The sequence below is a fragment of the Microcoleus sp. C2D2 genome (genome assembly GCF_036702495.1).
Lineage (GTDB): Bacteria > Cyanobacteriota > Cyanobacteriia > Cyanobacteriales > Microcoleaceae > Microcoleus.
This window is the reverse complement of record NZ_JAUBTO010000014.1, coordinates 1-98,463: the sequence shown is the minus strand read 5'-3', so window position 1 is coordinate 98,463 and position 98,463 is coordinate 1. Positions and strand designations below refer to the sequence as shown.

The 98,463-nt window shown below is 43.9% G+C and carries 18 protein-coding genes and 2 pseudogenes; 8 read left to right on the top strand and 12 right to left on the bottom strand.

Annotated features, from left to right (window positions below):
- Positions 1 to 176 precede the first annotated feature (176 nt).
- The 7 genes from QUB61_RS07440 to QUB61_RS39800 form a co-directional block, all read right to left on the bottom strand.
- Positions 177 to 1,361 carry a Rieske 2Fe-2S domain-containing protein gene (locus QUB61_RS07440; protein WP_333125610.1) on the bottom strand — a complete coding sequence of 395 codons (1,185 nt, stop codon included), beginning with the start codon at positions 1,359 to 1,361 and terminating at the stop codon, positions 177 to 179.
- Between the two features lie 437 nt (positions 1,362 to 1,798).
- A complete protein-coding gene (locus QUB61_RS07435; RefSeq protein WP_333125614.1) occupies positions 1,799 to 3,175 on the bottom strand; it encodes a cytochrome P450 in 1,377 nt (458 codons plus the stop codon).
- A 126-nt stretch (positions 3,176 to 3,301) separates the two neighbouring features.
- The gene (locus QUB61_RS07430) at positions 3,302 to 27,319 is read right to left on the bottom strand and encodes an SDR family NAD(P)-dependent oxidoreductase (RefSeq protein WP_333125617.1); all 24,018 of its coding nucleotides are present in this window, start codon (positions 27,317 to 27,319) and stop codon (positions 3,302 to 3,304) included.
- Positions 27,320 to 27,371: 52 nt separating this feature from the next.
- A complete protein-coding gene (locus QUB61_RS07425) occupies positions 27,372 to 58,550 on the bottom strand; it encodes an SDR family NAD(P)-dependent oxidoreductase (protein ID WP_333125620.1) in 31,179 nt (10,392 codons plus the stop codon).
- A 55-nt stretch (positions 58,551 to 58,605) separates the two neighbouring features.
- Positions 58,606 to 73,758: an SDR family NAD(P)-dependent oxidoreductase gene (locus tag QUB61_RS07420; protein ID WP_333125623.1), complete on the bottom strand. Its 15,153-nt coding sequence runs from the start codon at positions 73,756 to 73,758 to the stop codon at positions 58,606 to 58,608.
- Positions 73,751 to 88,561 (bottom strand): amino acid adenylation domain-containing protein, encoded by a 14,811-nt coding sequence (locus QUB61_RS07415; protein WP_333125626.1) that lies wholly within the window; start codon positions 88,559 to 88,561, stop codon positions 73,751 to 73,753. Before QUB61_RS07415 ends, QUB61_RS07420 begins: the two co-directional genes overlap by 8 nt.
- A 20-nt stretch (positions 88,562 to 88,581) precedes the next feature.
- Positions 88,582 to 88,869, bottom strand: a complete 288-nt coding sequence (locus tag QUB61_RS39800; protein WP_445300208.1) for a transposase — start codon at positions 88,867 to 88,869, stop codon at positions 88,582 to 88,584.
- Positions 88,870 to 89,189: 320 nt separating this feature from the next.
- On the opposite strand from QUB61_RS39800, the gene QUB61_RS07405 reads away from it, so the two are divergent.
- Complete coding sequence (locus tag QUB61_RS07405) at positions 89,190 to 89,738, top strand: EF-hand domain-containing protein (RefSeq protein WP_333125629.1); 549 nt, start codon at positions 89,190 to 89,192, stop codon at positions 89,736 to 89,738.
- Between the two features lie 285 nt (positions 89,739 to 90,023).
- Here QUB61_RS07405 and fabD read toward each other — a convergent pair whose 3' ends face one another.
- The 3 genes from fabD to QUB61_RS07390 all read right to left on the bottom strand — a co-directional run bounded on the left by fabD (position 90,024) and on the right by QUB61_RS07390 (position 92,532).
- Entirely contained in the window at positions 90,024 to 91,181 is a 1,158-nt protein-coding gene (gene fabD / locus QUB61_RS07400; protein ID WP_333125632.1) for an ACP S-malonyltransferase, read from the bottom strand.
- 45 nt (positions 91,182 to 91,226) lie between these two features.
- Positions 91,227 to 92,099: a methyltransferase domain-containing protein gene (locus tag QUB61_RS07395; RefSeq protein WP_333125635.1), complete on the bottom strand. Its 873-nt coding sequence runs from the start codon at positions 92,097 to 92,099 to the stop codon at positions 91,227 to 91,229.
- 310 nt (positions 92,100 to 92,409) lie between these two features.
- Positions 92,410 to 92,532: a hypothetical protein gene (locus QUB61_RS07390; RefSeq protein WP_333125638.1), complete on the bottom strand. Its 123-nt coding sequence runs from the start codon at positions 92,530 to 92,532 to the stop codon at positions 92,410 to 92,412.
- Positions 92,533 to 92,655: 123 nt separating this feature from the next.
- On the opposite strand from QUB61_RS07390, the pseudogene QUB61_RS39795 reads away from it, so the two are divergent.
- From QUB61_RS39795 to QUB61_RS07375, 4 genes and pseudogenes are all read left to right on the top strand, one after another.
- Positions 92,656 to 92,781 (top strand): annotated as a pseudogene (locus tag QUB61_RS39795) (transposase); the annotation flags it as partial.
- Positions 92,778 to 93,242 carry a transposase family protein gene (locus QUB61_RS07385; RefSeq protein WP_333125641.1) on the top strand — a complete coding sequence of 155 codons (465 nt, stop codon included), beginning with the start codon at positions 92,778 to 92,780 and terminating at the stop codon, positions 93,240 to 93,242. The pseudogene QUB61_RS39795 and the gene QUB61_RS07385, both read left to right, overlap by 4 nt.
- Before the next feature lie 7 nt (positions 93,243 to 93,249).
- On the top strand, positions 93,250 to 93,933 hold the full coding sequence (locus QUB61_RS07380; protein WP_333125644.1) for an ISL3 family transposase: 684 nt from the start codon (positions 93,250 to 93,252) through the stop codon (positions 93,931 to 93,933).
- A 368-nt stretch (positions 93,934 to 94,301) separates the two neighbouring features.
- A pseudogene (locus tag QUB61_RS07375) lies at positions 94,302 to 95,323 on the top strand (IS4 family transposase).
- On the opposite strand, the gene QUB61_RS07370 reads toward QUB61_RS07375, so the two are convergent.
- The gene (locus QUB61_RS07370) at positions 95,240 to 95,593 is read right to left on the bottom strand and encodes a hypothetical protein (protein ID WP_333125647.1); all 354 of its coding nucleotides are present in this window, start codon (positions 95,591 to 95,593) and stop codon (positions 95,240 to 95,242) included. The pseudogene QUB61_RS07375 and the gene QUB61_RS07370 overlap by 84 nt on opposite strands.
- Positions 95,562 to 95,834, bottom strand: coding sequence for a hypothetical protein (locus tag QUB61_RS07365; protein ID WP_333125649.1), 273 nt, complete (start codon positions 95,832 to 95,834; stop codon positions 95,562 to 95,564). Before QUB61_RS07365 ends, QUB61_RS07370 begins: the two co-directional genes overlap by 32 nt.
- A 240-nt stretch (positions 95,835 to 96,074) precedes the next feature.
- On the opposite strand from QUB61_RS07365, the gene QUB61_RS07360 reads away from it, so the two are divergent.
- The 3 genes from QUB61_RS07360 to QUB61_RS07350 all read left to right on the top strand — a co-directional run bounded on the left by QUB61_RS07360 (position 96,075) and on the right by QUB61_RS07350 (position 98,381).
- Positions 96,075 to 96,380: a hypothetical protein gene (locus QUB61_RS07360; protein WP_333125652.1), complete on the top strand. Its 306-nt coding sequence runs from the start codon at positions 96,075 to 96,077 to the stop codon at positions 96,378 to 96,380.
- A gap of 323 nt (positions 96,381 to 96,703) precedes the next feature.
- Entirely contained in the window at positions 96,704 to 97,465 is a 762-nt protein-coding gene (locus QUB61_RS07355; protein ID WP_333125655.1) for a ParA family protein, read from the top strand.
- Positions 97,455 to 98,381 carry a ParB/RepB/Spo0J family partition protein gene (locus tag QUB61_RS07350; RefSeq protein WP_333125658.1) on the top strand — a complete coding sequence of 309 codons (927 nt, stop codon included), beginning with the start codon at positions 97,455 to 97,457 and terminating at the stop codon, positions 98,379 to 98,381. The genes QUB61_RS07355 and QUB61_RS07350 overlap by 11 nt, the downstream gene beginning before the upstream one ends.
- Positions 98,382 to 98,463: the final 82 nt, after the last annotated feature.

Here is a 98,463-nt window from a genome sequence, read left to right as displayed (position 1 = left end):
CCCTTCAAATGGACTTATTTGGGCAAAGCATTGAAGCAATAATCAATGGTAGGTTAACTCCCGCCTACTTCTACTAGCAACTTGCGTTAGTAAATTTGATGGTGGTTTGATTTATGGGTAAAAAGAGGTGTCAATAGAATTAACAAATTCACCTACTTAACCAGGAATTTGTAGCACTAAATTTTAACCTTATCGACCCAACTTTGATAAAATTCTCTGAGCTTCAAGACGGGTCGATCGTGCTTGACATAAACCCCTCCCTTATCATTGTTTAGAGTATTCCAAATCGGTACATCCTCTTCAAAAATAAGTTTGTTTAGACGACTAAAAACAGCAAAAAAAAGTATATCCAGCAAAAAAAAGCCAGTTTTCTTGATCGCAAATAAAAAATGCCCGGTTGTATTGTTTTCACTTACTGGAGTGATGCCCTGTAGCATCGAATATGCCTCCTTGCCATCGTTAGAATATGAGGCTAAATGTCCACTAGGCCAGGTGTCTACTTGACCCTTCGTGGTTTCAACACTAAGCCCTAAAACCTTCGCTAATAAACCTATTGAACCACCATATTTCTTAATCTTGCTTTCTATTAAAATCCTATACGAAGCTTCGTTTTTAGTACGTAGTTCGTTTTGCTCACCTACACCTAGAGGAAGCTCATCAAGCAGAGTGACTTCAGTGGAGGTAAGGGGCACCTTATGTACTGTGACTGCATGACGATAATCATACGCATTTTCCAGTATCTGTAGTGCCGAGGTTTTGGCATTGAATGTTAAGGAAAGAGACATATAATGCTGCTTGTCTTCAGCAGGTGGAAACTCAGGCAGGGGAAACAGAGGAGTCTGGGTACCATACCAGACCCAAATGTAACCATATCTTTCTTGTGTGACATAAATCGCCTGACGCGCAGTTGGGGGAATATGGTTTATCTCAGGGATGGAAACACATTCTCCAGAATCATCGTACCGCCAGTGATGAAACGGACATTGAAGACAACCCTCTTTTACCTCCCCAAGTGCCAGACTAGCGCCCATGTGCGAACAGAAACGCTCCATGATCACTGGGTTACCCTTTTCATCTCGCCAAGCGACCAAGGACTGAGCGAATAACTCAATGGCTTTTGGCTTTTTCCGCAATTCTTTAGAGAGCATAGCGATGTACCAACTGGCGCTCAGATTCAGGGGATTTTTCTCGACTCCTGTTTCCGATCGGCTTAGCTTTCTCTCTGAGGCTTTCCCAAATTCGCTGACCATAATACAAAATAAACTACAAAGGACAAAATGCCAAAACTTATACCAATTCAAAAAATGATTGCGACAGATAGAACCTATATGTGAGTCATCATGTTTCGCATTTTTTTTCAAAGCGGTATTAGACTAAGTAAAATACGGGTTTGTGTTTCTCCAAAATACCATACATCTGGAATATAGACTTGTTAGGGCTTGCGGAAGAAGAAAGAAAAGGTGACACTGTATGGATAATCCGGTCAGATAAGCCTGTTCGGATGCAAGAAAAAGGAGTAAAATATCGGCTCTTCCGTACTTAGTGTGCTCGCGTTAACTTAAATTTATGCTCAAGGCTTTGCTAGGTAAGGCTTTGAGATTATTTACCCTTAGCTTGTCTTATGGAACTTGCTCCAGACGGGGCGATCGCCTTGAAATCTTAGCCAGCTAGGGTGTAGGAAACCAAAAACTAATAATTTGGCACACTAAGTACGGAAGATCCCTGCTCTTGAGATAGATGCCCTAGTTAGGAGTGCAAAACTAGAAACTGGGGATATCAACGACAACCCCATGACAAATTAGCGAAAACCCGTCAAAACTAAAGGTACTCCATTTGAGGGTGCGATTACCGCGCTGCGACGTATTGGTTTAATGGGTTTATCATCAGCTAATTCTAAGTTGTATTTAGATACGATTGAAGCTATTACCAGTTTTATTTCTAGCATAGCCAAGGCGTGACCCAAACAAAGTCTCACGCCACCACCAAAAGGAAGAAATTCATAAGCAGTATATTGACGCTCCAAAAATCTTTCTGGTCTGAATTGTTGGGAATTTGGATACAAATCTTCTCGATGATGAATTGAATAAATGCTGGGAATAAATGTGGTCCCAGCTTTTAAAAAACGACCCATTATTTCTACATCTTGTTTCGCAAATCTCGCCAAAGCCACCTGTACTACCGGATAAATTCGCAATGTTTCTTGACAAATAGCCGTTAAATATGGAAGACGAGATATTTCAATCGGATCGGGATTTTTGCCTAAACTATCAATTTCTTGTAAGAGCTTTTCTTTTACTGAGGGATTTTTTGCAAGCCAGTAAAAAGCCCAAGCTAGAGCATTAGCAACTGTTTCATGTCCAGCAGATAACAAAGTAATTAATTCATCTTTTAACTGTTCATCACTCATTACCTGATCCTCTGAGTCAGTTGCAGATAGCATTAAACTGAGGATGTCATTGCCACGTTTTTCGGGATGAGTGCGTTTATCTTCTATTTCTGCTTGGAATAGGTCGTAAATTTTTTGTTTGGCTCTGATAAAGTTGCCCCAAGGACTCCAAGATCCTAAGTCTACTTGCAGAGGTTTCAAGAATATAAAACTCAAGCGCGTTGGAGAAGAGGTAAGTTCTAACCAATGAGCTATGGCGGATCTAAGTTGGTCGCATTTTTTCCCTTCGCTAAATCCAAATACTACTTGCATAATTACCTTGAGGGTAATCTCTTGAGTAACTTCTGTACCAATAAAAGGTTTATCTATCTTCCAAAGAGAAGCTACTTTTTCAGTTATTTCACAGATTGACTTGGCATAAGATTTTACTTTATCTCCATGAAAAGGCGGCATAAGTAATTTACGTTCCCTTTCGTGACGAGGGCCGTCCATTAAGATTAAGGAATTATCTCCCATGATAAGACGACCCCCTCCATTGTTATTTATACGTGCCGCATCAAAACATTGGGCATCAGCAAAGAAAATCTCTTTAATCCCTTGAGGATGTGCTATGAATACGAATGGAGGAAATCCTAATAGCCTTATAGTAAAGATATCGCCGTATTTATCAGTGCATTCTTCTAGATACTCAAAAGGTCGAGAAATCCAATTGAGCATCTGAAATAATGCAGGAGCTTTTGGTCCGTCTGGTAATTTATTTTCTTTAAAAGATATTCTTGGTGAAACCATATTGAATTATTGGGTATTATTTTTAGGTGAAATCTGTGTGAATTGTTGTAGTGACGTTGAAATAGGCGGCAGGTATTTCAACATTACAAATCCAGTTCTAATATACCATGTATTTACCTCATTTGTTCAATTAAGTAATTTAAGAAATGTATCCGAAAGTCCTTTTTCAGAATACAGTATTTCACAAAATTTAATAATCGTCTGGCGTGACTTCTCTTCCGAGAACATTGTCATGTGACTGGACGAATCAACATCAATAATTTGCATATTCGGCAAGTTCTTTTTCCACTGTTGCGAAGCAGCTAAGTGATCGATTGTGGCAAATTTTTCTCTGTCCTCTGGTGTCGCAAAATAATATGGAGCCCGATCGCCCAACATGGATCCGTTCTTGTTGCGGAAATAATAGCAGTTAACCGCGTTGGTATCGGGCAGCGACATAAAAGTAAAGGGATCGGTTTGATAAAATTCATCTAGGGTTGTTGTTTGTTCGAGGCTGGCACGTATTTCCGTCTCTGTTTTCACCAACCCTCGTTTTTTAGCCAAGGCGATCAGTTGAGTTAAATATTCGTCGTCACTTAGGCTTGCATCCAGTTCATCTGAATTAATAAGCATTTCCTGCACGGTTTTTTCTGATTCCTGCCATGCAGATAAGGTCAAGGCTCGGTTCAAGGCAATCAGATAGTTTGTTTTGCGTGAGTATTTATCCATGTCACCAGGGTTATACTGTAACGTATCTACCATCACAATGCTCTCAACACTCTCTCCCAATTCCTGTAATTGACGGGTTGCTTCATAAGCAAACATCCCACCCAAGGAATAGCCACCAAAATCGTAGGGACCCTCCGGCTGCACGGATCGTATGGCCTCAAGATAACGCTTCACCATGGGTTGTATATGAGAAGTAATCTGGGTTTTGTCGATCCAGCTCCAGGGCTGAATGCCATAGAAGGGGCGCTGGCTTTTTTCAGCAACGGGCTCGTAAACCTTAACGCCTGCGATCCCATGGAACCAGAAAACAGGTCTTCCCTTGGTACTCGAATTAAGTTGGATCAGCTCCGGGAAAAGAATGTCGTCTGACGAAAAGAAACCTACCACTTGCTGATTCGCCTGCTCTAGCTCGATTTGCGGCATATCTCTTTGCGATTTCAAATAGAGAAGCATATCCTGCATTGTTTGGCATTCCAGCAACTGCCCTAAGTTAACGCGAGCATCGATATTGGATTTTATTTGCTGGAAAATTTGCAGAAACATAATGGAATCAACCCCATATTGAACCAGTGGGGTATTGAGATTGATTTCTTCCGCCGTCAGCCCTAAGGTTAGAAGCATAATATCTATAAATGCGGCCTCTATGTTTTTGCCAGCGGGGCTTTGATCGCCAACGCTTTGAGAAAGCGGTTCTGTCTGAACCTCGGACTGAACTTGAAATGGAACTTTAACCTCAACTTTAGCCTCAACCCAGCAGCGCCGCTTGGCAAAGGGATAGGTTGGCAGAGAAATTATAGAAGCCTGACCTTTTTTATGCAGTGACTGCCAGGGAATTTTACCTCCTTTAACCCAGTAAAGTGCGATTTTTTCCAGGTTATTTTCGGCCAACAGCACTTTCATCATCGCCTCTCCAGATTTACCAGAAAGCAGATGCTTCACTTGTGAGTTATCTGCCTCCAGATCGCCCATAAACACCGGAATGGACGTGTCGATCACGGCATTTTGTTCTAAGCAATTCAAAGCCTCCTTGATTCCCTGGATCAATTCTTCTTGATTATTTACCAGAATTGCGATTCGATGTGTCATTGCCATACGCCCCACTTGGAGGGTATAAGCCATATTCTTTAAGGAAATTTGTGCATTGGATTGAACAAAATGGCTCATCTGTTGCAGAACCGCCTGAAGACGATCGCTACTTTTGGCGGAGAAAACCATCAGATTGCGATCGCCTCCGGCAGTGCGCTCCGCGCGATCGCCTGGAAAATCAATATCAGATGATAGCTTGTTCTTACCTAGAGAAGGAATATATTCTTCGATAATCAAATGTGCATTGGAACCCCCAGCACCAAAGGAGCTAACTGTTGCACGTCGGGGAAACTCCCGCTCCTGTCCATCAATATTTAATACCGGCCGTTGCCACGGTTGAAGTTTTTGTTGCAGATAAAAAGGCGATCTGTCGAAGCTTAAATTCGGATTAAGCGATTCTGCATTAATTGACGGTACAAGCTGTTGATGCTGAATCTGTAAAATTACTTTTGTCAGTTGGGATATTCCAGAAGCCGCCTCTGCATGACCTATATTTGATTTTACCGAACCAATCGCACAAAAGCCCTGATCCTGAGTGAATTTTTGAAAAGCTTTATTGAGGGCATTGACTTCAATCGGGTCTCCCAGGGGAGACCCATTAGCCGCCGATTCAATATAAGTAATCGTGCGTGGGTCGATGCCAGATTTACGGAAGTTATCTTCAATTAACTGGGTTTGTGCATTTGGGTTCGGCACATGAAATCCGTGAGTATGCCCGCCATGATTGGTACTAATGGATTTAATAACTGCCAAAATGGAATCCCCATCTTCTATGGCATTGGCAAGGGGCTTTAACAATACCGCACCAACACCTTCTCCGGGAATATAACCATCCCCCTCGCCAAAGCTTTTGCTGGTATTTTGCCGACTAATCATTTGGCTCAGGCTTAAGCCAATGTATTTGTTGGGATGAATCGAAAGATTCACGCCCCCAGCGATCGCCATCTGACATTCACCTTTAAGCAGACTGTCACAAGCCAACTGTATGGCGATTAATGAAGAGGAACACATTGTATCAATCGCCATACTAGGTCCATGAAAATCAAAAAAGTAAGACACACGATTGGCGATCGCGCTATAAGAAGATAAGGAAAGGATTGACTCTTGTATGGGGTCAGCAGCTAATGCTTGATACTGCTGGTACATCGCCCCGATATAAACCCCCACTTTATTCTTGTGTTGCTCCTGCATTCTTTCCGGTGTATATCCCGAACGTTCCACCAGATCCCAGACTGTTTCCAGGAAAAGGCGTTCATTGGGGTTCATTAACTGAGCTTCACGAGGGGAAATATTGAAAAACAGAGCGTCAAATTTGTCTATGTTGTCCAAGAAACCGCCCCACTTGCTATACGTCTTACTGGAATTAGAAGGCTCAAGATCAAAATACAAGTTGTAATCCCAGCGACTCTTGGGAATTTCAGTAATACAGTTTTTACCCTGAGATAAATTTTCCCAGAATGTTTCCAGGTCTGGAGATAGGGGATAACGTCCAGAAACACCGATAATGGCGATATCCTGCGTTTGTGCAACAGGTAATGGCGATAAGCTTGGCGTATGAACCAAAAAGCGAGATTGTTGATTTACCTTGGGACTAACTTCATCGACGAAAGCCGAGGGATGATTTTCAGGTGTCTTTGCCTGATTTAAACCAAGGACTACCTGAAGTCTTTCTATATGAGACGCGACAAAATACTGGTTTATTTCATCAATCGTTGGATACTCAAAAAAGAGGGTTTTTGATAAAGAACCAAAAACTTTTTCCAACTGATTGGTTAATTGCATAATCACAACAGAATCGATGCCGTATGTCTCCAGCAATTCGTCGTTTTGAATTCGATGAGCAGGTATTTTTAATATAGACGAGATTAAGTTTTTGAAATAATCAACTGACCTGGACTCAAACTCCTTTGCATGAATGCCGACCTGTTCAATATCGATTTGAGATGGCAGAACTAATGGACGTGGCTGCTGGGAAATTTGCAGGCGTTCCATATCTCCGGTCACAACCATGATTTGGCTTTGTCCTGAAGAAAGACCTTGAATCAGGGCTTGAATTCCCAGTTCTGTCTGCATTGGCACCAGTCCCGAATTTTGCAGAATGGTCTTTTCACTCTGTGGATTGATTTGCATCCCGCCCTCTTGCCACAGCGGCCAATTAATGGCAAGGGTTTGTCCAACACGTTCTTTTACAGCAACCAAGTCATTACGATAATGGGCATAAGCATCCATGAACGCATTGGCGCAGGCATAATCTACCTGTCCCACGTTGCCGTTATTGCCTGCCAGAGAAGAAAATAAAATGAAAAAGTCGAGATTTAAGTCTTTAGTCGCCTCATCCAAATGAATCACGCCATCGACTTTAGGCGCAAGCACCGATTGAAACTCACTCGCTGTTTTCTTGATCGTAAAATTATCCCGAATAATACCGGCGCTATGCAAAATACCTTTAAGCGATCCGATATTGTTTTCGATGTCTTCAATTAAGCGTTCTATTTCCTGCTTCTGACTGACATCAATCTGCCGATAGTCTACTTTAGCCCCCAAAGATTCCAGTTCTTGCATCTGCTCACGCCGACGCTCATCCAACACAGATATTCCGGTTAGAATTAGAGAAACTTCCCTTGTTTGCTGTGCAATATGTTTGGCGAAAATGAATCCCAGTCCACCTAGTCCGCCTGTAATCAGGTAAACACCGCCTTCCTGCCAGGGAATTTGCATGGACTGTTCTGAAACCGACAGTTGTTGCCATGAAATAATCTCGCGTCTTTCTTGTTGATAGCGGATAAAAGTATCTTCAGGGCAATGACTGTTTCGTTGAATTTTATCAATCAGAGCTAACTGGGTTTCATTGGACTCTACAACGATAAGTTGCCCCAGAATCGCTGGGTTTTCCAAGTGAGCCGTTTTGAGCAATCCAGTAAGCGCACTAAAGAGATACGTTGCTCCTGAAGAAGGTATTACAATCTGAATCAACGTCGCCCCTATGCTTTTTTCTTGGAGTACCGCTTTTACTTGCTCAAAGACCTGAACCGTAATTTCTTGAAAGCGTTCTGCCAGTGTTTTTACTTGAGTTGTCAAATGAATACACACTGCGCCTTCAATTTGAGATGTAATTAGGCGATTGCCAAACCATTCCATTTCACACAAAATTACAATGCGTTGAGCATATTTAGATTTTTTGTCTTCAGTTAATGCTTTTTCTTTCCAAATAGGAAAGCCTACCCAAGTTGTAATCGATTTGCTTTCTTCTATCGCCAGAGTACGAGTAGAAAATCCTTTGATCCGAACGCAAATATTACCGCTTTCATCACACAGATCGATATCAATTTTGGTTACGCTATAATTTGAGTTTTGTCTGCTGGCGGAATTGCGATCGGAATAGCGTATCCAAGCCCACATCGTCTCTTGACATTTTCTAATGATTTCCAGCCTGTCTAAGCCAAAGGGAACTGAAACCTGCCCAGACTCAAATGCAGGTTGTCCAACCGTCAATCCAATACAAGCTTGAAAGGCTGAATCTATAATACTGGGGTGAAGAACAAATTCACTATTAGTATCAGCAATAACAGCAGGTAACTTGAGTTTTGCTAAAACTTCGCAGCCACTGATTTGGCTAGGACTAACATAGATATCTTCTATGCTTTGTTGACCCTTACCATATTCAATCCCCATTGTTTTAAAAGCATCATAACATTGCTGTTTAGAGAATTTTTTCTGATTTATCTTCTCTTGCAAGGCTGATAGATCCAAAGCCGGAACTTCGCAAATCTTACTGAAAGTTACGACACCTTGACTATGGACAATAACTTTATTTTCTGCGGCTGTGTTTGAATAAACTTGATAACCAATTTCTTCAAAACTAACCTCGCCGTTATTGTTGAAGCTAGTATTTTTTTCCTGAGTATCTTCAAAGGTCACTGGAAAAATCTTGATATGAATGGTTTGGGTTTGACTGTTGAAAGTAAAGGGCTTTGCCCAAATAATGTTTTTAAGTTGAATATAAGTTTTTTCTAGGTTTGTTGAGCAGTTTGGTAACGCTAACTCTACCGCTAATCGTGCCATTTCCAGATAGGCGACACCGGGTAACACCTTGTCTCCGTTTATCAGATGATCTGCCAGAAAAAACTCCTGTCCGCTAAATGTTGAGGTAAAACGTTGTTCTGCAAGATTGGAAGTATTTTTATGCACTAGAGGATGAATCATCTCTTTACTTTGATGATTAGCCACTAACGCAGTAGAAGCGAGTGACAGATCGATCGCTTTTACCCAATAGCGTTCCCGCGCAAAAGGATAGGTTGGCAAGTGAAGACGAGGCGGTTTCTGTTCGCCATATAACTTGTTCCAGTCAAAAACAAAGCCTTTGACCCAAAGTTCTAAAATTTTGCCATACTTGCGTTTGTGAATCCAGGTATCAATAGTTTCTGTGAAGTCTTCATCACTGGCAAGTATAGATATGGCATCCTTATTGCGTTTTACCTGTCCCCGATAGAGGTCTTCAATATCGCTTCGTCCATCCAAGAAGCCCTGAAGTTTTTCACTTAGTTCTGTAAGGGAGGCTACAATCAGTCCCAGACGCTCTTCCATTGCTTCGCGCCCAACCTGGAGAGTATAAGCGATAGCTTGCAGGCGTTCTGATTGTGTTCTGCCCCGATCTGCCACACTGCAATCTCTTGCGTAAGAGCACAAGTTTTTGGCAAGTTCCCTGAGTCGGTCTTCATCTCTGGCAGAAACAACAATCAAGCAGTCGCTATTTACTTCTTCTTCACCAGCCCGAGTCGCCAGATCCATTTCCTCATCATTAATATATTCTTCGATAATAACATGAGCATTAGCACCACCAGCACCAAAGGATGATATTCCAGCAATTCGCGGATACACCTTGGTTTCCCCGTTGATCTTCAGCACTGGTCTTTGCCAGGGTTCAAGAGTTTGCTGCACAACAAAGGGCGTATCAGCAAAATTGATATGGGGGTTTAGCTGCTGGGAATGCAAAGAAGGCACTAATTGGCGATGCTTCAATTGCAGCAATACCTTGGTTAAACCAGCAATACCCGCCGCGCTTTCAGTGTGGCCAATATTTGATTTAACCGAACCTATGGCGCAAAATTGCTTATCCTCACTATGGCCAAAGGCTTTACTCAAGCCAGTAATTTCAATCGGATCGCCTAATACCGTACCCGTGCCATGAGCCTCCAGATAACTAACTGTTCTGGGGTTAACACCAGCTCGTGCCAGGGCTTCCTGAATCAACTGAGATTGCGCTATTGGATTAGGCACGGTATAACCATTGGTTTTTCCGCCTGCATTGATCATACTGCCTTTAATAATGCCGTAGATAGCGTCCCCGTCTTGCTCCGCTTTCGCCAAGGGTTTTAAGACCACCGCCCCCACGCCTTCCCCATCGACAAAGCCATCGGCCCGATCACCAAAGGACTTACACTCGTTGCTTGAAGAAAGCATCATCATGGCGCTGAGACTCAAATATTGAATCGGGTCGAGAATCAAGTTCACACCACCGACAATCGCGCATTCGCTGGTGCCACTATGCAAACTCTCTACTGCCAAATGTAGTGCTGTTAGTGATGACGAACAGGCCGTATCCACTGACAGGCTCGGTCCTTGAAAGTTAAACAGGTAGGAAACCCGATTGGCCATCGACCAGTCGCTGGGCTGACGTGGGTAAGTGCTATTCATTACCCCAACAAAAACCCCTACTTTGCGGGTGTTACAGAGCGTTGCAGGTGTATAACCCGCATCTTCAATAGAGTTATAGGCAGACTGCAAAAATAGTCTTTCTTGAGGATCCATGCGCTCGGCTTCTCTCGCCGATAATTGGAAAAATAAAGGGTCAAATTTATCTACATCGTCAATAAAGCCTCCCCACTTAGTGTAGAGCTTTCCTTCTTTACCTTTTTCTGCATCAAAATATTGCTTCCAGTCCCAACGCTCTTGGGGAATTTCGGTGATACAGTTTTTACCGGCTTTTAAATTCTGCCAAAAATCATTGATATTATCAGCCTGGGGGTAACGTCCGCTCAGTCCGATAATGGCGATATCCTGATTAGATGTCGATCCATTTTCTGGTGCTTTAGCCAAAGCATTAAACCGTTGGGCAGTTCTAAAATCCGGTTTCAGTAAGGGGCGATTTTCCCCGTTTGTTTGTCTTTCGGTTTTGGATACCTCAATTGCTGTACTTTGTGCGATCGCTGTTTCAGCGATAAGCCGCTTTTCCAGCCCAAGCAAGGCTACAAATTCCTCGGACTGACTTTCAAGTAAATAATCAACAACACCATCAATCGTTTGTACTTCAAAAAATAATGTGTTGCTGATATTTTTAAATGCTTTACGTAAAGTACTGGTCAATTGAACCACTAAAATCGAATCCAGACCATATGTTTCTAAGGGTTGTGCAGAGTCGATCTGGTCAGTTGAAAGTTGCAACGTCGAGGCAACCAGTTTTTTGATGTAAACCTTAGCTTTCTCACGTAGGGTTTCAGCGTTTGCTGTCAGATTAGATTTAGCTAGAGGCTGTGTCTGCTGGATTTCTTTTTCCTTCACCTCTAAGCTTTGCTTCGTGGGTGCAGACGGCAGCAATGGTGATGCCTGACGATGAGACCTTTGCCTAACAATACCATCGCTTTGGGCGATAATAATCTGCTGACCAAAATCATGTGCAGATTTCGCTGAAAACAACGCCGGAAAAGTAACAGGACTAAAGCCCTCCTCTGTCAAAACATCCACCCAACTTGCCGAACTTAATGCCGGACTTCCAGTCATTCGCAAAGCCGCATCCTCATACAGCCACCAACCTTCTAACAAACCAAAGGTTAAATGGGAAAATAAGGACTTAGTACTCATTTCATTCAAGAAAATCAAGCCATGTTTACGTAAGCTTGCTTTCGCATTACGCAAAGTATTGCGAATATTTTTGGTAGCGTGTAGTACATTGGCCGCAATCACCAAATCGTAGTGATTAGCCTGTATACCCTGTTCAGCGAGAGGTTTTTCTACATCAAAAATCTGCGTCACAATATACGGGTGTTCAGGGGCATACTCTCGCAAACCATGTTGTAAAAATGCTTTGGAAATATCTGTGTAACAATACTCTACGATATTATGATCAAATGGGCGGAGTTGTGCCAGTAACCCGGCGGTGGTTCCACCTGTTCCGGCACCGATTTCAAGTATCCGGATTTGCGTCATGGGGGCTTGCGCTAATCGTGATTGAATATAAGCCACCACACTATTTTGAAGCGTTTGATTATAAAAATCGGCAACCACGTTACCTTTATAAATATTCTCTACCAGTTCAATAGAGGAATTGGGGAAGATAACATTGGTTGCCTGTTGTTTTCCTGTAAGAATTTCGGGCAAGGGGCGCAAACACGCTTCTACCAGCGTCACTAGTGCCTTTTGATTGCTATCTTCTAGCCAGAGAATTTTTACCCTATCCCACTCTTGCCATAAGTATGCCAGATCAACAGATGACAGTTTATGCCTATAACTCTGTCCATCATATTCAAGATATCCTTTTGTCTGCAAGACTGCCAAGCTTTCTTCCAGCCATCGCTCATAGAGAGGAGCGATCGCTAAAACATTTGGTTCGGAACGCCCTTTGAATAAGCCTAATGACTGCAAAGTAGCCAAAAGTAATTTGGCCAACATTTCTTCCATTGTCGTGGCTTGTTCAGCAGCCTCCGCCTTGATATCGATCGCAGGCAGGGGCTGTTGCAGAAGATATTTTTGCAAACTGTCAATACAGGAAGGAAGCTCGTCTTGATAAGTTGCGATCCATTCCTCGAAGTGTTGATTCTCTGAGGGCTGAGTGTTGCTCGCTGAGGGTAATTGTTTGAACAATGCCAACTGATTCAGTGGCGATCGCAGGAGGCTTTCTATGGCTGCCATACCCTCTTGTGGCTCTATTGACCCCACTCCTGCCCGCGCCATGCGATCGCGATATGCGTTTGTTGCCACAATACCGACACTACCCCAATAGCCCCAGTTGATGATTTTGACCTGGCAAGACCACTCCTGTGCCAGAAGGCTGGCAAAAGCATCTTTAAAAGTACATCCGGCCGCATAATTACTTTGCCCCGGCATTTTCGCAACGGACTGAATAGAAGAGAAAAACAGGACAAAATCTAGTGCTTCTTGGGCGAATACCTGCGCCAGACGCACACTCACATCGACTTTAACCCTCAGCCCGGCTTGGAATTGCTGTTCATCCATTTTAGCCAGACTTTTATCTGCCAGGACAATTGCCGAATGAATGACACCATGAATATTACCATAGCTGCGTTTAATTTCCTGATACGCTTTTTGTAAAGCTTCTAAGTCGCTAGCATCGGCTTCGATATAGCTTGGTGGAGTGCCGAGTTTTGATAAAGCGTCTAGTTTTTCCTGAATGGAAGCATCTTTTTTTCTTCTGCCGATCCAGATAATCTTCGCTTGATATTGCTCAATCATCCACCGACTCCAGGCTTCGCCAATACCACCCGCGCCGCCAATCACCACATAGACCCCCTGTGAACGGTAGCAGGGTTGTGATGAACTATCAGTTTCAAAAACAGGCACCAACGCTTGTTTAAACCACTCGTTTGCCCGATAGGCGACTGCATCCCCATTTTCATCCGCAGGTAATGCCAGCATCTCGTGAACAGGCCAATCCCGATCTGCCTCCATATCCAACAAGCGGATTTTCCAATGCGGATATTCCTTAGCAAGTGAACCGATTAGTCCATGTACACTGGCATGAGTGGGGTTGATAACATCCTTTTTGCGTACCGCTTGTGTTTGCGTGGTGATGACTGTCCAGTGCAGCACTTTATCGCCGTAACCGAATGCCAGCAGCATTTTAAGCAGACGAAAGAGATAAAGCACCCCTTGGTTTTGTTCGCTAATTAGTGATTCTTGCCTGACGGAGATTAGGGGCCGATCTGGCGCTATCCAGATAATCTGCACTACATTCGTTTGAGAGGATAAGGCCTCAAGTTGGCGGCTTATCTCCTCAAACTCATTTTCCGACAACCACAAAGCATCAGGATAAATCTGCCTAATGGCAACTTTTTGCTGTTCGCTGCCACCGATAATAATCACGCGATCGCGTTCGCGGAGCGTCCCGGAGGGAACTAGCGCTCCTGCAAGCAGTTCGCTAGAAGCATCGTGCTGGACTTCTGTTTGCTTGGCTGAGATGACATTCCATACCGGGTTGAGCAGGGTTAAACTGGCATCTGGCGCTACTAATGCCCTATCCAGCACTCGCGAAGAAAACCCCCGCATACTAACGCAAATCTGCCCCCGATCATCGCATAAATCAATATCAAGTTTTTGAATCTCTGCGTTGCTGTGGTCGGATTCACGAATCCAAGACCAGCTAGGCATTAACCCTCCATCGCATATTTCCAGTGCTTCCAGCGCATAGGGCAAGGAGGGTTTGGGGTGAGAGGAAACGTCACCATTTATACCCAATCCCAGGGAAGCCTGCAAGGCAGAATCCATCAAACTCGGATGCAAAACAAATTGATTCGCCGTGTTTGCAACAGAGGGAGGAAGACGCAGTTTTGCTAGTACCTGTTGATTTCCTATATAGACAGTATCAATGCCCTGATGCCCTGGACCATATTTAATCCCGACAGATTCAAAGACCTGATAACATTGAGCCGCAGAAAGATGGGTTTGTTGACACTGGCTTTGTAAATTCGCCACATCTAAAGCTTGCCTTTTGTCTAAAAAGCAAAGCTCGATACTGCCTTGGCAATGTAAGACAGTATTTGCCTCGTCGTTGTTTTCTTGTATGTCTGCATTAGTATAAATTTCAAAGCTAATGGTTGTGCCATCTTCCACATGCAAAATGGTATGCACTGTGAGTGGCGAATTCCCGACAACAATTGCTCTGAGCCAAACGATATTAGAAAAACGTAAATCACACTCCGACCTTTGCGTATCCACAGCCAGGGTGACTGCCATGCGAACCATTTCCAGATAAGCAACCCCCGGTAGAATCCGTTGCCCTTGCACCAGATGGTCCGCTAGGAAGAATTCTTTACCGCTAAAGCTTGAGCTAAAGCGTTGTTTGAGAAAATTTGAGGTATTTTGGTGGATGAGGGGATGTAATTGGACAGTGCTTTGCTCTTCTGGCAAAGTCAAATTTTTGGGTTTGGGATTAAGTGCTGTTTCAATCCAGTATTTTTTTTGTTCAAAGGGATAGGTTGGTAGGGTAACGCGATAGGGTTTTGGTTCGCGGTAAAGTTTGCTCCAATCAACCGCTAATCCCTGACTCCAAAGTTCCACTAACTTGGCGAATTTTCGGCGTTGAATCCATTTTTCTATCGCTTCCTGAAGTTCATCATCGTCAGCAAATAAAGCCAGTGATTTTTTATTTCCTTTTACCTGCCCGCGATACATATCTTCCATGCCGGTTTCTCGCGCAACAAAGCCGTTAAGCTTTTGTTTTAGCTCCTCCAGGGAACGGACAATTAGCCCTAAACGTTCTTCCATTGCCTCACGCCCCACCTGGAGAGTATAGGCGATGTCGCGTAGTTTTAAATTTGCTCCTAGTTTTGAAGTCAGGTAATCATGTAAATTTTTGGCAGCAGAGTAGAGACTATCTTCATTTTTCGCTGATAGTATAATGATTTGGGTCTCGTCGCCAAGCGCTGCTGCAAGCAGTTCGCATTCTCTGGTTTCTTCAACGTACTCCTCCACAATCAGATGGGCATTCGACCCACCAGCACCAAAGGAAGAAATTCCCGCCCTTCTGGGATATTCTTTGGTTTCACCGTTGATATCAATTAGCGGCCTTTTCCAGGATGAGAGTGTTTGTTGCAACACAAAGGGGGTTTTGGCAAAATTGATATTGCTGTTTAATTCAGTGGCATGAAGACTTGGTACAATTTGCCCGTGTTTCAGTTGCAGGATAATTTTAGTCAGCCCTGCAATACCTGCGGCTGCTTCCAGATGACCTAAATTGGATTTAGCCGAACCCAATGCACAGAAATTAGTAGCGGTAGTATGTTTCTGAAAAGCCTTGGTCAAGCCGCTGATTTCGATAGGATCGCCTAGTTCAGTTCCCGTCCCATGCGCCTCAATATAACTGAGTGTGCGTGCATCCACCCCGGCTTTGTCCAAAGTTTCCTCAATTAGTTCTGCTTGTGCATTCGGATTAGGTGTTGTATAGCCATTGGTTTTGCCGCCGTGATTCACACTCGATCCACGAATGACTGCATAGATATGATCGCGATCGCTAATTGCTTGGGTGAGTGGCTTAAGCAATACCGCGCCTACTCCTTCACCTGGCACAAAACCGTTACCGCCTTCGCCAAAGCTTTTACATTTCCCATCCTGAGATAGCATATGGGCTGCACACATCTGCACATAGGAAGACGGATGAAGGTATAAGTTCACACCACCAGCAATAGCCAATTCACACTCCCCACGACGTATATGTTCGCAGGCTTCGTGAATCGCCGTTAACGAAGAGGAACACATAGTATCTATCGGTAAGCTTGGGCCGCGCAGGTTTAAAATATAAGAAATGCGATTTGCCACTGAGCTAAAAGATGTATGCGGGTAGACAATTTCACCACGCTGCCATAGCTCTGGTCCATATAAACTAAAACCTGTTTTGGTAATACCAACAAATACCCCGACTCGTTGTCGAAACTGATCTCGCAGTGTTTCTCTAGTGTAGCCTGCATCTTCTATCGCCTCCCAAGCACTTTGCAGAAACAGGCGCTCCTGCGGATCAATACCAATGGCTTCGCGGGGAGAAATTGAAAAGAACAGCGGATCAAAGTCGGCAAAACCGTTAATAAAACTTCCCCATTTACTGTAACTCTTACCCTGAGCAATAGCCTCTTCGAGATTCTCATGATAAAAGCCTTCCAGAGACCAGCGTTCTGGAGGGATTTCGGTCACACAGTCCTTACCTGATTGCAAATTTTCCCAGTAAGCTTGCGGCGTGTTGGCTTGAGCATATCGGCCAGCCAGTCCGATAATCGCAATCGGTTCGTATTCCAACGGTGTCAATGTATTTACAGAAAAACCTGATGATGACTTAGGCTCAGGAGCAATTTTGGACTCTGAAGCGATTTTAGGCTCTGAAGTTGTTGATTTGCCAGTTGTGGAGTCAACAGCCAAGCCAGTCCAGGTTATACATTCTTGTCTATACTCTGTCGTTAAATAACTTGCCAGTTCTCCCAGCGTCTGATATTCATACAGCAAAGTTTTGGAGATTTCACCAAAAATTGCTTCCAAACGATGATTCATTTGGAAAATAATCATTGAGTCAATTCCATAGCTCTCCAGCGGTTCTTCTGTCTCAATTCGATCTGCGGATAATTTGATAATGCCACCAAAAAGACTTTTACACTCGTGCAATGTCTTAGCCAGGAGGCGTTTCTCATCCACCACAAAACTTGAAGATGAAGATTCATGGCGATGGGTTTCTGTTGATGCAGCAAACAACCCTTGTCGGATTTTGGTAAGATTGCCTTCCACCACCATGACCTGGTTCGATTTTAAACTCAGCGCACGAAACAGAGCTTCTACTCCAATGTCGGTTTGCAGCGATCTTATACCTGAATTTTCCTCCAACGCTTTCAGCGTCTGCTCATCTACACGCATACCGCCTTCTTGCCAAAGCGGCCAGTTAATAGAAAGGCTGCGACCAAAGCGTTTATTTGACACAAACAGAGCATGACGATAATCGGCATAGGCATCCATAAAGGCATTGGCCGCAGCGTAGTCTGCCTGACCAGCATTACCCAGCGCTGCGACACCAGAGGAAAACAAGATCAAGAAATCCAGGTTTATTTCCTTGCTTGCCTGATCCAAATACACTGTGCCGCACACTTTGGGAGCCAGTACCTGTTGAAACTGCACAGCCGTTTTTTTAATAATAAAGCTGTCGTGAATCAGGCCAGCAGTATGTAAAATCCCATCAAGTTTAGCAAAGTCGCTTAGGATACCCTGGATCAGGTCATCCACTTGTTTCTGTTGGCTGACATCGGTCTGTCGATATTCGATCCGCGCACCCAATAGTTGGGCTTCTTGTTGCAATTGATACTGTTTTTCCTGACTTAAGTGGGAGCGACCTGACAGAATGATGGTTGGGCTTTTGACACGACGAGCAATTTCCCTCGCAAAAATCAAACCTAAGCCACCAACGCCACCGGTAATTAAATATACCCCCCCTTCTTTCCAAGGGATATGAGCGACTTTTTCCCCTGAAAAAGGAAGTTCTTCCCAGGAAATCACCTCACGTTGCCCATAGCGGTATCTCACCTGAACATCTTCTGGCAACTGGCTATTTTCCTGCACTCGCTTAATCAGTTGATCGTAAGTATCATGGGAATCGATTTCAATCAGTTGCCCGATGATTTTGGGATTTTCCAAATGGGCAGTTTTCAGCAACGCCGAAAGACCTTGAAACAGGGGACTTGTGGCTTTAGCATCGTCTTTCCCTGGACCGGGAATTATAATCTGCACAAATACCTTGCCCTTTGGTTTGTTTTCGAGAATCTCTTTTAGATGTGTAAAAACCTGTTCGCAAACGGACTGATAACTTAGCGCCAAATCTTCACCTTGAGCCTGAAGTGCATGACAAACGCCACATTTAGATAAACAGTCTTGTAAACCCGGAGGTGGATCCATTTCACAAAACAGAATCAGGTGTTGGCTATAATCCAGGGAAGCAAGAGTAACTGAGTTGGACTTGCCAGTGGCTGCTTTTTCTTTCCAGATCGGCTGACACATTAATAAGCCGACAGCTTTATCGGCTGGCGGGAGAGATGGCGACGATGTATCAGGTACAGGCAAAGGCTGAACAGATGCAGGAGGAATCCAGTAACTTTCACGAGCAAAGGGATAGCTTGGCAAGCTGATACGCCGGGGTAACGTTCCGCGATAAAGTTGACCCCAGTTCACAGACAACCCTTTTACCCACAGCTTTAAAATTTTTGCAAATTTCCTATGTTCAATCCACTTTGCTAGAATTTCCTGTAAATCATCATCGGACTCAAAAGCCTCTAAGGTATCCTTATTTCCTTTAGTGCTGCCCTGGTATAAGTCTTGATTTTCTCCTTGGGTGCTAGTAAAAATGGCGAGCTTTTCTTCAAGTTCCTCAATGGAGGAAGCCAGGAAGCCCAAACGATATTCCATCTCCTCACGTCCTATCTGGAGCGTATAGGCGATATCACAAAGACGCAAGTCTCTCTGGGAGGATTTACGGCTGGCAATGAGAAAGTCATGCAAATTCTTGGCAATCTCAACCAGACGCTGTTGATTTTTTGCTGATAAAACAATTAATGAGGCGTCGTCGCTGTCTAGTTCAGCGACTGGCTTGGCAACATATTCTTCTAAAACAAGATGTACATTACTACCGCCAATCCCAAAACTACTCACCCCTGCACGTCGGGGTATGGGGTTTTGAGCCTTATCATGTAAAGCAGCCCAGGCTTGAGTGTCCTTGGCTAGATAAAAGGGACTACCAGCCAATTGTAAGTAAGGGTTTGGCTCCTGAAGATGACTATTACCAGGAATGATGCGATGCTTCATCATCAATAGGACTTTCAGAACACCTGAAATTCCCGCAGCGGCTTCTAAATGTCCGATATTGGTTTTCACCGAGCCTATAGCACAATGAGGCTTGTCAGCAGGGGATCTGCCGTTTTGTTGATAAAGCTGGGCAAAGGCGCTTTTCAGACCATTAAATTCAATCGGATCGCCAAGGGGGGTTCCTGTGCCGTGGGCTTCAATATAACCCACGGTTTCAGGGCCTACCCCTGCCTGAGTATAAGCCGAAATTAGTAACTCCTGCTGCGCTACCGGATTAGGTGCTGTGGGCGAAGTCGCTCTCCCACCGTGATTTTCTGCTGAACCGCGAATAACTCCGTAGATAGAGTCATTGTCTTCTATGGCTTTTGCCAGGGGTTTTAACAAAATAGCGCCAACGCCCTCACCTCTGACATAACCATTGGCGCTTTTATCAAAGGTCTTGCAACGTCCGTCTTCACTCAACATACCGCCTTGAGCCGCCGCAATTACCAATTGTGGGTTGGCAATAATATTTACACCTCCAGCCACTGCCATCTCACAGCTTCCCTGGCGAATGCTTTCTATGGCACGATGAATAGCAACTAAGGAACTGGAACAAGCGGTATCTATCGCCTCGCTGGGACCGCGAAAATTCAGTAAGTAAGAAACACGGTTGGCCAGCATAAATGGAAACATTCCATAATATTCTTGGGAATTTTCCTTAATCTTGGCCTGCTGCATTAAATCTTTATAATCTGTGGTAGTTACCCCCACATAAACAGCGGTTTTGCTACCAGACAGATCACTTGAGCGATAGCCTGCATCTTCAATCGTCGCCCAAACTGTTTCCAAAAAGAGACGAAATTGAGGGTCCATTAACTCGGCTTCTACCGGGGAAATACCAAAAAATAAAGGATCGAAGCGATCGATATCAGTAATAAAACCGCCCCATTTAATCTTGGTCTTGCCGCTTTCGTTTTGGTCGTCACTGTAGTAATCTCGCCAATTCCAACGGTCTTTGGGTATTTCGCTGATTAAATCGCGGTTTGCCTCTAGATTATGCCAAAACTCCCTCAGATTTTCTGCTCCAGGAAATTTGCCACTCATACCAATAATGGCGAGCGCGTCAGTTTTAGCCTGATGCTCTGGGATTCTCTTCTCTTGAGTAGAGTTTGAGTGAATAGGTGCAGCTGGTAAAGGCACAAAGGGCTGGCTTTTACTAATCTGCTCTGCTGAGACTTGGGTTTGAGCTTGGCTTGGCAAAGCAGCTTTTTTTGAGAGTTTGTATTTTTTCAGCAAAGCTTCCTGATGGTTCTCTAGCAGCGAGTTGGCAAGCGATCGCACACTGGAATACTCAAAAAAGAGCGTAGGCATTAATTCCAAGCCATACATTTCGTTTAAATAATTGGTAAAACTGGTAAAGCTAATGGAATCAAAACCATAGTTGGAAAACTCGGATTCAATGTCGATTTCTTCGGGCTTAACTTTTTGTAAGCGACAGATAAATGCAGCCAAATCCTTATGTAGTAACCGCGTCAGGGATGCCCGTTGGTTTTGCTCATCCTGATTTTTCTGAACCAATGGCTCGGTTTCATCTGCTTGAACCTGGTGCTGACTTTCCGCCCCTTGCGAGGACGACAACAAACGGGAGCGGATTTTTTCGGTTTCGCCCTGAGCTACGAAAATCTGGTTAAATTCAGAAGATAAAGCCAACTCAAATGCGTTTAACCCTGCATCGGTTGTCAACGCCATCATGCCAGTATTTTTCTGCATCAGAGTTTCATTCTGTGCATCCACTCCCATGCCTCCGTCTCTCCATAGAGGCCAATTTATGGCAATTGTTTTACCAAAACACTTCCCTGCTTGGACACGGAGATTCCGCGCCTCGGCAAAGCTGTCCAGAAAAGCATTCGCTGTTGCATAATCGACCTGGCCAATACTGCCAAAAACCCCTGCGATTGAAGAAAATAACACTATAAAACTCAGTGGAATATCTCGACAGGCTTCCTCTATCGCTAAAATTCCCGCTACTTTAGGGCGCAATACGGTGATAAATTCTTCACTCGTTTTATTAAGGATATAGGCATCCTGGTTTAGTCCAGCACTATGAATGATGCCATTTAATTTGCCATATTTTTTCTGAATACTTTGGACAAGGGCTGCCACTGCTTTTTTATCGCTGATATCGCAACTTAGATAGCTAATCTCGGCATCCGCCTGCTGAAGTTCGTGCAACACTTTTGCTCTTGCTGCATTTAAGGGAGAACGCCCACTCAAAATTAGCTTTAAGCCTTTTGTCTGACTAAGGTGTTTGACAAAAATTTGCCCTAACCCGCCCAGTCCACCAGTAATCCAAACCACATCACCTTCATGTAATAAATCGTTGAAAACAGGCTTTTCATGGCTGTTGTCAAAGTCGGATATTTCATTTAGCTTTTTAGTCTTTCTAGTTCCACTTTGGGTATAACAGACTTCTACATCCGCTGCCGCCAGTTCCATTTCCGCCGCGACAAGTTCAGCAAAGCCTTCTGTTTTATCATCAACCGCGTAACGAATCAATTTGCCTGTTATTTTGGCATTTTCAAATCTCGCTGTTTTTAGCATGGTGACCAAACCAGCGTGAAGATAAGTGGTTTCGTTTTCAGGAACAAGTATAACAATTGGCTGGATAAGTTTAGGCTTTTCTGCGATGCAGGTTTTGATACGCTGAAAAACCCGCAGGTAGTTCGCCTGAACAATTTCGGCGATATCTGCGTCCACTGATGCTAGAGTTTCAATATTTGCTGTCGGCCATCTTTGGCTCAATACGTTGTTAAGCTCTGGATTTTCTTGAGTAAGAATAAAAATGGGCGCTGCTGCTGTTGTTTGTGGCAAGTGCTTGTCAGCAGACAAGGCGCTTTCCTGCCATTGAGTGGTTGCATAGATCGTATTGCTTTGTGCAATAGTTTTTTCTGTGTTTTTTTCGCTATTCCCAAGACCTTGTAATCCACCTTGAATAGAAGCGGTAAAGCCTTTAAATGAAACAATACTTTCTCCCTTTTCGTCCACTAGCTCAATATCGTGCTTGTTGGCGGAACTCAAGCTGATATATGCATAGACCCGCTCAGGCATTTCCTGATATATCCAAAGCTTGTCCAAGACAAAAGGCATGGGCAGATGTTCCCGCTGTCCATTCAGCAAAGAAAAGACAACACTGCTGAGGATAGCGCCATTCATCATACTTGGGTGAAGCGTATAATCTGCACGTCCCGATCGCATAAAATCGGGTAATTGCAGTAAAGCCAAGGCTTCATTTTGATTGTGCCACAATTTTTTGATTGTCAGTAGGCTGATGCCGTGGGTGGATTGTAGCAGTCGATCGCAATCGGCAGTTTCTACGCTGGACGGACAGCGGGATAGAATATCTTGAATATTAAGTCTGGCAGGTGTGGGTGGGTAAGACGCCTGGTCAACAACAAGTTGACCCTGAAAATGGATGTTCTCTAGCGCAGCCCCATTTCCTGTTGTTATACTAAAACGATGGCGATCGTCTTGCTGATGCAACTGAACAGATACATCCCGATCTTGCCCAGCGATGAGAAGAAGCTGGCTCCAAACAATATTTTTCAGTCCCAGAATTTTCTGCCCAGTGCTAAACTGACCAGCAGCACGAGCCATTTCCAGGTAAGCCACGCCCAACATGACTTTCTGGTGATCTCGCAGAAAAAATTCTTCTCCGGTGAATCGGCTGATAAAGCGATCGCCCGCTGAGTCATCTGTGCGGACTTGTTGATGCAATAAGGGGTGCAGCAGAGGAGGCAATGTCGCTTCTTGAGAGCGGAAGAGACGAGAAGAAAAACCTCTCATCAGCACACAAATTTTGCCACTGTCATCGCACAGATCTAAATCAAATTTTTGAATCGGGATGCCCGGTTTATTGTTGCCGGCATAGCGTATCCAAACCCACATGGATGTGCTGCATTTCGCTTTTATTTCTAACGTTTCTAAAGCATAAGGTAAAGAAGTCTTTTGTTCTGAGCCGGATGTCTGCGTGCCAAGAGCAAAACCAATTGCCGCCTGCAACGCTGAATCAAGCAGACTGGGATGGAGTATAAATTGTTGATAATTGTCCAAAACAGAAGCTGGCAGGCTGAGTTCTGCCAATATCTGATCATTGCCAACATGGACTGCTGCTATGCCTTGATGCCCTTCGCGGTAATCAATGCCCATAGCCATAAAAGCTTGATAACACTGCTCTGGTGTGAAATGGTTTCGATCGGTTTTTCGGTGCAAATCGTCAAGATCCAGGTAACTTTCACTATCTGTTCTCTTGAAAATGGCAATGCCTTGGCAGTGAACGGTGCGGTTTTGCCGATCAGCAAAGCGATCGCTAGAGTCATGTTCGTCCCCAGTGTAAATTTCAAAACTGACTTGTGAATTTTGTTTGGCAAACAAGCCAATATGAACTGGGTTTTCTGTGCCATCAATGACCAGCGGTTGTTGCCAAATAACGTTCTTGAATCCTATTGTGCTAGAATCTCCTGTTGAAGTTGCCAGCGCAACAGCAGCTCGCGCCATTTCCAAATAAGCAACACCTGGCAGAATTTTTTGGGACTGCACCCGATGATCGGCGAGAAAAAATTCTTCACCACTAAAAGTAGAACTGAAACGCTGTTGACTAAGTGTAGAGGTATTGCGGTGCAACAAGGGGTGAAGGGCAGCAAAGAGCGGCGCAGTTTTAACTTTCATCGGCACCCAATGACGCACTTTTGCAAAAGGGTAAGTCGGTAAACTGACGCGGCCTGGTTTTGCTAAAGAACTCTCCAACTCATAAAGGTAGTCCCAATTCAAAGGTATACCTTGAATCCATGCCTGTGCAATTTTATCGAGTCTGCCCTCAAGCATCCACTGTTGTAACACTGCTTCGCTATTCTCGCCTTGGCGGGAATTTTTTTGCTGTTTAACCTGTTTGTTGTGCCAACTATTTTCCTTGCTACTATCACCATCCAAAAAGGCTTTGAGATTTTCAATTAACTGCTGTTTGCGATCGACAAGAAAAATCAGCCGTGTTTCCATTGCTTTTCGGCCTACCTGCAAGGTGTAGGCTATGTCACGAAGCAGCGCAGTTTTCTGCTCCCCGAAACTTTCGGTATTAGAGACTAGATATTGATAGAGGTTTTGTGCTGCTTCTTTGAGACGCTCCTCATTTTTAGCGGATAGCGGAATCAGCACAGGCATACTTTTCTCTACATCCTCTATAGGCTGCACTGAAACGGCTTCGCTTTGCTCGGCAATATATTCTTCCAGAATCACATGAGCATTTGACCCGGTTGCACCGAACGAGCTTAAGCCTGCCCGCCGTGGGTGGCGTGATGTCCCCTCCCAGTGCTGGGTTAGATGCTGAACATAAAAGGGCGATGTCTGCAAATCAAGGTGAGGATTAATTTCTTGGGAGTGTAGTGACGGAACCAGTGTTTTATAGTGCAGTTGCAAGGCTACTTTGCTCAAACCACTGATGCCAGAAGCCGACTCGGTATGGCCAATATTGGATTTAACAGAGCCAATAGCACAAAATTGTGTATCGTTAGTGTAGGTTTTAAAAGCCTTGCTTAAGCCCTGGATCTCGATAGGATCACCAAGGGAAGTGCCGGTGCCATGTGCTTCGACATAGCTAATCGTTCGTGGGTTAATGCCGGTTTTTTCTAGGCATTGTAAAATCATATCACCCTGCGCCACCGGATTCGGCACGCTGATTCCGGATACTTTGCCCACATGATTTATCGTGCTGCCTTTTATCACCGCATAAATATGATCCCGATCTTGAATAGCCAGTGCCAAAGGTTTCAAAACAACAGCACCCACTCCTTCACCGGAAACATAACCATCCCCACCGCTGCCAAAAGTTCGACAACGCCCGTCGCTGGAATACATATCCAGCAAACCATAGGTGATATATTTATTCGGGTGCAATGACAGGTTTACTCCTCCGGCTAGTGCGATATCACTTTCTCCGTGTCTAATACTTTCCAAAGCCAGGTGTAAGGCGGTAAGTGAGGATGAACACACGGTATCGATGACCATAGAGGGTCCATGAAAATCACAAAAATAGGAAACCCGGTTGGCGATCGGCGCATAGTTTAATGACAAAAGAAACTGCTCTCCACGGTCAATAGCCTCTGTGCCAAGAAAGATATAATCTTTATGCATCACGCCGACAAACACACCAACACTTTGCTGACGATGTTTCGCTTGCTGCCGAGATACTAGTGTTTCGGGCGTATAGCCAGCATCTTCAATGCATTCCCAGCAGGTTTGCAAAAACAGGCGTTCCTGCGGATCTAAGACTTCGGCTTCCCGTGGAGAAATCCGAAAAAACTGATGATCGAAGCAATCGGGGTCTTGTATAAACCCCCCCCATTTTGACACGCTTTTACCCGACGGTGATTTGAGTTCGGCAAGGCTGCGCCAGTCCCATCGCTCTTTGGGTATTTCGCTAATACAGTCTTTGCCTGCGATTAAATTTTGCCAGAATTCATTGATATTGTTGGCACTGGGATACCGCCCTGCTATGCCGATAATGGCAATATCGCCCTCATGTTTAGAGGGTGTTTTAATAACATTGGCTTGTACTGGATTAGCACTCAGTTCATTGGTAAAGCTTTTATTTGTAAAATTCTCATTTATTAAGTGAGTAGCCAACTCCTCAATGTTTGTGTATTCAAATAACAGAGTGGGAATTAATTTAACAGCGAATTTTTCCTCTAATGCTGTGACTACTTGCAACAGCATTGCCGAATTCATACCGAGTTCATAATAACTAGCATTAGTATCTATTTGATCTGGCGCACATTCTAAATATGAGGCAATGATTTGTTTTAGCAAGTCTTCCATGCTTTCAAAGGCCTCAGATTTGTCTATCTGAGATGAGCTTGCTTGTGGTTGGCTAGATTTTTCCTCATTCAGCTTGGGCGCTTGCACATCGTCTGATTTTTTTAGACTCGGATTAATAAAAGCGGACTCTCGAACCAGCTTATTAACAAAGTTTTTTAATTCCGCAATTTTTTTACCAGAGTCGTTAAAAAACTCTAAGTCTATATAAATCATATCTTTTTTTCGTTTTACCGATGCTGTCTTCACCCTAACAATGCACTTTTGCCGGAACAACGAGTAAGCACGAAAACTTTCATAGAATAAGGGTATAAACAAGCGATCTTCACCTTCAACCAGCGTAGCAAACAAATTTGATGAACCTACGCCGCTACCATCTATAAGGGTGGGGTGAAACATAAAATCAGCAGCAGTAGAAGCGGCTGCTGCTGGCAAAGAAACCTCTACAATTTGTGCGTCATCCAGGGTGTAAACTGTTCCTTCTGCCTTCATCATTCCCGAATGAATTAAACCCTGGAAACTGCACTGTGTATAGATATCATGCAAGCTGATTTGTGTTTTACTGGCGGTTTGGAGAGCTTGAAAATCTAGATAGTCTTCAAAAACTGGCGCTTCACTGCAATGATGCATTTCTGCCTTGATATAAAGTAGTGACTCTGTAGCCACCTGGCGATCGCATTGCTGCCAGTCTTGCAATTGGATCGACCACAGCCCTTTAGATACTTCATCTACTTGTAGTAGAAGCTTAATACTCGTACCTTTGTCAACTATCAAGGGACGATAAATGGACAAGTTACGAAGCTCCAACGCCTCGAAACCATGCCCCTGTTCCCGAAAAAATTGGTACAACAAATCAATATAAGCTAATCCTGGTAATAACGCCTGACCATAGGCTTGATGGTTTTTAATGATGGGATGGCTTGCACTAATAATAAGTTCTTTTTTCACTTTATTTATCCTGTTTCATTATGTAAAAGTTGATGATCTCGGTGCATTTCACCTACTCGCCGTCCCCCCACCAGGGGTTATGGTTGACTTCTTCTGTGTGTTGTGACACCTTTTCCTTAGCGACAGCCTCATGAACAAGCATATCGCCGCGAACATCCACCCGTTTCAGTTCGGGTGATTTGATCGGCTGTCGTTGCTTGCCAGATTCCACCTGTAACCAATTTTCTATAATAATATGTGCATTAGTGCCACCATCAGCAAAACAGTTGAGCGCAACAACAAGTGGCGAGGCTTCTGTCCATGCACTCGATTGGCGACAGAAATAAAACGGCGAAGCGTCTATATCGTAATGCGTCATAGGCATTTGCCCAGATAAAAAGGGTACTCGCTGCTGATACTTCAGTATACACACCAGTTTTATAAAGCCGGCAATACCTTCGGCACATAAAGGATGCCCAATATTCGGCTTGATAGAACCTAAACTGCAAGGTGTCTGATTTTCGCTGCGATAAACCGCTTCAATGGCTTTAAGTTCCAGCAGATCAGTTACCTCAGAGCCAGAGCCGTTAGCTTCAATATGAACAATATCTTGCGGTTGTTTAGCACTTTGCACCAAGGCGCGTTCCATGACTTCTTTTAAGGCCTTGATATTTGGCGTTGCTGGACCTGCTGTGCGACCATCGTTATTGATTGCCAAACCCTTAATGACTGCGTAAATCCGATCGCCATCGCGTTGCGCCTGCTGCAAGGTTTTTAATAACACCAACCCCGCCCCTTCACCTAACGTCACACCGGAAGCCCGCCGATCAAAAATATGAAATGAGGAATCCTGGTTTAACAGATTGCGCTGCTGAAATATCCGATGTGCATTTTCGTTTGCAAGGAGACTTACGCCTCCGACTACCGCCGAGTCAATCTCGCCACTAAGCAGTGACTGTATAGCAAAATTCATGCCCACTAGGGCCGAAGAGCAGGCTGTATCAATGACCAGACTTGGCCCTTTCAGATCGAAAAACTGCGATATATTAGTGGCTATATAGTTCGGTGCAGCCACAATCGGGTTTCTCGCTTGATAAAGAGCCGATTCATCAATACGATGTTGACTGCGCGCACCTAAATAAACACCGATCGCCCTGCCTTTAATTTCTTCCAGTGTGTAACCCGCGTGATAAAACAGGTTTAGGCTTTCTTCCAATACCAAAAGCGCCTGAGGATCCATAACCTTCACATCTTCTTTTGGAATCAGGAAAAAGGCGGGGTCAAAATGATTGATATTATCGATTAAACCTGCATAAAAGGACACTGGGTTAGACCAGCGGTCTGCCGGAACAGCACGGATAGAATTTTTACCTTCTGATAATAAAGCCCAATACTCATCCAGATTTTTTGCGCCAGGAAAACGGCAGGACATACCAACCACGGCGATATCTAATGCCTTCTTTGATGCAGATATGGATAAAGCGCTACCAGAAGCAGGAGACTGGCTTGTTTGTGGGGGTGGGGATATCTGCACCGCGTTTTCACTATTTTTCTGCTTGACCTGATTAGGGGCTTTCGCTTTCAAAGCAGGTGCCTGTTGACTGGACAGCCAGGATGCCAGCGAATTTAACGACGAGTATTCGTATAAGATGGAAGGACTCATTGGTTCAACAAGTTGTTGATTTATTTTGCTTGCAAGTTGGGCAAGCCAGATAGAATCCAAACCATAATCTGCAAAGGATTTATCCAGATCCAGTTTTTCCACAGCGATACCCAACTCTTGGGAAAATAAATTGCTTAAGCCATCCAGACTAAACTGGCTGCAAGCGGTGCTATGTATAGAGGATTCTTCTCTCAATGGCATCTGGTGGTTTTGACTCAATACTTGCGAATCACTCAGTCGCCTGCGCTGATGCTTCATCAGTTGTTGTGGATTCCACAATCTAGAATTGACAAGGGCAGGTAAAATTACAGGACTGGTTTTATGGGCAAGTATATTGTCTAATAATTGGAGACCTTCCTGATTACTTTGACAGAGCAAACCCGATTCTTTATATGCCCTGCTGTTTGCTGCGCCCATCCCGGTTTCCTGCCAGCTCGGCCACTGAATACTAACTACCACACCTGCGATCGCTTCTGCCACATAATCCATATAGGTATTGGCCATTGCATAGTCACTTTGTCCGCTGGCTAAACTGGGAATAATAGCCGACACAGAGGAAAACAAGATGGCGAATTTTAATGGCTGCTGTTTGCATTGCATCAACAGCGATCGCAGTCCCGCTACTTTAGGTTCTAATACCTGTACCACATTTGCCATTGACTTGCGAACAAAAGCCGGGGTTTCTGAGTCCACCATTCCAGCGCAATGAAGAAGACCGCCAATAGCCCCAAAGTTCGTTGTTATTTGGTGCAAGCTTTCTTGCAGAGCTACCGTATCACTTAAAATCAGGGGCAATACCTGCACCTTAACTCCCTGGGCTTCCAGCGCCTGAATAGCATATATCTTTTGCTTCACCTTGTCAGTTTGCGGAGCAGCCCATTGGTTACGTGGTGGCAGTGCTTCCCGTCCAGTAAGGACCAAACGTTTCACTCCATAATGCTCAACAAAATGTTGAGCAAATAAAAGTCCCAGACCGCCAGTACCTCCGGTAATCAATAGCACTTCTTCTTCAGCAAACTGAAGTTTTGTGCTTTGTCCTTGTGTGGCTTTTAGCGAAGTCTCTGCCAAATATGCAACATAGCGTTTTTGATCGCGGTAACAAATTTCACAGTTCTCGTCGTTGAGCCAAAACTCATGAGCAATCTGCTCTGCTAAAGCTGCTGTCTTAAGGTGAGGATCGGTATCGATATGACGGGATTGCAGATGGGCATACTCACTTTGCAGCATACGATAAAGTCCGACACGGGATGCACCCGATAAATTCACCTCGCTGTTTTGAAAGGACTCTAAGCCTCTGGTTATGCCAAGCAGGGTTAGTCCAGTTTTGGATCCTTTTTCGATCAGGCGCTGAAGCCACAGCATCCACTCAAGGGAATCTAGGGAATCTCTGGCTGCTTCGCCTTTACAACAACCTGACAAATCTATACAGCCGCTATATTCATTCCAATCTGCATCACTCTGTTCCAGATATAACCCGACATTATCAAGTTCTATTACATGGCTGTTGGGAAGTTCCTCTTCTAGCAAGGTCGCTAATAATTTGGTTTCGTGGGTGCTTAAAATCGCAATTTTTCCCGTTACTGTTTTTTGACCTTGTAGTCGATCGGGTTGTGGCTGAGCAAGTACCCACTGCTTTTGCAGATAATGAGCAATTCCTGATGCTGCACTATCTTCTGTTGCGTTTTGGTTGCGCTCGGAGTTACTTCGATCGAATCCTTGTCGATCGAACCAATAATAATCTTTGGCAAAGGGATAGGTAGGAAGACTGATAGGCCGTGGTTTGGACTTGGTATAGAGTTTCTGCCAATCAATGGTTAGACCTCTAACCCACAGATTTAGCAGTTTACCCATTTCCTTTGATGTAATCCAGCCGTCGATTATGGTCGAAAAGTCTTCCTCAATGGCAAAATCTGATAGGAAGTCCCGATCCTGTTTGATATGCCCACGATAAAGCGACGAAATATTTTCCTGCCCCTCAATAAAAGATTTTAGTTTGTTCTTAAGTTCTTCTAGACTGCTAACAATAAGTGCCAGACGTTCTTGCATTGCTTCGCGTCCTGTCTGAAGAGTGTAGGCGATTTCTGCCAGTAAGTTTGGCTTGGCTTCGGTCTGTGCAATTAAAAAGTTCCTAAAGTTGTCGGCCATTTTCATTAGCCGATCGCTATTTTTTGCCGACAATACAATCACCACGGGTTCGTTAACATCCTCCTGGGCATCCTCGTCTGTCTCAATATACTCTTCGACTATCAAATGTGCATTCGAGCCGCCAGCACCAAAAGAGGAAATGCCTGCTCGTCTTGGGTATTGCTCGGTCTGTCCGTTGATTTCAATAATGGGTCTTTTCCATTCTGAAAGAGTCTGCTGCACCACAAAGGGCGTTTTATCAAAAGCAATATTGGGATTTAAGTCGTCCGCGTGCAAACTTGGAACAAGCTGGCGGTGCTTTAGTTGCAGGAGAATTTTGCACAGTCCCGCTATACCCGATGCAGCTTCCAAGTGACCCAGATTGGATTTCGCAGAACCGATCGCGCAAAAGCCAGTATCGGCAGTCTCTTTTTTAAAGGCTTGGGTCAAGCCGGTAATTTCTATCGGATCCCCTAATTCTGTTCCTGTGCCGTGAGCTTCTACATAGCTGATGCTGCGTGCATCAATGCCTGCTTTTTTAAGTGTTTGGCTAATCAAATCCGCTTGTGCATTTGGATTGGGCACTGTATAACCATTGGTTTTTCCGCCATGATTAACATGGCTAGCGCGAATAACGGCATAAATATTGTCGCGATCGCGAATCGCCTCGGATAGTGGTTTAAGCAAAACCACTCCCACGCCCTCACCAGGCACAAAACCGTTGCCGCCCTGGCCAAAGGCTTTGCACTTGCCATCTTTCGATAACATACGCAGCGCACACATCTGCACATAATTGGAGGGGTGCAGGTATAAGTTGACACCGCCAGCTAAGGCAAGTCGGCAGTCTTGGCGGCGTAAACGTTCGCAAGCTTCGTGAATGGCGATTAGTGACGATGAACACATCGTATCAATCGACATACTTGGACCTTGCAGATTCAAAAAATACGATATACGGTTGGCAACGGAACTAAATGAGGTATGCGGAAATACTTGTTCGCCACGTTTCCATAACTCAGGCCCATACAAGTCAAAGCCAGTTTTAGTGATGCCTGCAAACACACCAACCTGCTGTTGATATATCTCACGTAAAGTGTCGCGCGTGTAGCCAGCGTCTTCCAGTGCCTCCCAAGACGATTGGAGAAATAAGCGTTCATGCGGATCAATACTTAAGGCATCACGCGGAGGAATACCAAAAAACACAGGATCAAAATCCGCAAAGCTTTCCAGGAAACTGCCCCATTTACTATAACTTTTTCGCTGCGCGATCGCTTTGTCGGCATCCTCAACAAAAAAGCCCTCTAATGGCCAGCGATTGGCAGGGATTTCGCCAACGCAGTCTTTTCCAGCTTGCAGGTTTTGCCAATAAGCTTGCAGTGTATCGGACTGTGAAAAGTGAGCGCTGACACCAATAATTGCGATCGCTTCCTGAACTTGCGAATTTACCACATTTAGTACCTGTGATTCAGGTAAAGCACTTTCGGGTAAAGAGGACACTGCGATCGAGGACTCAGTCCCAAGCCCAGTCCAAACCATGCACTCCTGCGGGTATTCATCAACCAAGTAGGTAACTAGCGCATGGGATGTTTGGTATTCAAAAAACAAGGTCTTGGAGATTTCTGGAAAAACCTTTGCCAGTTCATGATTCAACTGCGTAATCATCACGGAGTCTATGCCGTAACGCTCAAACGCATCATGGGTTTTAATCCGATCCGGTGCTAAACGAAAAGTCTCTCCCAAAATAAATTTAAGTTGCATCAAAGTTTTTTCTTGAAGGCGCTGTTTTTCCACTTGTGCCAGCGAGTATTCGCTACTAGCTCGTTTTACATTGGCATGAGGCCGATCTGATGGCTCTTGGAACAACCACTGTCTAAGTGTGGGAAGATCGCCGACTGCCACTAAAATCTGACTCTGCCCCGAAGCCAGCCCCTTGACCAATGACTCAACCCCTTGTGCTGTATCGAGCATTTCCAGCCCCACGCTCTGCTTCATGGCGGCTTTGCTGCGATCGTTTAGTTGCATACCACCCGCTTGCCAAAGCGGCCAATCAATGGAAAGTGTTTGTCCCCATCGTTGTCCGGCATTGACCAGAGCGTTACGATAGGTTGAAAAAGCATCCATAAAGGCATTGGCGGTTGAATAATCTGCCTGACCGGCATTGCCCATTGTCCCCGAAATCGAAGAAAACAGGAGAAAGAAATCAAGATTCAAATCTTTGCTAGCGGTGTCCAAATGAACTACGCCCGCTACCTTCGGGGACAGCACCGTCTGAAACTCAGCCGAGGTTTTTTTGATAATAAAATTATCCCGCGCCATACCGGCACAATGCAGGATACCATTCAGCAAGCCATATTCTGTTGTAATACGTTTAATGAGCCTATTAACATCGTTTATATTGCTAATATCAGCTTGCCAGTATTCTACCTTGGCGCCAAGGGTTTTTAGCCTATTAAAAATAGATTCTTTCTTTTCCAGACTTAAATCTGAACGCCCGCTTAAGATGAGAGTAGAACTCTGTGTTTTACTGGCAATTTCTTCGGCAAAAATTAAGCCCAAACCACCTGCACCACCGGTAATTAAATAAACGCCCCCTTCTCTCCAAGGCGTTTTGCAGGCACTATCAGAAACGACAAGCTCTTGCCATGCCAATACTGTACGCTGCCCATGGTGATACCGAATCTGTTTGTCTTCAGAGCATTGACCATTTTCACTGAGCTTGTTCACCAAGCTGCCTTCCGTCTCGGAGGCAGAAACTTCGATCAGCTGTCCTGATACTTTTGGGTTTTCCAGTTGAGCCGTTTTGAGCATACCGGAAATAGCCGAGAAGCATTGTTGCTTTGTCTGCTGGGAAACAACACATTGAATAAAGATTTTACCCTTGGTTTTACTGAGAAGAATTTCCCGAATTGTTTCAAAGATTTGGGTAAAACTATCCTGATAGATTTTTTCTAAACCTATACCACTGGATAAAGTATTAGCAGAGTATAAATGTATGCATTCAACGCCTGGCATTTGGGCTTGTATGTCCGCCGCAGAGATATGATCCATACTACATAAAAAGACCAGATGCCGGGAACACTCAAAGGATTCGACGGCTGTTACAACGGTTTTTTCTTTCCAGTACGGGTAGCAGATTAAGGTTTCTGCCGAAGATAAAGACGTACTCCTTTGACTGCTGGGTGCTTGTTTTGCTTCTTCATCCTGAATATCGCCAAAATACTCGCGGGCAAAAGGGTAGGTAGGCAAACCGGCTAGCCGACGGAATATTCCAGACTGATAAAAGGCACTCCAATCCACCGAGGCACCCTGCTCCCATAACTGGGCAAGCTTATCCACATTCTGAGAGGATATCAGGCTTTGAAGAAATGCTTTTTTTTCTTTACTGTCTCCAATATCTAGCTTTTCGCTATTTCCTGTTGTTTCACCTCCACCTGCAAGCCACTGTGCCAGTTTTTCTATTAGATCCTGCTGATTATCAACAATTAAGGCTAAACGATAGGTAAACGCTTCTCTTCCTACTTGGAAAGTATACAGGAAATGCTCAAATTGAAGGGCGGGATGCTCTTCGAGATATCGCTTTACATTGTGTGCATAGTTCTGCAACCCTTGCTCAGTTTCGGCAGAGAGAAGGAATACCCGGGGCGTAAATACGCTGCTATTCACGTCCGATTTGGGAATATACTGCTCCAGCACCAAGTGTGCATTGGTACCACTAAAACCAAATGAGCTTACTGCCGCCAAACGGGAACCCTGTGCATTTTGCGGCCAGGGTTTTAGCCTGGTGTTGACGTAGACAGGACTGTTTTCAAAATCAATGTGTCTGTTGGCCTCGTTAAAGTGAATCGACGGCGGCAGCTGTTGATGCTTCATACTGAGCAGGACTTTAATCACACTTAACACACCAGCAGCGGCAGTCGTATGGCCTACGTTAGCTTTTAACGAACCAATAGCGCAGAATTTCTGTTTTGAGGTCAAGGTCTGAAAAGTTTTATTCAGCGCATGAATCTCAATGGGGTCGCCTAGTTTGGTGGACGTTCCATGAGCCTCAATATACTGTAGGTCTTCAACATTAATGTTGGCTTTTTGATAGACTGAAGTTTCTAGCTCGCTTTGGGAAAGGAAACTGGGTACGGTCATACTCGATGTTTGTCCGTCCTGGTTAATACCACAGCTGCGGATAATGCCATAAATTGAATCGCGATCGCGTTCAGCTTCCTGCAAACGCTTGAGAATAACCACACCAGCCCCGTCACCAACAACAATTCCATCGGCAGCGTTATCAAAAGGACGGCACTGACCGGTTGGGGAAAGCATACCCGCATTGTGCATGGCAATAAATGTACCGGGATGCTGATAAAGCGTCACGCCTCCGGTAATGGCGAGATTAATCTCACCACTTTTTAAGGCTCGGCTGGCAACATCAATAGCAACCAGGGAAGAAGAACAGGCTGTATTGATAGTCAGTGCAGGGCCTTTTAAGTCTAGAAAATATGCTATCCGGGCTGAGAGGATACTCGTCTCTGAACCTAGCATATCAAGATGTGAAAAACCCTTACCCAGAGAAGAGCCTCCCATCGCGCCTATATAAGTTCCCACCGCTTGTTTTTTTAATGAAGAAGGGTTATAACCCGCGTCTTCCAAGGCTCGGTAACATTCTTCTAAAAGCAGACGTTGGGTTGCGTCCATCGCCTCGGCTTCTCTAGGCGAGATATGAAAAAACAGCGGGTCAAAATAATCCAGATCCGGCATGATGCCATAGCGAATCGGAAAAGTTTCTGAAGAATGGGAGACAATATAATCAAGCCATTGAGGTTTATTCAGGTCTTGAATACAATCTTTACCTTGACTGACTACCTGCCAGAACTGCTCTTGATCTTTGGCACCTGCACAACGGCAGGAGATACCGATAATGGCAATATCATCGTTAGTTACAGGTACTTTTTTTTCTATAGGTGCAGCGGTTTTTGAAATTGGCTTAACTTGGACTGGCACTGACGCTGTTTGAGTTACAGGTGCAATGGTTCTCTGCTCCAACTCAACCTGAATATGCCCAGCTAAATCTTGTAAACTATGGCACTCAAATATCAGACTGGTGGGCAAATGAAGGTCAAATTCTGTGTTGATTGCTTCCAGTAATTCCACTGCATTCACAGAGTTAATTCCCAACTCCCTGAGTTGTAGTCGCTCTATGAATTTGAGTTCTCCCGCTTCAAAACCTAAGACGTTAATAAAAATGCCTTTCAGGGTGTTTTTTAGTGGTTCCGGGTCATACCCGCTCTGAGCAAGCACGGGGGGTTGCTGAATCTCCACAGGCTTGTTCACAGCCAGATTAACCATTTTGATCCCCCCACTTGGGGGATAAGGAATATGCCCGATCCGCAACATCTCATCTAACGCCTGACTATAGGGTGTTTGATTGGCAATTTGTTGGGCATTATGCTCGCGCCGCTCTTGTTCACTACGCCGAGTATCTTTTTTCAGTTTTAACAAACAATAAGTAATCCAGCCTTTTTCCAGGGATATAGCTTGATTGGCATAGTTGCGATAGCTATCCTGACTTACTTGCGGCAGATGTTTGGTATGCTCAGCGTGTTCGGGGTCATAGAGATAGTTAGAAATTTCGGTTGATACATCAATAATTTCATCAATAATCAAACCATGTTCCGATAACAGGTCAATCCACTGCTGCTGAGTGGGGATGCTAATTTCCACACTGGGGTCGATAATACTGCCTCGCAGATTAGCGATATAATCCATTAGCAAAATTTTTCCGTTATCACTGAGAGCGTCTGCCATTTTCTGAAACAAGGTCTCTTTGTCACGAATATGAAAGGTGACTTCGACACCCAGAATAATGTCATAGTTATCAGGGAACTGATCTTTTGAACTATCTTTGTGATAAATTCGCGCACGGGAACCTAAATTCATATTCTCAATACGTCGGTTGCCCAGAATTGCTTGAGATTCGGTAATGGTAAAACCGTGAGTTTGTATATGAGGATAAAGTGCGGCAACCTGAATAACATCTGTACCGTGACCGCAACCAATATCAAGAAATGTGTGAATACGATCAAAATGCTCGCGGTAAAACAGAACCTGACGCAGTTCGCGCTGTCTTTCCTTAATCATTTCCAGTTCTTCTGGATACTTGTGTGCATTCATGGCAACACGAGTCATAGAGAAGCCAGGTATTCTTTGGGGGAAAGCACCAAAAGTCAAATACTCTTCCTGAAATTCTTCGTCACAATCTTGTGACATTCGGGTGTAAAATTCAACGGCCTTATTTTCATCCAGGCTTTGATTTATGTTCTGGGCGACATCACTTTTTTCTAGGCTGCATTCGTCCTCTGGATGTTCATTGTCATGGCGAATAAGCCAGCAAGTTCTTTTCGCAAAAGGATAAGTCGGCAAGCCACTGAGTCTGCCTAGAGTCTTTCCTTCATGCCATTCATCCCACGCGATAGTATTACCTTGCACCCATAGTACAGCTAACTCGCGGGCATTATTGGCATCACCTGCTTTTACTAGTGCTGCCACCGCTTCTGGGTTTTTGATTTTCTCCCGTGTCACATCACCGTAAAAACCTAGCTCACTCAGCTCACGGTTTTTAAGCCAGCGCGTCAGATGCTGCTCAATTTCCACGGCCTGTTTAACTACAAAGGCAAGGCGACACGCCATGCTTTCCCGTCCTACCTGAAGGGTGTAAGCTATCGACGGTAAATCGAGGCTTTGATGATTTTTAAGGTAGATCAGCCAGTCCTGAACATATTGTTCTAGGCACTCTTCATTTTTAGCTGATAAAACAAAAAGCACGGGTTCCTGCTGATCGTTAACAGGCTCTGGATTACCCAGGTATTCTTCGACAATAATGTGAGCATTCACCCCACCAGCACCAATGTTCATCACCCCGGCTCTTCGCGGTACTTCTATACCATCTACGCGAACGGGTTTCCATTCGCTGAGGTCTTGCTGTAACTCAAAGGGCAGGCGTTCAAAATCAATGGTGGGACTGAGTTCTCGCGATCGCAAGGTTGGCACTAGGGTTTTATGGTTCAACGATAAAATCACTTTCGTCAGTTGCGACATTCCCGATGCCGATTCGCTATGGCCGATATTGGGTTTGACTGAGCCAATGCGATATGCTCCCTCAACATTGGTGCGATCGCTAAAAACCTCGGTCAATGCCCTTGCTTCTATGGCATCGCCCATGTCGGAACCTTGTGCAGCTGCTTCAATATAGCTGATGCTTCGCGCATCAATACCACTATCTTGCAATGCCTGACGAATCACATCTGCTTTCGGTCCAGGGTTGGGGGTTTTATAGCCATTTGTCTTCCCATCGTGATTGACTGCGGTACCACGAATCAGGGCATAAATGCGATCGCGATCTTTAAGCGCCCGGTCGTAAGATTTGAGGATGACGACCCCAACCCCTTCTCCGGGAACAAAGCCATCGCCATCGGTTTCAAACGCGGCACAGGTTGAACCGCTGGAAACAAATTGTCCTAAAGAAAGTTCAAAATAGGACGATGGGTGTAGATATAAGTTGACGCCCCCAACCACAGCCATATCCCCCTTGCCAGTGCGAATATATTCACAAGCCTCATGTATGGCGACTAATGAAGAGGAACACATTGTATCGACAGAGAAACTCGGTCCTTGGAGATTGAGGAAATAAGAAACCCGGTTCACCAGAGAAGCAAATGATGTGGCTGGACACTCTATTTGACGAGCCGCATTTTGATCGCCCTGACGGAGTTCTGTGCGATATAAATTAAAACCTTGTTTTGTTATACCAGCAAAAACGCCGGTTCTTTGGCGTAAATCAGCAGGCAGGTTGGAGGGTGAATATCCCGCATCTTCCAGGGCTTTCCAACTTTCTTGCAGAAATATGCGTTCTTGCGGATCGATATTTTGTGCCTCACGCGGTGTCATATTAAAAAACATGGGGTCAAAGTGATCGAAGTCCTCTAAAAACCCACCCCATTTGCTATAACTCTTGCCTAATTTAACAGCCTCGCTGGGATTGGCATGATAATGGCGCTGCCAATCCCAACGCTGACTGGGAATTTCGCTGATACATTGTTCGCCGTTTTTCAGATTCTGCCAAAAATCTGCTATGGTTTTGGCTTTTGGATAACGGCCACTCAATCCGATAATGGCGATCGCTTGTTTTCCGGCAAAATTCGATATCTGCGCGGAGTTTTCGTTTGCAAGCTGGCTTTTTACAGGCTCAGTTTTTACAGATTCGACTTTTACATCAGGAGTAGCAAGGGAGATATTCAACTCAGTCCATTTCAGACAACCATTACTATAGGTGACGGCTAAGTGTTGCGCTAAATCTGCTAAGGTCTGGAATTCATAAAACAGCGTTTTAGAGACAGAACCTAGCCCCTCGACTAACCTTTGATTCAACTGGGCGATCATGATCGAGTCGATACCATAACTTTCCAGGGGTTCTTCCGCGTCAACCCTGTCCAGAGGTAACTTATTTATGTCAGCAAATAAAGCTTTTAATTTGTAGAGGGTTTTTTGTTGCAGTTGCTCCGAACCCAACGCAGACTTAACATCGCCTGTTATAGATGGAACTGTTTTTTCCGCCAAATTCAAAAAGGATGGTTTTAGTTTGGCCAAATCGCCCCACAATACCATTACCCGATCCTGATTGCTGGCAAAGGCTTGATACAAGGCACGAATGCCGAATTCCGTGGGCATAGCAATTAGGCCGATACTTTGCGCCATCATTTTAGCGATCGCTTCATCGACCTGCATACCGCCCTCCTGCCATAGAGGCCAGTTGATCGAAAGAGTCCGTCCCTGACGTTGATGGGAATGCAATAGTTGATTTCGGTATTGTGCATAGGAATCCATAAAGGCATTGGCGCAGGCATAATCCGCCTGTCCGACATTACCAATACCACCCGCTAGTGACGAACAGAAAAAGAAAAAGTCCAATGGCTGGTCTTTAGTGGCCCGATCGAGATTCACCAAGCCCATGACTTTGGGCGCAAGCACTTTGTCTAATTCTTGCGGCGTTTTTTTAATAATGAAGTTGTCATGAATCACACCGGCAGCGTGAATAATGCCATCGAGATGTCCGAAATCTCGGTTAATATCCTCGATTAATTTCGCCACGCCCTGCGGATCGCAAACGTTCACCTGCCGGTATTCAAAATGTGTACGACTTTGCGAGTAGAACTGCTGTAGGGTTTGCAGCATCTGTCGCTTCGTCTCATCAATGGTTGAACGTCCAACAAGAATAATCGTTCCATCGCAAATCTGTTGGGCAATTTCCTGACTGAAAATTAGTCCTACGCCACCCAGCCCTCCGGTGATCAGGTACTTCCCTTTTTCCTTCCAGGGAATACTTACTCGATCGTTATCAATCTGTATTTCTTTCCATCTGGCAATCCGACGTTTTCCGTTATGATAATCAATATTTTGGTCTAAGGGTGTCTGAGCATTCGTTTTCAGTTTGGCAACAATATTTTTCGCATTGTCATTAGTTCCTACGCTAATAAGCTGGCCAACCAGGTTGGGATTTTCCAGGTGAGCCGTCATCAGTAAACCAGCAAGACCAGCAAAAATCTGATGTTCCGGCAAGTCACGAATTACTAACTGAAGTAAGATTTTTGTCTCTTGTTTGTCTTTGAGAATCTGTTGAATTTCTGTAAATAGCTGGGACGCATAGGAATGGAAACGTTCAGCGATGTTTTTCGATGATGATTGAAGAACGAGACAATCGACTGTCTCCATCCTGCCAGTAATACTTTCCTGTGTTATTCCGTCGGGTTCACAGAGAATCACCAAATGCCTGTTGTACTGCGTGATTGAGCCTGAATTTTCTATGCTTTGCTCTATCCAAGATGGTTTTAGAAAAAGCGTTCCAAAGGTTACAGGGCTTGTTTCTGGAGCAGTGGTTTTCTGGGTAATGCTTTGCTCTTCCGGCTTCCAATAATATTCCTCTGCAAAAGGATAGGTTGGGGCGTGTATTTTATGTGGTGTGAGTTTGCGATCACTATACAATACTGACCAGTCGATGATCTGTCCCTCTACCCAAGCGGCGGCGACTTTTTCAAGTTTTCCTTGTTCTATCCATTGGGCAATAATTTGCTGAGATTCACCATTATGATTCTTACTGTGTCCGACTCGTCCATACCAACTCAAATCCTTGAGAGTCTTGTCTTTCGCAAAAGCGTTTAATTGTGCAATTAAATCCGAAATATTTCTTGCTAGGAAAATGCAGCGTTCTCGCATCGCTTCCCGTCCCAGCTGGAGGGTAAATGCTAAATCAGAGAGGCTAATTTCTTCATCTGTCATTTTACTTAAAAGTCTATTCTCCAAAAACACCGCTAATTTTTCAGCATAGGCTTGAAGGCATTCGGGTGTTTTGGCAGACAGCGGAATCAGTACTGAATCGGCTTCCACTTTCACCTGACCTACCGACTGATGCTCCCGAACTACAAGGTGAACGTTAGTACCACTATGACCAAAAGAATTCAGTGCAGCAGTTAACAAACCGTCCTTGTTCGTCCATTCAGCATTTTGAGTATTGATATAAAACGCAGAATTTTCCAATTCGATAGCCGGATTGAGTTCTTCAAAATGTAGCAGTTTCGGCAGCTGACGATGGCGGATGGACAATAAAACTTTGATTAAACCAATAACGCCGGAGGCTGCGCCGGTATGTCCAATATGGGATTTTGCACTGCCAAGCGCACAAAATTGCGTCTTATCAGTAAACTGTTTAAAGGCTCGTTTCAACGCATTAGCCTCAACCGTATCTCCCAATCTTGTGCCGGTTCCGTGGGCTTCAAAATAACTGATGGTTTCTGGGTTTATTTGATACTGTCGGTAAACAGACGTTATCAGTTCTTCCTGAGACAGACCACTGGGAGCCGTCATCCCATTACTAGCACCGTCTTGATTTGCACCAGAAGCTTGAATGACACCATAAATAGGGTCTTTGTCTCTGATTGCATCGCTAAGTCGTTTTAAGACAACGATACCGACACCTTCGGATAACACTGTACCATCACAGAATCTATCAAAAGTACGACAGCGACCTGTGGAACTCAGCATATCAATTTGTGACAATGTAAGCAGTGCTTTTTCTTGCAAAGCAGCGAAAACTCCTCCCGCCAGTGCCATCGAGGACTCTCCACTCCGTAAACTTTCACAAGCTAAATGAATAGCCAGAGCAGAAGACGAACAACCAGTATTGACCACCAAAGCGGGTCCTTTCAGGTTAAGGTAATAGGATAAGCGGGAGGCAACAATGGCATCAGAAGAACCAGTAAAGGTTTCATGGGTATAGTTGCTAGGTTCGGCACCAATAAATACGCTGACACGAGAGTTTTCCAGGTCTTTGGGATTGTAGCCTGTATCTTCTAGTGCTTTCCAACTCTCGCTCAGAATTAGACGCTGATGAGGGTTCATCGACTCAGCTTCTCTGGGAGTGATGTTAAAAAATAGCGGGTCAAAATAACCTCGCTGCTCTAAAATGCCGCCCCATTTACAATCGGTTTTTCCTGCTTGTTTGTGTGGACTAAACAAATCCGGGTTGAGATAATTCGCGGGTAACTCAGCAACGCCATCATGCCCCTGAATCAAATTTTGCCAAAATGTATCAATATCTTGTGCTTTGGGGAATTGCCCTGACATACCAATAACGGCAATTTCTTTGCAGATTTCTGCTTTATACTCGTTGGATGTTATTTTAAATACAGGAGTTTCTAGTTTTGTTTCTGTAGATGTACTTATGTTATTCGTGCTGTTGTCGCGATCGAGCGATCGCACGCTATTTTTTGCCAGTTGGTTTTGAATTTCTACTATATAGGTATCCACCAGATAATGGCTGAGACGCTTAACGTTGGTATAATCAAACAAAATCGCCGTATTCATGCTAATTCCCAACGCCTTGGCAATTTGTTCAATAAAACCAACACCAAGAATGGAATCAATCCCATAGTCAGAAAATGACATCTGTGAGTCAATATTAGCTTCCGCCATATCTAAAGTTTCGGACAGATATTTGAGAATTATCTGAGCCACTTGTTCCCGGAGTATTTCGGGAGACACTGGTTTTTCTGGTTTGGTTTCTGTAGATATACTTATGTTATTCGTGCTGTTGTCGCGATCGAGCGATCGCACGCTATTTTTTGCCAGTTGGTTTTGAATTTCTACTATATAGGTATCCACCAGATAATGGCTGAGACGCTTAACGTTGGTATAATCAAACAAAATCGCCGTATTCATACTAATTCCCAACGCCTTGGCAATTTGTTCAATAAAACCAACACCAAGAATGGAATCAATCCCATAGTCAGAAAATGACATCTGTGAGTCAATATTAGCTTCCGCCATATCTAAAGTTTCGGACAGATATTTGAGAATTATCTGAGCCACTTGTTCCCGGAGTATTTCGGGAGACATTTCCTGAACAGGCTCTTTTGACGCTAAAGGCTGCTCTTGAGTTAAAGGCACTTCCTGCACCACAGTTATTGCAGAGTTAGCGGATGATTCCACCTTGTTTGGCAAGTACTCTCTCTCCCGTCTGACAAGACCATCACTTTCTGCAACTATGACTTGCTGTCCCAATTCATACGCAGCTTGGGCTGGCAACAATATCGAGGTAAATCCTTCTTCTTTTAAAATCTTCAGCCAGGATTCCATCTCGATGAGTGGGGAACCGGGAATGCGTAACTCTTCATCTTGGTAAAGCCACCAACCGTCTAACAAACCAAAAGTTAAAGTGCCAATTAGGGATTTTTCCACTACTTCATTTATCAATAACAGTCCATTACGTTTCAGAGCCGTTTTGGCATGGCGGAGTGTTTCCCTGATATTTTTTGTCGCGTGTAATACATTGGTAGCGATGACAATATCATAAGTACCAGGTTCTATTCCTTGAGGTGCTAGTGCCTTTTCAACATTTAGCTGCTTGTAATTTAGATAGGAATAATGTTGTCCATAACTTTTTCTGGCGTGCACTAAAAAAGCTTTGGAAAGGTCAGTATAACAATATTCGGCGATCGCATCTTGAACCTGACGCAATTGTGGCAAAACTAAAGCGGTGGTTCCCCCCGTACCTGCACCTATTTCCAATATCCGAATCCTCGTTTGCGGAGCCGCCTGAATTCGCTGACGAATATAAGCTTCGGCGCTTTTGGCGACAAAGGTATTAAAATAGTCGGATAGCGAATTCCTTTGATACATATTTTCTACTTTTTCCATTGAAGATTTTGGAAAAAGAATATCTGTAGCCTGGATGCTGCCACGCAGAATTTGAGGCAGGTTTCTGAGGCAGCTATCCAATAATTCCAGCGCCGTTTTCTTTCCGGGATTGTCGAGGAATAAGTTTTTGTAGTTTTCCCAGCCCTGCCAGAGTTTCTCCGCCTCGTCTATTTTGATATTGGTAGCGACCTCAACGCGATCGCCTTGACATTGTACATAGCCATACTCTTCCAGCAGCCCTAAGCAGCACTCGCGCCACCAGCGCCCATATTTTTCTATCACCCCGGCTTGTTTTTGCCAATGCGTACTTTCTTTCTGCTCACCGCCGGTTAAAAATATTCCCAGTTGTCGCATTTGTGAAAACAACAGATGTAGCAGCCAGTCGTTAAGTTCATTCCTGAAATCTTTATCCAAAAGACTTGCTATCTCTAGCTGCTCACCTGCATCTTCATCTGCCTGATTCTCATTGAAAAGATAGTGAATAAAAGAATCCGCAGCGGGTTTGTTCAGGGTAATTATTTGCTTGGGATTGCAGCCCATTAAGCCCTCTACCGCTTTTGATGCGCCTAAATAAAGCGTTTGTTTAACAACCCCTGCCCTGAGCAGCGCGATAAATTCATCAAAAAACTGGCAGCCCTGCTTATCAGAAATTAAATCATAGTGACCAGCCAAACGCTTCTCAGTCTCAGTTCCTGCCAGTGATGCCTGCCAATAGCCCCAATTAATAATACCTACAGGGAAGGCTGCACTTTTGTCGATGGAATGCGCGAAGGTATCAGCGCTGGTGATTCCTGCTGCATATCCCGCACTATCACGAGAGGACAAAAAGGAAAATGCCTGCACCGATGAGAAATAACACATAAAATCTAAGGCTTCATTTTTGAAAGCCGTATAAAAATACGGTGCGCCTTTTTTCTTGGTATCTAAAACCTGATTAAAGTCTACCTCAGTGGTCTGGGCTATTGAGTTATCAAACTTAAATACGAGTGCGGAAAAAATAGCACCATTGATACGAGGATAATATTGTTTAATTTTTTCAACCGACTGAACCATTGATAGCTCATCGGTGACATCAGCCTGAATATAAAGTGGGACATTACTTTCGTCTATTGCCTGGAATGCCTGTAGTTTCTCTTGCACAGCAGAAGAGGTCAGCGGACTACGCCCAAGCCAAACTACTTTGGCTTGATATTTTTGTATGAGATAGTGGGTAAGAATCGTGCCAACGGTTCCTGCTCCTCCCATCAAAACATAGACGCCACCAGTTTTTAAACCCACCGCTTGTGGATGCGCCGCTAGCAGGGACTGCCAATCAAGCTTGAAAAAACGCTGCTTGTAGCGCCAGCCTTCTTGCAACTTGGTCACCTCACCTCTATCCGACGCGACTTCGCTTAATATCATGGCTGGTAGGGTGCGCTGTTTTTCTGCGCTGGCTATATCTTCCCGCGATAGGTCAATGTTTCTAACTCGGAAGCGGTGGTCGCCCTGGGCTATCGAATACCCAAGTCCACTAATACCACCATTGTTTGGGCTTGTGACGCTGTTATCTACGCGATAGTTATCCAGAGTCAGGAGGGTGCAATCGATAAAGGCATTGTTCTGTAGACGTTGTTTAAGTGCTTTGACGAGTCGCAACAACTGAATCTCGGTTTCTTGCATACCGCCCTGGGGACTATCAGCACAAATAAAATAAAAGCTATCGATTTTTTGTCCATATGCTTGCAGACAGGTCTGAAAGCCGTTGAAGGCATTTACATCGCAGTACCATTTATCTTCTGATACTTGTTTGGTTTCCCGACCCAATTGAATCTCAATCACCTGGGATTTACACTGCACCTGGAAGAAGTTTGCCAGGGTTTTTTCAAATGGCGATGTAGGTTCAAAGTAAACTAGCAAAACAACTTGATTGGCTTTTATCTCAGTTTTTATTTGTGCCTGCTGCTCCCATTTGAAAAGATAACTAAATTCCTTGATTTTTTTTTGCTCATCGACTGTTGGTTTCGGTGGCTCGGCAACAGGGATTTTTTTAGTTACCTGCTCATCATGAAACTGTGGAGAGAAATCCAGCCAAAAATGCTGTCTGGAAAACGGATAACCAGGAAGATTAATCCGATGTGGAGGTATATCTCCATACAGAGTAGACCAGGGGATATCATAGCCCTGACAATAAAAATCAGCTAAACCAAAGAGGTTTTCACGGTACAAGTTATCATTGTCGGCAGAGAGGCAAGTTTTTTGAAGTAATTCGTTAATATAATTGCGAATTACCTTTTGACCACTAAATTCAGTAGGCACTTTACCATGAAAAATATTGGGTTTTTTATCTGAATGATATGACTGTGACCAACTGTAAATAGCATCAGCTATATCCTCTACCACAATCGCCAGACGGTATTGAAAGTGGTGGCGACCTTCAAACAAGGTATAGCTGATATCGGTCAGTGTGACATTATCGACCAGCCCCTTTTGCAAGAACTGAATCATGGCTTTGACTTTTAGTTGCAGCGCATCTTCGGTTTTTGCTGATAAAACCAGTAAGGAATAAGGTGAGACTAAACGCTGTTCTTTTCTGTTGAGTCGATAGTCCTGAACGAGCATATGGGCATTTGTGCCACTCATACCAAAAGCACTTACCGCGCCAATGCGTTTTTTACCCGGTTGATAGGGCCAGGGTTGATTGGCTGTATTCACATAGAGAGGGCTTTTATCCCACAAAACAAAATCGTTTTTATGAGCAAAGTGCAGACTTTGAGGAAGCGTTTCATAACGAAGCGCCTGCACGAGGCTGACAAGACTGACAAGACCCGAAGCAGAAAAAGTATGACCAAAATTGGTTTTGCTGGAAGTTATAGCGCAGGGGTGGTTGCTGCCCTTAAATACTTCGTTAAGTGCGTTTAGCTCGACTGGATCGCCTAATTTAGTACCAGTACCGTGAGTGACAATATAATCAATATGCTGCGGACTAACCCTGGCTCGTTGATAAACATCCTTAATTAACTCAGTCTGCGAAACGCCGCTAGGTGCAGTGATGCCATTGGTTTTGCCATCATAGTTAACGCCGCTAGCCAATATCAGCGCATGAATAGGATCGCCGTCAATCAGGGCCCGGCTAAGGCGCTTCAGTACCACCACCACTACTGCTTCACCAGGCACTAAACCATTAGCACGTTGGTCAAAGGCATAACAGTGGCCATCGTTGGACAACATACCTGCTTGCGCCATACTGATATAGCCGTAGGGTGTGAGCATCAGATTCACACCTGCCACAATTGCTGTATCACATTCGCCCTGTCGTAAACTCAGGCAAGCCTGATGAGCCGCCACAAGGGAGGAGGAACAGGCGGTATTAATTGTCATTGTTGGCCCTTTCAGATTTAAGAAATAGGCCAAGCGGGCGGCGAGAATACCTGAGTGATTAGAGGTGATGTTACCCTCTTTGACACGTAGATAATAATCCCCTTCTTCAGCGCCAACAAAAGTGCCGATTTTTTGGTTATTAATATGATGCATCCCGTATCCAGCATTTTCCAGAGCATTCCAGGACTCTTGTAACAAGTGTCGTTGACGGGGATCTATGTTTGGCGCTTCTCGCGGGGAAACCTGGAAAAACAATGGGTCGAATTCTGCAACGCCAGGAATAGAGGCGCACCATTTTCCGTTGGTTTTGTTGGCGTCCTGACTTGGGTTTCCATAATACCTGCGCCAGTCAAAATAATTTTGCGGAATTTCTGCTACCGCACATTTACCCTCTGCCAAGATACTCCACATTTGTTCAATATCGTAGGCGTTGGCAAATCTCCCACTCATGCCAATAATGGCAATAGGCTCGTTGTCTATCGGGGCCTCCGTTTTTTCTGGTTGGAATTCTTCAGGTATGCTAGGGATAAAAGCATTTTCTTCTTTAGGAACCTCGGCTGAATGCACTTCTATTTTCGTCTGTTCCTTATAAAAGGCTTGGATAAAGTCGCTATGTTCGCTTAAAAAATACTGCGTGAGATGCTCCAGAGTCGAATATCCAAAAAACAAGGCGGGTGTAATTTCAAGTTGATAATGCTCGCTGAGCCGCGTGGCAAAGCTCAGTAAACTAATTGAATCAAAACCAAAATCAGCTAAGTTGCTTTCTCGCTCAAGCTGCTCCCAGGGAACTTTCAGTTGTTGGACGATAATATTTTTTAAATCCCATAATATCGACTCTTCCAGACTCAAGCCTCTTAGCTCTGGCCGCTTGGATACTTGATTTACGGGTGTTGGATTTACAGGTGATGGATTTAACGGAGCTCGATCCAGCCCTAAAAAGCCATTAATCCGGCTTGGCTGACCGACCAATACCAAATGCTGTGTTTTATTTTGGCTGAGGATTGTATCCAAAACCGCCAGAGCTTCCTCAGTTTCCAAAACCCGCTGACCACTGGAGCGCAAATACATCTTGGTATTTTCGTCTTTACTAAAGCCCATGCCGCCTTCCTGCCAAAGTGGCCAATTGATCGCCACCGCCTTACCTTGGCGCATACCCTGTTGTTGCAATTGATTGCGATAGGTGGCATAGGCCATTTGAAAACGATTACCAATGGCGTAGTTGCAGGCACCAAAGTCTCCCAATATAGCCGCAGAAGAGGAAAAATAGCAGACAAAATCAAGCGGTTCATCACGACACAAATCTTCCAGCATCAATGTTCCGGCAATTTTAGGACTAAGCACCTCTTGAAAGCCGTCAATATTTGTGTCTAGGATAGTTGCACTGGCAGCAATTCCAGCGATATGAAAAATACCGTGTATGTTGCCAAAGCGGTTTTTAGCCTGGGCAATGCCATTTCTCATGGCTATTGAATCGCATACATCCGCTTGAAGATAGTTAATCTTTGCTCCCAGTTTTTCCAGTTGCGTTATTTTGCTCTGTATCTTTTCATCCAGAGAGGATCGACCTGTAAGAATTAAATTAACGGCTGTGCCTACTACAGATGGTGTAGGTTGGTTAAAATATGCTGCCAAGTGTTGTGCAACCAAAAAACCCAAGCCCCCACAGCCACCGGTAATCAGGTAAGTGCCTCCAGGTTTTATTGTCGATGCTATACCACTCTCCTGTTGTGTCAGCACGGTTTTTTGAATCTGACAAACGTAGCGTCGGTGCTTTTGTATCAGCACAGTCTGCGCTTTAGGTGTTTTAAGTGCAGAGTGAATGTTTTGACTCCATTCTGTCATGGAGATAGTTTGACTTGGTGCTGGATTTTCCTGATAGAGTCCAACCACCTGGATTCCAGGCATAATCAGCTTTAAAGAGCGTTCAAAGCCAAGCCAGGATTCAAGATAACAACGCTCTAGGGCAGTGGTAAAAGAAGCCACAAGTAAGAATCGGGAAGGTTTTAATGTGCTGTTGGCTAGAGCTTGTAAAATACGAGCGATCGCATATGAATCGTACAAGCAACGCGAATCCTCCGTCGGCCACAGATAAACTAGCGCATCCACCTTGCCCTGATTCTGGCTAATGTCTGCAAAGACTTGACGATAGCTCTGCGTATCGGCTGGGTCAACTGTATAAGTAGAAGATGAATGTTTTGCGTAAGCATTACCTTGGGCAATGAAAATAACATTGACGATCGGGTCAATGGCTTGCATTGCCTGAAGCATTGCCTGCTGATTTTCTGGCGAGGAAAGGAAATAAATAACACTTTTGTAGCTGACTGAACTAGAAGTGTCGTTTAAAGGCTGCTCCCGCCAGACTTCCTCAAAAGTCATTAGCTCAGTGCTTTGTTCAATTTGATTTGTGGGAGTCTCTGCTTTTATCTTATCTGTGGTTAAATTCTCTGCCTTTGCTTCTACCACTCCATCCAACCAATAACTTTCTCGTGCAAAAGGATAGCTAGGTAGCGAGATGCGGCGGGGGCGGTTTTTAACGTTTTTAGCATAGAGTAAATTCCAATCCCAAGCTGTGCCAGCTACCCATAATGCGGCTAGATTGCGGTAATCCTGTTGCTTTAAAATGGTATCGATAAATGCCTGTCCAGCATTGCCCTCCAAAAGCAAATTGGTTTTATCGCCTGTCGGTTTAACTTTACCCCGGTATAAATCTTTGCTATTGGCTTTGCCGTCAACAAAATCGCTTAAATGTTTTACTATATCCGCCACACTGTTGGCAACAAATGCCAGGCGCTCTGACATTTCCTGTCTGCCAACCTGAAGCGTATAAGCCACATCAATCAGCTGTAAATGGCTCTCTTTTCTATTTAGGTAAGCCCTCAGATTGCGGACTAATTTTTTGAGACACACCTCATTCCTAGCCGACAATACAATTAGCACAGGACCCTCCTGTCCGGCAGGATTTGTTCTGGTTTCGACAAACTCTTCTACTACTATATGTGCATTAGTACCACTGTATCCAAAAGAACTTACAGCCGCACGTCGTATACCGACATGATTACCTGGCCAGTCTTTTGCCTGGGTATTGACATAAAAAGGAGTCTGTTCAAATTGAATGTTTTCGTTTGGTTCCTTATAGTGTAGGGAGGGTACAAGTTTTTGATTTTTTAAACACAGCAAAGTTTTAATTAATCCGCATACACCAGCAGCAGTGGTGGTATGCCCAATATTAGTTTTTACCGAGCCTATGGCACAGTATTGTGTTTTCGTGGTGAATTTTTTATAGGCATCAGCAAGAGCGTTTACTTCTATTGGGTCACCTAGTTGCGTTCCCGTACCATGAGTTTCGATATAACTAATTGTATTGGGATCTATCTGAAATTTGCGGTACACCGACTCAATTAATGCGGTCTGAGAGGGACCATTCGGTGCCATAATCCCATTGGTTTTACCATCTTGGTTAATAGCTGAACCAATAATTAAACCATGTATGGAATCCCCGTCGGCTAATGCTGCGGAGAGAGATTTTAGAACGACAACGCCAACCGCTTCGCCAAGAACAAAGCCATTAGCTCCCCGATCAAATGCTTTGCAGGCACCATCAGGGGATAACATTCCGGCACCTTTCAAACCGATGTGCAAGGCAGAACCAATCAGCGCGGAAGCACCGCCAGCTAGAGCCATGTCACTCTGCCCAGAACGGATTTGTTCGCAGGCAAGATGAATAGCAACCAGAGACGAGGAGCAGGCGGTGTTAATGGGAATGCTGGGCCCTTTTAAGTCTAGAAAATATGAGATTCTGGCGGGTAATATTGCCTCGCTATTGGTCATTGCATAGGGTACATAACCTGCACGTTCACCCTCTTTCACACCATAGCCTGTTGCAGAGCAGCCAACAAAAACAGCGCACGAACTACCCTCCAACGTTCGCGGATTATATCCGGCATCTTCCAAGGCTGACCAAGCCTGCTGTAAGAACAGCCTCTGTTGCGGGTCCATCCACTGCGCCTCTTGGGGAGAAATGGCAAAAAACAGCGGATCGAATTCGGCAATATTATCCATGTATCCGGCTTGCCGATGGGAGATATCTGACTCACTGGCTAAGTCATTGACTGACTCCCTTTGCCAGCGCTCATGGGGAATCTGGGTCACGGAATTTTTACCGGCAACCAGATTGTCCCAGAATGTATGCACATTATCAGCACCTGGTACGCAGGCAGACATTCCTATTACAGCAATCGGTTCCTGGCTTGTTCGTAAAATGGTTGGCGGTATTTGAGGCTGGTTTTGTTGCTTAACCGCAGCTTGTACGTTTTGAGGGGTTGCCACTGGTGTTGGCTTTTCTACCTTTTCTGGTAAGGGCTCCGTTAGGCGATCGCCGAAAGTTTTGACAATATGAGCCGTCATACTGCCAACGGTAGTATAATTAAACAGATCGGGACGTTTAAGACGAATCCCCAAGCGTTTGTTTAATTCGTTAATAATCGAGACAGAAAGAATCGAGTCCACGCCGTACTCAGAAAACGGTACATCCAGTTCTACACGAGTAGATGCTATGTCCAGTGTTTCTGAGAGGGTTTCCACAATCTGCACTGCGACTTTTTTGACTAACTGCTCAGGACTATAGGCGTTCTTGACTTGGGTAACAATGCTATCAGGGGCTGAATTTTTTGGCTCAGTTTGCTTTTTATCCATTTGCCAATTTTCCTCAGTTTTATAGTCCAGCGTCTTGTTACGTAAACTCCAGCCATCACTTTGCCCAACAATAATATGTTGTCCCAACATTTCGCCTTCGCTTTGCTCACCCAGGGACACGACGTTGTTAAAACCTTCTTCTTCGAGCAAACTATGCCACATGGACTCGCTTAATAGGGGGCCGCCAGGCATACGCATGAAGGCATCCTGATACCGCCACCAGCCTTCTAGTAAGCCAAAAGTCAATGTAGCAAAGCTGGTAGGCCTCGTGACTTCGTTTAAGATTAATAGTCCGTGCCGTTTTAATAGGGCTTTAACGTGTTGTACTGTGTTGCGGATAGATTGGGTTGCATGGAGTACATTTGCCGCTAAGATGACATCGCAGGCACTAGGCAAAACCACACTTAGCACTTCATGTTCTTGCTCAATGTCTAAACGTTGAAATATGACGAAGGGGTAATCTTTACCATAGCGACGGCGGCCGTAGTGAACAAAATGCTCGGAGATATCGGTGTAATAATATTCTATATATTGTCCATAGGGTGCCAGGCCTTTGAAAATCTCGCTACTCATGCCGCCGATTCCTGCCCCGACTTCTAAAAGGACAATTTTTTCCGGCATGAAGGTGTCCGGCAGTTTTTGGTACTCAGCTACCCGTGCTTTTACGTAGGCTACTACAGCATCTCTAGCTTTAGTATTCAGCGCATCGGCGGTATTTCCCTGATAAACACCTTCGACCAATTCCATCGATGCTTCTGGAAACATAATATCCGTAGCTGCAACGTATCCCTGAATAATATCCGGGTAAGCTTGCAGGCAGGTTCGCAACAATTTCTCGTGCGATACGAGTTCGGGATAGGGTTTTAACCAGTTCTGATGTTCGTTAGTTTCTTGTGGCAAAGTGTTTTTCACTTCAATGTGCAAACCATTGATGGCAATAAAGCCTGCCTTATCCAGCAAGTTCAGCCATTCTTTGTAGAGTTGATGATAACTGTCTGGAATAGCTAATCTGCTGGCCAGTGCTTGTTGCTGATATTGCTCACCGGGCTGACAAAACACACCCATTGTCTGGAATGCACGCAGAAGTAGATAACAACCAAGACGATCCAACTGTTGCATTGCCTGCTGATGACGCTGCCTTTCTTGCAGCGACATTGATGAAAATTGGGTGGCGGCAATTACGGTATCAATCATCGCAGGTGAAGCACTTTTCTGGCACGCAGACATGATTCCTGAGTCATTTAAGTCCAAACGGCTCAAGGTACTTGGTTGGGCTTTAAAATAAGCGACCTGTGTAGCGTAAGATGTCAGACAACGCTCAACTACCTCCATTCCCTCTTGCGGATTAATAGATAGCACGCCCTGTTTGGTCATTCTTTGACGGTAGTCAGTGGTGGCGACAATGCCCACCTCGCCCCAATAGCCCCAGTTAATAATTTTTACCGGATAGTTTTGTTGCTGATTTTGGTACTGCGCCCAGGCATCTTCAAAGGTACAGGCAGAGGCATAATTACTTTGTCCGGCATGACTCATAAAGGACTGCCCAGCAGAGAAAAACAATAGGAAGTCTAAAGGTTCATTGGCTAGGGCTTGTTGGAGTACCACATTGCCCTGTACTTTGGGAGCAAGTACTTTGTGTAGCGTTTTTTCATCCATATCGGCGATCGCCCGATCTTCCAAAACCAAGGCCGAATGGATAACACCGTCAATATGTCCAAAATGTGCTTTGGCTTGCTGTAGCACTCGCTGCATAGCCTCAAGATCGCAAATATCCGCTTGCTGGTACAACACTTCAGCTCTCTGTGCTGTTAATAGCTGTAGCGCGTCGGGTGCCAAAGCCTCGACGCTGCGCCGTCCAACCCATATCAGCTTCGCTTGAACTTTTTCCAGCAGATACTGGCTGAGTACAAAACCCAAACCTCCAGCGCCACCGATAATCAGATATACACCGTGGGTTTTGAAGGAACTACCCTGAATGCTGGTTAGATTAGCCTGGGTTAAAACATTGTGATAAAAACGCCCTTCCCGCCAGCAGAGGACGCGCCCATTCGTCGGTGGCTTCAGCGCAGTCAGTGCCTTGGCAAAGTTTTTGCTTTGCTCGGATGTCCACAATGTCTGTCGATTAATATCTACGCAGCTTACCTGCCAGAGGTCATATTCTTTCGTTAACGATTGAACAAAACCAACCACATCTGCGCCATAGGGGGCAATACGCTCAGAGGCTTTGCACGCCTGTGTTTGCTGCGTTATAATTTTAATGGTCAGTTCGTTGGAATAGCAATGATAGTCCAACAGCGCCTGAATTAAGCGGAAAAGCGCAATCAAACCCAGCGACTGGTTATCCTCAAGGCGTTCAACGCTTAACTCTAAGTTAAGGACTCGATCCGGTTCGGGCATGATAAAGTAGAGCGTTAGAGCTTGACCTTGCTCAAGTAAAGTTGCCAATGCCAGATGGGTAGATGCAAGGGCGAGTTTAAAGGCATTACGATCGCTAACATTTAATTCAGACGCAGGAGTGTTGCCAACCTCAAAGCTGACGACACGGCTTGCAGGTACTTGCTCATGGCAGTTTTGAATCTCATCTTTCACACCAGACATAGTTGGTGGATAAAAAATCACAACTGTGCCAGATGCTACTGCTGGCTTGGCGCTATCATTTGGACTGGAGGGCGATAGCCTTTGCTCAAGGCGTTGCCATTGCGGTAAATAAAACTGTCCACCCAGCATAGCTTGATTTTCTTGATGCGGCTGGTAGCTACTGCTGACGGTTTCGGGTTTGTGGACAAGAGGCTCGGTGAAGTTAATTTTTACTGGCTCGTTAATCCAGTATGCATCTTTGGCAAAGGGGTAGGTGGGAAGGGATACTCGATTATAAACCTGGTCTGCGTAAATCCGCTGCCAGTTTAAATCAAAACCCTTTAGATAAAGACCAGCCAAGGTGATGAGGTTATCTTTATAGGTGGTTTGATCGATTCCACTTTCGAGCTTCCCTATATTATGAAGGTCTGCCACTGTCAAATCAAAAACTTTTCTGTAAACTACCTGTTCTTGCGGACTCATTCTTTCGGCGTTGCTAACAAGACCGTCTAAAGTCCCCGTCAGGGCATCTTGCAAAGCCTCTAGCGACTCGACGACGAAAGCACAGCGTTTTTTAAAATGGGCGCGGCCTGTATTCAAGGTATAAGCGATCGCTCCTAGAGTTACCTGCTTGTCTTTGTGTGCCAGATACTCACTCAAATCGCTGATTTTATGTTTTAGTGCTTCCTCAGTTTTAGCCGATAAACAGATTAAATAAAATGGTTTATTGCCATCGCTAATCATCTGCACAGGCGCTTCCTGAATAACGAGGTGGGCATTAGTTCCGCTGTGTCCAAAAGAGTTTATAGCCGCCATTAACGGCTCACCCATCTCTGCTTCCCAGTCCTGCAATTGCTCAACAATATACAGACCCGTGTCGTAAAAATCAATCAGAGGGTTAAGTTGATGAAAATGCACCAGACCAGGCAACTGGCGATGCTTCATGCATAACAAAATCTTGATCGAACCTATTGCACCCGCAGCCGCAGCCGTATGTCCTATATTCGATTTAACCGCACCTACTCCACAATGGAAGCCTGATTTTGGGTTGATTGACGAAAATACTTTCTTCAACGCATTCGCCTCAACCGGGTCGCCCAATTTAGTCCCAGTACCGTGGGCTTCGATATAGCTAATTTTGCTGGCATCAATATTATATTTCTGATAAATTCGCTCGATCAGTTTTTCTTGTGCCAGCCCATTAGGTGCAGTAATGCCATTGCTTCTGCCGTCCTGATTAATGCCACTACCTTTGATGACACCATAAATTAAATCACCATCATCCAGCGCATCCTCTAATTTTTTCAACACCAACACGCTGACACCTTCCCCTAGAACCGTACCATTGGCATCTGCATCAAAGGCGCGACATTTTCCAGAGGATGATAACATTTCAATGGATGACAGACAGACCAATAACTCGCTATTTAAATTGGTGAAAACCCCTCCAGCCAGAGCAATATCATTCTCGCCATGACGAAGGCTTTCACAGGCCAGATGAATAGCCACCAAGGAAGAGGAACAGCCGGAATTAATCACCAAAGCCGGTCCCTGCAAATTGAGAAAATAGGAGATTCTAGAAGCAACAAGCGCTTCGGAGGAGCCGGTGAAACCCTGTTGGCTATAGCCGTTTGGTTCGCAACCCACATAGACGCCGCATTGTAATCGTGAAAGCCCTTCGTTTACAATACCAGCATCTTCCAATGCTCGATAGGCTTCCTGCATAAATACCCGCTGAGAAGGATTCATCTCAGCGGCTTCTTTGGGAGAGATTTCAAAAAACAAAGGGTCAAAAAAGGACTGTTCCTCTAAGATACCGCCCCACTTGCAATAACATTTTCCTGCTTCTGGCTGGGGAGTATAGATTTGAGAATCTAGACGGCTTTCAGGCAGAACACCCACACTATCGATGCCTGCTTGCAGATTTTGCCAAAATTGCTGAGTGTTGTTTGCACCGGGAAATTGACCGGACATACCAATAATCGCTATGTCACAAAGATCCTTATTCCTCTTATGATTGCCCTTCCTGTCAGACAACGCTGGTAAGGCGTTATCAGAATTATTGCTGCGTCCAATATCCGGGGTATTGTTTTTTGCTTTTTTTGTTACTTTTATTTCACTGTTATTTTCCTGAATCTGAGCCGTTTGCACTACAACAGACGGTAGTAGTGCAGGCAGTTCATTCCTATATATATCAACAATAAATTCAGTAAGACGTTCTACTGTGGTATAATTAAATAACTCTGAGGGGCTTAAATTAATTCCCAGAGCCTCATTAATTTTATCGACAAAAGCAAGCATAAGAATTGAATCCACACCATAATCTGAAAACGTGGTGTGGGTATTAAGCCGACTTGGTTCAATCTTAATGCACACGCTCAATTGCTTAATCAGACTGGCTTCAACTGAGGCGGCGACTTCTATTGATGAGAGCGGTGCTTTTACCTTTTGCCTGACAGGATGGATTGGGGTAGCTACCTTGTGCGTAATCAGGGGCGCATGTCTGGTTTGACCATCGCTTTGGGCTATGATAATTTGCTGTCCCAGCGCCTCAGCTTTTTCATCCAATAGAATCACTTGGTGAAAATGCTCTTTTTCCAGCATTAACTGCCAATTTTTTGCTGACAGAGCAGGCGAGCCTGGCAAACGAATAATTTCGTCATCATACAACCACCAGCCATCCAACAAGCCGAAGGTCACCGTCAGAAAAGACGAAACTTGCGTCAACTCATTTAATACCAGGTGTCCATTGCACTTCAGTAATGTTTTAACATTTTGCAGGGTAATACTAATATTACGTGTAGCGTGCAAAACATTAGCAGCCACCACAATATCGATACTAGCGGGATCAAATCCTTGTTCAGACACAGCTTGTTCGATATTCAACAATTGCGTCTCTATAAATGAATATTGCTCACAGAAAGATTCCTCAGCATAAATCAAGAAGCGTTTTGATACATCTGTATAAATATAGCGTAACTTATCCGCATAAATATTGAGTGCTTTAAACAAGAATTCACTAGTGCCACCAGTACCTGCGCCTATTTCCAAAATGTGTATTTTTTCCCCCTGACTCAGGCTTGGCAACGCCTGTTCTACGGCAGCTTTCACAACGTCAGCTACCCGTAGATTAAAATATTCAGCAGAGGGATGCTCCTTATAAATTGCTTCTACCGATTCCGTCGAGGAATGTGCAAATAGAACTTCTGTAGCTTGTTTACGACCAGTCAAAATTTTTGGCAGTTCCTTGAGACAGGGTACAAGGATATCCAATTGTGGCTTTAGCAGGGGATAAGCTTCATACAATCGGTCTGCTTCCAAATCTATATTAAGGGAGTCAATTTGTCTCTCAAGGACATCATATTTTTCTTTTAACAGAATTTGTGAGCCGCAATCTTCTATTTTCTCTGCTCGAATAAGAATTTGAATAATCTCACCCCATAAACGACGATACTTATCCAAAATACCGAACTGCTTTCTCAGCTCTTCAATATCGCACAAATCCCTCATGGACTCCAACACACCAAGCGTTTCGAGGGTTTTTAAAATCCCCTGGGTAATTAATATGTCTGTCAATTTACGAGGGTGAGTTGATGATGCTTTCACTATATAACTCTCTTTTTTCTGAGGTTTGGCAAAAACTAAGTTAAGGAAATAGGAATTAAAACTTGTCAGCCTCTGCTAATAAGCTATTTAGCATTGAGGAACGATCCGGCAATGAAGCAAGCAGAGTATTTTCAACGACCGAAACACCAAAATTTTTGAGGATTTCATTGGATGCCTTAGTCACCACTACTTGTTCGGATTCGTGAGCCAATATTCGCTCCAAAGATTCCATTCCTTCCTCAACATTGAGGCTGTAAATTCCCTTTTTCTGGAGATAGGCTTCGTACTGTTCATGTGTTCCCTCGAAATCGTCTTGTTGCTTGTGCGACCAATAACCCCAGTTAATAGTTTTTACAGGATAGGTCACCTGCCTGTTCATTTCATGGGCAAAGGCATCTTGGAACATACACCCTCCTATGTAACTACTCATATTCGCTGACATAAATTTTAAGCGTTGAGCAAAACTTTGCATGGAGGAGAAGAAAACTAGAAAATCTAATGGTTCGTTTTTTAGCACAGAGTAAAGAGCCAAAGCAGACTGGACTTTACCGTCAAATGAACCTGCCCGGAATCGCTCTTCGCTAAGACTGCGTATGGGAACCCCTTGAGCGACCATAACTAGATTAAATACACCATGAATGGTGTTCTTTTCTTCTTTAATTGTATCAAACACTGCTCTGGTTTCTTCCTCAGACCAATTTTTTAAAGTAATGTATCGGGGGCGAGGACCCAACGCACCAATCTCTTCTATTTTTTTGTCTATCCACTCATTCTGCTCTCGTCTCCCTAGCCATATAACCTCTGCCTGATAGGTCTTTACCAGGTATCGAGTCAGGAGTCCGCCTACGTGTCCCGCTCCGCCAGCTAGTACATAGATGCCTTTGTTTCGCAGGCGACTTGGTGCCAGGCGAGGTAAATCCAAGCCCTCCAGTTTTCTAACGTAAGCATTGCCGTTGCGCTCCACAACCACATTTAAACTTTGACGATCGCCGTTGCCATTTACGCTGAAGGGGGGAAAAAGAAAATCCTCTTTACTCTTAGAAGATGGCAATATATCGATATTGTTGCGATCGCATAGATTAACCTGCCAATGGGTATGCTCTTGGGCCAAAGAAGTGGCCAATCCTACGATTACGGACGCATAGGGGTCGGTTTGATCTTCTGGGTGTAAGGCATAGGCACGATTTGTCAACAATATCCATTGCAAGGGTTTCTCAACATAACCCAACTGCTCCAATTTTTTCACCAAACTCAGTAACCCCATTACATACCAAGGTTCCTGAACAGTTTTCCGAAAACTATTTTGGGATAGAAGCAATGTTTCGCTTGAGGTAGCGAGGAAACAAATATGGCACAGAGGCGAGGTAAGTTGCTTTAATAGATTCTCCAAGTGGTCGAACTGATAATTATCCGTGTCTGGAAGACAAACAGAGAGAACCTCCTGTTGCCGAGCTTGATAGATTTTTAACAGCTTTTCCGCCTCTGATCTCTGTTCTCGATCGTAGACTAGCAGAGTAGTACCATTGGTGTGCTGTTTCTGAGCAGGGGTATTTCTATAAGCTAAACGTTGCCACACCGGAACGTAAATCAGCTTTTCCAGGTTAACTGTTTTTAAAGTTTTAAGCTTAATCCCACTATAACGAACCGCCACTTGCCCCCACCGATCTAAAATTTGCACATCGAGTTCCTTCTGTGCTCCTTGCACGACATAGGCATAAGCAGGTTGTTCTACGTCATGCCATCGTTCCACTTTTTGGATGAAAAAGGGAATCCCAACTTCTTGTTGAGATGAATCAAGCCAACGACAGGCTAGTAAGGCTGCAACAAAGATTGCAGGATGGAAAAGGTATTCAGTACCCTGTTGAATCGGTATATCAATCGCTATTAATGCCTTTCCTCCAGCAGCCCAAGCTGCTGTTGCTCCTTGATAAAGGCTTCCCAACACAACCCGGTTTGTTCCAAACGATCGGTATGGTTCTTCCGGAAACGCTTGTTTGGGTATGCTGCTTTTTAAGCGGTTAATATCTAGGGCAGGTAGTGGTTCCAGAGATTGCGCCCAATAGCCATTACCACGACAATAAACTGTGTTTTCATCTGTTTCACTACCGATGAATCGGTAGTGAAATGTATCTTGTTCTACTTCCACCACAAGTTGAACTGAGTATCGATCGAGCACATAAAGTGGAGTGAGCCAGCTTAAATCTTGTAAAACCGCAGCTTGATTAGGCACGATCTGGTTTAAACAGTCCAGCAACATTTCTAGAAAACCCACGGACGGAAAAACAGGTTTTCCATCGATAGTATGTTGCGCCAAAAGCGGTTCTGTGGATTTTAACTCTTTTTTAAAAATATAGTCTTTTTGGGGTCGAGCCATTCTCACTGGAGCCGATGAATCAAACCAGTAACGGTCTGGAGAAAAAGGATAGGTGGGCAGGGGAACTCGCCGGGGTTTAACCGTTCTCGGTAATTGAGTCCAGTCCAGAGTCAAACCTGATACCCACCAAGCAGCTAGTTTCTCCAGTTCCCGATTGGTTAGAGCGGCCAACAGATCGACTGAAGAAACCGTCGAAGGGTTCACTTCCTCTCCCTTAACCTCACCAAAATTTAAATTTTCATCCTTTGTCTTGTTTGCTAGAAAGTCCAACAATTTTTGCAGCAAGGCATCTTTCGCATTAACGATAAAAGCTACCCGCGTTTCCATCGCTTCGCGTCCCACCTGTAGAGTATATGCTATATCGGACAGAGAATAGGATGGCCCATCCAGCAAAAAACGATACAGATTTCCGGCAACTTGCTTGAGTCGCTCATTATTTTTAGCCGATAGGATAATTAAAACTGTTTCTTCCTCTTTTCTTTCGTCTTCTTCTTTATACTCTTCCAGTACTATATGTGCATTGGTGCCGCTAAAGCCAAAACTGCTAATAGCGGCTCGCCTCAACTCTCCTTCCTCAACAGACCAATTCTTGAGTTCCCTATTCACATAAAAGGGGCTATTCTCAAAATCGATATGTTCGTTGCTTTTTTCAAAATTTAACGATGGCACTAATTTGCAGTGTTGCAAACATAATAAAACCTTGATAAAACCTACAATCCCTGCTGCTGTAGCAGCATGACCGATGTTGCTTTTAACCGAGCCTATAGCGCAATAGCGTTTTTTATCGGTATACCCTTGAAAGGCTTTGGTAAGAGCATCGATTTCGATTGGGTCACCTAATTTTGTCCCTGTACCATGCGCTTCAACATAATTAATTGTGACCGGATTGATGTTGGCGTTTAGGTATACATTCTTTTCTAATTCACTCTGGGAAGCAGCACTAGGAGCGGTGATACCATAGGTTCGTCCATCTTGATTGCAGCCAGATCCCAGGATCACCCCATAGATATGGTCACCATCTTTACGAGCCGTTTCTAGAGGTTTTAAGACCACAGCCCCTACTCCTTCCCCAGGCACAAACCCATCCGCTCTCTGGTCAAATGTTTTACATTTTCCATCCGGTGCAAGCATCCTGGCATTACTCGCTACAATATGGAAATTAGGGGTTGTACCAATATAGACACCGCCGACGATGACCATATCGCTTTCACCTTGATGGATACTCTGACAACCCAAATGTATCGCCACCAGCGAGGACGAACAAGCCGTGTCAACAGTAATACTAGGCCCTTTCAGGTTTAAGAAATAGGAAATGCGTGCAGCGATTAGAGAACCAGCGTTACCCCAAAAGGATTGGGGTTCAGATGGTACTCCCGCCTCCCGCATTTTTAACCGATAATCCCCAGGATCCGCACCAACAAAAACACCACATTTAGTGTTAGAGATGGATGCATTATTTGCGTAACCCGCATCTTCTAGGGCTTTCCATGCCTCTTCTAAAAACAGCCTCTGTTGTGGGTCGGTGAGTTCTGCCTCTCTACCTGACAGTTTAAAAAAGAGGGCGTCAAATTTATCGATATCGGTTACGAATCCTCCCCATTTGCAGTGGGTTTTATCGAGATGCTGTGGATTAGCATTGTAGTAGGCGTTAATGTCCCATCGCTCCGCAGGGACTTCGGTAATGCTATTTTTACCATTAGCTAGGTTATGCCAAAATTCCTCTACGGTAGCAGCTCCCGGAAATCTACCGGACATACCAATCACTGCGATCGCCCCAACTGACTGCTTTTTTTCAGTATTAACCTCATTATCCTCGGAAACTGGCTGCTTTTTTTCAGTAAGAATCTCGGAAACTGACTGCTTTTTTTCAGTATCAAAGGTCACAACAACTTTGCCAATGTTTTCCCGTTGTTGTAAACAGTGATAGGCATCGCGAATCTGAGCAAACGAGAAACTATGACTCAATGTTGGCCCGATCTTTCCTTCCGCAAGCACTTGGGCCATAAGTGCCAAGTGTTCCGTCAGCAGTTTTGGCTGCTTGGTATATAATCTGCTCATATCAATGGATTGAAAAGTCTGATTATCGACCAAGTGGGATAAGTCAAGTTGCCGAGAATTCTTCAGCCCCGCCATAGCAATTTCGATATAACGTCCACCGGGAGCAAGAAGATTTAAACCCTTCTGGATAGCATCATCTGACAAAGTATTAAATATTACATCAACACCTTGTCCATTGGTCATCTCTAAAATTCTCTTGGCGAAATCCTCTGTGCGGTAATTAATCAGGTTATTAACGCCTTTCTTGTTTAAATATGCCAATTTCGCCGCTGAACCAGCCGTGGCATAAATCTCTGCACCCTTCAACGAGACTAATTGCACCGCAATTAATCCTATTCCCCCCGCAGCGGTTTGAATGAGAACCTTTTCACCCGGTTTGACGTTGGCCAAGTTAAAGGCGTGGTTCATGGTTAAAAAGACCACGGGGAAAGAACACGCCTCTTCGTGGGTTAAACCGGAAGGTTTCTTAACTATATTCTCCTCCCTGATTAAAACCAGTCCAGAGTGTCCTCCCATAGATTGCCCCATGACGGCAATTACTTCATTTCCAGGTTGAAAACGCTGTACCTTCGCCCCAGTACGCAAAACCACACCAGAGACTTCCGATCCCGGCGTAAATGGATAAGGCGGCATATTGGGATATAATCCGCGCATACATAGAACATCTGCAAAATTGAGAGAGCAAGCCCTGACTTCGATTTCTACTTCTCCCTCACCAGGTGCAGTGGGTTGGATGGCACGAATTTCTAAATCTTCAGGGAATCCCGATTTAATCACAAAAACTGCCTGATAGGTCGAGGGCAATCCTTTTTCTTTTTCTTCTTTTTTTTCTTCTTCTTTAATTTTCTCTACTTGCGTATTATTGACTCCCAATGAATCAACAGTCTCCCAGTCGTGATGGAAAACAGATGTCGAGGTTTCCAAAAGTTCCAAGGATTCCAAGGATTCCAATGTTTCCGATGCCAACAGCGGCTGAATCTGCTCGCTATATTCATCGAAAATGGCATTGGCAAAACCTTCTATATTGGCGTGGTCAAAAAGTACTGTAGTTCTTAGCTGAAGTTTGAGAGCTTTATTAATTCTGTTGATAAGGTCTACTCCGGTAATAGAATCTACCCCGTATTCAGAGAGTGGTTTTTTGATATTGATATCTTCCGGACTGACATCTAATGCTCTAACCAGGTTGTCAGCAATGCTCTCCTGAATATACGTTTTCACATCCGTTTTTTTTCTGACTATTTCAGGTTTAGTCTGCCGAATTGATGGCGATTGTGACTTGACTGAGTTAGCTTTTGTTACGCTTGGAGTCCCTACGGTTTTGCGATCGCGTCTGATTATACCGTTACTTTCAGCAATAATCACATCTTGCCCAAAATCGAAACGCGCCTGAGAAGATTCGTTTAAGCTTAAAATAGAACCGAACCCCTCCTCCTGTAAAACATTTCTCCATATAGCTAAACTCAAGGTGGGACCACCCGGTAGCCGTTCCTTTTCATCATCATAGAGCCACCAGCCCTTCAGTAACCCGAATGTGTAAGTTAAAAAGTCTAGATTCTTTACCCCCTCATTAATAATCAGCCAGCCATTAGTCTTGAGAAGGGCTTTGGCATGACGAAGGGTATTATTGATTCTGCGTGTTGCGTGAAATACATTGGTAGCAATAACGATCTCAAAATCGAATAGTTCGTAACCTTGAGCTTCCACATCCCTTTCTACATCCAGGATTTTGAAATCCACAAAAGGATTATCCGCCTCAAAAGTCTTCCTGCCATAATTGATTAGGCTAGGGGAAATATCGGTATAGACATAAGTAAGATGTTCACCGTATTCTCGCACGGCATCAAAAATCATCGTACTTGTAGAGCCGGTTCCTGCACCCACTTCGAGAATCTTGATTTTTCCGTTTTTGCCTAACTTTGGCATACAGTGACGAATGTAAGCTAAGACGTTAAGCGCCACAGATTGGTTGTAATGGTCTACTTGGGCGTTGCCTTTGTAAATACCTTCAACCCGCTCCATCGAGGAATTCGGAAACATAACGTCTGTCCCTGCGATTTCCCCACGCAGTACCTCCAAACAGGCAGACATACAAACCCATACCAGATTTATATGAGTTTTCATTTCCGGGTAAGACGAAAGCAATTGATTCCTTTCCTCTTCCACACATTTAATTGCTTCCTGCACCGAAGCACTCTCTACTTCAGTGGTAGAGACAATTTGTTCTCCTTGAATCCGAATCCATCCGGCACGAGCGAGAATGTTCAATAATTCATTGAATAAACGCGAATAGTCAGGTGTGACTGATAACCTTGTTCTAAGCTGTTGTTTGTCGTATCGCTCATGGGCATTGCGGAATACCCCTGCTTTATTAAAACATAGTAGGGTGAGATGTAACCCCAATCTATTAATCTCAACAAAACACTTTTTTGTATTTTCCGATTCGTTAAATCCCCCTAAGGTTCGGTCTATAAGGGTATGTAGGGTAGGAGGTGTTTCTTGGGGAGAGAAGACTAACTCGTAGCTGAAGTCAACGTTAATCCCTTCCAGAAATTTCTGATTCGCGTTTATGGACATAACCTGATGCCATGGATGCGACAGAAGCCGGGAAACCGACTCCATCCCCTGTTCAGGTTGAATTGAGTACAGTCCTGCAGCAGCCAGCTTTCTGTTAAATTCCTCGGAGGCGACAATTCCGACAGTTCCCCAGTAACCCCAGTTTATGACCTTGACAGGATAATTTCCTTTCTTGGCGAGGCTGTGAGCATATGCATCTTTGAAGGTACAACCTGCCGCGTAATTCGCCTGACCTGCGTTGCCCGACAAGGAAATTGCCGACGAGAAAAACAACATAAAGTCAAGAGATTCATCCTCAAAGATTTTATGTAAAATAACGCTGCCCCGTACTTTGATATCCAAAGCCATACGCAAAGTGGACTCATCCATGTTTTCCAGGGTTTTATCCTTCAAGATAATAGCCGAATGAAAAACTCCATGAATCTTTCCGTATCGGTTTCGAGCTTCTGCCAGCGCTTTTTTCATACTATCCAAATCGGTGGCATCGGCTTTTAAGTACAGGACTTCGCCACCTTTGGATTCTATGGTGCGGATTGTTTCTTTCTTTTGTGCATCTAATTCGCTTCTGCCCACAAGAATAATTTTGGCTTGGACGGTTTCTGTGAGATAACGACAAAGTTCTAAGCCGATACCACCTGCCCCTCCTAGAATGAAATAAACTCCTTTGGTGCGAAAAGGTATTTTTGCAATGGCAGGTAGGTTAATAGGGACTAATTTGCGTATATAACGTCTTCCTTTCCGCAGCGCTACGGCTTCACCTTGAGGATGAGGTGGTTCGGTCAGGATAGGAGCCACCCACGCCTGTCTGTTTTCTTCTGTTGCTTCCGCTGCAAAATCGTCAAGGTCAATGTCCAAGCAACTCACTTCTAGTTGAGGGTATTCTCTAGCCAGGGAAGAGGTAAAACCCTGTAAGCTGGCAGTACGAGGGTCGAGCATTTCTTCCGGTTTTATTTCATACACCCGGTTGGTGAGTACTTTCCAGCGAAGACGACCAGTAAAGTTGTGCGAATTAATGCCCTTGAAGAGTCGAAAGAGTGACAGTATGCCCTGTTGCTGGCTTTGTTCAATAATTTCCAGGTTGTCATCACCTGCCCATTTTGTTTGGTTCCCACTCAAAAAGTAAATGGTGAGCGCCGACGATCCGACCTTTTCCTTTAAAGCCAGGATGCAGTTATGCCAAGCTAATGAATCCTCAGCTTTCACCTGCCAAAGGTTTGTCCCTTGTCTTTCAGATGTTGATCCCAATTGAAACCTAAAACATTTATGACTGCTATGGGCATCGGCAAGAGTATCTGCCAAAGGCAAACAAGACAAGGGATACACTAACAAAAAGATTTCTTCCGTGGTGGTTGGGAGAGGGGGGTGATTTTTTTCTTCTAGCATCCAACTAGGGGCATAGAAAAATTCAGCTAAGGGATCTTTAAGTTTTCTCAGGACAACATCACTCAGCTTCAGACAGACCTCACCCTGTTCATCTGCAATCACCACGTTGTACCGCGATTTGCCCAGAATTTTGACTTGTGCATAACCACGGGTTGGTAAAGGGCGAACCCGCTCCACCTTCTCTACAGCATAAGGCAGCATCGGTTGTCCAGTTTTTGTTTGCAGAGGGTCAAACAGTCCGGCGATCGCCTGGAGAGCGCTATCTACTAAAGTAGGATGTAGCTGATATTGTTGAAAGTCTCTCTCACAACAAGCTGGTAACTGAAATAAACCCAAGGCTTCTTCATCGTTTCCCCAGATTTGTTCTAGTCCCTGGAAATGAACTCCATAATCAACACCTTTTTCCCGGCAAGTGGTATAATGGGTGAGTTTGTCCATCTTTCGAGAGCAACGTGTTTTGATATCTTCTATGGACAAGGGTGGTTCCTTCGTACCGTCTTTTTGTCTAGCTAAAATAAACTCACCCTGGGCGTAAATCGTATCTCCAAAACGAATTTCAAAACCTAATTCTTTGTCTTTTTGGCTAATAACGATATTAATTTTTTTGCATTCTTTGCTGACCGCTACGGGTTGTAGCCAGAGCACTCTAGCGATATTATATTCTTCATTCCCTCGCACCCAAGCAAAAGCTGCGAGCGCAATTTCCAGGATTCCTACACCGGGGAGAACGGGCTGATTTTTAACTTGATGATCGCTGACGATCCAATCTGTGTAGGATAAAGTCTTGTAAAATACGGCTCCAGTGCCTACACTCTCTTGAACATCAAATCCATCCAGTAAAGGGTGGGAGTAAATGACCTGGGATTTTGTCTCTTGAGACATCCCCACTTCGGGAATCCAATAGCGTTTTTGAGCAAAGGGGTAAGTCGGCAGGGAAGACCGTTTTGGTTTCGGTTCGCTGTACAGTAACTGCCAATCAATGTTTACCCCTTTAGTCCACAGCGCAGCTAATTTACCTAACTCTTGATTACCCAGCAATTGCCGGACAAAAATTTCTCCTATTTCTCCTTGCAGGAGTGTCTCCATCTCTGTCTCTGTGGTTTGCACACTACCTCGATAACAAAGTTCGTTCTCTGCCAAACCTTGGTAATACTGCAACAATTTTTGACGAAGTTCTTCCGAACTGGATGCAATCAAGGCTAATCGTTCTTCCATAGCCTCACGCCCCACTTGTAAAGTATAGGCAATACTCTGCATTGACGGATGAACATCGACAGACGACGAGGGAACAGAAATGAACTCGAAAAGCTTCCTAGCGTATTCCTTTAGGCGATTTTCATTCTTCGCAGACAAGAGAAACAATAAGGGCTGCCCGCCTATGTCTGCCTTTGACTTGTCGTTATTTCTCTTCTCTACATATTCTTCCAGAATTAGGTGTGCGTTCGCCCCACCCGCTCCAAAGGAACTGATGCCTGCTCTGAGGGGATAAGTCCTTTTCACATCCCCTTCCTGAATCACCGGTCTTTCCCATGTTTCCAGTTTTCCCTGTAGACAAAAGGGAGATTGTTCAAAACGGATGTTAGGATTTACAGTTTCCGAGTGGATTGAAGGCGGAAGTTGTTTATGTTTTAGTTGTAAAACAACCTTGGTTACAGCGGCTATACCAGCAGCGGCTTCCAAATGACCGATATTAGCCTTTGCAGAACCGATGCGGCAAAATTGCTTTTCATCCGTGGTTTGCTGGTAAGCCTGCATTAAACCGGAAATCTCAATCGGGTCTCCTAACTCCGTACCAGTACCGTGTGCCTCCAGATAACTGATGGTTCTGGCCTTGACATTGGCTCGTTCCAGAACTTCTTTAATCAGTAAACCTTGGGCATTGGGATTAGGTACAGTATAACCGTTGGTTTTGCCACCGTGATTCAGAGAACTCCCTTTAATAACTGCATAGATATGGTCTTCATCCTTGATTGCTTGATCTAGTGGCTTCAGTAAAATTGCCCCTATGCCTTCCCCTGGCACGTAACCATCGCCGCCATCACCGAAGCTGCGACAACGTCCGTCACTGGAAGCAAATCCGTTTTGACCCAATTGCAGATATTTATTCGGGTGCAGAGCTAGATTAACTCCGCCAGCCAAAGCTAAATTGCAGTCCCCATGTCTGATTGATTCACAGGCTAAATGGATAGCAGTCAAAGAGGAAGAACACATCGTATCTACAGCCAAGCTGGGACCGTTAAAGTTAAAGAAGTAGGATACCCGGTTAGCAATCGAGGAAAGAGAGTATCCAAGGAACATCGGCCTACCCTTGGCGGTTTCTTCGACTCCCAGCAACTGATATTCCAGGTAAAGCGCCCCAACAAAAACGCCGACTTTCTCTTGCTCAAGTTTATCCCTCGTATAGCCGCTATCTTCAATGGTTTCCCAGGCTGTCTGTAAAAACAGGCGTTCCTGCGGATCCATAATTTGGGCTTCTTTGGGAGCTATGTTAAAAAACAGGGGATCAAAGCGATCGACATTATTGATGAAACCTCCCCATTTGCAATAGCTTTTTCCTCTTTTATTCTTCTGGGGGTCGTAATACTGACGGTAATCCCAACGTTCTTGGGGAATCTCGGTAACACAGTTTTTTCCTATCTTTAGGTTTTGCCAAAAGGTTTCCAGATTGTCTGCCTGTGGATAGCGACCGCTAATTCCTATAATGGCAATTTCCTGGCATTGTTGGCCAAGCTGTTGACTAACAGGTTTAACCGCAGATATTGGCTTTGAATCAACATTCAATTTTTTTGTTGTAGGACTGGAACTTTCGACAGAGATTGATCTGGCAGCCAATTTTTCAGTCGGTATCTTTTCCCACTTCTTGAGCAATGCAGTTTGATGATGTTCAATAAAATATTGAGCAAGCTCGGACAAGTTTTGTCGCTCAAAAAATAAGGTGCTAGGCAACTCGCCGAAATGGGATTCTAATTCCCGATTCAAGCTGAGGATCATAACCGAGTCAATGCCGTACTTTTCAAAGGGCACTGAGGCTTGAATCTTGGCGGCAGGTATTTTCAGGGCTGTTGACAGAATATCTTGCAGATATGTCTCGATTTCTTGACGCGAATCCTCTAAACGTTTTTCAGTAACATGGTCAGAGGGCGGGTTGTCTTTCTCTCCAGCGTCTTGGGGTTCTTCTGGAATCCAGTACCGTTCTCTAGCAAAAGGATAGGTCGGTAGAGAGATGATGTGGGGAGTCGCATCTGGATACAGTACCGACCAATCTATCTCTACTCCTTTGATCCATAGTTGAGCCAATTCGTCGAGTGAAGCGCGAGTCTGTTTGCTGATTTCTTCTCGTGTCCAGGACAAGCCGCCGACCTCTGCTTGTATACTGCCATGATAAACATGGGCTCGGTCGCTGCGTCCTTCGATATAGTCCATCAACTTTTCTCTTAATTCTTCACTATCGAAGACAACTAAGGATAAACGTTCCTCCATAGCCAGCCGCCCAACCTGGAGCGTGTAAGCTAAACGCGATAAATCTATATTGTTGGAATTGTCGAGATAACGACAAAAATTTTCTGCCATTTCTTGGAGCCGGTCTTTGTTCTTGGCCGACAAGACTATGAGTACGGGTTCTCCCTTCCGAGAGGAAAAAGAACCGGGATTCAACTCCTCTTGATATTCTTCAACAACGATATGACAATTTGATCCGCTAAACCCAAAGGAATTGATAGCCGCTCTTCTGGGATAAGATGAATTAGGCTGCCAGTCACGTAACTTTTTGTTGATATAGAAGGGGCTTTCGGCAAAATCATTATGGATATTCTCCCTTTCGACATAAAGCGTGGGAGGAATCATTTTGTGACGTAACGAAAGCAGCACTTTCATCAAGCTTACGACCCCAGCCGCCGCAGAGGTATGCCCGATATTACTCTTAACCGAGGCAAGCGCACAGTACTGCTTCTTTGTGGTATGGGTACGAAATGCCTGTGTAAGCGCCTCTACTTCGATAGGATCGCCTAACTTAGTACCCGTTCCATGTGCTTCAACATAGGAAATACTTTCGGGGTGAATATTGAACTGTTGATATACTGCTAATTCTAACTCTGACTGAGACTTGCCACTCGGAGCGGTGATTCCGTTGGTCTTGCCATCCTGATTAGTACCTGTTCCCTTAATAATCCCATAGATCGTATCTCCATCGGCGATAGCCCGGTCTAAACGTTTCAGAGCTACCACACCGACGGCTTCGCCAACAACAAGTCCATCAGCAGTGTTATCAAAAGCCCTGCACTTACCTGTAGGCGAAACCATCCCTGCCTTGCTCATTTCAACATAAAGTTGTTCCGATAGGTAAAGTGTCACACCACCGGCTAGCATGATATCCGTTTCTCCTTCCCGGAGACTTTTGCAGGCTAGGTGAATAGCCATCAAAGAGGAAGAACAGGCAGTGTCTATGGTCATCACCGGTCCCCGCAGGTTTAAAAAGTAGGCGACACGAGAGGCCAGAATCGAATTGGCGTTGCCTAGCATGACTTGCCCGTGATTCTTGATTAGACCATGTTTATATAAAAGTGCTTTATAATCGTTATAAATAACCCCTGCGAATACGCCACATTTGACGCTATCTAGCCGTTGCCCGACATATCCAGCATCTTCAAGCGTATGCCAACAGCTTTGCAGAAAAAGACGTTGTTGCGGGTCCATGACTTCCGCTTCTACGGGAGAAAGGTTAAAAAACAGGGGATCGAATTTATCAACATCCCGTAGGAATCCACCCCATTTGCTATAACTGCGATTGGGTTTCTGGGGATCGGGGTCATAATATTTTTGCACGTCCCAGCGACTTGGGGGCACCTCTGTGATTGAATCTATACCTTGTCGGAGATTCTCCCAAAACTCTGATGTATTATCCGCTCCCGGAAAACGCCCGGACATACCAATCACGGCAATATCCGTTGTGTTTTTGACTGGAGGAGTTTGCGTCACTGCCTGGGCGGGGACTTTAATTGCTTCCTGTTTGAGTGTATCGCTTTTTGGGAGAGAACTTTTTAGTGTTTTACCAGAGTTAGTAACCAGAAACTGGCTGAGATCCCTAATGCTGGAATAATCATAGATGACTTGGATTTTCAGTTTTAGGTCAAACTCACGATTGATTGCGTCTATTAGTAACACACCCTGCAAGGAACCGACTCCGTAATCAGCAAATTGGGCTTTAATATCGATCGCATTCGCCTCCATTTCCATCTCTCTGCTGGTAATCTCGACCAGCTTCTTTTCCCAAAACTCGTTATCAACTTCATCGGCTGTAGCTGTAATCGTATTTTCTTGTTGTAAGGGAGCAGTCTGCAAAAGGGTGGACTGTGCGGGAACGAGTTTCCTCTGCACGAATAGTTCCGGTTCAGGAGTGAGGCGATCGCTTGCCTGTTTATAAAATACGGGATAATCGAATTGACGCTGGTTGTTTGCGAGCAACTCCTCCTTAGTTTGATCGGGATCAGCCTTGCCGATGGTTAAGAGAAGATAACGCAAAACTTTTTTCTTTATTCCCTGCCCAAAACTATACCAACCACGGTATTCCTGTTCAAATTGTTTTATAATGGGGTTAACGGAACATAAATAAGCAAAGTTATTCTCAAATTCAGGATCGTCTAGGAAATTAGAGATTTCTACGCTAATGTCTACGCACTCAATCAGTTTCAGTCCTACATCACTGAGGGTTTTACTGTACTGAGGAGCGGTGCTAGTAAACATCGCTAATTTAGGCATATTGATTTCGGTCACGGTATTGGCGACGCAATCCGCTAAAAGAATACGACCATCCTGGTTTAGATGTTGATAAATGTTCTCAAAGGTTTTTTGTTTATGTTCGATATGGGGGAAAACCTCAAAGCCAATAACCAAGTCATAGAGATCCGGAAATGGGTCTTTGCTACTGTCTTTACAGAAAATACGCAGGCGATTGTCTAAGCCTTTGTTGAGAACCCGGTTAGCCCCTTCTTGAGCCTGATTGGATGCAATCGTAAAACCATCACCAATGATATGCGGATACGACATGGACAGGTTGATTAAATCTGTCGCAAAGCCACACCCAATATCCATTACCTTATGGACTTTGGAAAAATCTACTCCATGATAAAGAATCTGTTTTGCTTCTTTTTGTTTGGAAGCTATAATTGCTGCATGTTCGGGATGTTTTTCGGGCTCGTTATAAATCAATACCCAGGAAAAACCTGGTATCTTTTCCGCTAGAGGAGAAAAGATCAAATGGGGATCTTCAGTCCCTAAGAGATCCTTCATGTAAGGAGTCATTTTATTATAGAACTCGGCGACCAATAGCCCTGTTTCCATTGGTTTATCGGGTGGAGAGAAGGTTTCCTCAGCTACCCAACAACGTTTGCGTTCAAATGGATAGGTTGGCAGGGAAATGCGCCTAGCATCCGAATGTTCATTCAGTTGTTCCCAATCCACATCAATCTGGTGTGTCCACCAGGTAGCCGCTATCCGCAAATCTTTGTTTTCGTATAGCTGTTTTTGGTCGTTGGGTTTGACTTCTAATGGATACTGAGATTCCTTGTTTCCTCCTCTAAAAATGACAGAAGAAGCCTCCCCAGATTCCAGGTAAAGAGTGAGCAGACTTAAAAGCTCCGATTTGGTTTTTACTATTACCGCAAATCTCTCGTCAAAACTCTCTCTACCTGTCTGTAAGGTGAAAGCAATATCAGCCAAAGAAGCCGGAGTTGGAGAAGAAGATAAATAATCTCTTAAAGTCGTGAGATATACCCTAAGTTGTTCTTCTGTTCTAGCTGAAACTACAATTAGTTCTTCACGCATGGTCTTCCTCCTGTATGCCTAAGTTTGTCTGGAGCGGATCGTATTCCTCAACGATAAGATGCGAGAGCATTCCGCCGCCGCCGCCAGAACTGATAGCAGCGCGTCTGGGAAATTCCTGCCACGAGCCGTTTTTCTTTACCCGGATTCTCTCCCAATGGCTCAGTTCTCGTTGGAGATAAAAAGGAGAACTTTCTAATTCGATGGCTGGATCGAGTTCTGACGAAAAGCGGGTTGGCAATAATTGTCGGTATTTCATCTGAAGCAGTACTTTGGTTAATTGCGCTATACCGGAAGCTGTCTCTAAATGGCCGATATTCGGTTTTACTGAGCCGTAGGCACAGAAGTTTGTTTTATCGGTTAAGGAACGATAAGCCCGACTGATGCCCGCCCATTCGGCAGAATCTACCACAGCAGAACCCATAGCCTGACTTTCAAAGTAACTGATGCTTTCAGCACTGAACCCAGCATTTTCGATCACCTGTTTCACTAAAGATTCTTGTGCATGTGGTGAAGGCAGAAGGAAATCATTGCTGCGACCTTTATGAAGCATTGCAGAAGCCTTAATTACACCATAAATATGATCCTTGTCTTGTTCGGCCTGTCGTAACGATTTTAATAAAACTGCCCCGGCTCCTTCTCCGGGAATAAACCCATCTCCATCCTGGGAAAACAAGCTGTAAGACGGTTGGGATGATAACAGTCTAAACTGGCTTAGGAGCAGGTACTTGGATGGATGCAAGTATAAATTAATTCCTCCTGCAATTGCCACGTTGCACTCCCCACGTCTGATACTCTCACAAGCCAGATGCACTGCTGTCAGAGAAGACGAACAAGATGTGTCTATTGCCATGCTGGGACCGGTGAAGTTGAAAAAATAGGAAATTCGATTCGGTAAATTGTACGTGGTTAAATCGATGGCAGTATTAGTATTTCCATTTATTTTTGTCAGCGGATACCCAAAGGCATTTGCTCCTAAATACACCCCCACTTTTTGCTTATTCAGTGTCTGCCGAAGGTAGCCAGCGTCTTCCAGGGTTGCCCAGACTACTTCGAGCATAATCCGTTCTTCCGGATTCATTGTCTTGGCTTCCAGCGGTGTTATCCCAAAGAAAATAGGATCAAATTTGTCGATATCCGTCAAAAAGCCTCCACGCTTGCAGTATATTTTATTTTCACGCCCCTTTTCAGTATCGTAAAAATCTCGATAATTCCAACGATCCCTTGGTATTTCAGTAATAGAAATAGTATTAGATTTCAGGTTCTCCCAGAACTGATCCAGATTTTCCGCTTGTGGATAACGTCCGTTAAGCCCCACAACGGCAATATCCTCGCTAGTGACTGCCTCTGCCTGAGGAATATTCCTATTCTTGGGGGTTGTCAAAGTTTTTACTTGGGGTTTTTTTGGTTCTGAGTCTTGATGTGTGCCACCTATTACTTTTACAAGTTCCGTCCGGCGATGAGATAACAGATAATCTGTCAAATCCCCTACCGTCTGGTATTCCAAAAGTAGGCTTTTTGATACAACCCCAATCTCTTTTTGTAAAACATGGTTAAAACGGTTGAGCAAAATTGAATCCATACCGTAATAGACAAAGGCTGTGTCAGCATCAATTTCATCCGAGGGCATTTTCAGAATTTCAGCCATCATTTTTTGCAAAAATAGCTTTGTTCTGTTGGACAAATCCGAATAATCATTCTCGTCTTTTCTTGGGCAATCTTTTTGTTCTTGCACTTCTTCTTTTTGCTCTGGCCTTTTGGTTAAGGCTGGAGTCATTGATTGATTTGTTGGAGACAAAGGAATTAATTCAACGGTGTTATTACCTGCCACTCCATCAGAAATCCGTTGTTTGACTAAACCGTTACTTTCAGAAATGATCACATGCTGACGCAGGTTGGCAAAATCCTCTCTATCATTCAGGAAAACACATTTGTGAAAGCCCTCTTTTTCCAAGACTTTTTCCCACATACTCGTACTGAGTAATGGCGAGCCTGGCAATCTGAATGTTTCGTCTTCATAAAGCCACCAACCTGATAATAGACCGAAAGTCAGGGTGGCAAAATCCTGAACAGTGGTAGCCTCGTTGACTATGAGCCAACCATTTTTATTTAACAGAACCTTAGTATGGGCAAGAGTCCGACGAATATTCTGGGTAGCATGTAACACATTAGTCGCCAATACTACATCAACGCTGCCTGCATTGAAGCCTTGGGCAGACACCTCTTTTTCAATGTTGAGAACGCGGAACTCTACGAAAGGATAGAGTGCCTCGAACTGTTCTCTTCCATAGTTGATAAAAGCTAAGGAAATGTCGGTGTAAACGTAGCGAATAAGATGACTGTAGGGTGCGATCGCTTTTAATACAACAGCACTAGTTCCCCCGGTTCCCGCTCCTATTTCTAGGATAGTAATTTTCTCATCGCCCTTCCTTTGTTCGAGACGAGCCAGAATATAAGACACCAGGCTGTCAGTAACCAATTGATTAAAATGATTTGCAATCGGATGCCCTTTATAAATGCCCTCTACCAAATCCATAGAGGAATGAGGAAACATGACATCGGTTGCTAAACATCGTCCTGTCAAAATTTCATCAAATTGGCTTAGACATTTTTCTAGCAGGCGTATATGTGCTTTGAGATTGGGATAGGTAGACAACAATTGTTGTTTTTCTTTTTCAATATCGTAGAGTTCACCCTGTTGGCCGTTATCTTGTCTCAAATAAATGTTGCCTTGAGGATCAATCTGTGTAAATCCCGCTCTGGATAGTATGTCTACTATACAGTGATATAAGCGAGAATAGTGGGGCAGAATCCGCAGCGTTTCTTGATGAAGTCCTCCCATATTTTGTAAGACTTTGAGTAGAAATCGTGCAGCCCACTGCTCCAATTGGATGAGAGCCTGTCGGAATCGCAGTACTTCCCCATCGAGTGTGACAGATTGTTTTAGTGTTGTTGCCAGCGTTTCAATTAAAGACAGGATGGATTTGGATTCAGGTAATAACTCTACTTGATATTGACAATCTACGCCCAGGCTCTCCTCAAATACATTGTCAGTCTTCATTGCGATCGCTTGATTAGCTGGAGAACCAAATATCCGCCGAATAGCTTCCATCCCTTCATCGGGTTCAATGGAATATATACCTTGTTTAGCTAAACGCTGTTGATAGGATTTTTGGGCTACTATTCCAACACTTCCCCAATACCCCCAGTTAATGATATAGACCGGACAGGTTTTTGTGGCGTTAAGATAGTGAGCATAGGCATCCTTAAACGCACAGGCTGCACCATAATTACTCTGTCCTGGATTTCCCATAAAAGTCTGAATGGAAGAGAAAAACATCATAAAATCCAAATTTTCTTCTCTAACCACATCATGTAAAACGACACTTCCCTTTACCTTGGGTTCCAGAGCAACTCGAAAAGCAGCTTCATCCATTGCCACCAGACTTTTATCCTCCAATATCAGGGCTGAGTGGAAAACTCCATGAATCGGGCCGAAACGAGCCTTAGCCCGGGCAATAACCTGTTTCATCCCATCCAGGTCAGTAGCATCCGCTTGGCCGTAAAATACAGTACCCCCTCTAGATTCAATATCCACAATCTGGGCTTTTTTCTTCTCATCCAGCTTGCTTCTACCGATCAGAATTAACCGGGCTTGATAGTTTTCTGCTAAATATTGACTTAAAGTTAATCCGATTCCTCCCATTCCTCCTAGAATCACATACACACCGTTTGTTCTCACATGGTCATGTGAAAGGCGAGGCAGCACCAGTGGATATAGGGTACGTACATATCGTTGTCCTGCTCTCAGGACTATCTCTTGTCCACGTTCATGAGCCGGCTCATCCAAAATCGAATTGAGGATAAACTCTCTTTGTTGAGGGGGGTAATTTTCGTCCAGAGCATTGGGGTCGATATCAAAACAGCTTACCTTTAGTGACGGATATTCTCTGGCAATTGTAATACCCATGCCATTCATACTAGCTCCGAAGGGATATATCTTAGTATCAGGTAGTATGCAGTGAACACCACAAGTAATCACCTTCAGGGACAGAGCCGAGCCACCCATTAAACGCCTATGCAATGCCTTGAGCAGTCGGAATAAAGAAAAAACTCCCAACTCTTGACTTCGCTCCAACTGGTCTATATCATCACCATCGTCATCATGGCAAAAATTTTGTATACCACCGAGAAAATAGATAGTATCGAGATGATCGAGACGACCGAGACTGGCCAACCACGCCTGTGGGCTTTGAATGTCCCCTAATTTTATTAACAGGATTTCATCTTTAGTATGGGCTTGAGCCAATAGGCTTTCGAGCCAGACGCCTTCGGGCGGAGTTACCACGAGTACTTTTTTGGTAGTAACCTGGGAAGGTGTAGCTGCGACTGCATCTTTTAATTGTTGAAGTTCTAAAGATTGCGGTACCCATTCTGGTTGATACAGCTTCAAAAAGCGTGTCTCTACTTCCTCATTGCTGATTGTGGCCGCCGGAGATTTATCTTCTTCCCCTCCTGTCCCCTGCCCCCTGTCCTCTGCCTGGTCTCCGGTAGGAAGCCAATAAAGTGTTTTAGCAAAGGGATAGGTCGGTAGTTCAATACGCTGTGGAGGCTGTGGATACAATAAATTCCAATTAATCTGACTACCCGAAATCCAGAGTTGAGCCAGCTTTTCCAGTGCTTTTTGCTGGACAGCCTGCTGAACTAAACTGCTATTGGTTGATATTTCCGACTGGCTCTCAAGTTTTGTTTGTGACGGCTTGGCAATGCCGTAGAATACCCCTGCCATTGGTGAAACTCCCCTCTGGCAGGCATCTAATTTTTTGATTAAATCCTCGATGCTGGAAACAACTAGAGCCAATCGTTCCTGCATCCCTTCCCTACCAACCTGGAGTGTATAAGCGATATCTTGTATAGCAACCCTTGAGTGAGTTTGAAGTTGGGCTGCTGTTAGATAATTAAAGAGATTTTTGACTACTTCTCCCAAGCGCTCTTTGTTTTTTGCCGAAAGGACGATTAAATAATCTTGATTTCGGTGCGGCTTGGTGAAAGCACTAGAGGGCTGTTTCTTCTCGTATTCTTCCAAGACGACGTGTGCATTTACGCCTCCAAAGCCAAAAGAACTTACTCCTGCCCGCCACAGTAGTGGCTCTCCCTCAACATTGCGTAGACGCTCCCAGTTGCTTGTCTGGTCAACAATATAAAACGGACTGTTCGTTAGGTTAATGAAAGGATTGAGTTTTTGGAAATGAAGAATACCAGGTAATTTCCCATATTTCATGGAAAGAACGACTTTTAAGATCCCGGCGATGCCTGCGGCTGCTTCTAAATGACCGATTTGAGTTTTTACAGAACCAAGCCCGCAATAGACGGCTTTGGGAATTGATGTTTCCCACCGCTTTTGCAATTCCGTAAATGACTTTTTCAAACCATTAATCTCAATCGGATCTCCTAAACTGGTACCAGTACCATGTGCCTCGATATAACTAACCGTCGCAGGATCGACACCCGCTTTTTCATAGGCATCAATTAATACTTGAGCCTGGGAATTAGGGTCAGGGGCGGTCAGTGAATTGGCATGACCCCCATGATTTACGGCTGTACCACGAATTACGGCATGGATGATATTGCCATCTGCTTCTGCTTGTTTTAGCGGTTTCAACAAAATCGCCCCAACACCTTCTCCACGAGCATAACCATCCGCCCTGCTGTCGAAGGTTTTGCAGCGGCCATCTTCACTCAGCATACCAGACTTACTGAAAGAGAGGGTGAAATGCGGTGTGAGGATAATATTTACTCCTCCGGCGATCGCCATATCGCAACTACCACTACGAATGGATTCGACAGCGTAATTCACCGCTACCAGCGAACTAGAACAGGCTGTATCCACAGGTAAACTGGGTCCACGTAAATTGAACAAATAGGAAATCCGATTGGCTAGAACTGAGGGACAAGTCCCTGTTGATGTATGGGCTTCCACGCAAGGAGCATGAGCTTTCAGCAAATCACCGTAATCAGTATTGGCCACTCCCACAAAAACCCCGGTTTTTGTACCCGATAACGCAGACATCTGTAACCCAGCATTCTCAACCATTTTCCATACAGCTTGTAAGAAAAATCTCTGTTGTGGGTCCATCAATCTCGCTTCATGTGGTGAAATACCAAAAAAAGCAGCATCAAAAGCATCTACCCCTGTCATGAATCCGCCCCATTTGGACTTAGTTTTGTTGTCCTCTGTCATGGGGTCGCCATAATAGCTCTTCCAATTCCAGCGACTGGGAGGTACTTCAACAATCCAATCTTTCCCTTCTACCAGTCCCTGCCAAAAAGACTCTAAATTCTCGGCACCGGCAAGTATACCACTGATGCCAATGATGGCGATTGGTTCATTCGGGTTTTGCAATTCCTTGCTTTTAGGGTAAATCTGTTCCTCATAAGTCTCTTCGTTTACATTGTCGGGTTGAGGAAATTCCGGTTTCGAGACCAACTGATAATGTTGAATTAATTGGCTGCGGAATTCCTGGCATAGATGGTTTGCCAGTTTGTCCAATGAAGAATGCTCGAAAAATAGATCGGGCGTAATCTCCAGTCCGAATGTTTCGTTAATCGGATTGACCAATTCCATAAAACTGATGGAGTCAAATCCGTAATCGCTCATATTCTTGGTAATTATAACCGTCTCATTTGGCATCTTCAAGATAGAAGCAGCCATACCAACCAAATCCTTTAGCGTTGAATCTAATAAAGCCTGGTCATCTAAAATATATGACGCTGCCACCGACGGCTGAAATTCGTGGTTAAGAGGTTGTAACAATTCCGGTTTCGAGACAATCTGATAATGTTGAATTAATTGGCTCCGAAATTCCTGGAACAAATAGTTTGTCAATTTCTCTAATGAAAAATGCTCGAAAAAAATATCTGGCGTAACCTCAAGGTCAAATGTTTCGTTAATAGGATTTACTAATTCCATAAAACTGATGGAATCAAATCCGTAATCGCTCATATTCCTTGTAATTACAATCGCCTCTTTCGGCATCTTCAAAATAGAAGCAGCCATGCCAACCAAATCATTGCTCGTCAAGTCTAATAAAGCTTGGTCATCTAAAACAGCCGACGCTTCTACTGGGAGCTGATTTTTATGGTTAATAGGTCGTAACAGGAAATTTTTTATTCTAACAAGTTCCTTTCCCGTCTTATCCAAAATATAGGCATCATAGCGACCGCCGAACCCCCGGTTATTCGTAGCCGTCCCTTTTTCTGAAGAAACCACATATACATAACAGGATTGGGTTACCGATCCTAAAATTTCCACCTCGCCAATTGTATAAGGAATGTGTAATGAAGAGGAAGTCAAACCCCAGGGGCCGCCAAGCACTGTCTGCAAAGCGCCATCCATTAAAGAAGGATGGAGCATGAACCTGTTAGCGTCCTTTTCTAAGGCATGAGGTAATTCGAGAGTAGACAAAGCCTCCGTGTCGCTACTTAATAGCTCTTTAAGCGGTTGAAATCCGCTCCCTAAGTCGAGGCCAAATATACGTAGTCGAGCGTATATTTCCTCGCCTGTTATATGTTTTAAACAGCCTTGTCTAATCGAATCGATATCTATTATCCGGGCTACATGGTTTGCGTCTGCAAGTTCTTCGTAAACCACTTTTCCCTGCGTATAAATCGAACTGCTGTCCGCTCCTTTTTGATCGCGAATCTCAAATATGACGGCCTTATCTGTCCGTCGCAAATGTAATTCAACGTTCAAAGTGGAATTGTTGACCCGGATCGGGCGTGCCCAAATAATTTGTCGAATTTTCCGCACTTTTTTTCCTTCGGCAATCTCTGCGGCGACACGCGCCATTTCTATTGTTGCAACCCCGGGCAACACTTTTTCTCCGTCAACAATATGGTCGCTTAAATAAAAGGCATCGGCTCTCAATATACTGGTAAAAATCTGTACTCCGTCGGCTGAAAACTGGCGTTGAATTAAGGGGTGGAAATTATGGTTATTCTGTACCGATTTTATATTTTCTGGTTTTATATTTTCTGGTTTTATATTGGGCAACCAGTAGCTCTCTTCTGCAAAGGGATAAGTGGGTAAATGTAAACGTTTCGGATAATTTTCTGGAGGATATAAACTTTTCCAGTTTATTTTGCATCCCAGCACCCATAGGGAGGCTATATCCTGCCAACACTGACCTTTAGCTAAACTTTGAATAAATGTGACCCCTTCTTTTCCCTCCAATGCTGGGACTTGTTTACCCGACTCGGATCTTCCGCGAATACAAAGGTCTTCCTGCCTCCCTTGAACATAAGCGGAAAGTCGATCCGTTAACTCTTCTATTCCCGATACAACCCAGGCCGCCTTTTCTTCCATCGACTCGCGGCCTATTTGCAACGTGTATATTATGTCTCTAAGAGCGATCGGTTCCAAGTAATGCTTCTCGGTCTGATTCTTGAGGAAGTCGCGCAATTTTTTGGCATACACTTTTAGTTGCTGCTCATTTTTTGCCGACAACACGGCCAAACAGGATTGTGACTTTTTGATGTCCGGTTTCGAGTTTCGAGCTTTGGACTGTTCGGATAAATATTCCTCAAGCACAAGATGCGCGTTCGCTCCTCCAAACCCAAAAGAACTTACCCCCGCTCGCCTGGGTAATTCTCGACCCGCATCATCTCGTGGGCGTTGCCAATTTTCACGATCTTTAATGATCCGAAACGGACTTTGTTTTAAATCGACATAGGGATTTTGTTCCTGAAAATGTAGTGATTTAGGAAGGCGACCATATTTCATAGCTAACACAACCTTAAGCAAGCCGGAAACTCCGGCGGCGCTCTCCAGATGCCCAATATTTGTTTTTAAGGCTCCCAGTCCACAGTGATGATTCTTCCCTTCTCCCTCCTTCCCCCATTTTTGATAAATGGTTTGAAACGCTTCCTTCAGGGCATTGATCTCTATGGGGTCGCCTAAACTAGTGCCTGTGCCGTGAACCTCGATATAACCCAACGAATCGGGATCGATTTGGGCCTCATCATAAGCCGCCACTAACAATTCCTTTTGGGAGTCCACACTTGGCGCGGTTAAAGAATTTGTACGACCACTGTGATTCTCCGCCGAGCCACGAATCACAGCATACACGGGATCTCCGTCTGCCAGTGCCTGACTGAGGGGGCGAAGCAACACAATCCCGACCCCTTCTCCGCGAACGTATCCGTTAGCCGATCGGTCAAATGTTTTGCATCGGCCATCCTCACTTAAGTAACCTCCCTTTTCCAATGCCATGTGAAACAGGGGGCTTAGCATTAGATTTACCCCTCCCGCCAGCGCAAATTCACAAGACTTCGTCTTGAGCGCCTGTATAGCCCGACGGACTGCCATGAGGGAGCTTGAACACGCAGTGTCCACCACGAGGCTTGGTCCTTTAAAATTGAACAAATAGGAAATCCGGTTGGCAATCACCGAAGTCGAATAGCCAGATAGGGTGTAGCCATCTATTTGTTGGTTCCGTTGTTGCTGCAATTCCCAATAATCCGAGCCTGTCGCGCCGATAAACACTCCCATCTCTTTAGCAGAAAAATCCGAAGGCTTATGGCCTGAGTCCTCAATGGCTTCCCATACTGTTTGCAACAATAGCCGCTGACGCGGATCCATCAACTCGGCTTCCCTTGGTGACAATCCAAAGAAAGAAGCGTCAAATTTATCAACATTGTCTATAAAGCCTCCCACAACCTGTTTTACCCCGATTTCTCGCATTTTCTGCCGATAATAATCACCATCGTATCTGTCTTGTGGCAATTCTCGGACTGCATCTTTTCCCTGGAGTAAGGATTCCCAGAATGCTGTCAATGTATTTCCCCCGGGCAGAATTCCGCTGATCCCTACAATTGCGATCGGATCATCAACTGTACTTGGACTCGGCTGCTGATACTGAGCCGACAAAGTTAAAACCTGCTTTTCTGCTGCGGATTGTTCTGAATCAAAAGACAATGTTTTCAGATCTTGCTGATAATATTGCGTTAAAGTTGCTCGAAAATTATCCTCCAAATATTTGGCCATTTTTTTTATAGATGAATGCTGATAAAACATCGTCGGATTAGTCTTAATATCATACGTTTTATTCAGTTGCACACTCAAACTGGTAAAACGTAATGAATTATACCCATACTCTCCCATATTGAGATTTACGTCCAAGGAGGTAGGTTCGATTTTTAAAACCCTAGCGACGATTTGACGCAGGTCTTGTTCCAATACATGACTAAAAGACCTTTCCCCAAGTCCATAATCTTCTTTCAGCTTATTCAGGGGATCTGTAGACAAGCATTTCCGATCTATCTTTCGATTCAGTGTTTGTGGAAAGGCTCTCAAAACAATGAAACTTGAGGGTATCATGTACTCGGGCAACCATTCTCTTAATTCTTCCGCCCATTCCCTGGTACGGGGTAAGAGACATCCGTGTTTATAGAGGACAAAAGCTACCAGTCGCTGATCTAGTCCATCTTCTCTCAACACGACCACTGCATCGTCTACATTTTCCAATTTTCTGAGCGTGCTTTCAATCTCCCCTAATTCAATCCGGAACCCTCTCAGCTTGACTTGAAAATCGATGCGTCCGGCATAGATAATCCGTTCATCGGGCAAACGTTTGACTAAATCACCAGTCCGATACAAGCGTGGCAAACCTTTCGGAGTAAAGGGATTGCTGACAAATTTTTTCTCGGTTTCTTCCGGTCGTCCCAGATACCCTCTAGCTACCCCTTCACCACCAATATACAATTCTCCCAATTCCCCCTCAGGAACAGGGTTCTGTTTCTCATCAAGGATATAACATTGCGTATTGGCTATGGGGCGGCCAATCGTAACTTGATCTCCGGGATTTATCCGGGTTAAGGTAGACCAAATCGTTGTTTCCGTAGGCCCATACAGGTTCCACAATTGTATTTCTGGTATTTCTTGCTTCAATAGCTGCTGGGTTAATTCTTCGCTCAGAGCTTCTCCACCGCACAAAAGTTTTAGTGGTTTTTTTTGTTCCCATCCCGCCGCCAGCAACATCTTCCAAGTAGCTGGCGTTGCCTGCATGATGGTAATAGAATCATTGCTCTCTATTTTTTCTCGTAAGCGCAGTCCATCCCGTGTGACTTCGCTAGGAAGCACTTCCAGACAACCTCCGGTAATCAGGGGCAAATATAGCTCCAACGCAGAGATATCAAAACAAAAGGTAGTCAGCGCCAACAAATAATCGTCCTGTCCGCAATTGAATTCAGCCGCCATTGAACATAAAAAATTGGTCAAACTATGGTGTTCAATCGCGACCCCCTTGGGTTTGCCAGTAGAACCGGACGTATAAATAACATACGCCAAGGAAGCTCCTCGATCGCAGGGCGGATTCTCTTCCTGTTCTAGCTGCCGCTCAGATTTCTCAGTGTTATTTCTATCTTCTACGTATAAGATTTTACTGTTGCCAGGGGGTAGATTTTCCCCAAGTTCTTTTTGGGTGATTACCCAAGGTACTTGGGCATCCTCAAGTATATATGCAATCCGTTCCTGGGGATAGGAGGGGTCTAATGGCAAATATGCGGCTCCGGCTTTCATCACACCAAGCAAGACCATCAGCATTTCCGGCGAAGGTTGAACAAAAAGGCCGACCAGGTCCCCTTCTTTTACTCCCTGGCTACGGATATAAATCGCCAACCGCTCAGTCTCTTCAACCAACTCTTGATAAGTCAACCTCTGGTTCTTGTAAACTAGCGCCGTAGCGTTTGGTTGTTTGCGGACTTGTTCTTCAAACAAATCCACCATTCTTTTTTCTCTGGGATATTTGACAGGAATATTATATTTCTCTACAGAATACATAGTTTTTTCCTCTAAAGTAGCTAGGCGTTGAGATACTGTTCTAAAATTATTGATATTGGTTTTTTTTACCGAAGGTAATCTAAAAATTACGTTAAAGTCGCCTATAGTATTGCTTCCCAAGCAACTTAGAGCCACAGCATAACCTTCTTCTTTAGCAAGAAGCTGCCAGTCCTGGAGGCATTCTCCGATCGTCTCCTGTTCATTGAGCAGGGAACGCAGATATTCAACAGTTTCATCACTTCCCGCCGATTTTATATAATTCAACGCCATGATGTCATTTAAGACGCGACGATTGGGAACACCGACAATCCGCAAATACTCTGGTCGCTCATGACGCAGGATTTTCTGAACTCTTTCCCGATTTAGGTTTTCTTTTCGCCAATCGAGCGTGGGAATCTCAACGGATGTTGTCTTTCTTTCTCCCACGTGTATAATAACATCATATCGAAACTTAGTTAACTCATTGGAACTATTTCCTTTCTTTAACAAAAATTCCACGTTATTAATTTTGGGTAACTCCTCAGCGATTTTTAGAAAAAATTCCGGATCGACACAGAGTTCTTGTTCCTGAGTTTCGCGCATCCGTACTTGTTTGCACAATTGCTCCAAAGAAGTTTCTTTTGATGCCTTAAATAAAGCGACAGAAGAATGATAGACTGACAATAAAAGGGCATTGCGGACATCGCCAATAAAACAGGTTCCCCCTGAATCTAGTTTTTCCACCACCCCTTTGATTACTTTCTTTAAATAAGCAAGACTAGGGAAATATTGAATAACAGAATTTAAAATCGCGGTGTCAAAGCTTTGTTTCGGCCATGAAGAAAAATCATCAGCCGACCTGTGTGAGAGTTCTAAATGCTTGATATTCTCGCCGTTTCGATTGTAGGATTCTTTAATATAGGCAAGGGCATTTTCGGAAAAATCCGTTCCGTAGTAATAGAGAGCGTCAGGAAGAAGACGTGACAAAAGAAGCCCTGTCCCACAACCAATCTCCAGGATGCGCGAGGGACTACATTCTTCTTGGATTCTTTGAACCGTACAATTAACCCATTCTCTCATCTCGTCATCGGACATCTTATTTCCAGTATAACTATCTTTCCAACACTTAATGTTAAAGAATGGGTCTTCTCCGGGGTCAATTCTATCTTCCTGATATACCTGATTATAAACAAGCCTCCATTTATCGACTCGATCCTTATCCGATTCATTTATTTCTGTGGATGCCTTGTGAATAAGGGAAATATCATTGTTTACGAAGTTATTAGTTATTGTCTCCGTCAGGAGAAAAAATTCAAAATTCCGAACAAATTTTTCAGCTTCGGATCGCTCTAATACCTTGGCATTGAACTTCAGATAACCAGAGAGTTTTTCATTTGCGATGAGAAAAATGGCATCTCCTTCCTCCGGTTGATAATCTTCTGTATCGTTGATTTGTAGTACAACAACAGGGAAAGCCAATGATTTTCGGGTTGTTTGAGACTGAAGAGAGGGATAGCGGCTCCAAATATCTCGCGTGTGAGTATGTTTTTGCCTAGTCGATTTTAGGGTTTCCTGGCAATTGGGAAGAAATTCCGCAAAGGTTTTGTCAAACTTGTCTACCCGGAGAGGCACATAGGGGGCGAAGAAACCCATTGATTCATCAAAGGTTTCAATTAGCCCTTGGTTTCCATACCCGATATCAAAACATGGTTGTTGGCTAATCTCAGCAAGGTGGTAAAAGAAGGCAGCCGCCAAAAAATCACGATAATTTTCGGATTTATGATTATCGAAAAAAGCCGACAATTTTTTGGGAATTTTTAGGGGTAAAGTTTCATAAACGATGGGGCGATCGCTAAAATTGATGGGTGTATTTTCAGGATAACGCCAATTTAACCTTAGAGGCTGATAATCCTCCCATTGTTTTAGCCAAGCACTTTCATGTGGCGTAATCTTTTTAAGAAAAACATCTATTTTCTTAGTAATACAGTCCTTTAATTCCGTAAGAATCATCCCCTCACGAAGGCCAACACGTTCAACGAAATCTCCTATTGATAATGTTTTCCCCTCAATTGTCAGGATTTTTTCCAGTAAAATGTCCCCATTCCCAGCAGCAACTTGAATCGCGCGATCGCTTATGTTGACAACCTCTCCGGGCTGCGCTTTATTCCCAGACTGAAGGAGGGAACAGGCTTTTATAATAAAAAACTCTTCCTTGACAAGGAATTTAGCACTGCCGAGGGTGTTGGGGTAAGAGCCAAAGTCCAAAGCCCGGATTAAATTATAAATTTCCTCTGCGTTTGTCTTCCATGAAACAATCCCCCCGTGTGCTAGACGTTTATAGCGCGGAAAATAGCTTCTCAGGTCTAGATTTTGCTCCTGAATATCTGCGGTTCCATGAACAAAATCGTGGATTAGTTCCGCGAAGGATTGAATACCAGCCTGATAGCACTTCATATTAATTTCAAGTGCCGATTCATTTTGGCCAATATCAATGATATGTTGTTTGAGAATTCCTCCGGCATCCGCCTTGGGTGTCATCAGATGCCAACTCACTCCATGTTGCTTTTCCCCTTTTATTATGGCCCATGAGGTTGCATGAAAACCAGCATATTTAGGTAGTAAGGAGTCGTGATAGTTAACGGCTTGTCTACTCGGCAATGACAAAACCTCATCGGGTATTAAGGAAAAGCTGTAGATACTAAATAAGTAATCGAAAGCTACCTTTTTTAACGTCTCTATCCAATTATCTGTTGGATCAATCAGATCGATTTTTTGTTCCCCCGCCCACTGAGCAATTAACGGGTTTGCAGATATGATTCCACAAATTTCGTGCCCTTGTTCAATAAGATATTCACTGCATGAAAGTAATAATGTTCCCTCTCCGATCATATAACAGCGGAGCTTTTGAGTATTATTTTCAGATTGGATACGCAACGGTCTTGACGACATCTCTGCAATGTGCTTGTCACTCGTGTTATTCTGGCGCATAAATGGTTCTTTTAACTGAACTATGCTTTATAAGTATGAAAATGCCAAGAAAGTAAACATTGAGTTTCAAAGTTCCGCCACTTGGTAAAGCCAAAACCTGACGGTTTTATCAACTTCAACTTATTCTTAATACCTTCCACTAGGCCATTATTGGTATGTCGCGGATTTCTACTAATATTTCCACATCGTGGACAGGTCGCTTCTGCTGCATATACCTCTATTTCTAAAAATAACTCTTTCCCAGTTTGACGATAATCTTCTACCATTACTCCTGGCAGGTTCATTAGTTCCGTTAGTACTAAGTTCATTTTCAACCTTTTGTATCTTAGTATACCTTAGCATAACATCTCTGTAAGAACTATTATTATCAGTATAATCACTATTTGACAAAAATAGTGTTTATCAATGCAGACACTTCAAATAAAAAAACATTAAATTAACTTAAATTAACTTAAATTAACTTAATTTAAGTTAATTTAAGTTAATTTAAGTTTTAAAATATTACTGAAAAATAACAAATAAAGACTTGACTATTAGTTAGCTAGTATGAGATGATTTTTTGTAGGTTTTTACGTTAATGTCGAAAAGCCAACAATAAATCTCATTTCTAAATCCAAGGACATAATTTATGACACTCACAGAATTCCAGCAAAAAAAACTGACAAAATTGTTCGATGCTTATGATTTCGATTCCAGTAAGACTCTGGCAAAATCTGATTTTCAGTTATTTATAGACGATTTGACTGAAAAACTGGATTTTCAGAAAGGAAGCAACGATTATCAAAAAGTTGAATCTCAATTACTGAACTTTTGGAGTGATCTGCACCAAAAAGTAGGAATAACCCAAGATGAGGAAATAACATCAGAAGCATGGCTGTCATATTTTGATCGTCTGCTGGTTGACGAAAATTTTCAGTCACTAGGAATTGACGGAAGTGTTGATTTAATATTCAACATAATAGACAAAGATGGTGATGGTAAAATTTCCTTAGAGGAATACACGACTTTATTGAAGTCTTGGAGGATTAGTGAGGGCGAGATTGGTGGGATCTATTCCAAGTTAGATCTTAACGGTGATGGTTCACTAAGTAGAGAAGAACTGAGACAACTTTACCAAGACTTTTATTACAGTAACGACCCCAGTGCTCCTGGAAACTTGATACATGGACTAGTGTAATAGTCGTCAAAAACGGTTTCCTAGTTCCAATAGTGCTCGGTTAAGGAAAGTTAGGTTAATGATTACTGTGTATAAATTAACCTAACTTTTTAAGTGTTGGGTTGAGGGACGAAACTCAACCTACACCTTGTTATTTTTTTTAGCATTAACCGAGTATTATTCAAATTCACCTTGTCTCCTGCCACTCTTGAGTGCGTAAAAACGCTCTCTTTGAAGATTCTAGCCATAGCCATAATCTTCTCTATTATCCATTCCAGCTTCATCTATGTAAAATGCGATATTAAATTAAGCTGGAGTTACCTCATCAAGCGCAAAGTACCCATTATATCCTTTCATGTAGATGGCAGCTCGATGCCCAAACAGAATTATGGCTTCTGTTCTAGTTTCCAGTTGGCTTTCATATCCAGCTACAGAAACCTTTAAACCAATCGGGTGGGTCAAATTCCATCGGTCTACCTTTTCCTGAACAGTCCAATTATCAGACGTTTTTTCAATTTCAAGCGGTTTTTCCTTACCTTTAATATAAGTTATTAACTTAGTCAAAACGGTTCCAACTCCCATCTCCTCAAACTCGACATCACCCTGAGCCAAAAGGTAACGTATGCTTTCGTTCCATTTGATTGAATGGGTTATCTGTTTAGCTAGATTTTCAGCGATTTCGCTTTGGACGTAGGGCTGTGCGGTGACATTGGAAATTACTGGGATTTGGAGTTCATAAAAGGAAAAACCTTTAAGAAACTTTTCAAACTGGACTTTTGAAGACTCCATATAACGAGAGTGAAAGGCACCACTTGTATTTAAAATGACGTATTGTGTCCCGGCTTCTTGAAAAATGTGACTGGCCTTAACGATATCCTCTTTTAAAGCGGAGATAACTACCTGCTCTGGAGAGTTAAAGCTAGCCACATCTATAGTATCAAAACCGTATTTTTTCAGAAGCTTTTCAACTTGTTCTCCAGTTGCACCAATAACAGCTGCCATGCTTCCTAAAGGGGCTTGGCTCATTAGCATCCCTCTTCGTTGAACTAGCTTTAGTCCATCTTCAAAAGTAATCCCGCCTGAAGCTTCCAAAGCATTATATTCTCCCAAACTGTGTCCCACAACAAAGTCGGGCTTTTTACCTGTCTGCTGGATTTTGCTCCGATAGGAGAGGGCATTCACAACATAGAGAGCTGGTTGGGTGAATTGAGTTTGATTCAACTCTTTTTGCGGATCATTCAAACAAAGATCTTCAATTGAGTATCCTAAAATTGAATCAGCTTTTTGTGTTAGGTTGGGAAATTTACTAAAGAGATTCTTTCCCATCCCTTTTATCTGAGAGCCTTGTCCCGGAAACATATAGGTGATCATAGTCATCCTTTTGTGGCGGTGCTTAATCAGGGTATGAAAAAAATAACTTGGAAATCCCGAAGTTTTGTGGATACTGGTTTCTCTGACTTGCATATTTAGCCCTTCATACCCTAAATCAGCAACGCCCCTTTTGTTAATTTACGTTCTCTTTTGAGCAGTCACCAGCGCATACCCAAGGTTGTCCGACATATCCTGAAGCATTTGAATCCAATAGTTAAGCGCTTCATCCTCGATATATTCCATGCCACGCCTATTTTGGTCTAATTGGAGCCACTCTTTCATCTGGGCACTATTGAGATATTTCAAGAACTCGGACTCATGTTGTTGGCACGCAATTTTCATATTGGGTACAAGAGGAGTAATCACGAATTCGGTCACGTCGTCAATTTCAATCAGGTCAAAACCAGCCTTATCAAGCAGTTCTGGATAGTCTTCTTTGGCGATAATAAACGAATGACTATGTTCCTCGCAAAGTGCTTTAAATTCTTCGGTCATGGTGGGTCGCGCTGGAAGGTCTGCAATCACTAAGATTGCTCCCGGCTTCAATATTCGAGAAGCTTCTTGAAGCGCTTTGCGGTGGCCCATGTGAAAAATCGATTCAAAGAACCAGCCACCATCATAGGTTGCGTCCTCGCAGGGCATGTTCAAGGCATCACCCAGGATGAATTGTACCCGATCGGATATGCCTGCTTCTTCTGCTAATTGCTGTGCCTTCTCGTACTGGGATTGACTAATCGTAATTCCATCAACGAAACATCCTGTCACTTCTGAAAGCTGTATCGCTGGCATACCAACCCCGCATCCAAGGTCACAGAAGCGTTCCCCTGGCTGAATAGTCACTTTGTCGATCATGATCTCAGTCATACGATTAGCAGCTTCAGTAATACTTGCATTCGAGTTTATCTCGTCCCAATAACCCAAATGATACTGGTCTAGAAGGATGGCAGTCTCTCCTTGATCTTGCAGTGAATCGTACATCTGTGCTACTTTTTCTGGCTGATAATTGCTCATCGTTCTCCTAACTTATTCCATGTCTAACTTTACTATACCAAAAATTGGTTAGCTCAGATATCGGGTTCTTCTGTACTTAGTGTGCTAAGTTAACGTCTGTACGGGTTTTAAAAAAAGCTGAAGTTCTTGCCCAGTAAGGCTTAAAGCCGATTTATCTGACCGGGGAATAGGAAAAGGAGGGGGATAATGCTGAAAATCTCAAAAAAACCATTCATTCAGCCCCCCTTCCTATGACTAGTCTAGAGGAACTCTTTTGCCAGATCGATGATTTTTGCCAAAGCTTTGAACCCCAATGGCGCAGGTCGCGCTTTTAGGCAACGGCTTGAAGCATCGTCAGCGTCGCCGCTCCTTGAGTTTGAGTGAAATCATGACGATTCTCGTCAGCTTCCACCAACACTCGTACCGCAATTTTAAACATTTTTATGAGAAACACGTCGGTGTCTATTGGCGACAGGCTTTTCCCGGACTCCCCAGTTATCAACGGTTTGTCGATTGGATGCCCTCCAGCTTGGTGCTTTTATGCGTCTATCTCAAATAGTGCTTTGGGACTTGCAGTGGCATCAGCTTTATCGATTCCACCAGCTTGAAGGTGTGCCACAATCGGCGCATTTCAGGACACCGAGTGTTGGCTCTCCTGAGTTTATGGTGTAAAATGTACCTAATAATACATTTACCGTTATGAGCTTCCATCTAGACTATTTATTAGCCTTGCCTGGAGTCAGGGTTGAAACTTGTACTCAAATTGAGGGAAAAATTTTCTTGGGACTGAGCATTTTATCAGAAGGAATTGTTTGTCATCATTGTAAAAATCCTACCGAAAAACTGCATCAAAATCGACCAATTCTAGTAAGATATCTGTCTGTTTTTGGTCGTCCTGTGTATCTAAAAATCCCACAACGGCAGTTTTACTGTCCTATGTGTCAACGGTATCCCACAGAAAGAATAGATTTTTTGGACGTTAAAAGACGGCATACTCAACGATACGAACAAAATATTTATGAGCGTGTAAAACAATCGAGCATGGAGCAAATTGGACGAGAAGAAGGACTGAGTTATGACGAAATAAAAGGAATATTTGATCAGGTAAACAAAAGAAAAAAAAAACCGAATTGGAAACGGGTTAAACGAATTTGTCAAGGGTGAGATAAGTATGCGAAAAGGTCAAGGAAATTTGGTGACTGTTGTTAGTGACATCTCCGAAGGTAATTTAATTGAGATGATTGATTCTCATCGCTGGGTCGAAATCATTGAAGTCCTTATGAAACAACCAATTGAGGTTCGCAAACAAGTTGAGGAAGTGAGTGTTGATATGTGGGGAGGATTCCCTAAAGTTATCAAAAAAGTATTCCCCAATGCCAAAGTTATTATCGATCGTTTTCATGTAATGAAAGTAGTTAATAAAGACTTAAATAAGTTACGTAGAGCTGCCGGAATAACAGATAGGCAAAGTAAATATTTATTATTAAGTAATAGATTAAATTTGAATGCAGAGCAGAGCGAGCGATTAGAATTGACACTAGGAAAATCCGAATGTTTGAGAATTGCGTATGAGATGAAAGAAAAATTTAGAGAAATATATGAGACTAATTTGACGGTCAAAAAAGGGCAGAACAAAATAAAAAAATGGCTAAATCATGCACAAGTATTTTTTAGAGAATCTGCATCAACAATTGAGAATCATTTTGATGGTATTTGCAAATACTTTCTTGCTCGCACCACAAGTGGAGTCATGGAAGGAATCAACAATCGGATCAAGTTGATAATGCGGCAAGGGTATGGTTTTTCTAATTTTAATAATTTTAGGAATCGCGTATTAGCTTGCTTTTCTGATTAGATAAACTTATAACCATAAGTTCAGGAGAGCCCGAGTGTTTAAGGGTAGTCCTGCATAGCAATGAAAATGTGTTATATAGCCTTTCTCAGAAAGATGAGGTACAATAACAGCAGTGTGTAAACCAGTTAAAAATATTTGACGATGTAACTTGACCGAACGCAAACTAAGAGTGCTTTTGCTAATTCTTGATAATTAGTAGTCTTGATAGAACGGAGAATGATTTTAAGTTTTGACCACAGATTTTCAATTGGTGAAAAATCTGGTGAATAAGGTGATAAGTCAGAAGTGTTGAAAGTGAATAAATAAGTGATAAAAATCTCTCATAATATGTTAAAGTTGGGCTAAAGATGAAAATATATCTGTTAATAATGATTGTAAATCACTTGACTAAGATTGTCAAAGATATCCTCAAAAGGCTACCAAAAAATGATTATCCAGTTTTGAATAGCCGCCTTTTTGTCGAGTGTTGGTTAGCTTATGTACTGGATAATAGCTTAACCAGTATGCGCGATTTATTTTAACGAATAAACCCTACAGGATTTGAGGTTGATATTTCAACCTTTTCCAAAGCTAACACTCATCGAAGTCAAGAACCATTCCGAAAGATTTATGAGCAATTGAATCAATTTCCAACGCAGCTCACAAAAAGTTGCATCCATAAATACGCCATTTGTCCTATTGATTCAACAATCATTACATTGACAAGTAAATTATTATGGGTACTAGGTCATCCAAAAAGTTAAACTTTTTAGCGCCCTCAATTTAGCAACAGGGAGTCCCGATGATAACCTCATTAACTTTGGGAACGCTCATGATTATAAATTCGGTTCTCATATGATGTCTAAGCTACCAGCAAATGCTGTCGGAGTAATGGATCGAGGATTTGCCGGACTAAAATTTATTCAAGAATTAGTCCAAGATAACAAATATTTTGTATTGCGGATTAAAAACAATTGGAAGTTAGAATTTGAGTCAGAGAGTAGGTTGACAAAAATTGGTTCATCAACCGATGCTCAAGCTTATAGAATGGTAAATTTTTGTGATGTAGAGACCAAAACTGAGTTTCGCTTAGTCACTAATTTACCGGATGATGGAGACGTGGCAGTTTCTGATGCTGAAATTAGGGATATATATCGCTTAAGGTGGGGAGTAGAATTGTTTTGGAAGTTTTTAAAGATGCACCTAAAACTTGATAGATTAATTAGCAAAAGTTTGAATGGTATTACCATACAACTTTATGCTAGCTTAATTGCTGCATCTAATTTTACAACTGATATCTATTCCCGCGCAATGGGGTTATAAACTCTTAGATAAGATTCGCTATCTTCAAGCTTGTATGTGTCAGAAAATTAGTTTTGTTCATTGGTTTGAGGAACTCATGTTTTGTTGAAATTTTTACCTGATTAGTCTTACTATATCTAGATATGTAAAGTTTTGTATCAACGTTCAACATTTCTGGTGATAAGTATATTAATCTTGCCCCTTTTTTTTCAATCGCTTTTTTCACTTCTTCTCCCAAGTGAATGGGACAATTATCTATCACTACACAAGCCCCTTTCCATAGTTTTGGCACAAGTTTCCTGATAATAAAAGGTTCAAATGTAATTGCATCAGTTCCGCCTATTAGATTAACCGATGTCAAAATTTCCTTGACTGACATTGCTCCAATTATTGAGACATTTTTGCCACGCGCAAGTTGGTTTTGGCCCCTTGGCTCTTTGACCTTTTAAAGAAGAGGCATATAACCTAACCATTGCCAAATTAACTCCCGATTCGTCAATGAATATTAAGTTTTTAAAACTAATCTCTTTAATTTTTTCCCAGAACTCACATCGCAGGAGTTGAACTCGGTCGGTGCCTTTGCGATCCGCTGCGGCACAGCAGGAGGCACATACTAGCATCCGTCCTATTGCTACTGGAGTGCGATCGCACTTTTGCCGACTGGTCTCTCCCCCAACTGCCCCACGTATCAGGGTTTACCTACAAAGGAAATCGCTTTTTGGTAGCAACTGACAAAGAGGCTGAGCAGATAGTTTGGGGGTGGCTCGATGATAATTTATGGGCAGTAACCAATACTGATGAAGATATGAACTTGCTGCTCCAGCACTTGCAAATTTCCCCATCTCTAGTTGAAGCATTTAATGGACAAGCTGCTATCAATTACCTTCGGACAGTTCATCAAGCGAAAATTTTGCAAGCTTCTGTCTCCTGCCATAGCCAATCCCACCCAGTTTGTGCAAGCTCTGTTTGAGAACCGCAGCAGACCGGGACTGGTTAAACGCGCCATTTGTGAGTCAGCCCAGTTCTCGCCTTTGGCTTGGACAGAAGTAGAACGGGCTGGATATCTGATTTACTGCATTGTTAATCAACCAGAGGTACTTCCTGGCTCGCTCAAACTAACAATCAACTATCCTTATCCCTACAAGTCAATGAAAGAGCGAGCTTAGAAGTATTTAGCGTCACCTGCCAACATTTATACCCGACCGCATTGCCGTTGTCTTTTACAGCAACGGCATGGTCGCTGTTGCCAATGGCCTTTGGGAGTGGGAAAAAATAAAAAAATTTCTAATGCGCCTTCAGAGATATCACTTTTATATGAGAGTATAACTATAGTTTTTTACAAAACGGTCTGGGGATAGTGACGGTTCATACCTAAAGTACAGACATCCCCAAACTTCAACAAGAGTGCAAATATGCTTACAGTTTTAACCGCCGCCTCCTTTTGCACGCAAGAGTGGAACTATGGTGGCACGCTACCGGAGGGCAATTCATGACAAAGATCATCTCGCTGTTCAACCAAGCCGGCGGTGTGGGGAAAACCACGATCGCGCTCAATCTCGGCTACCACCTCTCCTTACGAGGCCACAAGGTTCTTCTCGTCGATATCGATCCTCAAGGTTCTCTGACGCTCTTCATGGGGGTTGACTCTCAGAATTTGGATAAAACTGTGTTTGATGCCATTGTCAATGAAGAACCTCTTTCCATCCACACAGGCATTCACGGTATGGATTTGGCTCCTACCAACATCAACCTCAGCGCGGCGGAAATTCAACTGGTTAACATGGATTTTCGGGAAGTTCGCCTCAGAGATGCGATCGCCCCTATTCAAGACAACTACGATTTCATCCTCATAGATTGCCCTCCCAGTTTAGGGTTGCTCAGCTACATCAGCCTGGTAGCTGCTACTCACGTTTTAGTCCCCGTTGAGACTCACTACAAAGCCTTTGAGGGCACCAACCTGCTGTTGCAAACAGTAGCAAGAATCAGAAAAAAAGGAAACCGCTCTTTGCAGATAGCTGGTTTTGTTCCCTCCCGCTATGCTGCCACCAACTCTCAGGACAAGCGAACTCTCAAAGCCATAAACGAGCAGTTTACGACCTTTGGCCCCGTTTACACTCCCATCCCGCGCATAACTGCTTTCGCGGATGCTTCCGAAAAACAAGTCCCGCTTGCTGTTTACGAACCTAAAAATCCCGTCGTCAAAATATTAAACCAGCTATCCGCCAAGATGGAGAAACTCAATGTCAAGTAAGAATGACCAGCCCTATAAAGGTAAGGCCAATTTGAGCGTTTTGTTTGGAGATGATGAAGTAGCAGAACCAACGGCAGAAAAACTGCTCTCGATTGAGTCGATCGAGCTTCCATCCTCTCAACCTCGCAGATACTTCGACTCCCAAGCTATGCAGGCTTTGGTGGAGTCAGTAAAAACTGATGGAATTCTCCAACCTCTGTTAGTCCGTCCTTTGGGAGAGGAAAAATACGAGCTAGTAGCAGGCGAAAGGCGGTATAGAGCTGCCAAAGAAGTGGGATTGACAGAAGTCCCCGTTATCATTCGAGACTTGACACAACAGCAAGCTCTGCGCGTTGCATTAGTTGAGAACCTCCAGCGGGAAGACCTCAACCCAGTCGAAGAAACGGAGGGGATATTGCAACTGCTCTCCCATCACCTTGAATACGATCTAGAAGAGGTGGTGCGACTGCTCTACCGGATGCAAAATGACGTACAGAGGATGAATGATAACGTTATCATTCATCATGAAACGCAAATAGTCGTCAAGGTTTTTAGCGAATTGGGGCGGATGTCATGGGAGTCTTTCGTCAGCAATAGACTGGGACTGCTGAAGCTGCCGTCAGACATCCAAGAAGCCCTCCGCCGAGGTCAGATCGAGTATACCAAGGCGCGAGCGATCGCCAAAGTTAAAGACGAGCCGGCAAGAAAGTCGCTTCTATTCGCGGCGATCGCTGAATATCTATCTCTAACTCAGATTAAAGAACGCATCGCGGATTTAAAGGCAGGTACTTCTTCCGAAGTACCGGAAGAAAATCTGAAAACCAAAATAAAGGGAGCTTTAACAAGAGCGAACAAGTCCAAAGCTTGGAGCGATCCCAAGAAGCAGAAGCGCCTCCAAAAAATTCTAATAGAGCTAGAATCCCTCTTAGTAGATTAGAAAAAACGTAATTGCTCAACTAGGGGAAAAAAGGGAGCCATCAGTAGAGAGAGCTTGTTGAATGGATTGATAAGCAGTTAAA

Bases quoted from the DNA above. Each gene is read 5' to 3' on its own strand.
- QUB61_RS07420 (WP_333125623.1), bottom strand. From the start codon at position 73,758: ATGCGTGAAGAACTAATTGTAGTTTCAGCTAGAACAGAAGAACAACTT.
- fabD (WP_333125632.1), bottom strand. From the start codon at position 91,181: ATGCAAGTCAGAGAAACCAGTATCCACAAAACTTCGGGATTTCCAAGT.
- QUB61_RS07405 (WP_333125629.1), top strand. From the start codon at position 89,190: ATGACACTCACAGAATTCCAGCAAAAAAAACTGACAAAATTGTTCGAT.
- QUB61_RS39800 (WP_445300208.1), bottom strand. From the start codon at position 88,869: ATGAACTTAGTACTAACGGAACTAATGAACCTGCCAGGAGTAATGGTA.
- QUB61_RS07355 (WP_333125655.1), top strand. From the start codon at position 96,704: ATGACAAAGATCATCTCGCTGTTCAACCAAGCCGGCGGTGTGGGGAAA.
- QUB61_RS07370 (WP_333125647.1), bottom strand. From the start codon at position 95,593: ATGTCAGTCAAGGAAATTTTGACATCGGTTAATCTAATAGGCGGAACT.
- QUB61_RS07385 (WP_333125641.1), top strand. From the start codon at position 92,778: ATGAGCTTCCATCTAGACTATTTATTAGCCTTGCCTGGAGTCAGGGTT.
- QUB61_RS07395 (WP_333125635.1), bottom strand. From the start codon at position 92,099: ATGAGCAATTATCAGCCAGAAAAAGTAGCACAGATGTACGATTCACTG.
- QUB61_RS07415 (WP_333125626.1), bottom strand. From the start codon at position 88,561: ATGCGCCAGAATAACACGAGTGACAAGCACATTGCAGAGATGTCGTCA.
- QUB61_RS07360 (WP_333125652.1), top strand. From the start codon at position 96,075: ATGGACAAGCTGCTATCAATTACCTTCGGACAGTTCATCAAGCGAAAA.
- QUB61_RS07365 (WP_333125649.1), bottom strand. From the start codon at position 95,834: ATGCTAGTATGTGCCTCCTGCTGTGCCGCAGCGGATCGCAAAGGCACC.
- QUB61_RS07435 (WP_333125614.1), bottom strand. From the start codon at position 3,175: ATGGTTTCACCAAGAATATCTTTTAAAGAAAATAAATTACCAGACGGA.
- QUB61_RS07350 (WP_333125658.1), top strand. From the start codon at position 97,455: ATGTCAAGTAAGAATGACCAGCCCTATAAAGGTAAGGCCAATTTGAGC.
- QUB61_RS07380 (WP_333125644.1), top strand. From the start codon at position 93,250: ATGCGAAAAGGTCAAGGAAATTTGGTGACTGTTGTTAGTGACATCTCC.